The organism is Neobacillus canaveralius (assembly GCF_047237705.1).
Lineage (GTDB): Bacteria > Bacillota > Bacilli > Bacillales > Cytobacillaceae > Neobacillus > Neobacillus niacini_K.
In genome coordinates this window covers 288,358-403,700 of sequence record NZ_JBDFLL010000001.1, presented here as the reverse complement: position 1 = coordinate 403,700, position 115,343 = coordinate 288,358, and the positions used below count along the sequence as shown (strand labels likewise).

The window sequence follows — 115,343 nt, the reverse complement described above, 5'->3', positions numbered from 1 at the left end:
TGAACTTCTCCGCCTGCTCCCTTTTCCTGACGATCAAGGAACATAAAGATTTCCGGTGTTAAGATATATCGACCCATAATGGCTAGATTAGAAGGAGCAGTGCCTGGTTTTGGTTTTTCTACAAAGTTACTAACCTGGTAGCGACGTCCCTCTTGGCTGGAAGGATCAATAATCCCATAACGATGTGTTTCATTATCAGGCACTGATTGAACACCGATAACAGATGAGAAGGTATCTTCATACTGATTAATTAACTGTTTTAAGCAAGGTGTTTCACTTTGGACAATATCATCACCAAGTAATACCGCAAACGGCTCATTGCCAATAAAGTTTCTCGCACACCAAACGGCATGTCCTAATCCTTTTGGCTCCTTTTGACGAATATAATGGATGTCTGCTAGATTAGTAGCATATTTAACTTTATCTAATAAATCAAATTTCTCTTTCTCGATTAGATTCTGTTCAAGCTCCATTGCATTATCAAAATGATCTTCAATCGCTCTTTTCCCTTTACCAGTAACAATAATGATGTCCTCAATACCCGAAGCTACGGCTTCTTCTACTATGTATTGAATAGTAGGCTTATCTACGATTGGTAACATCTCTTTTGGCATTGCTTTTGTCACTGGCAAGAACCTCGTTCCTAAACCAGCAGCTGGAATAATCGCTTTTCTAACTTTTTTCATTTTTCGGTTCCCCCTCTTTATTTTTCTTTCATTTATCTAAAGAAATTTGTCAAAAAAATAAATACCTAATGGAAATGCAAGCGTTTACCATGCTTATCCTTTCATTAAGTATTTATTGGTTTATTTTTAAAAATCGGGCATCTAACCCGTCCTCACATCATGCTTTTGACAACATGCGCGTCTAAGGATAGAATGAATTCGCTTCCCTCCCACAGCATGACCGAGTGCTCCCATGGATAACGGACAGGGAACCTCGCCGTTCAGGGTTTTAAGCCTGATTAGATGTATAGATATTCTGTAAACTCTCATCAGCCTAAAATAGGTTAAATATTTTTTTTCTTTTTACTCGTTCCGGATCTTCTTTATATACACTAAGTCCCTCAATGAGGAGAGCTGCGTTTTCTTCAAAGTAGTACAAGAGCTCATTTCCGTATCTTCTTTCAATGATGGCTAAAGCTTCCCTCATTTTGAACGTACGATTTGTGCTATTATGAGCATCTGTAGCAATAAAGTGTGTTAAGTTGGACTCAATTATTTGAAGGGAGAAATTCTTAATCTTTTTTCCAAAGTCTCCACAAACACTCCCAGCTGTGATTTGTGTCAATGCACCTTTTTTCACTAACTGATAAAGTAGTTCTGGACGTTCGATGATTTCACGATTTCGTTCTGGATGAACAATCACGGGGATGAGCCCATTTACTTGCAGATCATAAAATAGCTTTTCAGTATACCTTGGGACATGATTCGATGGAAATTCTACTAAAACATACGGAGTGTGGTTAACCGGTAGAATGTCCCCTGACGCGTAACCATCTACCATTTCACCATGTATCCGGACTTCCTGTCCTGGTAATACCTCTAACTCTATTCTTTCTTTACGTAAAGCCTCATTTAATTCTTGTACTCTAGTAATAATGGATTGTTTCGGATTTTCATAGGAGCTAGTCAAATGATGCGGTGTTGCTACAATCTTATGAATCCCTTGTTCTACAGCAATCCTAGCCATATGTAGGCTGTCAGAAAGAGACTGCGCACCATCATCGACGCCAGGCAATATATGACAATGTATATCGATCATGAGCCACACTCTCTTTCCAACTAATTGTTATTTTTCTACGACAATATTCATCGTAACACCGTCGAAAGCCTAGGTAAAGGGGTGGAAATTGTCGAAAAGTAGTTATTTCGCACCATAATAGTAGTAATACTCATTGTTCTTTACTTCTTTATGGTTTAAAACCACACCAACCAATTTGCTTTGTGCATTTTCAAGCAATTCCTTCGCTTTTTTCGCTTGATCGATTTCTGTTTTGCCACTAAAGACAACATAGATAGATCCATCGACCTTATTTGCTAGAATTTGCGGATCTGCCACAGCTAATAATGGCGGAGTATCAAAAAGAACATAATCAAATTGCTCTTTTGCTTCTTCAATAAATTGCTCCATTGATTTCGAACTTAAAAGCTCTGCTGGGTTTGGAGGAACTGGTCCGCTCGTTAAGATATATAAATCCTTTTCATCTGTTTCAAGAACGGTACTGCCAAGTGTTGCTTGTTTTGTTAACACAGTAGTAAAACCAAATAAGTTATTTACACCAAACGTCCGATGAACGGTTGGCTTACGAAGGTCAGCATCCACTAATAGTACTTTTTTTCCAAGTTGAGCAAACACTACTGCAAGGTTTGCTACTGTTGTCGATTTTCCCTCAGCTGGACCTGATGAAGTAACCATTAGTGTTTTGATTTCTTTGTCTACAGAGGAATATTGGACATTTGTACGAATCGTTCTATATTGTTCAGAAATCGGTGACTTTGGGTCTAGATTGGCAATAAGCTTTTTGGTTGGATCTGTTGTTTTAAACTTTTTATTTCTCTTAAACACCATACGTCTCTCCTCTTTCTGCTGTTCTGTTTCCTGCTGATTTACGTTTCTTCAATTCTTCCATCTTTTGGTCATCGATTTGAGCAATAACACCTAAGATAGGAAGTTCTAAGATCTTTTCAATATCCTGCTCATTTTTAATGGTGCTGTCAAAGTATTCAAGTAAGAATGCAAGCCCCACCGCTGCCATTAAGCCGACAACTAATGCAATCGCTACGTTCATGACTGGCTGTGGTTTAATCGGTGATTGGTTGTCTTCCACATTAGCCTTTGCAAGGATACTTACGTTATCTACACTCATAATTTTTACAATTTCAGTTTGAAATACAGAAGCCGTTACATTAGCAATTTGCGCTGCTACATTTGGATCTGGGTCTTGGACAGCAATGTTAACAACCTGGGAATCTTTTTCACTGCCCACCGTAATTTTTCCATTTAATTGTTGTGCAGTCATATCAAGTCCTAATTGCACAATAACCTTATCAAGGATTGCTGGGCTTTTAATAATTACATTGTACGTATTGATTAATTGTAGGTTGGTTTGAACTTCGCTTGGACTGTATAAGGATTGTTCACTTTTTGCCTGGTTGACGAGAATTTGTGTCGAAGCCTGATAGATTGGGGTTAGAAAAAAGTAACTAATGACACCACTGGCTAACCCAGCCGTCATCGTAATAAGTATGATCATAACGAGTCGCTTTTTTAACGTCGCTAGTAACTCTTTTAAGCTAATTGTTTCTTCCATTAGAGATCCTCCTATATGTGTTCGTTGAAAACAACAAAAAATATTATATCATGAATGAATGTCGCTTTTTGTCGTTATTTGTTGAATGGTGAATATTTATTTTTTGTCATCCAAACGTAACATGTTTCGTGACGAACTTTAGCAATAATCTATTATTTGTAATGATTTTGCAAATTTCTCCCATTTCAACATTTTAAATATTCCAAACTATTTAAACAGAACTTAGGTATAATTAACTAGAATGAATTTACTTTCCGCGTTCCTTTGAACTAAAAACTTGTAGGATTTTGTCAATCACCTTATCAATAGTAACATGTTTATTGTAAAAAAATGTAGCTTTTTTGAAAATGGAATAAATTTCTTAATGAGGTTTTGCTATAATAATAGAAGAAATATTTTGGGGGAATAATAATGAAGTATTTATTCACAGTGATATGGGGGATTATATGTGTAATGGTCTTAGCCTATGGTCATTTCCATTGGCAGCAGCAAACAGCCGTAAAGGCAGTTGTCGAACCTGGACTTACACAAGAAGCTAGTGAGACAGACTATACTGAATATCTCAAACTTGCCGCCAATTGGCCGCAATCAGCAAAGGAACAATTTCAACTTGCCTTAAAGGAAGAAAAGCCTTTTAAAATTCTCTTTGTTGGCTCTACCGCCATGGAATGGGAGAAAAACGTTACCCAACGTCTCACGGAAAGCTTTGGCAGCGATAAGGTTGTTTCCGCCTTTCATACATACGAACAGACATCGGATGATATCTTTGCTGAAAATATACCGCTTGAGCTTGCAGCTGAGAAAGCTCAGCTTGTTGTGATCGAGCCGTTTCTATTTAATGACAACGGCAATGTAAAGATTGATGTCACATTAGCCAACGTAACGAAATTGATGGAGGATATAAAGGCTAGTAATCCAGCCACCACTTTTATACTGCAGCCTTCGTATCCTATTTACAAACCTAAATATTATTCCACACAAATAGAAGCATTAAAGGAATATGCTGCAGCGAACGGCTTAACCTACCTTGACCACTGGGCAGCTTGGCCAGCAACCGACAATCCAGAAATCAAGAATTACTTAACAGATGATGAAAGTGCACCAAACGAACAGGGCAATCAAGTGTGGGCACAGTTCCTTACTGATTATTTTGTTACTAAAAAGGCAAACTAGATTTTTCTAGTTTGCCTTTTTTTCTCTATATTATTAAACCGTTAGCTTTTTAAGGTCATCTTTCAATTCATCAAGTAGTTTTTGGACTGTCAAACCATGATCACTCTTCCCACGATCATATGCTTTCTTAACAATGGCAGAGAAGTCATTTGTTTCTTCCTTCTTTTCCCCCATTAGACAAATTTCTCCTTTCTTTAGCATTCCTTTCGCCCATTCTACTAAACTTCTCAAATTTTGTAAATAATTTGTCAGTTATTGAGTTTTGAAATATTTGTGTAATTCTATAGTCAACGTTATACAATGGTAATAAACTTCTCTATCTATTTACCTATAATTTTGTTATTCTATTCCCAAGGTTCTATAAAATGTAAATTTTTGGAGGTAACCTCAAATGAGATCAAATAATAAAAAAGGTAAGAAGTGGTTGAAGATAACCGGAATCATCCTTCTTGTCTTATTAATTGCTGCCGGAGCCTATGGGTTTACTGTTTATAATTCCTTTAAAACTGCTGTAAATACGATGCACGAGCCTGTTGAACGGGTAACTACAAAGCGTGAAGAACCTATTCAACTTGAAGAAAAAGAGCCATTTTCCGTGCTAATGTTAGGGGATGATTCGCGAAATGGAGAAAAAGCCCGCACAGACACGATTATCGTGCTAACCGTGAATCCCAACACGAATTCCGTCAAAATGCTCAGCATTCCACGTGATACACGCACTGAAATTATTGGGAAAGGAATCGAGGACAAAATAAACCATGCCCATGCCTTCGGTGGTGTCGAAATGACCATGGATACGGTAGAGAATTTCCTTGATATCCCGATTGATTATTATATGAAGGTTAATATGGAAGGGTTTAAAGAAATTGTTGACGCAGTAGGAGGAGTAACGGTTACTAATACACTGGACTTCACCGTTGAAGATAATCATTATCCAGTTGGGGAAATCACCTTGACTGGTGAGGAAGCACTTCCTTATGTAAGAATGCGTTATGATGATCCGAATGGAGACTTTGGCCGGAACACAAGACAGCGTGATATTATCCAAGCTGTTATTAAAAAAGGTGTTAGTGTTTCCAGCTTAACAAACTTCTCTGATATTTTTAATGCACTCGGAGATAATATCAAAACCAATTTAACCTTTGACCAAATGGTCGATATCCAAAAGAATTACAAAGCAGCTGGAAGTAACATTCAGCAAATGACCATTAGTGGTACTGGAACGAAAATCAATGGCATATACTATCTGCAGATTCCGGAAGAAGAACAGCTGCGTGTTCAGAATGAGTTAAAGGCACAGTTAGAGCTAACAAATGCAACAGCAAGTAACTGATTGGGGGATGTCTCCCAATCAGTTTTTTTGTCAGTTTAAACCTCAATTAGGTGATAAACTTACCATTTCAGCCACAGAAATGGTTATAACCTATGAGCATTAGGAGATTTCGGGTTTATGTGATACACTTTATTTACCATTTGATTTACTGTTCACATGTTACCCCACTCATTCATGAGTGGGGTTCCTTTGTTTTTAAGATACATAAAAAAAACAGACTCTAAATTAGAGCCTGTTTATGTCTGACATTGTTATTAAGCTTTACGAACGTTAGTAGCTTGGGGTCCACGTTGACCTTGCTCTACTTCAAAAGTAACTGCTTGACCTTCGTCTAATGATTTGAAACCTTCGCTTTGGATTGCTGAGAAGTGAACGAATACATCGTCTCCAGCTTCACGTTCGATAAATCCAAAACCTTTTTCTGCGTTAAACCATTTTACTTTACCTTGTTCCATTTGTGTTTCCTCCTGCTGTGTGCTTTTGCACACAATATGTTACTATCCTTGCTACCAGTGATCATTAAGACGAAAAGTTCTACTAATACTATCCTTTACACCGAACAAAAATAATTCTTCCTAAGAATACCATTTTTCGAAAGGGTTTGCAAGATTTCCATCCATTATGTGAATTTATGTCACTTTCAATAAAATCTATATATAAAAAGAAATAAACAGTTTTTTTATGCCGTGATTTTACTTTTTTCATAGATTTCAAGCATATTATGTAACATTGTGTACACCTACTAAGGTAAATCATGGTAGAATATGTTTAAAATACCAGAATAATAGAGGTGATCTGTGGAATGAAAAAGACGATTGTTCGCAGTGTTTCGACTGCGGCCCTTCTTTCGACTGTTTTTGCTGGGTCTGCGTCTGCGAGTACCTATACGGTGCAAAAAGGAGACACACTAACAAAAATATCTTTAAAATATCAAACCAACGTACCCAAACTTAAGGAATTAAACGGGTTAACGTCAGATAGGATTTACGCGAATCAAACTCTTACGGTTACCGTTGATGCAGCTGTCCAACCTGCGGCACCTGCACCCGCACCAGCTCCCGTTTCTACTAGTGATTACGTAATCGTACGTGGTGACTATCTTGGGAAAATCGCTAAGCAATTTAATACCACTGTTTCGGAGTTGAAATCTCTTAATGGGTTAACTTCAGATTTGATCTATCCTGGGCAAACGCTGAAGGTTTCTGCTAACGCCGCAACAACTCCACCGCCAGTAGTAGCACCAGTAGCTCCCGTAACTCCACCTGCTGAATCTTCCGCCACTTCTGTTTATTCAGTCGTAAAAGGCGATACTCTGAGTAAAATTGGTTTACAGTTTAACATGAGTGTTCAGGAGCTAAAGAGTCTTAACGGCTTGAATTCAGATATGATTTATGTTGGACAGAAATTAACGTTGCGTGGTCAAGCGGCTGTTACGCCTCCAGTAACTGTAGCACCAACTGGAGAATTTGCAACGGCATTCGTTAATGTGGCACAAAGCGTCATGGGCGTTCCCTATGCCTGGGGTGGCTCCTCGTTAAAAGGCTTTGATTGCAGCGGCTTTATCTACTATGCTGCGAATCAAGCAGGCAAGAAAATCGGCCGCTATTCTGCAGAAGGCTATTACAGTCGCACCTTCTACGTCGACCAGCCGCAGCCAGGAGATCTAGTATTTTTCGAAAATACATATAAACAAGGAATCTCTCACGTTGGTATCTATTTAGGAAACGATCAATTTATCCATGCGGATGAGAAAAAGGGTGTTTCGATTGCCAATCTATCTAACCCTTATTATACCGCTCATTTTGATGGCTTTAAACGATTCTATTAAACTTCATCAAACGTAAAGCCAGGCAGCGGTGACTGCCTGGCATTACTCTTTATTTTTTTCTTGAAGTTGTTTGATTACATAAGATTGATTCATTCCATTTTGAAAGGCGTTTAAGCTTGCTGGCGAAGTTTGAATCCGTAAATCAAAAGGGGAATGGGTTTGATCAAACCATAACGCCATTTTTATATTAGGATACTTTGTTGAAAGATCCTGGAACATTTGCGTGATCCATTCTGCTTTATTGCCCCCTTCTTCCACTGCTCCCACTTCCCCGATGATCAACGGTTTATTGTAATAGGAACGAGAATAATCCCAATATAGCTGATCATATAGCTCTTCAAAGGTTTGATACCCATGCCATTTGGTTACCCCAAAATTGTAGGAAGTCATCCCCACAAAGTCCACGACCTCATCCCCAGGATAATACATTGCAGCTTCATTCCATTGATAGTAGGGTTCAGAAACATGATTAGGATTCCACACAAAATAAGCGTTTGTCGCTCCTGCTGCTTTAAAGACATTCACAAGATGGATAAAGGTGAATTTATACAAATCAGGGTCATTGTAATGGTTAGGAGACGACCATTCCGACCACTCCCCATTCATTTCATTCCCTGGCCGGATAAGCACCGGTGAATCTAACGCCTTTATTTGTCTTGCCCAGTTTTCCAATTGCTTGTCATAGCTGCCGTTTAGAATATTTTTCACTACTACCTTGTTGTTTTGATTATTTTCTTCTTGATAGAGAAACGTGATGATCGGCAGTCTATTTTTATCAACTAGCTCCTGTGTATACGGGTCATACTCCGAATTAATCGGCTTATAAAACATCTGCGCGCCAATTTTTTGCTGGATGGAAGATTCCAACGTATCGATGTCATAGGAGTTTGGTGTATAGATTCCCATCATAAAGGTGTTCTTTGGTATGTACAAAGTCTTATACTGATGTTCTAGTGTTAGATCGGTATTCTGAATCGTGGTTTTTATTTTGGCATTTAAATCAAATTCTACGATTGGCGTTAGGGCAAAACTATCGATTAGTGTTTTGACCGCCTCTTTTTGACGTTGATAGGAAGCTTGTGTTGATTTTAGTTGGAAGGTGTAAACAAGTTTGTTTTTCGAAATGAAATAATAACTATAATGATTCATGTCGTTTTCAATACCAGAAATCACCTCCCGGGTATACTCTACATGCTGAAAGGTTAGTGAGCTCTGCTGCCACTTGTGGTTAGAGGTAATAAATGGTGAAACGGATTCTATTGTTTCCTTGATATATCCTTGGGGAGTAGTCCAATTTTCATCCACATTTTGAACGGTTATATCTAAGCGAAAGTCTTCGTTAAAGAAACGGGTATAATATGGTACTTGGTGATGGTCTACAGTCCAATTAGCCGGAAAGGTAAATGTATAGCCATAGTAGTTATTTTTATAATTATTGAAAGAATCATCGATTGGCGTAATTTGGTCCAAGCCATCAGGATAACTAGATTGACTTTCCTTTTCATTTTTCCATAGCGCTAGTCCATTCAACGGGATGGGCTTGTATGTATTTTCCACCGTACTTTTGTCAACCGTGATACTTTCTACAGGAGTATCCTTACTTTTACTTATTTCTGATTTTTCCTTTGCTAATGGATCCTTTGTGAACATATAAAATGCCATTGCCGCTGCTAGCGTAAGGGCAATTAGAACTATTGGGAAAACTCTTTTTTTCATCCACTCTATCCTCCGCTCGGAAACGTACTAGATGTTATTTTTCTAATAATATTTTTCATCAAATAGTGACTCCCTTACTCCATGAAATGGACTAATTCGCCTCACATCTACAAAAAATTACTATTACCGCAATAATGTATCGACAATTCCGAATATTCTAATTTATATAGATTAATACATGATATAATAGCCTAAATTGCATATATTTTACAAGCCATCATAGTATTTATCATACAAAAGGAGGGTGCAATGACTACGATACTAGAGAATATATTCTTACTATTTCAATATGTTGTCTTATTTTTTTGGGCCTATTGGATGATAATTAGTCTTTTTGGCTTTGGTAAAGCGGGAAAGATAAGAGAAAAAACACCTCAGAAGAGATTTGTATTACTGATACCTGCACATAACGAGGAAAAGGTTGTAGGTAATTTGGTTGAAAATCTCTTACATTTGGATTATCCAAAGGAACTATATGATGTATTTGTCATTGCGGACAATTGTAATGATCACACGGCACGTATTAGCCGAGAGCTTGGTGTCGGTGTCATTGAGCATTTTAGCCTGCCAGGTGAATTAAAAGGAAAGCCTTATGGGATTAAATATGCGTTAGATGTCTTGGGTGATGATCTCACAAAGAAATACGATGGAATTGCCTTTTTCGATGCCGATAATCTCGTTACCACTAACTATTTGAAAGAAATGAATAACCATTTGCTAAAGGGCGATCGCTTAATCCAATGTTATTTAGATTCAAAAAATCCGAATGATAACTGGGTTACCCTATCCTACGCGACTAGCTACTATTATATGAACCGTTCTTGGCAATTGGCCAAGTCTCGGCTTGGTCTTGGTAATGCGATTGGCGGAACAGGTTTCTGCGTCGACACCCATCTCTTAGTGGAAGTAGGCTGGACGGCACGCTCCTTAACAGAGGATTTAGAGTTTACGATGCAGTGTCTGCTACGAGGAATACCTGCGAAATGGTGTCATCACGCCCGCGTGTATGATGAAAAACCAGAAGGCTTTATGTCTTCCTGTGTCCAAAGGCTGCGATGGGCACGCGGTCACTGGGATGTTTGTTTTAAATACTCTCTCCCACTGTTATGGCGCTCTATTCGGCAATTGGATATTCGTGCTTTAGACGGGGTTATGTATCTATTAAATCCTGGGAAAATTATCTTAGCCTCATTAACGGGATTGATGTTGATTATTTCTTATTTTTCCGATTCACTTGGCATTCAACATGTTAGTATGCCGATCTGGCTGTGGTTGGGGTTCTTAGCTTATAACTTTCTTTATGTGGCAATTGCAACAGCCTTAGATTCCGCAAAAAGAATTAATAAAGTGAAAGCGATTCTTAGCCTTCTAATTTTCAATTATAGTTATGTCCCGCTTTTTATTTGGGCATTTATTACCTCACAAAATAAAACCTGGGTGCGAACCGACCATTCTAAAAATGTTTCGATTGAAGAAATGCATTTAAAGAAGAGTAGTTGATACATATGGGAGGTGCTACTCATTTTACGTGATCTCAATCTTTATAACGAATCCTTCCAGCATATCCTTAACAGTTTGGAGAAGCGAATCTATCAGCAGCAAAAGACCTTCCTTGTAACCGTAAATCCTGTTATCTATATGCAGGCCCAGAAAGACCCTCAGTATAAAGGCATCATTGAGTGTGCAGATTATCTTACCCCTGATGGAATTGGGGTGGTAAAGGCTTGTAAGTGGCTGAGACGGCCCGTGAGGGAGAGAATTACCGGGTTTGACCTGATGAGTGCTCTGCTGGGTTTGGCGGATCAGCATGGGTGGAAGGTGTATTTACTAGGTGCTACAGCTTCGATTGTTGCGAGGACTTGTAACACTATTATGGAACATTATCCGGGGCTTGTGGTGGCTGGCTATCATGATGGTTATTTTACGGATGATGGTGAGATTGTTAAAGAAATTGTTGAGAGCCAACCTGATTTGATTTTTGTCGCCATGGGCTGTCCCCTGCAGGAGAAATGGATTTATGAGAATCTCCCTACGTTTCGTAAAGGTGTTTTTATAGGGGTTGGCGGTTCGTTTGATGTGATGTCCGGCTTGGACCAGCGTGCCCCGCAGAGATGGATTGATTTGCATGTAGAATGGCTGTACCGAATTGTTAAGAAACCGCGTAGAGTCCTTCTGATGCCTCGGCTGATTGCGTTTGTTTTTGAGGTGTTGAAAGAGATGCTTGCTGTGAATACGATTGTTGGCAAACGGAAGGTTGTTGAAAAGAAAGCTAACATTACCTGATCCAAGCTGGGTGCTTGGATTTTTTTATTGTTTTTTGGGTATTGGTTGTGGTGGAATTTGTTAGGCTGATAAACAATGTAAAAATGCAGATAAAACGGGGAATTGGCAGGTTAGTGATAAAATCCGCAGGTAAAGGCATCATTTTGGCAAGTAAGATTGTTTTTTTAAAAAAGGGCATTTAAAACTCATATCCTAATCAGTATCTACGCTTAATATTATGCGCAATTTCCATTTTATAGGATTTAATTACCTAGATCCAAGCTCCCGCCTAGATTTTTCAGCTTCCAGTTTGGGGGTCGAATTTGTTAGGCTGATAAACAATGCAAAAATGCAGATAAAATGGAAAAAAGGCAGGATAGTGCTTAAAATCCGCAGATAGAGGGATCATTTTGGCAGGTAAGCCGGGACGGAATGCCTCAGCAACCTCTACCCCGCCACCGTTCATGTAAAAAGCTGAATCCACGTCACTGGATTCAGCTTTTTCTACTGCTTATTGTGGCAATTTAGCTTGTGCCGCTGCTTTAATATCCGCTGGTACGCCTTCCGTTGTTGCGAGTAAGGAATAGTCATTTACGGCGTCTGCAGGGTCCTTGGCTTGTGCTGCATCAAATAAGTTTTGAGCCGCTCTATCCATGAGGTCCTGGACTTCCGGACGTGTATTTCCTTCCGCAATGGCCGCACCTGCGTAGTATACGGCATTGTAATAGTTACCACTCTCAAAGTACCACGCTGCTTCAGGATAGTTCGTTGAGTTCACTTCAGAGGCTAATTTCGCTCTTGCCTCGTCTTTGATATCAGTTGGAACACCTGTCGTAACGATGAGTAAGCTATACGCATCTCCCGCAAATGCCAGGCTTCCGGTTCGGGCCGCATTCATTAAGGCTTGGGACGCGTTGTTTAGCAACTCTTGGACTTCTGGACGGGTATTCCCCTCGTCAATTGCTGCGCCTGCGAAGTATACCGCATTGTAATAGTTATTATTTTCATAGTACCATTGCGCGTCTGCATATTTCGTTGAGTTCACCTCAGCTGCTAATTTCGCAGTCGCTTCCTCTTTGATGTGTGTCGGAACACCTGTCGTCGAGATTAGTAGATTATAAGCATCTCCTGCAAAGTTTAGGCTTCCGGTTCGAGCTGCATCCATCAACTTTTGCGCCGCAGAATCCATGAGGTTTTGGACCTTCTCACTTGTATCGCCCTCGGTAATCGCTGCACCAGCATAGTGTACCGCATTGTAATAGTTGCCGTTGTCATAATACCAAACAGCCTCTAAGTAATTTGGCGAGTCCACCGTAGATGTTAATTTCGCTTGGGCTGCCTCTTTGACCAGTGTTGGAACGCCTGTTGTTGCGGAGAGAAGCTGATAAGCATTTTCAGCATCGACACTGCTCATAGTGGCCGCTGCTTCAAATAATTCTTGGGCGGCATTATCCATCAATTCTTGTACTTCTGGACGTTTGTCTCCCTCATCGATTGCAGCACCTGCAAAGTATACAGTATTATAAAGGTTTTGATTTTCATAGTACCATAGAGCTACAGCATAATGTTCAGATACCACCGCTGCTTCTAAAACGGTTAGTTTTTCAGAGACGGTTGCATTGACCATGTTTCCTGCATTGTCCGTAACATCTAAGCTTACAGAATAGGTGCCCACTCCAGCGTCGGCTGGAATGACATAATCTGCAGACCATACATTGCTTGTTCCGACCTGAGTTAAGTCAATTGTCGTAACGGTCGAATCACTTTCATTGTACAAATAGAGTGTCGCAGATTTAATGCCTGATTTGTCATCTGCGAGATTCACATCAAAATGCACCGTTTCTCCTTGCTTTGCAGACGTTGGAGTCATCGCTATACTATCTACCACCGGTGCTGTGAAATCTCCATCCGGGTTATGGACGAGGAAGGAAACTGTATTCGTAAATTGTACCGTTTGGTTATTTTTCGCATCGACTGCTTCAATATAATCAATCTTTACGACTTCTCCGTCTGGAACATTGGTTGGAACGGTGATGGTACCGATCCATTTTTCCAGGGTACTATCGTAGGTTAAAGCGATACTTTGATTGTTATAGTAGTGCGCAGTCACTGAAGCGACACCTGACTCGGCATCATTAACTGTAGCTGAAATCGTGACCTGCTCACCTGCATTGACCTCTGTTTTATCTACCGCAATCGCTGAAATGACCGGTCCTGTAAAATCACCTTCAAGCGCTACGACATTAATACCGCCTGCTGCATCTGCAAAATCTAAATTACCTGATGTGTCATAAGCGGCAACACTTACCGAATAGAAGCCTGGTACGGTATTTTCTTCTATCAACAGGGTTCCAGTCCACTGCTTTGCTGCTTCATCGTAACTCAAATCAACATATTCAGAGCCCTCTTGGCTGTAGAAAGTAGCTCTTACTGAATCTACTCCTTCATTATCACTTACATCGGCCGTAACCGTGACAGCATCACCAACCTGGACATCTCCCTGTGGTGTCACCTGTACAGCTGCAATCACCGGCGGCTCAAAATCACCATCATTGTTAATGACTTCAAAGGATGCAGGATATTCTTTAAAGCCGCTGTTTCCGGCATTATCAGTAGAATGAATCACGACATTCCAGACTCCTGATTGGAAATTGGATTGGATATTGAAATCTCCCACCCATTCTCCAGTTGCTGGGTCACGCGTTAAATGTTCAAGATAGATTTCGCTTGGGGAGTCTATATGATAAAACTCAGCATAGACGGAGCTTACACCCGATTGTCCATCGGTTACCGGAACGGACAGCCTCACACTCTCACCTGGTGAGGCAGATTTTGGTGTAATCACTGGTGTCCCAATCGTTGGTTCTGTAAAGTCACCCTGTGGATTGCTTAATACCAATTCTTCCTCTAGTGTTACCCAATCAAAGTTTCCAGCTGTATCATGCATCTCAATATCGACATACCATGCACCAGCCTGATCGCTTTCACTAAAATAATGACTGGCTACCCACTCCTGTGACGTTTCATCATAGGTTAATGGCAGATAATAATAACCCGAGCTGTCTGCTGTATAAACGGACGCATATACAGCATCGACTGCGTTATTATCGGTCACCTTTGCACGAATGGTGACTTCTTGATTTACCCCTACGGATAAAGGAGAGATGGATGATGACTCTAACGTCGGTGCTTGTGCGTCACCACCATTCAGGTTGACCACTTGTACGGTATCGGAGTCGTTACCATAAGTATAGTTTCCTGCTACGTCATACAAATCAAAATCTATGTTCCAGGTACCATTTAGGTCTAATTCCGTGATCGTATATGTACCTTTCCATTCCCCTGTATCAGGGTCTTGTTCTAAAGGAAGGACTTTGTACCCCTTTCCATCCGGTAAATTTAAATAGGCGGTTACAGAATCCACTCCGCTAGCATCATCTGAAACTGTAGCCGTAATCGTAAAGGTTTCTCCTACATTTACCGTAGTTGGACTGACGGTTGCACTTTCGAGAACAGGTCCAAATGTATCTTCTGCCAAGGTTATAGTAGTGGTAGAATTGATTTGCGGAGTCTGGACTCCATTCGTCTCGGCAAAAACACCGACTGGAAGATTCATTGATAAGCACAAAACACTAATAATGATGGTTCTTTTCCTCAAACATAACCCTCCTTTTTTGCTTGTTCTCTATTTAACTAATATCCTCCTTTAGTACTAATATAGGAATTATATACTATTTTAGAACATCATACTATATAGTTGACTAAATCTTCTATATCTTCTGAAAATATCTAATATTATGACATTAGCTGTTTATTATCGACAGGATAGTAATGTGGTTGGCCTGGCATGGAGCAAACCTATTAGACGCTAAGAAAGTTTTTTCAATTCACTAACCACTTTTTCCATGCGTTTTTCCTTTTGAATTCGATACAACTCAAAGTAATCAGCCCCAATATTATTATTCAAATCTTTTGCGATTACTTCTTTTTGCATACTGGCAATAATCCTATCAACCTGAGTCTTTGTACTTTTTTCATAGTCGTTATAGATTTCGAGATACTTTCCTTCTAACCGTGTAACATCCTGATTTCGATCCTTCTTCGCACTAAACTCCTTCTCCGCCTGTTTGATTAACTCCGCAAGCCTCTGTTCCGCGGCTTGATTTACCTTTTCCCATTCTGGCTTAAACATTCTTTCAATCTCTTCAATTGCTTCTTCTTGTTTCTTCACCTCTGGATCAGGAAGATTCGTTTTATTCACTACCTGACTTACTACTAAGTTCCCTCCAGTAGAAGTTTCCTTTTTATCATTATTAAACACTAGTAATAGAGAGGTTCCAGCGACAACCACGGCAAGAACAGAGGCAACCCAATACTTTTTTCTCATTATTTCACTCCAGTTATGTAAGTTTTTATAGGTGGAAAGATGCGGGGAATCTAGGTGTTTTGACTTCTCATTGGAAAGTGTACATTTATTATATAGTGCTTTTGGACATAAAAAGAACCCCCTTTCATTTTCTAAAAAGCGAGTTAAACTTGGTTTATATTACTTTTTTCGCAGGACTTAAGACCATGTATACTTGGAACTATGTGTAAAGTACCAGGATGTAAACAGATTTTGAGCGGTTTCGACTGATTCTGCTATTCGAGCCTTTTAGGAAATCGTTTTGGGGGTTGGCTCGTAAAAAGGGAATTTGGCACGTAAATTTTATAAACGGCACGTAAAATTCAATGTTGGCACATAAACCATCGGAAACGGCACGTAAACGGGGTTTATCTAAAAAGAGGTCATTGTTTCTGGATATAGATCGTGTATCTGAAATGAAGAAACAGCTTTAAACCATGGATGCTAGCAAAGATAATGACCTGTGCCCAGCTTTCGCCGGACTTTTTGATGGTTCGGCACGTAAAAACGTAATTTGGCACGTAAATCTTTAAAACGGCACGTAAATATAAATTTTGGCACGTAAAGAAGCCTTCGGGACTTGTTGGCAGGTAAACAAATTTACTTTAACACTGGCCCCTTCCTTGTAGTTCCCGTTCCCATTTTGCTGCCTTTTTCCTTCGCATTTTTTTGAAAACGCAAAAAGATGTCTGTTATCACTTTTGATAAGACAAGGATTACGACATAGGTTAGGAACAGGTGAAAGTAGTTGGCCCATGCGTTAAACTTAAACAAATTGTGCATGACTAAAATAGGTTTTAAGATAAATGAAAGAAATAAACTTAATAGCAGTGTATAGATATAATAGTTTTTATTATGTTTAATCGTATATTGATACACCAATATAAACACTATCGGGACGAGCGATGCGTCCATTCCGAAACTGTGTGCGATAAAGGGGATCATCTTATAAGGATACGTCCAAAGTCCTTGTGTGGAACCAAAATCATCAAAATAGCCAAACCAAACATGGACGTTGAATCCATAGAAGCCCAGCTGGAGCGCCTTCTTCCAGTCCATTACAAAATAAAGAATAATGAGCGGGGCCAGAAACATTACCACATGAAACCAAAACTGCCACGTATCAAAAGCGGAAAATTCTTGCCAATATTTTAGCCATTGGCTTGCTCCCTCTTGCTGTTGTTTTATTAACTTATGTAAAGCCTCTTTTTGAGTATCACTCATGGTATTCCCTGCCTCGATAGTATTTTCATCTTAATTTGCCCAAAGTGTTGGTAAAAAAATGGATGCTCGGAAATTTTTTTTTGAAGTTGTATATGGAAAAGGAATTAAGGCGATGAAAGTAGAATGGTTACTTACATGAGGAGGAATGAACTATGGAGAAGTTTGGGATTTACGGGAAGTTAATTGCGAAAGAAGGCGAGCGCGAACAACTGACAGCGATCCTTCTAGAAGCTGCCGAATCACTGCAAAATCATGAGGATTGCGAATTATATCTTGTCAGTGTGGCCCCAGAGGACCCTAATGCGGTTTATGTGTATGAGGTATGGAGCAGCGAGAATGCCCATCAAGGGTCGTTGACACTGGAATCTACGCAAACATTAATTCAGCGTGCGAAACCAATCTTGGCTGGAATGGAAAGGATTTCGACGCTTGTTCCTAGAGGCGGCAAAGGAATATAGTCTATTCCTTTGCCTTTAGATTTAGCTGCTTCACCATAGATGTGACAAGCGTATGTAAAGGGTTGATTATGGTTTGGGATGTCTCGCTTTCCACTTGCTGTGCTGCCCCAACCATTGATAATTGCGCAACTGAAACAACTCTCTGCTGTTGTTTTTTTAGAAAATCAACCACTTCTTCTTGGTACTCTGCCTTTTTTCCGCTCATGATCAATTCAAAGGTATTTTCGATGACCTGAACCTCGATTTCCAGCGTTTTTTGCTTGGATTTTGCATATTGCTGAAGTCGGTTCATCGTTCCTCTTACGGTATCCGGATTTGTAAACAGTATCGTTTGCGGCTGGTCAATCTCGCATAGTGCTTCAAAGTATGGTTCATCCATCTTGATGATCGGCACGTTCGTTGCAAGCTCCCCCAATAAGGCAATATAGTTTGTACAGGTTATAAGGACGGCGTCCACACCTGATCGCACCACCCATTCTACTTGTTCCTTCACTCTGCTTATTGCATCGGCATCCGTGAAATCCGAGTCACTCATCACACGAACCATCAAGCCCGGATCAACAAAATGACTTAACTCCACGTCATAGGCTGAAAGTGCTATTTCTATATAATCAATGTTCGAATAATGTGCATGCAGACAGCCAATTCTTTTCTTCAAGCGCTCTCACCTCCTTTTCTTAATGGGTCTAATATACCGTTTATCAAGCCCAGTACATATTTTTCACAATGGATGCCATCATAGTAAGACACATGAAGGGGGTGCTTACATGAAAAAGCTTCTAGTTTGTTTAATGATACTTTTTGGCTTTAACAGTCCGTATCTACCTCAATTACACCATTCTGCCCACGCCCAACAGAAACCGACTCCACCCTATGCTAAGTGGAGCAGGGTAGCAATGGAGAAGACCAAGGAAAAGTATCCGAACGCGCAAGTCGTTGATTATCTTTATGTTGGAAGAAAAAATGGAGACACTACCTCCACTGAGAAATTTAAATTATGGTTAAAAGAAAACCAAAAGGAATTCGGTGTCTATGTAGACATTGAATTTATCAAGGAAACTGAACAGGTTGTGAATGTTACTTATACAGAAACGGCTAGATAATAGCGGCCGGCCAGGGGCCCCTGACAGTGATCATCTTTTTGCTTCATAATGCAATTCGGCAAACTGTTTAAACGAGCGAACATCGACCAGCGTGAGTTTGTTTTCCTGGTCCCCTGGCACAAATAACGGAATTCCCTTTCCGATGATGGTTGGCGCAATCTGAATAATAAATTCATCTACGAGTGATAGCAGGTGCTGTAGCACTTCTCCACCGCCAACTACCCAAATCCGGTTGCCCTCCTGCTCCTTCAAGGACTGGGTGAAACCTGCAATATCTTCATTAATAAACGTCACATGTTCATTTTGGCCTGTCATGGTGCGCGAAAAAACATAACATGGCTTACCCTCGTAAGGGAATTTTTCAGGTGAAAGAATGGCGATTTGGTCGTACGTACTTCTTCCCATCAGAATAATATCCAAACTGTCGTAAAAGTCCTGATAGCCTGTTTCCTCTTCCCCCTCCGTCCCAAATAACCAATCCAACGAATGATTTTCACGTGCCAGGTAGCCATCCAAACTTATTGCCCCGTAGAATACCAACTTGCTTTGTTTACTCATTGTTACTCCTCCTTATTGTTGTCGTTTTTCATGCATGTACTTCATCCACCTTTTCTGTTTCAGGTTGCAAAGATAGTATGCTACCAACGCAATCGCAGTTCCTCCAACTGATATGTTCAAGATGAGCGAGTGAGAGGTATAGATACCCGCTACGACTCCTATAATCCCGAGTACAATTAGCTGAAAAAAATGATTTTTATTATTTTCAAAAATCATAAATTGAAATTGCCTGCGTTGCTCCAGTTCCTTTAAATCTTCCAGCCTTTGGGGTGCATTTAAAAATTCTGAAACCGAATGAATCAGCTTAAACGCAGGCTGTGATTGAATCCACTTCCAAATTAATGACCATTTATTGTTTCCTTGTTTGTTCAGCCACTCCATAAAGACGGGTTTTCCTAGATCTATAAGCTCCGTTTCAGGAGCCAGAATGCGGATAATCCCTTCAATCGTGACGAACGAGCGCCCTAAAAAGACAAGTCTAGTGGGAACCTGAATCGGCAGGGCTTGAATCGTATCGTTGATTTCCTTCTTAAACGCCATTATATCCATTTGCTTTATTTGTTCCGGTTCGAAGGAAACCAGTTCGGCAAGCAGCTTTTCGATGGTTCTTGGATCCGCTTCTGGAAGCAAAAATCCTAGTTGAGATAAGCAATCCACCGCTTTCGGATAATTTTTCGAAAGAAAGCTTTCAATTAATCCTTGAAAATGAGCTGCGTCCTTTTTGCTGATTTCACCAATCATTCCGAAATCCAGTAAGATGATTTTTCCGTCCTTTGAAACAAGGACATTTCCTGGATGGGGATCGGCATGAAACGTACCAGGCTCTAACCATTGGGGAAGGAACACTTTCATCAGCCTTTGTGCAAGCTCTTCACGAGTAACGGCTACCCGTTCCAATGCCTTGATATCCGTAAGTCGTATTCCTTCTACCCACTCCATCACCAGTACATTTGACGTACTAAATTCTGAATAAACTGATGGAATTTTTACAATATCCATATTCTTAAATCTTTCTCTAAAAAACAGGATCGTCTCGAGTTCCTTTCTATAATCAAGCTCTCGTTCGATTACCTGTTTTAGTTCCTGAAATAGGACTTTAAAGTTTATAAACCCTTTCGGAATCGGGACAAAGTGGTCGGCAAACCAAATGATTATTGACAACACCTTGAAATCAGTTTGAATAATGCTATCAATGTATGGGCGCTTCACTTTTATTGCGACCTCTGTGCCGTCCTTAAGCTGGCCTTTATAAACTTCTCCAATCGAGGCAGATGCGATCGCTGTTCTTTCAATGGAAAGAAAGTTTTTATGGTCAAGAATTTTCTCAATCTCGCTCCAGTCAGAAGGTGGTACTTTGTCTGTCAGGTCTTCGATTTGACTGATAAAAGCCTTCGGCAGCAAATCAGCACGCGTACTCAAAAACTGTCCAACTTTAATCAACAATCCTTCTAATTCAAACAATGTATTCCGATATCGTACCCCTATTTGTCCCCAAAGCTTTTCCCACTCCTCCTTCGGTTTCCTGCGCATTTTGTACCAGTATATTTGCAGGAAAATGCCGAAAGCCAGCGAAAGCACCTTTGACATGCGGCCCAGCTTATTTCTCTGTTTCAACCTGGTTCCCCCCTTAAAACCTATTCGCCACTAAATTGCTAAACTCCCTTAAATAATGAAGATAATTACTGCCTCCGTAGTTAAATTCAATATTCATTTACTTTTATCCTTTAGGATTTGGGAATAAGTCAAGAGAAGGGTGTAACCCTTATCCAACTGCCTTAATATTATATAAAAGACGCGAGGAAGCACCTGGCGTTACATGGACTGACTTTTTTAAGTCAGCCTTTTTTTGTTTAATAAAAATTCAAATTCAGACCAGATTATTTTAAGAAAAGGTATAATGGTATACGACTTAACTCAATTACGGAGGTTATGATGAAGTTTTTTATAAAGTTAAATACGATTAGTGCCCTCTACGCGTTAGCGTTGTTTATCGCCATCGAACTCATAATAAATGTTTCTCATATTAGTGAGTTATCCGGCTGGGAATGGGATCATGTTTACATTGTCATTGCAGTTATTAATGTTATCGGACTTCTTCTTTCAACTCTTATATTTATTAGCTTAACGAAAAAATGGCTGTTAGGCACAAAAAACAGTTATTGGACACTTATTCTGTGGGTCCCTTATTTTATTCTTTTATTCTATTTTTTCACGATTTTCGTTCCTCTTAATTCAGGATTGATGCTATTTCCTAGATTTAGTCTTTTGATTTTTGGGTCTGCCTTGCTTTTTCCAGTTTACATATTATTTATTCATGTATTAGCTACACCTCTAAGTACAGACGAATGGCACCCCTAATGCGCTGCCATTATTGATGATAAACCCAATTTCATCGCCTCATTCGAAAAGCAGTGGATTCATTTCCACTGCCCTTGTTCTAACATTTACAAATCATTAACAGATTTCCATCAGGGTCTTTGAAATTAAAATAATGACCATGTTGAACTTCTGTTACAACGTTAACACCTTTATTTTTCAAAAAAGTAAATGCTTCTTCAATGTTTAAGGTATTGAAATGAAACACTGGTGTTTGAAATACATTATTTTCTGAATAGATTTTGCTATCTAATACAATCCCCGTACCTTCCATGGGAATGACATAAAGATGGCCAAACTGGATTTCACCCGCTGTTTCGATACCTAATAGATCAGAATACCAATCTCTTGCTCTCTCTATGTCTTTTACCGGAATGAAAACCGTTCCGATTTGATTATGGATAGGACTATTCATTTAAACAACCTCCTCTATTTATCTCTGCTGTCTGTTTTTTCTTGGATAAATTCGATGACCTCGCCATTCGGTTGGACTTTTACACCTGTTAAATACCCAGAATACGCGGCACCCGTATCAATATTCCAAGAATGACTGTGTTCATCATACTTAGGCTCCTTTGAAGGCGTGTGGCCAATAATTTGTAGTTTACCAATGTTCTTCAAGGGGCTCCGATTCCAAAGTACACTGTATCCATCGTCTTCCTTAAACGGATTCACGGCTTGCTCCGCGATTCCCGCATGACTTACAAACAAGTGCTCATTTCCCCAAAATAACGGCAGCTCCTTCATCCAGCTCACATCATCCAAGCAATCCCGCTTCTCTGCCTCATACTGCAGCAGCGTTTCCTCCCCACATTGCCGAAGCCAATTGTGGTTCGGTTGATTTAGTACGTGGTCAATGATTTCAAACTCGTGATTACCTTTAAAAAGATAGCTTGTTCAGGAAAGTCGGTCTTTAGTTGCCTCGCTAACTGAACCATCTGAGGCGAATTCTTCCCTCTGTCGATGAGATCTCCCAGCTGGATGAGCACTTCATTTTCTTTGTTCCAATGCTTCGTAATTAGGTTGTTAAATGTATGATAGCAACCGTGAACATCACCGATGACAAAATAATTCATTTTGGGACTCCTTTTTTAAAATTGGCTCTGTTATTATTTATTGTTGATTTTCGTGTAGGTATGTTAGGCGGAGAATTTCCGGTTAATGTATGTAGAGGAAGCCTAAGGGGCAGATATAAGCGGAGATATTCCGCTTAACTGCTCTATATTCGACATAATCCAACGATTTGGACAATATAAGAGGAAAAACTCCCCTTATTTTTAGGGAAATATGGGTATTTCCCAATTTAGCCGGAATTTCTCCGTTTATTTTTCAAACACTCAATATTCAGTTATATCAGAGCCCTAAAATAAAAGTAATTCCGCTAGATCATCTACTATGTAATCTGCTTCTATCGAGTCCCATTGAGGGTCTTTTTTCCAAACCCCTTTCATGCCAACATTCTGAGCTGCTTTCACATCATTTTCAGGGTGGTCCCCGACAAAAATACTTTGATGAGCAGAAACATTGAGCTGATGCAGGGCTCTTTTAAAAATTTCGGGGTCTGGCTTCTTTATTCCTTCCCATTCTGATATTAAGATGGTGTCAAAATACTTTTCAATCCCTAATGCTTTGATATTATCGAGTTGGAACTGCCCTTTGCCATTTGTAATCATGCCTAATCGGAGGTTGCGGCTTTTTAATTTTTCCAGTGTGGGAATGAGATTAGGGAACGGAACGCAGTGATTTTTGAAATTAGTTAGATAATCTTGAAGGAAGTCTTCCCACGTGAGTCGCGTTATTTGAAATTCCTCTGTTAACTGCTGATACACCTTATCCTTCCAGACATACCCGCGTTGATCCAATTCTATAAATCTCTTTATATAGGTTTCTCTTGGAATATGCCCTACACTTCTATTCAATCTGTCATATTGGCTATGGATGAACTTTTTTACCGATTCGTCTCGATCTAATAACGTTCCATCTAAATCGAACAATACTGCTGTTAACACGTTAGTCACTCTCCCATCCTTATATTCTTCTTTTTAGATAAGGGAAAGTCCTTTAAATTAAGAAGGCACGTAATTCAAATATTTGGAACGTAAAAGAGGAATTTTGCATGTAAATTTTAAAATCGGCACGTAAAATCCAAATTTGGCACGTAAATCTATGAATCGGCACATAAACCCGTTTTTTCTAAAATCGGGCATTTGTATTGTATGTATATGGATGAATTAAAACGAAGTAACACGCTCAAGCTTAGATTAAAATCAAAATAATTACCCGAGCCTGGCATTTGCCAGGCTTTTTGGATGGTTTGGCACGTAATATTGAAATTTGGCACGTAAATTGCTAAAACGGCACGTAATATACAAATTTGGCACGTAAACCAAAAAAAACACCAGGTTCGCCTCCACGAACCTAGTGTTTTTCTTACTTTATGCCGCTTGTTCAATCATTGCCTCACTGCCCTGTTTACGTTTGAACGTAAATGTAAGGTAGATAAATGTTACCATCATAAATCCGGCCATATAAGCTAGCAAGATTAAGTTGTTGTGCCACATGTAAGCAAAGTCGCCGCTTGAAATCACTGCCTTAAACGCTTGGACGGTGTACGTCATCGGGAAGAATGCGTTAAATGGCTGCAGCGCCTCTGGAATTAACGCAAGTGGAAAGGTACCCGCGCTTGTGGTTAATTGCATGATTAGGATGAGGATGGCGATGAAACGGCCGACATCGGCTAAGGACGTGACGAGCATTTGAATTAATGTTACAAATACCATACTTGTCAGAATCGTTGTCACGATAAACAACGGTACGCTTTGTACCTCAATTCCCAATCCAACAAGTAACACAATATCGACTAATAGTGCCTGAAGCACACCAATGATGGTGATAACGCCTAATTTACCGAAAAACCATTGTGAAGCGGAAGCAGGTTTGACGGCCGGTTCTCTTAGTCCAAACACAATCGAGATGATCAGTGCACCGACAAAAAGTCCGAGTGAAACGAAATAGGGTGCAAAGCCGGTACCGTAGTTTGGTACGTTGTTAATCTCATTTTTATCCACTTTAACAGGCTCGCCCATCATATCATAGGTGTCGTCATCCGCTTGCACACTATTCGCTGCCTCCGCACCCTGTGATAGCTTCTCGTTTAATTCAGAGGTGCCATCTTGAAGTTTTTCTGTGCCTGCCTGTAATTCAGTCGAACCTTCCGCAAGCTTACCAGTACCTTCTGTAATTTTATCGGCACCAGCAGATAATTCGCCCATCCCGGCTGTCAGTTGGTTGGCGCCGGCATTAAGTGCGGTTGACCCTGTGTAGAGCTGGTGGATTCCTTGTTGGAATTTCACCTGATTCATATTGATTTCACCGATTCCGCCAATAAGTTGATCAAAGACTGGATCGGTTTGTTTTTTTAATTGTGACTCCAAACCTGTAGTTGCTCCCAGCAGTTGTCCATTTACCTGGGACTTAAACTGCGTGAAACCCTGGTGCAATCCTGGAGTGATGGCCTGTGCCACCTGCTGTTGGACTGCTGCTTTGGTTGGTGCAGTTTGCTGCGCCATAATTCCAGACACTGTTTCAGCTGGCACACCATTGGCGATTAGTGCACCCGCAAGCTCCTGCATCTTTGCAGTTTGCTGCGCAATCATTTGTTCCGCAATCTGCGCCGATAATCCAGCATTCAACTGCGATTCAAACTGATCAATACCCACATTTAATTTTTCCGTACTTCCAGACAACTGTGAACTGATTCCAGCAGCAATTCCCGCTGGCAGCTCTTCCTTAATCTGCTCTGCTCCCGCTTGTGCTTTTTCGGTGCCTGTCACCAAAAGTGACAGCTTGTCATCTGCTTCTTGTAATCCTTGCTGGATGGCGGCTGTTCCTTTTGCGACTTCTGTTGTACCGGCTGCGGCGCTGTTGATGCCTTCTTCGAATTCTATTGATTTGCTTGCTAGGGTTTCTAGGTTTTCTTTGATTTGTCCGGCGCCTTCGTTTAGTTTTGTGGAGCCGTCGTTAAGCTGGCCGGCTCCTTCACTTGCTTGGGCTAGCCCGTCGCCCATTTGGGTTACTTTTTCAAAAATGCTTTCGGAGTAAGTTGTGACAATTTCTTTTGAAATTTCGGCTTTGATTTCCTTCATCGCTGTCTCACCAATTTGCGCGGATAGGAAGTTTGCCCCTTCATTCGGTACATATTTGATTTGCAGCTTTTGCGGCTGATCCTCAAGCAGTGTGGTCGCATTTTCAGAAAAATTGCTTGGTATTTCTACAAGAATATAATACTTTTGGTCCTCTAAGCCTTTGTAGCCCTTCTCCTTGTCAACGATATCGAAGTCGAAGGTTTTACTTTCCTTCAGATTTTTGACCAGGTCGTCGCCGATTTCAAGCCTCTCCCCAGCGAGTTCTGCCCCCTCATCCTGATTGACGATCGCGACAGGCAGGTCCTCTAAATATTTATATGGATCCCAAAACGCCCATAAAAACATTCCTGCATAGAGAACTGGAATAAAGAGAATGGCGATGATGGGAACTAATACTTTGCGATTAGTAAGGATTGTTTTTAATTCTGCTTTAAGTCCTTTCACTTCGATTACCTCCTGACTATTTTATTCATTTAGTCATTTTTATTTTTAAAAATACTGACCGTTTTGTTCAAATGGTCACTTTACTGCAAAATAAAAGACTTATGCTAACAAGCCTTTTAATAAGTAGAGTTCAAAGAGCTTAGCGATCTCTTCTTTTTTTAAAGGTGGATGGTTCCTTTGCCAGTCAATCACCAAGGAAAAGTACATCTTCAGCATCACAAAGGCTGTTATCTCGGGATCGCAGGCTTTGATTTCACCCTTATTGATTGCTTTTTGAATAATTGCCTTCATGTATTGGATGATCGATTGCTCCACCCGCTGCATCGCTTCAACGACCGTTTGCGTGCCCATATCCCGTTCTTCTTGAATCAATTTTATCGTCAATTGATGCGATTCCCGAATCTCATGAATCCTGACTAACACATTGTTCACATTATCAAGTATCGACGCCGAATCATCTAGAACACCCTCCACTTCAAACCGGATATCAGCGATAAGCGAATTGATAATTTCATCAAATAACTCTTCTTTCGTTTTAAAAAAGGTGTAGATTGTTCCCTTCCCCACATTGGCTAACTTCGCAACCTGATCCATCGTCGTCGCCTTGTATCCATACAAGGAAAAAGACTTCGCCGCCGCTTCAAGAATCAACTTCTTCCGATCAATCACTGCCAAATCCACTCACCTCCAAAACTGACTAAAATACTAATCTGGTCATTTGTACGAAAAGTACTATATCATACTGATTTTAGAATAGCAACATTATGAATTTTTTCTGCAGATTTTGTCAAACGGTTTTATGGAACTAAATGCCATTTACTTGCGTCTTATTGAGTAGAGATAAAAGGAAATAACTGGGGGATAATTTTAATGAAAAGGCTTTTAATTGCGTTGTTTATTGCGCTTGTTTTGTTTTGTGCTACAGGGGGGTTGGAACGATTTGCTTCTGACATGGAGATACAAGAACCTGAGGTTTCCCAAGAGGTCGGTTCCTTCGAAAGCTTATAATAAAAGGTTGCCAGTCCTAGTCCTGCTGGGGCTGGTTTTTGCGTGTATGCCGTGACCATTTCTTAGACTTGGACATACCTTGTAAGTGGACAAGGAGGTGGTGGGGATGGGAATTCGCCCGGATTGCTGTCAGCGACTTGAACGCGAGGTGGAACTGATTTCACGTCGAAACGAGCGACAACAACGTGAGATAACGCTTTTACAGCGAGAGCTAGAAGCGGTTAACCAAAGACTACAGGCCATTGAAGAAACATGCTGTGATGAGTGACTAGTCTATCTCTGTCGTTTGGTTACTTTTTTTACGATAGATTGTTTTTTCAATAATATTTCCGAAACAGCCTAATAAAAGTCCGAAGAGAAGACCACTGAACACAGGCATGTTAAAAATGCTTAGAACCTTAAATTGCTTCAAAAACGCAAAGTCATGCCAAAATAGCCCGCAATCCATTCCAACGACCATTCCAATAAAAAAACCGGTTAGATGGGTCTTTTTTTCAGGCACACTATCTAGAAATCTATCATTGTGAGCTTTGGCTCCGTTAAACGCTTGCCAGATGGAAAAGCATATAGTGATGGGTAAAACATTCCCCAGCGGTAATCAATAACGTTATGCGCACGGGCGAAATCGCCAGTAAATGAGTAAACAAGTGCTAGATTTAGATTTGAATATAGGTTGACCAAAAATTCAAAGCCTAGCAAAGCGAAACCTATGATGTAATCCTTATTGTAAATTTGTCCAAAACCAGGTAGAACCATTGACCATACCGCTGCTGCATATGGGGATTTATACTCATGTCTCTGTCTCATTATGCTCGTCCTCCCTTACCCATATATTACCTTTCGCACTTTTGATTTTGGGGGTTTTCTAAAAAATTTCACAGAATTTGGTATTTTAGGTATATCAAGATAATTACTTCACAGGTAGTTGGAACTATATTTTATTTGTAATGTATAAGAGAATGATAGATTGGTAAAAATACTGATAGACACTAATCTTAAGGGGGAAAGAAATCAATGGAAGAATCAAAATTGCTATTATCAAAGTTTGCTAGTGAGGAAGGCTTCGAGCTCAGTAAATATTTAAATCATTTGTTTGAATATGTCTCACACCAACTGGGACAAAATCCACCTTCCACCACAGAAGTGGAAAATACCTAAGCCCAGGCGTTGCTGAATGCCTGGACTTTTTTTGTTTGTGGGAGGGTGGTGGATTTTTTTAATGGCACGTAAATCATTATGAAGGACTAAACTTATTGAGAATTATCCTGATTTGTCCTTCATCATGCTTATGAAGAACTAATCTCATTGGGTATTCTCCTGATTTGTCTTTCATCACCTTTTATACCGCGTTGTACTAAGATAAACAATCAAATTTAACAAAGCTTTTTCATAAAAAAGCCTGTCTTGAATAGAAATCCTCTTTTCTCTCCTCGAATGGTCAATTTTTGGGTATAATATAGGAATATGGATTTTTCTAAAAAAGGGGGTCGTGGCTTTGGAGTCGACGACTGCTAATGACCGGATTGAACTTCTCTCAGAAGAAATTAAAGATTTGCTGCATCCGCATGCCGTCGATGATGTTAAGCTCATTCAAAAGGGCTTAATGCTGTACCGGCAAGGGATGGTCAAGCAATTGCAAATATGGAATGCCCAAATTACGGCAATGGTACAGGACGTTACGGCTTGCCATGTGAAACTGAATTTTTCCCATTTGTCTTTAAACAGTTGTACCTGCCCACACGAGGGACTATGCCGCCATCAGATCGCTGTATTTTTTGCTGCTTATTCACGAATAGGCAGTGTTGCAGAGTGGGTTGCAGAGTGGCGCGAACCTATGAAGGAGAAGAATGACGTTGCGAGCTGGGGGCTTCAAAAGGCAAAGGATTTGATCAAAGCGAACGGTGTGATGAAGCCTGATTACGCGCGCTGGGTTGAATCCTTCGAAGTGAGCTTTGACACGATTCTTAATTCGAAAAAGTATTCGAGCCCTTTTATTATTGCGGAGCTATTTAATATTTACGAACGGCGGATTAAAGCGAGTGCTCCGGTAGAAAAGGAATGGCGTCTGCTCTATGAAATGGTCGGGATTGTTGTTTCATTTAAAAAGCTTGCTGTCTTAACAGTAAATTCAGGGTTTGCTGAGGATGTCGTGAGACGCGCTTACCTCTCTGTGTTCCATAATTTAATTGAAGATGCCGATGAGCTTGTTTTGAAAATTGGTGTTCAATCGCTGCCATTTGATTTTGACGAATTTATTTTAAAATTAAAGGACGAAGTGTTTGAGCTATTGACTGTTTCTTCGGACCTTGAGCAGGAACGGATTTATCTGTACCGTCTCCTTTGGACTAATCTTTTTAAAAAGAAGGAATGGCGTGAGGAAGAAATCGTCCTGATTAACGACCGAATGAAGTCTTTGAACGAGTGGGAGAATCCGAATCCGCTGATGGTTGCAGGGATTCATATCAGCATTTTGCAGCAAAAGGATGAGTTGGCGTTGGATTTGATTACTAAGGTCGACGATAAGGTGATAACTCCCTATATGCTTCATTGGATTGAACTATTGTCACAGACGAAAGCATGGAAACGGGTTGGACCGCTAATTGAGCTGTTTATTTCTAAACTTAAAGGCTATTTAGATTTTCTGCGAACCTATCATTCCTGTGCTTCTTTTACTCGATCGACTCTAAAGGCAATCAATCCTTACATCTCGGAGAATGGGAAAGCTGAGTTATATGAGCGCGCCATGCTGTCGACTTTGCCTTACAGCTATACAGAATATGAACATTCACTGTTTGAACGGAAGCAGTACGACAAATGGAGCGACCTCCAGGCGTTCATGGGCTGGAATTTTTATGATCTGCCTAGGGAACGGGTTAAGGTAATTGAAAAAGAAAAACCGGAAGTGTTGCTCGGAATGCTGCACCAATCGGCCTTAAACGAAATCAACCAAAAAAATCGGTCCAGCTACAAAGCAGCGGTCCGGCACTTAAAAAAGCTGCGTACACTATACAAAAAAACAAAACGCGTCGACGACTGGCAATACTTCCTCGACAGCCTAATGGACAAAACCAAAAGACTCCGCGCCTTCCACGAAGAATGCAGACGGAGCAAACTTATAGAAGAATAAAATGGTGCCTAGGTCGGTGCATAGTTTGGTGACAGGCACCGCCCGTGGACACTGTCCACCTCAGGCGGACAGTTTGATGAAGGTAATAGGCTCTGGATAGATTTTTGTACATTTATTGTTGCGTTTTGTACACTTTCCGTGGCGTTTTGTACATTTTTCGGATGGTTTTGTACATTTTCTTAGGGGTTTTGTACTTTTAGACATTTTTTGGTAATCACCAACCCCAAAATTATAGCCCCACCCTAGTAAAAGGAGTAACTTTACGATGCTGAAAACTAGATTTGTTAAGCTTCTGACAATTAAATTAGATGATGGCCGTTATCTACTGGCTGCTGAGGATGAACATGGGCATGGATTACCGCCTTCTGAGTGGAAGAATGTGTTGTTCAGCCGCCATGATGAGAGCTTTTTTGGCACGCTTCTTGAGAACGAGTCAGTTGATGGCATCGAGGGTGTAGTGGTGACTGGCTGGCACCTTGTTTCTCTTTTTGCGAAGGAGTCATTCAACCGGTTTATTGACTGGGACTGGAGTGACCAATCTGAGATTTGTTTAGCGGCGGCCCACTCTCTCCATGAAGGAATTCTTGAGAAAGATTGGCTTCCGGACTTTTCGGTTTGGGAGAATGGCGACTTTCGCTGGCAGCTTCCCGTTCGTGTCATGGATGAGTTTGATCCTTCTTTTTGGGAGCAAGAAGTCGATCCACGACATGAAGCTTCTGAAACGGTACAAGAATTTATCTCAGATTTGTATGACCATGCCTTGGATGCCTATTTGACGCGAAATGCTTCGATGAAAGAATTATTTGGTCCAAAGCTTGCTTTGCTGAGAAAACAAGGTATTTCTGGTGCTGAACTGGCACGCTATTTTGATGAGGATACCTGGCTTGAATGGGTTGGAATTAAGGAGGACGACACTCCTTTTACCATTGGACTCCGGTTAGAGGAACCTCTCGATGGCGAAGGTCCTTGGAACCTGGATGTCTTTTTGCGTGGTAAAAAAAATGTCGACGATGTTTACGGATTGGATGCAAAAATTCCGGCACGATGGAAACCATTTTTGGAAAGAGTCGACCGTGAGCAAGGGCGCTGGGCAAGTTTAATTCCGTGGCTGAGTGAGGACGGCGCGACATTGAAATCTGGACTTACAGAGGAAGAAGCGTGGATGTTTTTGACAGAGGCAAGTGAAACCCTCGTTGCGCTGGACGTGGAGATCCTCCTCCCTGCTTGGTGGCATGCGATGAAGAATGCCAATTTAAAGGTGAAGGCGTCATTAAAAGGATCATCCAGTCACCGACCGTCATTTGTCGGGCTCCAGGCTATGCTTGATTTCAACTGGCGTTTTTCCATGAACGGCGTCGATTTCTCCGAGGAAGAATTCAGTCAGCTTGTCGAAGAAAAACGTCGACTCGTGTTTATACGCGGACGTTGGGTGAAGCTCGATCCAGGCTTTATTCGACAAATTCAGGATTTGATGAAGCGTGCTGAGAAAGAAGGTTTGCATGTAAGGGATTTGCTCGAGCAGGAATTGGTTGAGACACCTCCTACGGAAGATGAGCTCGAAAACCCAAAAGCCTTTGCGCGGATTCAAATCGAATTAAATAGCCAATGGAAAAAGATGATCAAGCAGCTATCCGAAGCACATGAAATACCGCTGGAAGACGTTCCTTCAGGGCTTCAGGGCGAACTCCGCCCTTACCAGCAGCTGGGAATGAGCTGGCTCTGGTTCCTGCGTCAATACGGATTTGGTGCAGTCCTCGCCGATGACATGGGGCTCGGGAAAACGGTGCAACTAATCGCTTATCTATTGAAGGTAAAAGAGGAAATTGGTGCACAACCTGAATTGGTGACAGGCACCGAGGACAGAACTGATTCAAAGGATATTGCTAAAAATGAAAAAACCCCGGTTAAGGCTGCTTTGATTATCTGCCCGACTTCGGTTCTTGGTAACTGGCAGAAGGAGCTTGAACGTTTCGCTCCTGAGATTAATGTATATTTGCATTACGGTTCGAATCGCTTGAAGGAAGACGCCTTTAAGGAAAAAATTAAAGATGCTGATGTCGTACTGACTTCTTACGGACTGAGCCATATGGACTCTGAGGAGTTTGAGTCCATCCTGTGGAGTTCGATTTCCATTGATGAGGCACAGAATATTAAAAACGCCGGTACGAAGCAGTCACGGGCAGTGCGAAGGCTCCGCGGGGGACATCACATCGCCTTGACCGGTACCCCGATGGAAAATCGTTTATCTGAACTATGGTCGATTTTTGATTTTACCAATCATGGCTATCTTGGCAGCTTGGGGCAATTCCAGAAGAAATTTGTCATTCCAATTGAAAAGGACGAGAAAAAAGAAAAGGTCAATGAGCTGCAATCGTTAATCCGCCCGTTCCTGATGAGGAGGACGAAAAAGGATGAAGAGGTGGCACTCAATCTCCCTGACAAGCAGGAGCAAAAAGAGTATTGTCCACTCACAACGGAACAGGCATCATTGTATGAGCAGCTTGTCCGCGATACCTTTGCTGAAATCGAAAAGCTGTCAGGCTTTGAACGCAAGGGGTTAATATTGCAAATGCTTAGCAGGCTAAAACAGCTTTGCAATCACCCCGCTCTTTATCTGAAAGAAAGATCAGCTGACAGGCTGCTTCTGGATCGCTCGAATAAATTGGAGAAGCTTGTCGACCTTGTCGACGCTGTTTTAGACTCAGGCGAAAGCTGTCTCATTTTCACGCAATATATCGAAATGGGTGAAATGATTCGTTCGACAATTAAGAAGAAGTTTGGGGTTGAAGTGCCGTTCCTGAACGGAAGTGTACCAAAGGCGCAGCGTGATACCATGATTGAGCGGTTCCAAAATCATGAGTTCCCGGTGTTCTTGCTTTCATTGAAGGCTGGAGGAACCGGGCTGAACTTGACAGCAGCCAATCACGTTATTCATTATGATCGCTGGTGGAATCCGGCAGTTGAAAATCAAGCCACAGACAGAGCGTATCGGATAGGTCAATCCCGCTTCGTTCACGTGCACAAGCTCATCTGTACCGGTACACTAGAAGAAAAAATCGACGCCATGCTCGAGAAAAAACAGCACCTAAACGACCAAATCATCCAAAGCGAAAACTGGATCACCGAACTCTCCACAGACGAGCTAAAAGATTTGGTGTATTTAGGGTAGGGGTATAGTCTATGTGGGATTATTTGTCTAATTATACAATGATGTATATTTGGTGCCTGTCACCACCTACGGTGGTGACAGGCACCGCTCCTTGAACCAGACTTAGGACTGGTTTTTTGTTGTTATTAAGGCTTTTACTTTAGAAAGTATACATTTTGGAGTGGGATTAATACTAGTACTTGAAGACGTTACATTATATGGGGTTGTTATATGGCCACTAAGGAAGAAATTATTGAAATAATAGATAAGAATCATAATCAAATTGAACTTTTAATTGATAAGAAAATTCAAATTTGGACCGAGTATGTTCTGTTTTCTGGTTTATGGTGGATGGGTGTCGGTTTATCCATTATTCCTTGGATTATTTGGTTTGTTATTAGGAAAAGGGATAGCACAGACCGCCTTCTGTATATTGCCTTTTATATTATGGCAATTGCTGTTGTTTCGGATATCTTAGGGGATCAGTTAGGATTATGGCATTATCGGTATCATGTCATCCCAGTACTTCCCACCTATTTTCCTTGGGATGTTACCCTAATGCCCTTAACCATCATTACATTAATACAAATTAAACCTAACGTTAATCCTTGGATTAAGGCTACTTTCTTTGCACTAGCAGCTTCTTATTGTGCAGAGCCATTTTTTGACTGGTTAGGTGTATACGAGCCGGTACATTGGCGCTATAGTTATTCTGTTCCTCTCCAAATTATTCTTTACATGAGTGCACATGCCCTCAGTAAACGAAATCAATTCAGCAAAATTGACCAATAAAAAAAGAGATCTAACATTTTTTGATGTCTGATCTCTTTATCAATTATTAGTTTAAAATGACGATTTTGACGGTTTTTCTGCCCCATGCGATTGAATGTGCATTGTCTGGCATTACCACATCGATTTTATGGCCTTTGATTGCGCCGCCGGTATCTCCAGCAATCGCTACACCATAGCCTTCTACCCAAACTGTTGAACCTAATGGAATAACAGATGGATCAACCGCGATTAATTTGATATTTGGATTTTCTTTGATATTATGACCCATGTACGTAACATTTCCAGCTGATTGCCAGCTGTATGCAGTCGCCGTAACATACATTTCTTTGCCCGTTGTACCAGCTGGTGCTGGAGTTGCAGCTGGTGCTGGAGCGTTAGCCGCTGCGATTGCTCTCGCTGCTTCTTGTTCCTGACGAACCTTCTCTTGCGCCGCTTGTACCTGTGCTTGAATTCCAGCCATTTCTTCATTCACTTGACTATATTTTTGCTGCATTACTGTTAAGGATTCTTGTCTCTTTTGTAAATTAAAATCAAGTTCAGCCTGGTGCTTGGCAAGATTTTCTTGTTCCACAGCCAACTGTTCTTCTTGCTCAGCAATTACTTTTACATTTTCTTCAATTTGCTTAAGGTCGTTTTCTTGATCCTTAATAATATCATTATCTGCGTTAAACAGAGTTGTTACTGCACTTGCACGTTGAATAAGATCTGCGACACTCTTAGATTCCAGGATGACATTGATCGCTACATTCAGTTTTTCATCCTCTTGTAAAGCCACTAACCTGCTTTTCATCATATCTTTACGGTTATGGATTTTATCCTCAAGGAAAACAATTTCTTCTTTTTTCTGTTCAATCAACTGACGAGTTTCATCAATTCTCGTCTGAGTTTCTGCTAAGGCTTCTCTATTTTGTGTAATATACGTTTGTAATTCTTCCATCTCTTTGTTAAGCTTTTCAATTTCAATGTTAATAGAGTTCTTTTCATTCGCCTTTTGTTGAAGCTCTTGCTCCACATTATGTAGTGCTTCCTTACTTGATTCTGCATGTACCACAACGGTACCAGACACCAATATTACGCATGTTAGAAACATGAAAATCATACGCCTTACAAGTTGCATACGGTTTTCCCCCTTCTCTATTAATCTATTTATACCATGACAATGTACCAGTTATATTACAAAGACATTAAAACTCTATCACAAATTGTCATATAACAGTGGAAAACAGTGGAAAACAATACAAACAGATGAGAAAAAACGGTAAATTTGCGGTGCCTGTCACCACTCGTGGACATTTCAGCCGTTTTGTCCACGTGGGGCGGACAGTTTGTTTCTATATGTAATATTTACGCCAATCGATGGATGTAAAATGAGGTTTATGTACGCGCAAAGAAGGGAAAATGAGAGTTTTATTGTTAAATTAGTAAGGGGTTTGTCAAAATTGTGAAATATATGAGGCATTATGTTTCTGGTAAGTTAATTAATTGAATGGGAGATGCTATGTAAAATCATAAAGGGCTCCGGAGTATCTCCGAAGCCCTTTAATACACGGTATTGTAGTACAAACTATTTATGATAAATTCTCACCATTGGTTTCAATGACTTCTTTATACCAATAAAAACTTTTTTTCTTAATCCGACGAAGGTCATGCTCCCCTTCTTCGTGCTGGTTCACATAAACAAATCCATAGCGTTTTTGGAACCCGTTTAACCAGCTCAATAAATCCGTAAAAGACCAAACACAATAACCTAACATTTCCACACCGTCTGTTATCGCCTCCTGAATCGCCTTTATATGAGCCCGGATAAAATCAATCCGGTAATCATCATTGACGATATCGCCTTCCTCAACTTTATCGAAGGCTCCTAAACCATTTTCGCTTATTAAGATTGGCAGGTGATAACGATTCGTGATTCTGCGAAGCGCAATTCTTAATCCCTGTGGGTCAATATTCCAATCCCAATCCGTTCTTTCAAGATTTGGATTCTCGACGGTTTTAAACATACCGGGAATTCCTGTATCCTTGGAAGTCCCTTTTTTCCCAGTGGTGTTCATCTCACCGGCACCAACTCCGCCCACTAATGGGTTTTCTTCATAGGTGGTTGTCTGATAGTAATTTAATCCCATAAAATCAGGCGTGCCAGCACGTAACAATTCAAAGTCGCCCTCTTCAATCGTTGGTGCCAGGCCATTTTGTTCGAGATAATTCCAAGCAGCCTTTGGATATTTTCCCCAAGCATAAACATCCATCCACCAATGGTTGTTTAGCTCCTCGGCAGCCTCAGCAGCAAGGATGTCTCCTGGTTTCGAGGTTAATGCATATGCTGGACTATAGGCGAAGCTGGGACCAATCTTCCCATCTGGAACATACTTACGGAATTCCTTAATGACACTAGCATTCGCCAGATTTGCATGGTGATTGACTTGATAGAATAACTTGTCATCCTTTACCCCTGGAGGATGGGCTGCCATCCGGTAACCAAACATGGTAAAAATATTTTGCTCGTTCAAGCTGACCCAGTATTTTACACGATCACCAAATCGTTTAAAAAGTTCAACACTATAGTTCGTGAAATCTTCGACAATTTGCCGCGATTCCCAGCCGCCATACTCATCTTGAAGGTTCTGCGGTAAATCCCAGTGATATAACGTCAAAACTGGCTCAATGTTATTTGCCTTTAGTTCATCAATTAACCGATCATAAAATTCTAAACCTTTTTCATTTACTTGACCTTTTCCGCTTGGGAATATCCGTGTCCACGCAACAGAAAAACGGTAAGCCTTCATTCCCATCTCCGCCATTAATTGAACATCCTCTTTATAGCGGTTGTAATGATCTACAGCCACATCCCCTGTTGTTCCTTTAAATGTTTTTCCGGGAATTCGGACAAACTGATCCCAGTTGGAAACACCTTTTCCATCTTTATCCCATGAACCTTCGATCTGATATGCAGCAGAAGCAGCACCCCATAGAAAACCATCAGGAAATGGCAATAACGTTTTATGTATCACCATCATCACTCCTTCTCATTAAAATAATAAAGAAGCTCGCACATGCGAGCATAAGTCTATCAAAAGAATTTCACTATTTTACGTTTTGCAATTTTATCGTTTCGTACATATCCACAAACTCAGTAGCTAAATCTTTAATCGTAATTGCATTCATCAGATGATCCTGGGCATGAACCATTAAAAGAGAAACTTCTGTTTTTTCGCCACGTACTTCTCCCTGAACAAGGTTTGTTTGAATTTTATGGGCTTCATTCACCGCATCACTTGATTCCTTTAGCTTCTGTCTTGCCCCTTCAAAATCTCCGGTTTTTGCTGCAGCAATTGCTTCCATTGCTGCACTTTTTCCATTTCCTCCGTGAAGAATAATTTGAAATATAACGGTTTCTAAGTTTTCCATCATGTTTCCCTCCAAAGATAGTGGTTAGAAAGGATATCCCCCGGTGAATGCCTAAATGGGGGGTATCCAAAATTGTTAAGATGCTTTTTTCGTATTAAATTGACTTTCTTCTATTAATTTTTGCTTATCCCATAGTTTAAAGAACGGCAGATAGATCGCAAAAGCAATGGCCATATTAACCATTTGTAGAGCAGCTCCAGAGAATTTACCACCTGTAGCTAAGAATCCACCAACTATAGGAGGAGTTGTCCAAGGAAGCGATATTCCTACAGGCTTTGCTACTAACCCCATTTGCATTGCAAGGAAGCTGGTAGTAGTGACTACGATCGGAACCAGGATAAACGGAATAATCATGATTGGATTCATCACAATTGGCATCCCGAAGATTATCGGTTCATTAATGTTAAATAATCCTGGTGCAATACCTAATCTGCCTAATGACTTCATTTGATTACTTTTTGCTGTGAATAACATAGCTAAAACGAGCGCCAGAGTTGCCCCACCACCGCCAATTAAGACGAAGATATCAATAAACTGCTGCGTAACGATATTTGGTACTTCCTCCCCAGCTTGGAAAGCCACACGGTTCGCATCCATTGCTGCAAGCCAAATTGGTCCCATTACTCCACCTACGATTGTTTGACCGTGTAAACCTGTGGACCATAGCATTTGAACTAGAATTAAAGCTAAAATGGTTCCCCATAATGTACCACCTAAAGCACTAAGCGGATCTTGTAATAATTGAGTGACAACATTGTGAAGACTTTCAAAGCTTGTTTGTTCCACAACCAAACGTAATAACCAAACAACAATAACAACAATAAAACCAGGTATTAAAGCAACAAATGATTTACTTACTGCCGGCGGAACACCGTCAGGCATTCTGATCACAATTTTCTTTTGAATAACGAAGCGATATATTTCTGTAGAGATAATCGATAAAATCATTGCAATGAAAAGACCTTTACTTCCTGTTAATGCTGCAGGAATCGCCCCTCCAACCATAATCGCTTCTGTCGCACCCTCAGGTGTAAAAGAAACCTGGTATGGAGTTGCCAGCAAAAATGCAACTAGCGAGATAACCCCTGCTGACATTGCATCAACGTTATACTTTTCAGCTAAGCGATACGCAATGGAAAATGCTGCCACCAGAGCCATAATATCAAATGTTGCTCCCACTGGATATAACAATTTCCCTAACCATTCATCCCCGAATATACCTGCCATGAAATCAGAGTAGCCATCAATTGGAATAAAACCTAAGATTAAAAATATCGACCCAATAATCATCAATGGCATCGTGGCAATTAGTCCGTCCCGTAGCGCTTGCAGGTGTCTTTGACCAGCAATCCGGCCAGCAGTCGGCATAACTTTTTCTTCTAAAAAAGCTGTTAGTTTATTCATCCGCTATTTCCCCTTTATTTTTTTATTTATTTGCCCAGTGCTAAAACATAACCTATTTTTTAGCTAATTCGATTGCCGCTTTTAATACCTCTGCCCCATTAACCATTCCGTAGTGAACCGGGTTAATCGCATCCACAGGGACATTATTTTCTTCTCCTAACTTTTTCATCGATGGCAGCATATAGCGTACTTGAGGCCCAAGCAATAGAACATCCGCTTCACCAATATGGTTTTTCACTGCATCGACACCCTCTGCCCAAATTCTACATTCAAATCCCTGCTCCCAAGCGGCAGTTTCCATTTTTGTTACTAATAAGCTTGTAGACATTCCTGCTGAACAACATAATAAGATATTCATCTGTTACATCCTCCCCTGTATGATTTATAAAATGATATCTAAAGCCATACTTGACTTGTTGACTTTATTGTAGGGGAATAGCACTGGAATCTAAACTTAGATTTTTTCCGTTGCGCAAGGGAAATCATTAAGCGTTTTCATCATTTGTTATAGAAAAAGGGATGGAAACTACGGATTCCATCCCTTTTAGTCTTTATTTAGTAGTTTTTTGGCGAAATTTAGTACTTCTTCACCGTTACAGGTTCCGTAGTGGACCATGTTAATCACGTCCACGGGGATTCCTTTTTCCGCACCTAATTTTTTTAAAATGGGCAGCATGTGTCTCACTTGCGGACCTAACAGCAGGACATCTGCTTGATCGATCTGCTTCGGAACCGCTTCTCCAGGCAAGGTCCAAATTTTACATTCTACCCCTTGCTCCTGAGCCGTTTTTTTCATTCGCTTGGCTAATAAACTAGTCGACATACCTGCTGAACAACATAATAATATATTCATTTTAAGTCACCTTATTCAAATAAACATTTAATAAATTCCTTATAGGTTTTCGATTTTAGCAGTAGTTGGACCTTGGCGCCGTCATCCACCACCGTGCCTAAGAGATCATACATCTTTTGAAGATCCTGAGTACTATTTTTCTCCACACTTAATAAGCATATAAATTGGGCCCGATTTCCTCCCCAATCAATTGGTTTTTGCAGCGTACACATCGCCAAAAAGGTCGTATCACTCAATGGCGAAATCGGATGAGGAATCGCTACAAGATTTCCAAAAGAAGTCGGTGAAATTGCTTCTCTTTCCAGCACTGAATCTAAAAAGGATTCGTCTACTAGGCCAAGATTAAGTAGCTTCTTATAAAAAAATTGAAGCGTGCTTTCCCTTGAATTAAATTTTTCCTGAAGAAAGACTAATTCTTCCTTAATATACTCGAAGGACTGCTCTGATTGGTCCTTCAACACAAATTGTACTCGTTGTAAGTCTCCCTCTCCAAGAAAGGTGTTTACTTCTATCACCGGCACTGGCAGGGAATCTCGGATTGGGATGGTACTTACAACAAAATCAATCAATTGGAAAGGGTACTCCTTTAGTTTGTAATATTCCGTTGTCCCAACAATTTCAATTCTTGCACCAAACTTTGACTGAAGCTTATAGGATAACAGCCGTGCACTTCCAATACCTGAGGCACAAACGACTAGACATCGCTTTGGAACAACATTCATCTCTTTTCTTTCTAACGCAGCGCCAATATGGAGAGCCAAATAGCCGATTTCATCATCATTGATCGTAATTCCCGTTTCCCGCTTTAGTACCCTGCTCGCAATGATGCCGGCTTCAAAAGCAACAGGATAATTGAGTTTAATCTCGCTAAGCATTGGGTTTCTAATATTCATCCCATATTTAAAACGGTTGATCGCAGGTTTTAAATGTAAGCTTAAGGCTATCACCAATTCTTTGTCATCAAGAATACCTGAATTTAATTCCTTTTCAATTTCTTCTAATATTTGTATCGTAAGCCTTGTGGTTTCATTATGAAGCTCACTTTCATCTGCACTTAAATGAGCAGCCATCCTAGTCCCTAATAAGTGCATGGTTATATATGCAATCTCTACTTTTGGAAAAAAACACATCAATTTCGTCTCAAGTTTACTAATTATTTTTTCCGCTACTTTATACTCTCTCGTTTTTATAACGTCTGTTAATTCTTCCGGAGGTAAGGAGACATGATTCCCATTTCCAATCCGTCTAAACGCTATCGCAATATGGATAACAAGATTGTCTAGCGCGACATCTGATAGAGATACAGAGTACTCTTTAATTTGGTCTAAAATAATCTCTTTAATCCCCTGCATTTTATCCCGTGGAAGAATAGATATTCCACTTTCAGCCAGATATCCTCGATAATCATTTCGGTTAAAAATAAATTCGGCCATACAAAAACGAAGTTTAACCTCATCTCCTATCAACCTCATTCCATAACCAGGGCGTGCCTCAAAGGCAATTCCATACCCTTCAAGCATTTTTTTTACATCACGGAAGTCATTTTGGATCGTTGACTTACTAATATATAACTCGTCGGCTAAATCTTCTATCTTTAAATATCCATCGGCTAAGAGAAGCCGCTTCATTAGGTACCGTAACCGGTCTTCAGGAGTCGCAGGACTGGCACCGTTTTCATTTTGAAAGTGACTTTGTAAAAACTCTTTGAACAAATGATCCTCCTGAATCACGAGTTCATAGCCTATTCCTCTGACGGATTTAATTGCTCCCCCCTTGCGAGCAAGAACCGAGTCCAGCTCTTTCATATCATTTCTGACTGTTCGTGATGTTACTTGAATAATGGATGCTAAATCTTCACCAGTTATCGCCGACCTAGCTCTCATTAATTCTCGTAAAATAGCTGTTAATCGAGGATTTAACATCCTTATCCCTCCACTCATCAAACTATCATCTGTTACCACATTATTAACGTCGGATATTTACCGTTGTAATTTCAAATTTATCATATCTGTGTCTTGAAAAAGAGTATTCAAATGGAATACCGTTGTTTAAATAACACACCTGCTCAACTTCAAGAATCGGATCATCCTGCAAACAGCCTAAATATTCTTTATCATATTGGTTCGGTTTACAGGCTCTTATTTTTTTATGCAGGCCAGCCATTGTCAATCCAAGTGTTTCATTAATATGGGAATAGACGGATGACAGCAATACATTTTCATTGATTCCAGGGATTAAATTTGTTGGCATATAGGTATGCTCCAAAACATAGGGCTCGTCATCAACCAATCTTAACCGGATAATATCGTAAACGGGAGTTTTGACATCAATCGAAAGTTGAACAGCAATTTCCTCCGATGGGAACTTGACTTCAAATTTGATGATTTGACTGGTAACACTCATTCCTCTTTCCTTAATTACCTGCGTTAGCCCTAATGATTCCTTACATGCCACATGGACTTTATTATTCTGTAACGAAGATTTGACAATAAAGGTCCCATGCCCGCGTTTTCTATATAGGATTCCCTCCATGACAAGGATATCAAGAGCCTTTTTCATCGTCATACGGCTGCATGCAAATTGATTCGAAAGCGAGATTTCATCTGGAATCGGCTGATCCGGAGGATAAAAGCTATCGAAAATCCGTCTTCTCATTTCATTGGAAATTTCCTGATATTTAACCAGTTTGAGCACCACCCAGTCATACGTTATACCAAAATTTCTACGTACAATAATTATAAAAATACAAAATCAAAACTATAAGAGTATTCAACTATTATTATATACAATTAAGTTTAAATGTATAGACATTTAATTTTACAATTATGCTTGCTATTTGACCACAAAGATTCCGTATTCTAGACTTCTTGTTTTTCATGAGCTAACAAATTCTTCGGGTTCACTTTTTCTCGCAATTTGATTCCTTTCCTTCGTGAATGCATTAAGAATGCGACTTTGTTGTCCTCCATAATGGCAAAGTTAGTGAAGATATCGTAAGCGTCTTCCTCGGAAAGCGGCCTCTCTCCTTCGATCAGCTGCAAGGAGTGGTGGTGACAGTTAAATTGGGAGTTCGTTTCATGGATGTGAATGGTAACTCTTGATTGGTGAAGAGGGATAGAATGGTAAGATAGGTGTGAAGATGGGTGGTGAGATTTTTTTGAGAGTAGCAAGGCATCGTAGAATTCCGGTTTTCCTTTGATATGCATTTCCAAGTTACTCGGTCGTTCTCCAATAAATATTAACGAGTTTGGCATTAGTTACTTAACCTCCGTTGAGACAAATATTTACATCAACTTTTATTATTCGACAATAATTTTAATACTCCTTTTTTCTTTAAAAAAGAATTCTCATGCCGCCAAAAAGGCGTGCGTTGTTTATCAATTTATTAACCTATCAGATCAAAGCTAGTAAAAAACATAAAAATATCTAAAAAAGTAGGCCGCTGATCGATTATCAGCGGCCTTGAAAAATAAAACACAGGGGGTTTTGTACTAGTTTGCCCGACAGGAGAAAAATTATACACCGTTTAGAACAAAAAAATTCCGGCGCTGCTCGGCCGGAAAATGGGGACTATTTTGGAGGGTATCGGTTTTTCTTTTAACAAAGGAACCTCTTATTTCGGGGAAAATGTTCAAAAAAGGAACCATTTTGGTTTTACCAAAAATAATTCTAGTTATGACGTCAGCTGACGAAGATTTTCAAAAATGTGAGATATGGTCGTGAATTTCGGATGGTGTTTGAGTATGGTGATGTGTGGGGTAGGTTCTGATTGGGCCCCAATCTCTTTCCTTTAGCTGCCCTTTCATAATCCATTCTAGCTGGCTGATTCTTTTCTTGAGGCTGTCGATGTTTTCATTCATCAGATTGATCGTGTTTTGTAGATTATCATTTTTCTTATTGGCACGGCCGACCATTTTTATCAAACTTTCAAGCAGTTGTTCTAAACTGGTGGCGACATCATCATGATGTGTCAAAATGGCAGCTCCTCCTTCGTCACTGTAACCGTAACGGGTTGTGGCGGTTCTGGCGGTGTGTAGCTTGGTTTTGCGCCCAAGAAACGAATGGATTCGGCCACCACTTCTGTAACATACACACGCTTTCCTTCTTTGTTATCATAATGACGGGTTTGCAGCCTGCCGGTAACCCCCACAACTGAACCCTTTCGACAGTATTGGACCGTATTCTCAGCAGGCTTTTTCCAAATGGTGCACTGGACAAAGTCTGCTTCTATTTCTCCATGCTGGTTACGAAATTGACGGCTAACTGCCAACGTCACAGTAGTAACAGGCAGCCCATCACTTGTTTTTCTCAATTCCGGATCCCGCGTCAGCCTTCCAACAAGCGTGACTTGATTGATCATACAATTTTCTCCTCTCCTTTTGATGGCTTAATCATAGACCTTCCCGACCTAGGTGTAAAATGGTGAAATTTGGATTTTGATGGCATTTTTTGCTTCAAAATTGATTTTTCAACTATGTCAAAAGGCAATTTTGAAGGGACTATTTTTTACCAAAAGGCTTATTTGCAAAATACGACAAATATTTTTCGACATTTGTTTTCAGCACTGATATGTTATACTTTAGAAAAATGTGACTCGAGAATCGAAACAGGAGGTATTGCCGATGAAATCCTTTAAGTTAGTGGCTTTGGAAGTTGTTGAGGATGGAAATTCCGTTGAAATCCCATTAGAAGATGGATTAATTATCAATAAAGAAAATGAAAGTGCTAGCTGGCTGCTTGAAGCCTATACCGATTTATCCCTTTATGACTACTTCCAAAAAATCCACGAACAAAGCCGCGAGGTAATTGTACAAGCGGTGATTTCCAAACGCGAAAATGTTCCCGCTTATTTCCAAACCAAAATTGCTACACTAAAAAAATTCGAGAACCACATAAGCGTCTTGTTTGAAGGCCGATTACGCCGTAACAGAAGTGATTACTCTGAACTCCTACTCGACAGCCTGCTCGAGAAGGGCCTTGGCGGCCAGGCCTTACTCGAAGAATTTAGGGACAAAATGAAAAGCAAACCAAAGCTAAAAATGAAACACGATTAGTAAAAGGGCAGGCTATTTCAGCCTGCCCCATTTTATTTATTCGTCTTTGTTGTCGCGGTCGTTCATATCAATGTCGTCTTCCATGATATCTTCCCGTGGTGTATTTCTGTCCTTGGTCGGATCTTTATCAGTATCCGTATTTTTGTCTTCGCTTCTAGGATAGTTGTTGTCGTTTAAACCGTTATTATTGTTATAACGTGTGTTTCTGTTGTTTAGATTGTTATCGTTGTTATAACGTGTGTTTCTGTTGTTTAAATCGTTGTTATTGTTACCATCCAGGTTGTTATCATTATCAAGCGGTGTATTATCGTTCACCGGTGGTGCAGGATTTTGGTCATCATCATTATTATTATTACACCCCACTAACACTGACCCTGATAGAAACGCACTTGCTAATAATAAAAACAGCTTTTTCTTCAAACGTAAAAGCCCCTTTCCATAGGAAAAATATTGACCCTTTTATCGGTCTTATGTTATTTTCCCCAAGTATGAAAGGACTATTACAAAAAAAATAATCGGGGAATTCCCCGACTATTTTCCTAACGCAAACGTGATTTCTGCTTCACATGCAACTTCTCCATCAACCGTAGCAACTGCTTTTCCTTTGCCAATTGGACCACGCAAGCGAATAATTTCAACCTCAAGTCGCAACTGATCACCAGGCTTCACTTGTCTTTTAAAACGGCAGCCATCAATCCCAGCAAAAAATGCCAGTTTGCCGCGATTTTCTTCTTTTTTCAATACCGCAACCGCTCCAACCTGTGCAAGTGCCTCGACAATTAACACACCTGGCATTACCGGATAATCAGGAAAATGGCCATTGAAAAATTCTTCATTTGCGGTTACATTTTTGATTCCGACCGCCTTTACGCCTTCTTCCACTTCCAAGATTTTATCTACAAGCAAAAATGGATAACGATGGGGAATAATTTCTTTGATTTGTTGTACATCTAACATTTTTAGTACCTCCTCATAGGAACAGATATATATATTTTACTATTAAGAGCACACAAAAAGGAAGGGCAAGAGACCCCTCCTCGTTTATTTTTTTTCAACTAAATCAATAATATGTGTCCAAGTGGAGCCTTTTAACACATCTCCAGGATCCCCACTACCAAGCACACCATAGCCAACCGCGGCACCAGCTACCATAAAAAGACCAGTAAAAATGACCAATAGAACGATTCTAAGCCAAATTGGAATTAAACGAATCCGAATTCGTTTATTCACGGCTTCTGCTTTTTGGGCTTTTTGAGCGACTTTAGAAGTCTTTTGAGTGGCAGTACCTTCTTGCTCAGCGCCTTTTGCCTTTTTATACTCTTCCCTCGTCTTCACCTGGTTTAGATGATTTACTGACATCTCTTATTCCCCTTTAACCGAAATCCATCTATAGTATTGGACCTATTGTTAGTCCATTCTTCTGCTGTTTTTTTCGTTTTACCTAATATTATACTCTATTTTATAAAAAAATTAGGGAATAGACAGTAATTTTTTGCAGAAAAAGTATTTCCATGGCAAAAAGTGGCGAAAACTTTTGGTTGCGGTGCCGTTTTTTAAACCTTCACCAAATAAAAAAGCCCAATGATAAGATCATTAGACTTTTTCAATGGTAAGATGTCCTACCTTATTAAATAATTTTTCGCTTCGCAATACGATCTATATTGTCTAGCATAATGCCTGTTCCGATTGCCACGCAGTCCATTGGGTTTTCGGCTACTAAGACTGGTACTTTGAGCTCGTCTGCAAGCAATGTGTCAATTCCGTGCAGCAGGGCTCCCCCGCCTGTTAAAATAACGCCACGGTCGATGATGTCGGCTGAAAGTTCTGGCGGTGTGCGTTCAAGAACGCTTTTTGCCGCTTGAACGATTACGGACACTGACTCACGTAATGCACCTTCAATTTCTTCTGAATGAACGGTGATCGTACGTGGTAAGCCGCTGACCATATCCCGTCCGCGAATTTCCATTTCTTCCGAACGTGATCCTGGAAATACGGTACCAATGTTGATTTTAATATTCTCAGCTGTGCGTTCACCGATCAATAGCTTGTACTCACGCTTGATGTGATTGAGGATTTCCATGTCGAACTTGTCGCCGGCCATTTTAATGGAGGAAGAAGTAACGATATCGCCCATTGAAAGAACTGCTACATCAGTCGTTCCACCGCCGATGTCGACAACCATGTTACCGCTTGGCTGGAAAATATCCATACCTGCGCCAATCGCTGCCACCTTCGGCTCCTCTTCTAAATAAATTTTCTTGCCGCCGCTCTTTTCCGCCGCTTCTCTAATCGCTTTTTGCTCAACGCTTGTAATGTTCGTTGGACAACAAATCAGAATACGCGGTTTTGATAAAAAGCCCTTCACGTTTAACTTATTAATAAAATGTTTTAACATTGCTTCTGTTACGTCAAAGTCTGCGATTACTCCATCTTTTAACGGACGGATCGCGACGATATTACCAGGTGTACGTCCGACCATACGGCGAGCTTCCTCACCCACAGCCAGAACACGATTCGTATTTTTATCTATTGCTACGACAGATGGCTCATTCAATACAATTCCGCGGCCTTTTACGTGGATTAACACGTTAGCCGTTCCCAAATCAATCCCAATATCCCTAGCAAACATTCTCTTTTCTTTCCTCCTTGAAACGGTCATACTTTCCTAATTGCTAATTGTATCATATTCCATAAAAATTCCATACTATTATCCTAAAAAACGTAGAAATTTGTCGGAAAAAATTTCTTGAAAGAGAATGAATGCCTTTTTAACTATTAAAAATGGCCCTTTCCCCGACTTTCTTAGAATGCTCCAAGAAGTCATTGAAAATGGCCATTTTAAAACATTTTTACATATCTGCGAAGATACCTTCGGAAAAGACGGCCTATTTAACGGCCTCACCTTCTTTTTCTTCCTTCTGGTACTTCATTTTCGTTGCCTCTCCACCCCGGAGATGTCTAATCGATTTATGATAATCTAAAATCTCTTTTACCTCATTTGCCAGCTCAGGATTAATTTCAGGAAGCCTCTCTGTTAAATCTTTATGGACAGTACTTTTGGATACGCCAAACTCCTTCGCAATGACACGAACCGTTTTTCTCGTCTCCACGATATACTTTCCAATCTTGATAGTTCTCTCTTTGATGTAATCGTGCACACCACTCGCCCTCCCTAAATTGGATGTGAGAAGTGCGAAATGAGACCCGCTTATCACTAAGACGAAATACTGCAACCGCATGCTGCATAAACTAAGCTAACCCTCATGCGCCAGAAAGCATTGCTGCTTTCTGATCGATACAATGAATAATCATGTCCCCAACTAATTCTACAAAAGCCTCAAACGACTCTTCACCTCAAACACTCTCTTTGTAAAGGTTTGTAACCATTTTATTAGCTTGGATACGGGAATATGCACGAATTATCCAACAAGGACAAGACTACACGTAAATTTTTAGAAAAATCGGACACTTTCATCGAAAAATAATTCCTCTGTTTCTTTTTTCGACAGCACTTCAAAAACGTTTTAACACGCATTGTAATAGGATTAATAAAGGAAATATAAACTAAATTACATTATTTCCTGAGAAATTTGTCGCGGCCAAATGTCGAATGAAAATTTTACTGAAAATAATTTTATTCTATAATAGGACTAGCAGATAGAAAGGAAATGACAGATGCAGCCTTTTACAGAAAGAGTTATTGAGATAATAAAAGCAATCCCCGAAGGAAAAATCATGACCTATGGACAAATTGCCAGAGAGGCTGGGAGCCCGCGTGCGGCACGTCAGGTTGTCCGTGCCCTGCATTCGATGAGCAAGAAGCATCGCCTTCCCTGGCACCGTGTCGTCAACGGTAAGGGACAAATTGCCCTCCAGGACGATGAATCCTATCATGAACAGCTTTTCTCACTCGAGAGTGAAGGAATTCAAGTGGGATTGAACGGCACGATTGACCTCGGAAAATACCAATACCACCCATAGGCAATGGGTGGTATTTTAGATCTTTGTTAAACCAAGAGCGAGATGGTCCCATAATATTTTTTCAACCATTTCCCACTTTTGCTCCTCACACCGAACCATAAGAACAATTTCTGATGTGATATTTTTGCTGCCCCGTTTATTTTTTTTAAGCATGAGCATTTTTATAAGAAATCCCAGAAGAATTCCCGAAATAGCTCCAATGATTCCCCAAAGAATCGGTCCCCATTCCAGTTCATATCCGTATATTGCGCCAAGCAGCATCAAACAGGTTCCTAAAATCATCGGACCGTCAAATAAACTAAATCCATCAGATTTATGAATACTATCAAACAGTCCTCTTTGTTCCTTCCGCTTATCAAGCGGGGCCGCTAAAATTAATTCCTTTGAGATCCCCTGCTCCTCCAGTGCTGTAATCGCTAACTCAATATAAATAGAATTCTCAAATGTAGCAATAACAAACATCCACTCATCTCACTTCTTAAAAAGGAAATTTGAACTCTTTCTTTTGGTAATTTGCTCGTAAAAATTTTTTCATCTCTATTTCAAATAGATTATTGTAATCAATAGTCCCCACGTATGCGTCGTAATGGATAAAAAAATAGATGGAGGGTAAATACATGGCCCATTGCATGTGTAAAATTTGTTTAGCTAAGTCAAAATCTCCCATCATGGTAAGATGAATAGCCTGTGGCAAATGCCCAAAATACATGATTGCCACTGTGTAAGCAAAGATAAAAAATCCAGCAATGACTTTATGAATATATAAATGCCCTAGACCTGGGAACATCACCGACCAAAGAACGGCCACCCAAGGTTTTCGCTTATCCAGAAAATTAATATCCCACGCACCCATCGATACCGGCTGTATAGGTGCGTCCTCTCGATCGGCTAAAATATATTGTTTGTTTAAGTCGACAGTCGTTCGATAACCATCCCATATTCCAAACATATAAATGGCGACATAAAGAATCAGCCATTGTTCATCTATCACATCCATGGCTTTTGCAAAGTCACCTGTTAACGAATAAAATATTCCAAGATTTACTTTTGCATTGTGATTAATAAAGGTTTCCCAAAGGATGAGAATAAAACCAGCAATGTAACGATGAAGCAATAAATGGCCAAAGCCTGGGTAAGAAAATGAAAAAAAGGCTACCACCCACGGGTTCCTTGGGTAAAGCACAGTGGTTGTAAATTGGGATAAGAGCGCCCTTTGTCTTCGGACTTCGTGATATTGGCTCAATTTGGTTCTCCTGTCTTTTAAATATTATTTTTGCTTAATATCGGCGCAAATATCCTAAAAAAAAACAGAAACCAATGACTGGTTTCTGTTACTTGAGTTTCATATAAACATTTTTTACTTTTTTCACAGGAATCTGAGAACCACCGCGATCCAAAACATTTTCGACCATCATTGCGACCATCAAACTAGGTGAGTTGGTGTTGTAGGCAATGAACCAGCCGTTCTCCGTCCCTTTTTCGCCTTGCTTTAATTTGATTTCAGCCGTACCGGTTTTACCTGCTAACGGATAGTCAGCCATATCTGCTGCATGCGCTGTACCTTCTGAGTCACCGACAACCTTTCTTAACTGTGATGAAACTGTTGTAGCAATCTCAGGTGAAACGACTTGCTTTTCACTTTTTTCAGTGTCTAGTACAAGACTTGGTTTAATCATATTGCCACCGTTCACAAATGGAGTATAGGTCTGCAGTAAATGAACGATACTCATTTGAATTTGCCCCTGACCGTACCCTGAGTCTGCTAAGGCATTTTCTTTATCCAGATTCCCAATCGTTGATTTTTCTAGCGGGAATGGATAATCAGACTCTACTTCAAAGCCAAATTCCTTCAACCCAGCACTGAATGTGTCTTTGCCAATTCCTAATGCAGTCTGCGCAAAATAAATATTATCAGAGTAAACCATTGCTTTTTCTAAATTTACTGGGCTAGCTTCATGGACTCTCGTCACAAAATAATTTCCCCATGAGGCATCCTTTTGCCATTTTAAACCCTTAATATCCATTGTTTGCTCCGGGGTAATAATGTTATTCTTGAGCCCGATAGAAGCCGTGAGTGGCTTAAACACAGAACCTGGTGCATATGCCTTATTAAATCTGGTTGTCATCGGCTTTTGCGGGTTTTCCTGAAGCTGGTTCCACTCGTCACTTGAGAAGCCCAGGGTTGCCTGATTTGGGTCAAATGATGGCGAGCTGACAAGTGCCAGCGTCTCACCCGATATAGGGTCTATCGCCGCTCCTGCGCCTGCCTCACCAACAAGCTCTGCATAAAGATTGTTCTGCAAGTCGATATCGATGGTAAGCTTTATATCCTGACCATTTTCAACTGCCTTTTCAGCAAGTAATTCCGTGCTGCCATCAGGTTTCTTAATCGTAATTTTTACACCGCTCTTCCCTTTCAGCTGCTCGTCAAAGACTTCCTCAAGCCCTCTTTTTCCAATGAAATCGGTACTTGTATAGCCTTTATCCTTAAGCTTTTCAAGCTCTTCAGCAGTAATCGAGCCCACATAGCCGATCAAATGCGCCGCAGCTTCCTTATATGGATAAATGCGCGCTCCCACCTTTTTCGTTTGCACCGGTTCTAAGGCAACTAATTGAGCGATACGCTCCGTATCGTCCATCGATACCTTCTTTAACGGCACAAACAAATCTGGCTTCACCCAGCTGGCGGTAATCGCCTTCTCGATTTGCTCTGGTGTCATTTTTAATAGGCTGGATAGTTGCTGAATGACGGGCTCCTTCTGTCCCTCAAGCTTACCCGGAACCACACCCACTTCGTACACCTGTCCATTCACAGCCAATCCGTTACCGGCACGGTCAAAGATTTGCCCGCGTGCTGGCGTCGTATTGCTAATGCCAATCTTGTCGCCATCCTTCAATTGTGGAAAGATATACGTTGTGTTCCAATCGACATACCAGTTATTCTTTTTATCGCGTTCTTCTTTTTTCATCTTAGCACTGTGTGTAAATTTGATTTCTCCGGCGATGCTGTTCATCGATGCGGAAAAATCATAAGAGACAGTGTCTTCATCCTTTGCCAGCTCTTCTTCTTCGCCCGGTTTATCGAAGGTTATCTTGAGGTCTTTAATTTGTAGGTCATCGTAGATTTTTTGATAGCGGTTCGTGAAGTCTTCCTTCGAAATGACCTCTTTGGAACCCTCTGTGAGGTAATCATACATCTTATCAAACTTTTGTTCATTCCAAAGCTTTATGTACGCGTCAAACTGGTCCTCGGGTGTCGGCTCCTTACTGCAGCCAGCTGCCACCATTACGAATAGTGTGGCCATGAACAGCAGCCCAATGATCTTTTTCAAAAAAACTCCCCCCTTTTATACCCATTTTAACATATTTAGGTAAAGGTTGTTTTTGAAAAGATTGATGTTAAAATCCTAAAGCCGATTTTAACGTAGGATAAACTATTTTGTGCTTGAAATAAAGATTGCAAGCTATTTTCTTAAGAAAAGAACCTAGGCAAAAAAAAAAGAGGAAGGTAGATTCCCCTTTCCCCTTTGTTCCAATTAAGAGTTTGTTTTTTCTGTAGACTCAGAAGAATTGTCATCGGATGGAGTTCCTTCATCAGAAGGAGTTTCATCTTTTGATGGAGCTTCCTTTTTAGATGGAGTTTCTTCTTTGGATGGTGTTTCTTCTTTTGCCGGAGCTTCATCTTCACCAGTTGGTTCTTCTATCATTTGTTGCTTTGCATTCTCTACTGATTTTTGTTCCGTTGTATTAGCGTCATGTAAATCACTTACTGGTTTATTGAAAAACTTAGTCGGATTAACCGCTACACCATCTTTACGGATTTCAAAATGTACATGCGTTCCAGATTCTTCATCAAACAAGCTTTGTCCAGCCATGGCAATTACTTGTGATTGTTTTACTTTTTCGCCAACCTTAACCTTCACATCTTTAACCGATTGATATTGTGTTACAATACCTTTATCGTGTTCGATTTCAATGACATTTCCAAGGGTAGCGTCTTCTTCAACTCTAGTAACTGTTCCACTAAGTGCCGATACGACGTCGAATGTTTCGCCATCTTTGGATGTGAAGTCAACACCAGTATGCGGAACATACGTATTGTTGTAAAATACTAATGCTGCTTCCTGTTTGTCTTCACTTGCGTTGAAATCATAGAATTCCATTTTGACAACTGCATCCATTGGATTTTTCACAGGCATTTTCAAGTTTTCTAAGCTCGAGTTAACTTCAAGTGCCGGAGCGTCGTTCTTCTTACCTGTTAGGTCTGAAGACTCATAATCGTACTTGTCAGTTGCGTTGTCGCTGCTTTGATACCAAAGGACTGCTGTCAGAATGATTGCTGCACTTGCGATATAAATGGCTGGAAATACCCAACGCTTTTTGAAAAAGCGTGTAACACTGGAACTTTGAGAAGATCGTTTGTTTTCTTCCTCTCTCATTTTCATCACCTCAGCAATCATTCTGAACAGATAAGTAGAATTATATACACTAGTGAAAAAATTTTTTGTACTTATTTTTCGATAAACCATATTTTTTTATGCATGAAGGAGGAAATTTTTTTGAAATACGTATTACGACTACTTCCCATTGCCTATATGGCGACGATTTGGATTATGTCGAGTCTGCCATCGAATCACTTTGTCGAACTCCCGGATTCAGAGATTGACCACTTTATCAAAGAATCCCTGCATTTAATAGAGTTCGCGATTTTGTATGTATTGCTAGTTTTAGCCTTCCTCACACGCGAGCGTGGGTTTAGCGCGCGATTAAACGTGCTCTGTGCGGTCATAGCAGGACTATACGGACTTACAGACGAGATTCACCAATCCTTCTACTCTTACCGCTCATCGTCCTTGTTTGACCTTGTAAAAGACGTCACCGGGATCCTAGTGTGCTTTTATTTTATTCGAGGAGCGTTGTTTAAAGGTCGGTTTGTGAGGTTAGGGAAGGTACTTGGGTTCGTGAGGAAATTTTAATGGTAGCCACTGCGGGGTTCACGCGGTGGTTTTTTTATTTGGTTGTTGGTTGGTGATAGACTCGGCCTTTGAACTTCCCTGTCCATGGTAGATTCATGACAGCAAGCAATTGATGAATGATTTTTCGGGATTTGATCTGTAGAAGTTTGCGCGCCTCTGCATTTGTAATAGAAGGTTTAATGAGAAGGAAATAATCGAGAATTGTTTGGTGGTGAGCCGTTTTTGATTTCATTTTGCACATGGGGCAGCTCCATGTTCCAGCATGATATCTCATTGGAGCAGAGTTGCATTTTGTTTCGTGGCAATGGACACCAATTTTTAGGTCTTCAGAAGACAGCTTGAAGTGTTGCAAGAGATCCGGGTTATCAGGGGTGTTTTTTGCTAATAGAAGGCGATTCATTTTTCTTAATTCCTTTTCCTCTACTATTTCGGTTTTATATTGTTTTTCAATTTGTTCGATCTTCTCAATCAATTGCTCGCTGTTACAAACACTTCTACTGTATTTATGGTCATAATCGATGTGAATTTTGGATTTTTCATTACTATTTACAAAAAGATAAAGGATGGGGATGTCGGTGAAATGGTGTTCTGCCAACCAGCGTTTTAGCTTTATCGATTGCACTTTTGCTTGGAGGATGGGATTTTTCGTCCGTTTGCCTTCGATGGTTACCTGATTGAGCAGCTTGGCAAAATGCCAATCTTTTGATCTGTTTTTTACTTCTATCACGAGTATGAAACGGGGACATACAAGAAGGATATCAATTTGGAAAAAATATTTTCCTAATGGAAGACGGATATCATGATAAATCCTGTAATCTTCATTTGAAGCCAGGTCCAAGTGGAACATAACCGACTCTTCCCCTCGAAAACCTAACAGCCAATTGTTATATTGCGTTAAAAATTCGTACCTTTGCCAATGATTATTCTCTACACTCCTTAAAAGTGCCTCAAACTTTTCCAATCTTAATGATGGCTTGCAATCTTTCATTATCAATTGCATCATTCCTTTCTGTTTTCTAACTAATTCAGCTAACCTAGCAATGAATCCTTCTTAAACTTGTGTCAGATTTATGAGCATTGGTTTGATACGTGCCGATGCTGGGATTTACATGCCAAATTTTTAGTTTACGTGCCTTTTTCTATATTTACGTGCCAAAATCCTGTTTTACGTGCCAAACTCACTAAAAAGCCTGGCGAATGCCGGGCCCAGGTCATTGTATTTGAATTATAAACAAGTTCGAGGCGATTTCCTTACCTTGTCCATTGACCTAGGTATAAAAATAAATGACCTTTTTTAGGAAAACCCCTCTTTCGTGCCGATTCTGAGATTTACGTACCAAATTTTTAGTTTACGTGCCGTTTTCTATATTTACGTGCCAAAATCCTGTTTTACGTGCCTAACTCACTAAAAAGCCTGGCAAATGCCGGGACCAGGTCATTGTATTTGAATTATAAACAAGTTCGAGGCGATTTCTTTACCTTGTCCATTGACCTAGGTATAAAAATAAATGACCTTTTTTTAGGAAAACCCCTCTTACGAGCCAATTCTGAGATTTACGTGCCAAATTTTTAGTTTACGTGCCGTTTTCTATATTTACGTGCCAAATCGACCACTTAACGTGCCAGCCCACTCAAAACAAAATAGCCAGGCTACAGCCTGGCTCCCCTCAACTAGTTATTTCTGCGCCGTAATCGTAGCAATCATACTATCCGCTGAAGTCACTTCAACTCCCTGATAATAATGCTTCACGATCTCTTGATAATCCTTCCCATCAGCAGCCATACCATTAGCACCGTACTGGCTCATGCCGACGCCGTGTCCGAAGCCACGGGTGGTAATCACAATGCTGTTGCCCTTCCTCTCCCAATCAAAATCCGATGACTTTAAATCCAATTTTTCACGAATTTCTTTTCCGGTCAGGACCTTGCCGCTGAAATCAACTTTCGCAACTCGCTTGCCGGTAGTGCGTTCCACAATTTTTCCAATTGTCCCGCTTGCTCCCACCTTGACACCAAGGGCCGCTTCGAATTGTTTTACAGTGACTTCCTTAACAGAATTGAATTTCGGTGAATTTTTGTCCCATGGGCTAGAAACGCTGCGAAGGTAAGGCATTTCATTGTTCCAGTAGTCCTCAGAATTTTCCGTATAGCCATTGCTGGTGGAGAAGAAGGAGGCGTCGATTGCTTGACCGTCGTAGGTTAAGATTTGACCGCTCGTGGCGCGTACAGCAGAAAGGATCTTCGAATAGTTCGATTCAAATTCCATTCCCCAGTTATCTCTCATTTGCGCTTCGCTAAGATAGACCTGATGGAGCTGGGTGTCCGTTACCTGTGCACCTTCAGGAACATCTACATTGTCTTTGCTGAGCATTTTTTTAACAATATACGTCCTCGCTGTCAGAGCTTGTGCCTTCAAGGCTTCCTCCTTGAACTCAACCGGCATTTCTGCTGCGACCACGCCAACAAGATAGTCTTCTAGTGGAACGTTATCGATTTGTCCTGCAGAGGAGCGGTAGACCGCGACTTCTACTGCGGCGTCTGCTGTCGAATTGTTTGCAGTTTCGTTATTTGGGGCCTTGTTGGATAGGTCTTCACCTAATTTGCCGCTAACCTTCCCATCCCCAAATGGCAATACTAGAACCGCCGGAATGAGCAGTGTGAGGGCAAATAAGAATGACGCTAGTAGGATGAGTGGTTTGAATTTTTTCATGTAGGAGCCTCCAATTATGAAATTTGCGCACCCCAACCTGGGCTGCTTTCTCATTCCATCATATGGAGGCGGACAAGCATTTATGACTAAAAAAAGATGACTGAATTTTCTAAAAACCACATATACATATAATAAAAACCGAAGAGATATACTCTTCGGCTCATAATTTAAGCATTCAAATCTGTAATATAACTTTTCACTTCAGGAAAAACTTCGTCTGCTTCCTTAACGCGTTCAATATCTGCGCCTAATGAAGCTAATTTTCCATGAAAGTCTACGTAACCACGGTCTAAATGTTTTAGTTCCGTTACGCGGGTATTACCTTCAGAAACCAACCCTGTTAAAATCAGAGCAGCAGCGGCACGAAGGTCTGTTGAAGTAACTTCTGCACCTTGTAAGTTTGAAGGTCCGTTTAGAATAACAGAACGTCCTTCAATCTTAATATCGGCATTCATCCGGCGGAATTCCTCAACATGCATGAAGCGGTTTTCAAATACCGTTTCTGTAATCATGGATGTGCCTTCTGCACGAAGCAATAGGGCCATCATTTGTGATTGCATATCCGTAGGGAAGCCAGGATGAGGCATTGTTTTAATATCAACAGCTTTAAGCTTTTCAGGACCGATGACGCGGACGCCATCACCTTCCTCAATAATCGTAACACCCATTTCTTCCATTTTTGCAATTAAAGAAGATAGGTGTTCAGGTACAGCACCTTGTACCAATACATTTCCGCCCGTAATCGCACTAGCAACCATGAAAGTTCCAGCTTCAATACGGTCAGGAATAATATTGTGGTCAGCACCAAACAATATATCGACACCTTCAATACGAAGAGTGCCCGTGCCTGCGCCTCGGACATTTGCCCCCATTTTATTCAAGAAGTTCGCTAAGTCAACGATTTCCGGTTCCTTTGCTACGTTCTCAATGACAGTGGTTCCCTTAGCTAACGTTGCAGCCATCATAATATTTTCGGTTGCACCGACACTTGGGAAATCCAAGTAAATCTTTGCTCCCTTTAAGCGACCGTCAACCTCTGCTTCGATAAATCCATTACCAACCTTAACCTTTGCGCCCATTGCTTCAAAACCTTTAAGATGCTGGTCAATCGGTCTAGAACCAATCGCACATCCGCCTGGCAGTGCTACACGTGCACGGCCATTGCGCGCTAGTAGTGATCCCATCACAAGGACAGATGCACGCATTTTACGAACATATTCAAACGGCGCTTCTTCTTTCAACACTCTAGATGCATCAACGACAACTGTATTATTGTCAAAGGCAACCTCCGCATTCAGGTTGCGCAATACTTCATTAATTGTGTATACATCGGAGAGTGTAGGTACATCACGAATTACACTTTTTCCGTCACTTGCTAATAATGTGGCAGCGAGTACAGGCAGGACCGCATTTTTTGCACCTTCTACTTTTACGGTTCCATATAGCCTTTGTCCGCCGCGGACGATGATCTTTTCCAAGAGTATTCCCCTCCGCGTCCATTTTCTCTATATTAATATTCAATCGTAATGATTGGTGTGCCAACTACAATGGTAGTCTTACCGCCCAATCCTTCGGAGCGTATCCCAATTTGTAAATTCATGTCCCGCGCTATGGAGTGTGTTAGTCTTGGCGAGTTCGCCGATACAGACATGAAATTATCCTCTTTTAACGCTTCGATTTCTTTCGCATCAAAAATTTCCATTAAATCACTTGCGATTGTCGGAACAGCTTTATCCATCTTATCACTGATGCTACCCTTCATACCAGAGAAAATTGTTGGATTTCCTCGAAATATGTCTGAAAGCCTATTTTTGACTTGATCCTTCGTGAAAAAGGACTCCATCTCCTTATTCCACTCGTTACCGCTGACCCTATATACTATATACGCATTAACAGGTTGTTTTGTGTGGGTGGTCATAATCTGAAGCATTTCTGTGTGGTGTTTAGAAGTTGGAGATACTGCTGTTACTTCCCATTTGTCGCTGGTCGCGCTACGAGACCAATCCCAATCAGGAAACTTTTGCTGAAGCTCCTTAACATATTCCTGCACTTCTTTCTCTGTAGTCAGGTCAACCAAATGCTCCCGTGCATAAAACGACCATTCTTCGAGCAAAATATCTTCTGTTTGAAAAGCGTCAGCGATTTTTTCCAAATCCAGATCACTGCTGGCTGCCGCCAACCGACTGCCAAGCACCGCCATCAAACCAACCATCATCATTAAACTTATGCTAAAAAGTACCTTTGTTTTTCTCTTCATCTCTACTCTCCCCCTTACTACCATTGTTACCAAGGGGAGGGATAGCATACTTGGGAAATGTCGACACTTTTGGACAAGCTTTTTGAAGCAGAAGATCTTTTTTAAAAGAACTCAATTCCTGCGTCAGATAGGTTCAAGTTTTTGCATTTCGTTACTCTCGTGAAGTCATTTTAATTTGCTTAACTATATATCCATCTATTTTCTAAGTTGTTAACTTTTTCTTGAAGATTGCACTTTTTTTCACACAAAGAGAATTGTACTCAATTTTTCTCAAAAAAGATACATGTACGAAGACCTAAATTTTTACCAGTTGTATGTATTGTAGTATTAATGGCAGCTGCCTTGACCATGAAAGGTAGTCCAGGAAAAAATTACTAACCGATGATCCAATAACTATGGCCAATAATATATAAAGTAATCGCGCTTGAAAAACATGATTTGGTTTCAGCAGCTTATCCAAGCGAATCGACTGCAGCGCCCACCACGCCAACGCAATAAACACCAGATGCGAAAAAATACTCAACAACGCAACCTGTCCAAAATTCTCCATCAATTCCCTCCTTTTGGTGCACCCTTTTTTTCGGTGCCCCTTTTCGGTGCCTGTCACCATTTATGCAAAACACTACATTTATGCATAAAAAAGGTGCATACCGTACTGACGGATGAGAACATGAAATGTTTCGTTTTTATTATAGCAAATTTTTAACGCATTAACTGCCTAAACACTGGTTATGTGCGAAACAATCAGTGTTTAGGCAGTTAATAAGTGTCTTTGACGTTTAGATTCCATTCCAAATCCTGCTGATTCTTAACGGAACGTAAACTCTGTCCCCATGGATCTCCTTGTGAATAATTGGTGTCTTAAAATATTGCATGAATGACTGGCTCTCGCTATTTTTATGTCTGGCTCGTTTACGCATACCTTTTAATTTCTCAACACTTTGATTCGACTTTTTCATGATTTTTTCACCTCATTATTTTTTTAGTTCATTTTATTAAGCCAATGTAGTTGCAACAACAACGATTTTCCCATGATCCATTTGTTCTTCACATCGCTCCGCTGCCGCTGCTGATAACCCTAGTGACTCTAACTTTGAACGAAGTTCATTACCTCTCGAACGGAATACGTTTGTTATTGATTCAAAAAACCCCTGCTCCCCAACACCTATAGCGCTTATGTTTAGTGCATCTGTGAGATGTTCAGAACGATTTTCGTCATGTGCGAATAAATAAATTTCATCCTTTGTGAATCCCTCCATCATGAAATGAGCGATTTCCCTTTTAGCTTGGACTCCATTTTCTACAATCTTTAAGTTTTCCATATTCATTCCTCCTCGAGTATATGATTTGCCAGCTATCGTGCCAGCTTGTACCAGTTATATATCCACATCTTTAATCAACCAAACCTATTTTTTTAAAAAGTTTGAATCAACAGATATTGGGGTATCTAACCATTAGTTATTTTATAAAAAGGATTATGGGAGGTATAAGATGAGGAAAAAGGCAGAGTTAATTACAAAGATCAGTTTGTTAAAACAAAAAATCGATCAGTGTCTAGATGTCCGGGATCGGGAGGGCTTCATTCAATTATCTTACGAATTAAAGGTTTGCCAGCGTTATCTGGGAACGCTTATGAACAACCCTGAGAACCGCTTAAAGGGACGACTTGAACAAAATCGTGATAAGTTTTTTCATTTTTAAGTTTAGCTGCTGAAATTTCGGGTATTTAACAACCAAGCTCAATGAAAAAAAAGAAAGGAGAGATTTTCATGGGATTTATTTGGTCATTAATTATTGGAGGAATTATCGGTTGGTTGGCAGGACTGATTCTGGGGCGTGATGTTCCAGGCGGAGTGATTGGAAATATCATTGCAGGTTTTATCGGAGCCTGGATTGGTTCTATGTTAGGGGGATGGGGACCTGTCATTGGAGGATTTTACATTTTACCAGCACTCCTCGGCGCCATTGTCTTCGTGCTTATCCTAAGCGTTGTGTTGAAAATGATCAGACGAAAAGCATAATATAGAACGAAAAGAAGACTGCAGTTCTTGGCTGCAGTCTTCTTTTTTTACTGTTTAGAATTGGATCATGAAGATAGCCAGGCCCCAAGCTGGCTTTCAGTGATGAGTTAAGCGGGCTGAATTTGTTAGGACGATAAACATGGACAAAATGCAGATAAAATAGAATCTATGCAGGTAAGTGAACAATATCCGCAGGTAAAGATCCCATTTTGGCAGGTAAGCGAATTTTATATAAAAAAGGTCATTAAAAAAGCACACCTCAATCAAAAATCCGCACTTATTTTCGAGTAAATTATCCATATATAGGAAAATAGAGCAACAAAGCCTGGCCGCAGCCTGCCTTTTCCAGTAACGAGTTGGGTTACTGAATTTGTTAGGACGATAAACAAGTGCAAAATGCAGATAAAATGGATTTTATGCAGGTATCCGACTCAAATCCGCAGGTAAAGACCACCTTTTGGCCGGTACAAGTATTTCCAATAAAATAGGTATCTAAAAATCGTAACTCGAGCCAGAATCCTCTCATAATTCCAAGCACATTACCCATATATAGGAAATATAACCACCAAAGCCAGACCTCAGTCTGGCTTTTTCAATTACATGTTAGGGTACTGAATTTGTTAGGACGATAAACATAGACAAAATGCAGATAAAATGGATTTTATGCAGGTATCCGACTCAAATCCGCAGGTAAAGACCGCATTTTGGCAGGTACAAGGATCACTATTAAAATAGGTATCTAAAAATCCGTAGCTCGAGCCAGAATCCTCTCATAATTCCAAGCAGAATACCCATATATAGGAAATACAACCACCTAAGCCAGACCCTAGCCTGGCTTTTTCAATGACGTGTTAGGTTGCTGAATTTGTTAGGACGATAAACTTAGACAAAATGCAGATAAAACAGAATCTATGCAGGTAAGCCACCGAAATCGGCAGGTAGAGACCTCCTTTTGGCAGGTAAAGCTAAGCGACTTACAAAGGGATCAGCATCATAACCCCCATCCCCTAATGAGATACGACTAAAGATACCTCTCTACCACATTAAAGCACCCCGGAAAACAGCCGGGCAAAGGACTCCTTCCATTTAACGCCTAAACCTCTTTTGTAGAACGCAACCGGTCTTACCCGCCTGCATTCTTTGAGGTCCTCTTCAAAATGACTCACAAGGTCGTCAATACTGCCTGAGCCTGTTAGAAACAAATTAACCTCAAAATTCAAATGAAAACTGCGCAGATCCATATTCGCTGTTCCAATCGTAGCCATAGCACCATCAACAATAACCACTTTTTTATGTAAGAAGCCTTTTTGGTAGGTGTAGAGCTGGGCACCCGCACGAAGTAGTTCAGGAAAATAGGATTGGGTGGCATATTGGGTTAGAAATCCGTCATTACTCTCAGGCACCATCAGCCGAACTTGAATGCCCTTTTTCGCAGCCACCTTCAATGCTGTCATAATCGCCTGGTTTGGAATAAAGTACGGTGTCGCAATCCAGATCGATTCTGTTGCGCTCGAAATCATCCCATAAAAATGATCACCCATGTCCCGGGTTTCCGGCCCACTAGCGACTACGTGGACAAGACCGTCCCCCTTAACCGGCTCCGACACGAGATACCGGGGATTTTCAAACAATTTCTCTCCACTGACATACTTCCAATCTAATAAAAAAACGGCATGTAATGTCTGGACCGCTTCTCCTTCCAGCAAAACATGCGTATCACACCAAAAACCAAACTTATCATCCTCACCAAGATATTCCACTCCCACATTCAATCCGCCAACAAATCCAATTTTTCCATCAATGACAATTATTTTTCGATGATTGCGGAAATTAAACTTTTGCGTAAACCATCCAAAGCTAAGCGGCAGAAAAGGGTGAATTTGAATCCCGGAGTCGGCCATTTTCCTTTTATCCTGCTCGGAAAGGGCGAAACTTCCGAGCGCGTCGTAAATCAGTCTGACATCCACTCCTTCCTTAACTTTCTCGGCCAGGATTTCCATCAGTTCCTGCCCCAGCCGGTCATAGCGAAATATATAATACTCTAAATGTATAAAGTCCTTCGCTTCCTTTAATCTCTGTTTCACCTCTTGAAAGGTTTCCTCGCCGTTTTTTAATATTTTGGTCCTCGTATTCTGGCTTTGATTGGTTAAGGTCACCCGTTCGAGATAGCTGACAAAACCTCGTTGTTGATCATTGAGCATAGCCGGCACCTCAACTGACCGCTTGTCTTTACCCAGTGCCTCAAACAGCTCGCGGTCGCTTGCACGCTTGCTTTTAAAAAGTTTCCCTTTAAAGAGCAATTGACCTGAATAGATATAGAAAATATAGCCCACTACTGGTACAAAGATTAACAGGCATGTCCATAAAAGTGTTTTTGCTACAGGCCTATTTTGAAGCCATAAATCTGTTACCGTGCATAAAATGATACCTGCATACAAGCTGATAGCTATGGCTTTCCACCAAAAAGGGAATCTTGTAAATAGAACCATCCAGCAGAAGAAAAACATGATTATGACAAAGAATATCTCGATTCTTATTTTCATCCAGTTCCCCTCACAGTCTTTTTAAAAAGAAATACCCTTCCCTCGACCCTATCAAACATAAAAAAAGATACCTGGCTTTAGCTCAGGCATCTACTTTCTTCCGATATATCTTTTCACTAGAATTAAATTCTACGTATTTCATCCCCTTCGGCATACCGAGAAGCGATTCTTTACTTCCGAGTCCAATGAATCCGCCGTCAGCCAGGCTGTCATAAAACAGACCATGAACCTGTTGCTGGAGGGTGTTATCAAAATAAATCATGACATTGCGGCATAGTATCACATGAAATTCATTAAACGAGCTGTCACTCACCAAATTGTGCTGGGCAAAAGTGAGGTTTTCGTTCAAGCTGGGTGAAAAATAAGCAAACTGATGGTCCGTCGTATAGTACTCAGAAAACGCCATTTTCCCACCCGCTTTCAAGTAATTTTTCGTATATTGCTGCATCTTTTTCAATGGAAATGCTCCCTTTTGCGCAGCGGTAAGGGCTTTTTCATTCATGTCTGTTGCGTAGATTTTCGTTTTCTCTCGAAGACCCTCCTCCTGCAGCAGGATTGCCATGGAATAAACCTCCTCACCGGTGGCGCAGCCTGCATGCCATATCCTGACCTCAGGAAGCTCCCGAAGCAATGGCACCACTTCGCTACGAAATGCCCCGAAAAAACTAGGATCCCGGTACATTTCCGTCATCCGTATGGAAAAATCATTTAACAGATGCTCCAAAACTTCTGGTTCGTGGAGCACTTTTTCCAATAATGCCGTAATGGTCGGAAGCCTCTCCGCCTTCATCCGGTTTAGGATCCTCCGGCAAATCGAACCCCTGACATAGCCTCGGAAGTCATATCCATACATTTGATACAAGCCCTCAAGCAGCAATTTGATTTCTATTTCCTGAAGCTCAGTTGGCTCCAGCTGATTGATGTCTGTTACAAATCCCTTGATTGCTTCGTTCAATCTTGACTCACCTGCTCGGTCAGCCACACCCGCATTAGCGAGAATAGCTGATTGATATTTAATGGTTTCATAATATAATCGGAAGCACCTGCCTCCATACACTTATCACGTTCACCTTTCATCGCCTTGGCCGTCAGCGCAATAATCGGCAGTCTGTCCATTTCCAAGTCCTGCCTGATGACCTTCATCGCTTCATAGCCGCCCATCACCGGCATCATGATATCCATGAACACTAAGTCAAAATCTGCTTGCTCCTGTATAAATTCAATCGCCCGCTTCCCGTTCTCGGCGACTTGAACCTTAATTCCCTTTTTCTCAAGAGCGGTTACAAGTGCATATACATTCCGACGATCATCCTCTACCAACAGTACTTTCTTTCCTTTAAACAACTGGTCATCAGAAGCCTCTGCTTCCACTACCAGATCCGTTTCTGTTCCTTCGTTGGCAGGTTGCTGTTCCTCTGTCACCTCACTCACACTTACCGCCACCTCATCTAGCGCCAGTTTCTCAAGCTGAAGAGGATATTCCGCGGCCTCTAGACTGCAAGGAATATACAGGATAAACGTACTTCCTTTTTCCGGCTCGCTTTCAACCTGAATTGCACCCCCAAGTAAACGGGTAAATTCACGGCAAATCGATAACCCTAAACCAGTGCCGCCGTATTGCCGGTTGGTCGTACCATCTACCTGTTGAAATGCCTCGAAGATACTTTGCTGCTTCTCCTTTGCAATGCCGATTCCCGTATCCGTCACGGAGATGGCCAGCACCTGTTCCTCCATTTCGAGACCAGGCCATAGTTTCTCCACCTTTTCTGGTTGTGCAAGTTCAATGTTTACTGTTACAGAACCCTGTTCGGTAAACTTAAAGGCATTGGATAATAGATTTTTCCAAATTTGCTGCAAGCGCTGCCCGTCTGTCGTGATCACAGAAGGTACGTTTGCCGCGGTCACCACCTCAAAGGTGAGATTTTTTTTAGCTGCAACAGGATCAAACATGTTCTTCATCATTTGTGGAATTTCTGTCACATTCACTTCATCTGTTAAAATTTCAATTTTACCTGCTTCAATTTTTGATAAATCGAGGATATCATCAATCAGCCGCAGCAAATCACTTCCGGCCGTATAGATAACACGGGATGAATCCATCACTTCTGTACTGTCCATTTCCCCGTCAATTTCCATCAGCATTTGAGAAAGAATCAGAATACTATTTAATGGCGTGCGCAGCTCGTGAGACATATTCGCGAGAAAATCCGTTTTATACTGCGAGCTCATCTGCAGTTTCCTTGAATAGTCTTCTAGTTCATCCTTGGCTTTTTTCAAGTCAAACGCCCTTTGTTCAGCGAATTGCCTTTGTTCTTCTAAATATTCATTGGTAATCCGCAGCTGTTCCTGCTGCATTTGCAGCTCTTCCGATTGGGCTTGAAGTTCCTCTGACTGCGCCTGAAGTTCTTCGGTTAACACCTGTGATTCCCCGAGCAGCCTTTCCACTTCCATCCGGCCAGCAACATTGGTAATCGCGGAACCAAACTTATCCTGAAGCAGATCCAATAAGGTTAAATGCTGGGCCATAAACGGCTGAAACGCCGCGAACTCAACCACTGCTTCTACCCTGCCGTCCACCATAATCGGTGCAACCAAAAGATTTCGCGGAGACGATTCCCCTAACCCCGAAGCAACTTTGAAATGTTCATCTGGCAGCTTATCAATCAGGAAGATTCTTTTATCCATTGCCGCCTGGCCAATTAACCCTTCACCTAACCGGAAACTCGCCGCAGCCCTTTCCTCTGAGACCACAGCATACCCCGCCTCTTTCACATAACGCACTTCGCTGCCTTGATTTCTGCGTAGATAGACAACGCCGTAGACCGCCTTAAGCATAGGAGTAAGCTTGGTGATAAAGGCATGTGTCAATTCCGTCAGGTCGGTCATTCCCTGGTACATGGTCGAGATTTCCGACACGCTTTTCTGGATCCAATTCTGTTTCTCAAGACTTGTAAGAAGCTCGTTCATCGCTTCCGCAAGTTCACGGGTTTCATCGTGTGTACTGACCTCGATTCTGGTAGAGAGGTCTACCTCTGTCTCATTTGAATCCGTAACACTTTTAATCGTCCGGACAACCTGCTTGATTGTTTTTACAATGGAATTAGACAGGAATATCGCCGTTGCAATCGTAACCAACGTCACCATTATGATAAGCCCATACAACGTGATTTTTAAATTGTTATTGTCCTGATTCAGCTTCTCCACACGCTTGTTTGTTAGGTTCTTTTGATTTTCAAGGAAGGCATCAAAATGCGCCCGGAGTTCATCTGTTAATTTTTTACCTTGGTTCTTTTTAAAATACTCGTCTAATGCGCCCTGGTTATTTTCCCATTTTTGAATCACGACATATTCTGCCGAACCAGTAATCCAGTTCACTATCAGTGGTTTCATTTCTTCTAAATTCCGCTGCTGCGTCCCGTCATCACCCAACAGGGAGTGGAGGGTATTGTAGTTTTCGAGCCAGCTTCGGGTAGCTGTATTATAGGGCTCGAGGTACTCTGCATTGCCCGTAATCACATATCCTCTCATGCCTGTTTCAATATCTAAAACATTTTTTTGAATCTGATTTGCCAAATTGTGAACCTCAATATCGTGCTGTGATACGAAATCAACCTCTTTCTGCAAAGCCGACATCCGATCCATCACGATCAGCAGGGAGACAACTAAGCAAACCAAAATGAATAAATAGCCTGCAATAATTTTTGTGTGGATGTTGAAATGTAGTCCCTTCATTCTTTGCTTTCCCCCTTTGTAAAAAAAATGGATAACTCTATCATACCTTTTCTAGCATTCTCACCCAATGGGAATTTTGTCCCAACCTGCTTTCAAAAATTACTAGTTTCAAATCTACTAATCTGGGTATGTAATAAGTACACCACAAATTTGGAGGAGGTTAATAAACATGGCAACAACATCTACTAAAACAAAGTCAAAAGACAAAACGTTATCCGATACGCTCAACAGGCAGGTGGCGAACTTTTCGGTTCTTCATATGAAGCTGCACCATTTCCACTGGTATGTAAAAGGAGAGAACTTCTTCACCCTGCACGTTAAATTTGAGGAGCTTTACAAGGAAGCGGCTCTACATCTTGATACAATCGCGGAAAGAATGCTCGCACAAAGAGCATTACCGGTGGCAACCCTTACGGAGATCCTCGAACTTACGACACTTAAAGAGGCAACAGGTGATGAAGACGCGCAGCAAATGGTCCAATCACTGGCTGATGATTTTGAGATGATTTGTACTGAGCTGACAGAAGGTATCGCCCTTGCTGAAGAAAATGAGGACCAGCCTACAGAAGATCTACTAGTACACATTCGCACCTCATTAGAAAAGCACAGATGGATGTTTGAAGCTTACCTGGGCAAAAACTAATAAACATAACCGGGGTGTCAGCCAACAAGCTGACACCCTTTTATGATGAGGCATTTGTAGAAATTAAGACGAGACACATATCGTCTTTTGGAGGGTTTATTAGCTCCCAGCCTGGCTGCAGTTGATGAAGCAATGCCTCAGGGTCTTGCATATCCTTCGATTCCAAAGCACCAATCAGCTTGTCCGTTGCATCCTCATACTTATCCTCCAGCCATTCTGATAACCCGTCCGTGAACAACAGGATACGTGCCGACTCACGATAAGGAATGACCCCCTTGGTAACTTCAATCTCCTCAAAAAACCCAAGCGCACAAGAACCTTCTGTTAAAAGTTTCACTTCCTGATCCACAATCGCAATCCCCGCAGGATGACCCGCATTGACGTACTCAACGGTTTGTTTTTCCGTATCAAGGACAAAGTAAATCGCCGTGAAATAGTAGTTCATTAAACTGTCAGGGGTATGAAGCTGAATCATTCGCCTATTCAGTTCTTTCACGACCTTTTCGGGGTCAGCGATTCCAGTAATAGTATCTTTTAACGCAGAATAGATGTACATCCCGACAAGCGAGGAAGAAATCCCATGTCCCATCATATCTAGCAGAATGACTCCATATTGATTCGGGCTAATCTGATACCAGGCATAGAAGTCTCCGGCAAGCTCAAAGGTAGGTCTGTACACGGAAGAAATAGTGATATTTTTTTCCTTAAGGGGGCCGCTGAGCATACTTCTTTGCACCTGCCTAGCCAGGTCAAGATCATATTCAATTCGTCTGTCCCGTTCCTTCCGCAAATCTTTTTCCTGCTTTAACCGCAGAACGGAACGAATCCGGGCGAGGAGCTCGATTTTATTAATCGGTTTCATTACATAATCGAGGGCTCCCGCGTCCATCGCCTCGGCCATTATATTGGAATCTCCCATTGCTGTCACAAAAATAATCGGCAGGTCCGAAAACCGATCATTGGCCAATACTGTTCGGCAGGCTTCAATGCCATCAATTTCCGGCATCATCAAATCCATTAATATCAAGTCTACCGGCACATCGCCAGGATTAGGTATATCAAGCTGCAAATACTGATATAACTCCGCCGCAGATGACAGCAAAAGCAACCTATTATAGCCAGCTTTCCTCAGGATTTTCTCGACAATTATTAGATTTGTTTTATTATCATCTACAACGACAATCTTCATTGGCATTTGACTTCCCCACTTTTTCAAAAGATGAGCATGGTCCCCTTATTGGTGACAGGCACCGACTAGTGACACTTATTAGGTTGAAAAATCCTGGGGAGGGTTACTAGCAAGAACCTTCCGCAATTTTCCAATCGCCTTTTTTTGCAGACGGGATACATGCATTTGCGAAATTCCTAGGAATTCCCCCACTTCGCGCTGACTTTTGTTATCGATAAACGTCCACTGTATAATTTGCTTCTCCCTATCATCCAACACATGAAGAGCGCTCTCCACTAGCAGCTGCTGGTCGACTCTTTCGAACCCCTTGTCTTCTGATCCGATCACGTCTAATGGTGTAACCCCGCTGCCGTCGGAACCGGTCTCAATTGTTTGGTCCACCGATGCCGTTTGGTACCCTTTACCTAATTCCATTGTTTCCAGTACTTCCTCTTCAGAAATCCCTAAATACTCAGCGATTTCATAAATCTTGGGTGAGCGTTGATAGCGGTTGGTCAGCTCGTCCACTGCTCCATTTAATTTTGGCCAAGTTTCTTTTATTCGACGCGGTACATGGACATCCCACGTCTTGTCCCTTAAAAATCGTTTAATTTCACCAATTACCATCGGAATTAAATAGGCTTCAAATGGGTTCCCGGTATTAGGGTCGAACCGTCTAATACTCGATAATAACCCAATCATCCCTACCTGTACGATATCTTCATGCAAATTTCTGCCCTTTGAGTACTTTCTGGCAATGCTCCCAATCAGATTGGTGTACTGTTCCACTAACTGAATTTGGGCGGCCTCGCTCTCGTTCTCCTGAAAATCCAGGATCAAGGCATATACTTCTTCCTTAGTTCGTTTCGCGGTCTGAGGTGGCTTTGTCATGATTTTCACGCTCCTCGCTTAGGTACTTCACCATGAAGACCGTTACTCCGGAACGATTCAGAACACGGACTTCATCCATGAGCGTTTCGATCAGATACAGACCTAACCCTCCCTCTGTTAATTGGTCGACTGTACTTGACTCTGTATATGGGCCTAGTTCTTCTTTTGTTTGTAAAAAGTTAAAGCTTTGACCGCTGTCAGCTACCATTGTTTCTAACTTATCCTCGTAAATGCCGAAGCCGACAATCACTTCTCCGCTATCCTCTTGTGGATAGGCATGCTGAACCGCGTTGGTGCAGGCTTCACTAACGGCAATTTTAATATCCTCGATCTCCTCATATGTATAACCCATGCGGCTCGCTATTCCTGAAATCGTTAATCGAATCACACCCACATATTCTGGTTTGGCTGGAATCTTCATCTCAACATAATCCATCACGTGTTTCATCGTCCCCCATCCTCTGTATTGTCGGAAATATTCATAACATGACTTAAACCGGTAATGTGAAACAGACGCTTCAATCGGTCTGATAACTCAACCAGCTTTAGTTCCCCGTCATTTTTGTTCAGTTGCTTGAACATCCCTACAAACACTCCAAGTCCGGTACTGTCCAAGTAGGAGACTTCCTTTAGATTCACCGTAATTACTTTATTTTCGCCCTCTGTAAGAGGCAGTAACTCTTCCCTGAGCTTCGGCGCGGTATACGCATCAACTTCTCCACTAACACTCACGAATATTTCCTTATCATCCTCGTGCTTTTCTATATTTACTTTCATGTTATCACCTCTCCAAAATATTTACTGTTTACATACCCTTTTTAGTAAAAAGCCAAACCTATTTTTTAAAAATTTTTTAAAAAAATATTTTTCTAGCATTATACCAGAATTAGGAAGAGTTACGAATAGTAACAACTTCCTGGTAAATTTCTCACATACATGAAAGAGGCTTGCACCAATTTGTGCAAGCCTCTTATATATAGTAAAGGTAGTGTATGGTGGATTAAGAATTAGTAACGATTTTGATTGTTACTTTTATTTTGCGATTCGGAGGATGAATCTCCATCCCTTTGTTGAAATTCCGGATCTGCATTCTTGGATATCGAATCACCATATCTCTGCCTATCATTCTCTTGTTGGACATTTTCACCGCTTAAAAAGGCTGGGTCGTCATCTCTTGGCCCCTGCTGACGTGAAAGCTCTCGTAAATCTTCGACAATTCCATCGCCTGGGAATTCCTGCACCACCTGAGGATCTTCTCCATCGTTATATCCTGTTCGTCCTTTTTTGTTACTGCCCGTAAATTCGTTTTCATCCTTACGTTGTAAAGATTCCATTTCCTTGTCTTCAACATAATTTTTACCCATGATCGTTTCCTCCTTTTATTTTTTCAGATTGCTATTTTTCATTCCTACTGGTTTTACCGAACATGCAACCATACTTCAACCACCCTCCTTCTACTTATCGTGATTATCAGGTTAGCTAGTTTCTAACCTTGATAGTGTTATACCCGATAGGACAACTATCAAACCTTTTTCAGTGAAAAAATGAACCTTTCTTTTTCCCTTTTAAAAGATCCCCTGTCCAGCCCTTCGTTTTTAAGTATCCATAAAGTAGAGCTGTCGACAACACAATCGAAATAATAGAAACAAGATAACCGTACTTCCACTCGAGCTCTGGCATATGTTTAAAATTCATTCCCCATAGCGCCCCCAACGCCATAATCGGGGTAAAAACGATCGTCAGAACCGTTAAGGTTTTCATAATTTCATTTCCCCGATGGGAGGATATGACCTCTTCTAAATGAATAATAGAGTCTAATTCCTGCTCATACTCCCTCAGCAACACCATCGCTCGATCAATCCGTTTGCATGTACGGATAAAGATTTCTCCGTTGTTGACTGCAGGAAAATTGGTTTCATCTATAGCCATTTTCAGTTCCTGGACCGGTATCAACAGATTTTTACAAACCATTAGTTCATGCCGCTGTTGAAAGACATGTTCCAAGATCCGCATTTCGTTCCTTTTTTTCACGCCCCACATCAGCTTATGGAGTGACTCCTCAAACTGGTCAATCTCTGCCAGTAAATCATTAACCAGTTCTCCTAGCAAAAATAAAAACCCATCGACTGCATTCTCCGTTTTATTTAACTGCCGCAGCATTACTTCAGGTTCTAATTGTTTAAAAGAGGTAAACTCTAAATCAACGGTAAATAATGTATTGCATGTTATATAGAAATGAAAAATTCGCTGATCTTCTTCCTCATTGACATTTTGCCGATAAATAAGCGACCCATTTACGACCCTTTCCCCATCGATCATCCCATTTACCTTCACACAATTGTTGTTATTTTTCCGAACATTCATTAACCAGTTTGATAGCATGGTCTCCTGATCCCATACTGCATTCAGCATATTCATATTTAATTGAACCCATTTCCACTGATCAAAATTGATATTTCTCTCCAACCTGACCCCTCCTCCCATACCTACCCTTTGATTCCCCTAAAAAGAGCAAACCAAACGTAAAAAAATGTTTAATAGAGAAATGAAACGGGTATGTTCAAAATAAGTCCAAATCTTAAGGAGGTTTTAATGATGAATAGAGTTGTAAGTATGAGCTCGCTGGTAGCGGTAGGAATTGGGGCGTCAGCAGTATGGCTATCAAACAAACCTAACCGCATTAAAGCTGAAAGTATGCTAAGAGACTTGAAACGTAAGGTAAAACCGAACGTTTACGCCAAATCAGAGCAGCTTCCAATCGAAAAGGCCGGCAATCCGCACCCGAAGGATTTTCCCGATAACGATATGGTGAGTGAGGGAGCACAGTATTCCGTTCAATTCTATAATGAAAAAATACAGTAATGAACAGTGGTTGGGGTCCTAGGATCCCTACTCTTTTTTTAGCTCTTGTGTTAGCCCAAAGTATCATAAAAATGTCTTCCTTTCTCCCGAAAAGAGAAAAGAAGACATTTTTTGTTTGAATACATTTTATGACGATGAGTTTCCATGTACGCTTATCAGTTCATCCACGACCTGAATCCGCTTATCTCCTCTTACATCTTCCTCAGGAGTTAAAAATGATTGATCCTCCGGAAGGCTTATCACATTCTCTTTCTCCAGCTCCTTTTGCGCTTCTACCGTTCGTTTAGCATACGGCAGGGCTTTAAGCCTTTCATAGGGAATCGTTTTTCCTGTATCGACACAAACTCCATAAGTTCCTGTTTTAATCCGCTCCAAAGCCTCGTTCACTTCTTCGAGGAGATTGTTTGCTGTTTCATGCAAAACCCTTTGTTTTTCTCGTTCTTCTAATTGTGTGGCACTATCCGCAAAATGATTATCATAGCTTGTTAATTCTCCATAATCCTCGAACGATAAAGGCTGACTGGCTTCTGCCATTTGAATGGTTTCTTCTTTCATTTGTAATAATCTTTTCTTAAAATAAGCTAACTCTTCTTTTGATAACATTTATTTTCCCTCCTATACTTCTTTCCTTTATTTACCCCTTCATGTATAAACATGAAACTTTCTATCCACATCCAGTTAAAAAATGGCATCATTGTATTGCTTTGTCTCATCATTGCTTTCCCCCTTGATAATTTTTTCCTCTATTGATTTTTCTTTTCTCAGCTTCCATAACCGATAGGTATGATGGGCAATCACCTTTATGACCGCATACACAGGAACTGCTATGATTAACCCGAGAACCCCTCCTATACGTCCTGCTGCAAGTAACAAGGATATGATCGTAAGCGGATGGATCTCTAGCTTTTTCCCCATCACCTGGGGTGAAATAATGTGTCCTTCAATCTGTTGGACGACAATCATAACCATGAGGACTTTTACCACCATCATCGGTGACTCGATAGACGCAATAATCACTGCAGGAATAATCGCTAAGATAGGACCAATAAACGGGATGACATTGGTAAACATTCCAAAAATCGCTACAAGGAGGGAGTAGTCAAGGTCAATAAGCAAATAACCGATAAAAAGCATGACACCTATACAAAAACTAACAAGAACCTGGCCTTGAATATACGAACTGAGCGCTTCATCTAAATCTGCTAATATCTTTCGTCCATTTTTCTGTTGCTGGGCTGGCAATAAACGAAGAATATGCTGTGGTGCCTTTTCTCCTTCTTTTAACATGTAATAGAGAATAAACGGAACAGTCGTAAAGACGATTACAATACTCGCAAGTACCCCAATAATATTCATGAAATTTGTTCCAATCGTAGAGAGACTTGAAGAAACTGACTTTGTAATCGCTTCGGAAGCCTTTTCTACATCAACACTGTCATTAGCCTGTAACTTATTGATCCATTTACTCTGCTCAAGCTCAGTCAATTTGTCCGGAATGGCCTCAATAAGTTGAGGCGTGCTATCAACGAAACTCTTCATTTGCTCTTTCAGAAGTGGTCCGCCAAGAGAGATTAATAATGCAATTAAAAGACCGAATATTAAATAGATCAACAGGATCGAAAGTGGTCTTGGGATATTTTTCAACTGAAGATAATTCACCAGTGGGCGAAACAAGTAATAGAGCACCCCGGACAACAAGAAGGGAAAAAACAGTGTTTGGACAAGTAAAAAGACAGGCTGGAAAATAAAATCAATTTTCATTGCTATAAAAATAATTAAAAAAATAAGCAAAAGACCGTAACCAAATCGAAACGCCTTTGTTTGCAGCAAGTTCCTCACCTCCAATTAGCAAAACCCTCTATGAATAAATACCCGTTCTTACATGAAGCTAATCCACATTTACAAAAATAGTAGATAGCAGCAAAAAGACATGCGGGCCACCGCACGTCTTTTGATTTCCTCCCATTTCTATTAGGAAATATTTATTTCTTATCAAGTGTAGGTGTAATGTTCAATTTTCCGAGAATACTTTTTACTTTCATTCTGTTGGGTTTAGAGGCTAACCACTTTGCGACCGATACTCCCATTCCTAAAACCGTTAAAAGTCCTTTCATCGATAAAACTCGTTTCATCTGGAAAACCTCCTTTAAGTCTTATTTATAGAAAAAACGCTTGTACAAAATTGCACAAGCGTCTTCTTTATTTCAGTAAATCGGCAATTCTCAATATAAACGGGTTAATCGTTATTACGTTGGTTACCCCGCGATTCTCCACCTTTTTGGCCAATCTCTTGATAGAATTCCTTATCGTGGTTTTCTGAGGTGGCTTCTCCACCTTTACGTCCGATCTCTTGATAGAATTCTTTATCGTGGTTTTCAGAAGTAGCCTCTCCACCCTTGCGTCCAATTTCTTGATAGAAATCTTTATCGTGGTTATTTGAGGTTGCTTCTCCACCTTTACGTCCTGCTTCTTCCCTGCTCATTGTCTCATTATTTTTTGCCATGTTTACGTCCTCCTTAGATTTTTTTGTACTTCGATCTAATTCGTACATTCCACTTTCGTCTTGCGGGTTAACTTGTAACCCATGCTTATGTAGTACCACCTAATTGCAATTCTAAAACTCCTTTTTTCTCTGTTTAATACTTTTGAAATACTTGTAATCTAAATATCTTTTAGAAATGTTATTTAATAAGGTTCAAAACAACGGAGATTGGGTATTTAACGTAGAGTGAGTTATTTAGGAGAAAATGCAGTGATAACAAGGTTGGGGCGCTTTGTGCACCAGCCAATTTTTGGATTCAGAGGTGTAAAAAATGAATCTATTCTTTCTACTCATCTATTTCATCATCATTACAACTGTCATCGAGATTTTTGTGATTCTTTTTCGACTGACGGACCTCAAATTGGAGGTTTCACGGTTTCAGGTCATTTCATTAATGACAGGTACAGGTTTTACGACTGGAGAGTCTGAGCTAATTTTAGGTCACCCGATTCGCAGGAAACTAGCCACTTTTCTAATCCTATTTGGCGCCTTCTCACTTGCTGTTATCATTTCATCGATTAGTACGATTTTATCAGAGGGCCTGCGAACGAAAGATATTTTCTATGCTGCAGGATGTGTTCTGGTTATCTTTGCTATTTTAAAGCTGAAGAGTGTGCAAACCAAGTTATCCAAGTTATTTAAGCAAGAAATGAAACAGAATATTGAACTTGGTGATCTGCCAATAAGAGATATCTTTATGTCCGAAAAACAAGACCAGCTGCTAAATCTTCATATCTATAAAGAGTCTTCTCTTTTTCAAAAACAGATCAATCAAGTGATTCATGATCATGACCAGTTAGAGTTTGTTGTATTGTTTATCAAAAGAGGCGAATTAAAACTTAGAAAAAATATCTATCACACAAAAATACACGAAGGCGATCAGATTCTGTTATTCGGTGAAGAAAACACCATTTCCACGCTATTTAAAAATGACATTAAAATCATGGAAGAAAAACTAAAAGATTCCCAACATACACCGGTTAACGAGCACCAATTAAATGAATAAGGGCTATACCTCCAATACATCTGTGCTTTAATGACAGTATAAAAAGCAAACTCGCCACCATTGGCGAGTTCTTTATTAGGGCCTTAATCGAGTAATCAGCAATAGGAAAATAAGCGGAGGTTTTCCGGTTAAATGCAGAATGGAGCTTGTTTCGGGGTAAATAAGCGGAAGTTTTCCGCTTATGAGTGGCAAAATCCCCTATTTTCAAATTTTACGAGTCAATAGGCGGATTTCTCCGTCTATTTGACTCCTTTTTAGGGATAATTACAAAGTAAGCGGAATTCTTCCGCCTATTTATCGGCCAGGGCGATTCACCACCTGATCTCCCAACCGATAAGAGACGATGACGTGTGCCTTCCATTTGCTCAGCTAACCATTTTTTTAACATCTAAATATAAAATATGGTGGCCAACCGCCTCACGGACTTTGAACAGGTATCCATCGAATTTAACCTCTGTCCCACTATCAACGTCAAAGTTTTGTGTAAGAAACCAGCCGCCAATCGTATCAATTCTTTCATCGGTTATGTTTGTACCAAGTAAACTGTTAACGTCATCAATTAACACTTTCCCATCCAATAAATAATGATTTTCCTTTACCTTTTGGATCTTAGCTACTTCATCGGTATCAAATTCATCTCTTACTTCACCAACAATTTCCTCAATAATATCCTCCACTGTCACTAACCCTGATGTGCCGCCGTATTCATCGACAAGGATAGCCATCTGACTGCGTTCCTTTTGCATTCTCACCAATAAGTCATGGATGGGGATGGTTTCTATTGCTTTAATCGCAGGTTTAATGAAAGGTCTTAGACTTACTTCTTCCTTATGATTTTTATTCAGTAATTGGGCCGTTACAAACAATTTAACGTTAAGAATTCCTAATATGTTATCTTTGTCACCCTCAATAACAGGATACCGTGAATACTTTTCCATTCTTACCTTGTTTAAAACCACATCAATGCTATCGTTAATTGATAGCGAACTGATCTCCGTCCTGGGCACCATTATTTCTTTCGCAACTCTCTCATCAAACTCAAAAATATTGTTCACATAGGTTAATTCATTTTGATTGATTTCACCCCGCTTATAGCTTTCCGACAACAGTAAGCGAAGCTCTTCTTCAGAATGAGCTAGTTCTTTTTCAGATTCCGGCTTTAAGCCAATGATTCCAACCAAGAGCGTTGCAGAACCGTTTAGCGCCCAAATAAACGGCCGCATCACTTTGGTAAATCCTATTATCGGAGCAGCTAACAAAAGTGCTACCTCTTCGGCTTTATGAATTGCCACGGTTTTTGGAGCTAGCTCCCCCACTACGACATGCAGAAACGTAACGGTGGCAAAGGCAATGATGAAAGATAGAATATGTGCAAGTGATTCATTCAGATTTAAAACTGAAAACAAAGGATGGATTAGTTTTTCCACGGTCGGTTCTCCCAGCCACCCCAGTCCAAGTGCGGTAACCGTTATCCCCAATTGACAGGCCGATAGGTATTCATCTAAGTGGTTTACAACCTTTTTCGCTGAAACCGCACCCTTTTTTCCTTCCGCAATCAATTGATCAATTCTAGACGGGCGTACTTTTACAATTGCAAATTCTATCGCAACAAAAAAGCCAGTTAGCGCGATTAAAAGGGCTACTAATAGTAGATTTAAAATGATCATCGAGCAGCCTTCCTCCTTCCCTTCTTATAAAAATAACAACCCGAAATCACGTAGATTCGGATTGTTACCTTTTGAATCTCTTATTCTATTATTTTATTATCGATTTTAGTGTCCAGCTTACGCAGATATTTGGAAGCAAAGTCTTTTCCTCCAAGTCCAAATGCAAGTCCAAACGCTAATGCTAAACCGCCTAATAGAAGAATAAATGCAGCATTGACGATGGAGTGCGCTACACCCAGTTGGTCTAATGCCATAAAGATGGTAATCGCAAAAATGGCATATTTCGCAACCCGTGCTAGAGTATTAGAATAGCTGTTCTTAAGGATACTTTGTAAAATGCGCTGTACTAAGTTTCCTAGATATAAACCAATCCCCAAGATAATAAGTGCCGCAAACAACATCGGTAAGTACGAAATCACACCTGTTGCAAGAACGACTAGGAACTCCAATTGAACAATTTGTAAGGCTTCAACTGCAAATAATAAAATAACAACAATTTTTGCTAGCAAACCAATGATTTTAGAGAGTGTGTAGGTGGATTGCTCAGGTTTAAGTGAACCGAGACCCATATGGCTAAAGATATTATCAACCTTTAAACGCCAGAGCATTTGTGCAACGACTTTCTCCACCCATTTTCCAAGCCATATCCCAACTAAAATCAGAATTACTGCCACCGCAATATTTGGGATAACCGATACCACATCATGGAGCATTGCGATTGCTGGATCTGAAATGCCCTTTAATTCAAGTTTTTCTAAAGCTGTAATGATGGTAGGGATTAAGATTAAAATAAACGCGATGTTTCCGATAATACTAGAAAGACTTGTACTATCCTTCGTTTTTACGATTCCTATACGTTGACCAAGTTTTTCCGTTCCAATACTGCTTAAGAAGTTTGTTAGAATATCTCGGACTATTTTTGCAATCAGCCAGCCGACAAACACAATAATGGCGGCCGCAAACAGCTTAGGTATGAACGCAAGTAGGTTTGAAAGCGTATCGGCAAATGGTTCTGAAACACCTTCAATCTGCAAGGCTCCTAATACTCCAGGTAAAAATAGTAACAGTACAAAATAGAAGAGTGCCTTTGCAATAGTGTTTACCTTGTTTACCGCATCACTTTGACTAATCGCCATTTTCCATTGAACTAAGCGGCGTTCTAAATGAACCATAGCCGCTCCCTTTTTAAAAAGCATTCGAAGCAGCGATGCCACACCCCAAGCAAATAGTAAAATGAGGGCAGCTTTTAAAACGTTTGGAATTGCTGCTGTAATCATCGTAAGCATTTGTACGAGTGGAGATGCAATAAAACTTAGATTTAGCATGTTAAAGAAGATAATCCACACGACTACCAGTAAGATATAATAAACAATTTTTCCGATTATCCTTTCTGAAGAATATTTTCTATTTCCAACGTTTGCAAACAACTTATCATCAAATTTTGTTCTCTTCAAAAGGGCTTCGATACTTTTACCAATGCTTTTTGCAATCAACCAGCCAACCAATAAGACTAAAAGGGCAAATAATAAGTTTGGAAGCTGATAAAAGTACGAAGTCCAGCCTGTCATCATCTCGTTAACATTCATTCTACCAATCTCCTTTTCTACTTTTTAGTGAGATAAGAAAAAGAAGATCGTCTTCTCTTTCCTATCTTAGCAGTGTTTAGTTTGTTTCTGGGTTTTTGGTTTCTGCTTCGTCTTTGTGTTCTCCGTCAGTTATACCGTTATCCTGGTCTACACCATCTCCACATCCAGTTAAAGCACCAAATGTTAAAGCAAAAACCATACCTGTCATGATTAATTTCTTTTTCAACGTTTTTTCCATTGTTATTTCCTCCTTTAATTTGTCTAGTATGGATTTACCCATTTAGGAAGTGAGCTAAACAAAAAATGTTCAATTTCTATCAATGGAAATGCCAGCTTCATGTTTTTTTAATAAAACTATTAATAGAAGGAAAACGGTATGCTATCACATTTATACTAAAAAAAGTTTCAGAATATTTTTTATGGGAATATAAAAAGGGAAGCACAAAACACGACGAAGGGAGCTGTAGATATGAGGAAAAGTTTATTAGTTGGTGGATTAGCTGTTTCTCTTACTCTTGCCGGATTAACAGGATGCGGTGATGGGGTCGACCAGGATAACGGAGTCAGTGATGGACAACAGAAAGATGAAGTAGATAAAGACACGACGCAAAATGCAAAAGATGCAGTGAATAAAGTGGAAACAGAATTAAAAGAAGCACAAAAGGATTTAGAGAAGAAAGTTGAGGATAACGGCGTTGATGACGGTGTTAACCAATAACCGCTTGTGAAACAGATCTAACAAATTCCAAGGAGGCTAAAAACATTATGAATAAAGATAAAATGAATGGATATGTAGATAACGTTAAAGGGGAAGCAAAAGAGCAATGGGGAAAACTGACAGATGATCGTTCCACGGAAAACGAGGGGAAAGTCGATCAATTAAAAGGGAAAGTACAAGAAGAAGTTGGGAAGATAAAGGATAAATTATCAAAATAGTCATGGGTAAACAATTAAACTAGCTATCTTTCGAAACGAATAAATGAGGAGGAAACAAATATGGACAAGATTGAAAAGAATGTTGTTGGTGTTTATGATACCGAACAGGAAGCGATTATCGCCATTGAGGACCTTGTTAAACAGGGATATGACAAACAAGATATTTGTGTCATTGGTAAAGATATCAAAAATGTGAATTATATTGCGGATGAAACAGGTACGGTTGCGGAAGAAAGTGCTGCAACTGGCGCGTTAGCAGGTGGAACACTCGGAGGGTTAACTGGTTTATTAGTAGGAGTTGGTGCACTTGCCATCCCAGGAGTTGGCCCAATCATCGCCGCAGGACCGATTGCTTCAAGTTTAATTGGAGCCGTAGCGGGTGCCGGTTTAGGTGGACTAACCGGAGCATTAATTGGAATCGGGATTCCAGATGATCAAGCCGAATTCTACGGGAAATCCGTTAAAGAAGGTAAAATATTAGTGCTAACAAAGAATAGAAGGACTCCTAATCAGGATGACAGGAATACACTAGCGGCAGCAAACAATAGCTCGATGGCACAGGATTGGGATGAGCTGAAGAAGCTTGGCGGTGAAATGCAAAATACTGATTCTAAGGACGATCTGAAGGATAAAAGACAAGTTCCTGACCCTATCCAATAATATTCAAAAAAAACGGTCCGTTCAAAGGACCGTTTTGCTTGTTAAGAAGAGGCCCCCATGCCTCTTCTTTCACTTTATATATCGTTACCCCTCTTTGTTGACCTAGACCGGGTCCTTCCCCCAAAGTTGCCGGTCTATTGCAGAAAGTCTGAGAATTGGTTGAAGTTTTCGTTCACGAAGTCGATGGCGATGTTTGGGAATACTCCAAACAGTACGGACGCTACGACGGTGACGATTAAAACAACAAGTATTCCCACTGGAATTTTTGAGAACTTGCTGTCATCCGCTGCTGGGCGGAAGAACATTTGGGTCATGATACCGAAGTAGTAAAAATACGATACTACGGTTGTGGCGATCATGACGGACGCCAATACATAATGCGGTTCCTGCACCATGAAAGCACCGATAAAGATGTTCAGCTTACCGATGAAGCCTGCGGTACCTGGGAAACCGGCTAAAGCGATTAACAAGATTCCCATCGTGACCGCTAATACAGGTGAACGGCGGTACAATCCGGCGAAATCAGCAATATTTGTTGAACCGGTTTTTGTTTCCACTAATTGGATCACCGCAAACGCCCCAAGGTTCATGAACAAGTACGCTAATAAATAGAACCAAACGGTGTAAAAGAAGTTCGAGCTTAAAGACGTGAACGCCACTAGAACGTAACCGGCGTGCGCGATACTTGAGTAAGCAAACATTCTTTTAATATTGTTTTGTTTCAGAGCGACCACGTTTCCGATGATCATTGTAGCCCCTGCTACAACCGCAATATAGTCCTGCATGTTATAAAGAATTGGCATTGAGCCAGGACCTTCTGTAGCTGCTACACCAAAGACCGATATTAAAATTCGAGCAACAATAACAAAACCTGCTGTTTTCGAAACAACGCTTAAAAATGCAGTAACCGGTGTTGGAGCACCTTGATAAACGTCTGGTGCCCACATATGGAATGGAGCAGCAGCAAGCTTAAAGCCTAATCCAACGAAAATCATTAAGAATGCCAATCCTAGCAAGTACGCATGCTGTGCGTCAGCCAAGGCCTGAAGCGCTCCAGCAATAGCTAACAAGTTTGTTGTACCAGTTAGACCGTATACATAGCTCATACCGAACAAGGTTATCGCAGTGGCAATTGAACCGTTTATCACATATTTCATTGCCGACTCGTTAGATTGCAAATTATTTTTGCGAATACCCGCTAAAATATAAGAAGAAATTGATAACAACTCTAAACCGATAAATAATGTGATTAAGTCACCCGAGGATGTCATAATCATTCCGCCAAGTAATCCGGTTAAGAATAAATAATAAAATTCACCGCGGTATTCTTCCATCCCCTGGTCAGCCTTGTAGGAGACAGCTAAAAATAGTACAAGCGCCCCGCCTGCAAGCAGAAGGAGTTTGAATGCTTTTCCAAAAGAATCAAGACGGAAGGTGTCGTCTAAAATTGAATCCGGCGCGGCACCAAGTAGTCCCAATAGGGAAACCATTGCGGCGAAAATCGCTGCAATTCCGATCCATCCGAGGATTCGGCGATCTTGCTTTTTCGGCATAAATAAATCGATTACTGTGAGAAGCGCTGCTACACCAACGATGATGAACTCTGGTGTCATGATGCTCCAATTAAATGATGTTAATTCCTCAAGACTCATCCTTCATCACCCTCCTAACCCTAGCATAATCGTTTCAAGTGTGGCTTGAAGCGGTGAGCTTAGAACGCTTGGTACTACTCCAATTAAGACGATTAAAGCGATCAACACAACAACCGGTACGAATTCGACGCCCTTGAGATCGACGAGACCTGTAAATTCACGGTGTGCTTGGCCGTACGTAATGCCGAGCACCGCACGTAATAAATAAACAGCGGTCATGATAATGCCGATACAGCCAACCGCGGCAATCCAAGGCATTTCTTCAAATAAACCTAAGAACGCCATGAATTCACTGACGAATCCGGACATTCCTGGCAATCCGAGTGAAGCCAATGCACCTGCAAGCAAGAATCCTGAAGCAATCGGCATTCCCTTTGCCATTCCGCCAAGGTTTTCCATTAGAGACGTGTCTGTACGCTCGTAGAAAGCACCGACTAAGAAGAACAGTAGGGCTGAGATTAACCCGTGTGACACCACTTGGAAAATTGCCCCTTGTACACCTGCTTCATTCAGCGCGGCTAACCCGATTAACACAATTCCCATATGAGAAATCGAAGAGTATGCCAACACCATTTTAAAGTCTGTTTGAATGAACGCTAGGAACGCTCCGTATAGAAGATTTACCACTCCAAGGATGGCTAATAGTACAGCCAGTTTTTCAAACTGCTCCGGAAAAATTCCCATTCCAAAGCGAATTAACCCGTAGGCACCGATTTTCAATAGAATACCAGAGTGAATCATAACAATGGATGGCGGCGCCTGCACGTGGACGCGAAGCATCCAGCTGTGTAATGGGAAGATTGGCAGCTTTACGCCAAAAGCGACTAAGAGCGCAATCAATAAGCCTAATTTTAATCCACTTGTCATAGGAACGTTCTGATCGCTCATGATTTGCGTTAGCATTTCAATATTGGTCGTTCCTGTTTTTGCAAAAAGAATCATAATCACAATTAACAGTACGGCTGAGCCTAAACCGTTATAGATTAAGAAACTATAAGCAGCTTTTTCTTTTTCAAAATATCCCCATTTCCCAATTAAGAAGAAAGTTGGGATTAACGTAATTTCAAAGAATAAGAAAAATAGAATTAAGTTTTCAGCTGTAAACACTCCAAGCATTCCAATTTCTAAAAGCAAGAATAGCATGAAGTAGCCTTTCCATTCTTTTTTAATATAAATGGAGGCAATCGCTGCGAGTGTTGCGACTACGGCTGTTAGAACTACTAAGAGCATCGTGAAGCCGCTGACGCCAAGTTCATAGTTTACTTTCCAGAATCCTGCTTCTGCACCTTGCAGACCACCGAAGGTAATCCAATCCTTTGCCACGTTAAAATCACTTAAATCCTTACCCACGAGGTAATGGAGATAAAGGCCGATGGCAATCCCCAGTGCAGGCAGTGTTGCTAGGAAGCCAACGATTTTGATTGTTTTTTCTTCAGTTTTTGGCATGAAGGCTAACACTACGATACCGAGTAACGGGGAGAATACTAGTAATGATAGAACGAAAGAAAGATCCATTTATAAGTACCCCCCTGTTAACACAAAGATGACCGCTAGCAGTGCCAAGCCGACAAAAGCCACGGCTGCATAGGTTTGCGTTTGACCACTTTGAAGCTTTGACCCAGCTGCTCCAAGGCCTTGAACAATCCCTGCCACACCCTTCATGATTCCTTCCACTAGGAAGACATCGATGAAGCGTAAAAGGTAACTAATACCCTTTGTGACCGCCACTACAGACATTTGATAGAATTCGTCAATGTAATATTTGTTGGTTAAAATTGTATGCAATGTGTCACCGCTGCCTGACAGCCAGTTGCGTGCGACTGAACGCTTGTAGTAAATCAGGTAAGCAAGGTAGATACCAGCTAAGGAAACTACAGTTGCCGCAATCATAATCCAAATTGGACCTTCGACATGCCCATGTCCAAGTGCTTCGTTTCCATCAACGAGCCATTCGCCAAGATTATGATTAAATGGTGTTTGCACAAACCCGGCGATAATCGCCAACACTCCAAGAATGATCATTGGGTAGGTCATCATTGATGGTGATTCGTGTACATTTTTCATTGGTGTCCGTGCTTCACCGGTGAAAACCATGAAGAACAAGCGGAACATATAAAATGCGGTCATAAATGCCGCTGCAAGCGCTAGTAAGAACAGAACTGGATGTCCGCCTTCCCAGGCTGCGATTAAGATTTCATCTTTACTAAAGAAACCTGAAAACAATGGTACACCGCTGATGGCGAGTGTTCCGATTAAGAATAATGGTGCGGTAAGCTTTAGCTTTTTCCAAAGCCCGCCCATCTCTTCGATGTTCTGTGTGTGAACCGCATGAATCACGCTTCCGGCAGCTAAGAATAGCAATGCTTTGAAGAAAGCATGTGTCATCAAGTGGAATACACCGGCAACGTAGCCTGCAGAGCCTAGAGCTAGCATCATGTAACCAAGCTGGCTTACTGTTGAATAGGCTAGAACGCGTTTAATATCTGTTTGGACAAGACCGATGCTTGCTGCAAAAATCGCCGTAAATGCACCTATGACAGCCACAGTTAATAGTGCTGTTTCACTTGCTGCGAACAGCGGGAAAAGTGAAGCAACTAAGTAAACACCTGCTGCAACCATTGTCGCCGCATGGATTAAAGCAGAAACTGGTGTCGGACCTTCCATCGCGTCCGGCAGCCATGTGTGCAGTGGGAACTGACCAGATTTACCAACTGCCCCAATGAAGATTAGGATTGCTGTTAAGGTAATCATCGTGGTTGAAACAGCGCCTGCCTCAACGGCACGGAAAATTTCACTGTATTCAAAGCTTTTTGTTTCCCAGAATAATAAAATCATCCCGATTAGGAGACCAACGTCCCCGATACGGGTCATAATGAATGCTTTTTTCGCCGCAGCCTTCGCTTCTTCTTTGTAGAAATAGAATCCGATTAAGAGGAAGGAACCGACTCCGACGAGCTCCCAGAAAATATAAGTTTGCAGCAGGTTGGGCGAGATTACGAGACCAAGCATGGCAAACGTAAATAGTCCTAAATAGGCATAGAATACTGGAAACCGCTCATCCCCGTGCATATATCCCTTTGAATATGTATGTACCAGGAAGCTGACGAGCGAGACAATTACTAGCATTAATGCATTCAATTGATTCACTTCAAAGCCCGCTGTTAAAGAAATATCTCCTATTCTGAGCCACTCCGTTGAAGTCTTAAACGTTGGTTGAGTGAAACGCTCGAACAACACCAACAACGAATATACAAGCGAGGCCAACGTAAGCAGAATACCCACGTAAGCACTCACATCTCTCAGCTTCTTACCAAATAGAAGAAGAATCAAAAACGATAATAGCGGGAAAAGCGGTATGATCCATGCATTTTCCATCATCATCACAATCCCCTTTTTAAGGCTCTTTTCTTAAACTTAGTTGCTTTTTGAATCAAGATTTAATGGCCTTGGCTAACTCCACAGAAAATAGCCTAAATTTAATAAGAAAAGAGCCAGCAAACTTTATTCTAAAGCGCAAAATAACTCATTTCACGTTAAAATCGGCTTTAAGATTTTAACAACATTAATAAAGAAACAACCCTTTTTAAAAATGGTGCCTGTCACCGCTCACGCGAAAACTTCCGCCGAGGGAACTCACCAATTATCACCAATTTGTCCATCTGAGACGGACAGTGTCTTTTAAGCGATGACAGCACCGCAGTGTCTAAAAAATATTTTAATCAAGTTTAGTTTTTCATTGTGTCCATATCGTCGATGTTGACGGTTTTGCGGTTGCGGTATAGGGCCATTAAGATGGCTAGACCGACTGCTGCTTCTGCAGCGGCTACGCAAATCGTGAACAGCGCGAAGATTTGACCGGTGATGGATGGTGCTACACCGTATTTGCTGAAAGTTACCAGGTTAATATTAACGGCATTCAGCATTAATTCGATAGAGATAAGGACGATGACGGTGTTTCGTTTGGTCAATGCCCCGTATAAGCCGATACAGAATAAAATCAGTGCGAGTGCCAGGAAGGCTGAAGCAGGAACTGAACTCATTCCTTGTCACCCTCCTTCTCTTCTTTCTTCGCCAGAACAATCGCTCCAACAAGTGCCACTAATAGTAAAACAGATGTTAATTCAAACGGAATGACCCATTTAGAGTAAAGGGCTTCCCCTATTTTCATTGTATTGTCCACATGTAAGTCTGTCGGTACCTGTACCACGTTGAAATCATAGATTCCAATGTAGACAGCTGCCGCAAATCCAAGAATACCAAGAAATAATAGAACCTTTCTTCCCTTGCCTGTGGTGGTTTCCCCTTCATCATCATGCTTCGTTAACATAATTCCAAATAACATGATAATGGTTATCGCACCGGAATAAATCAAGATTTGCACCGCTGCGACAAATTCAGCTGACAGCAGCACGTAAATTCCGGCAATGCTGACAAACGTAAAAATGAGGGCCACGACCATGTGCACGACTTTAGTAAGGTTCAATAACAGGACACCGCCAATAATGGCGACAAGGGCAAGGCCCATAAATGCGATAAACTCGCCTGTAATTGTCATGGTTTATTCACCTGCCGTACGTTTTCGTCGTTCTCATCTAACCACTCAAGGTTTTTAAATAACATATCACGGCTGTATGACGCTAACTCAAAGTTATTGGTCATGACAATCGCTTCGGTCGGGCAAACCTCTGTACAGAGGTCACATAGGATACAAATCTCGAAATTGATATCATACGTATCAATGATTTTACCTTTTTTCGTTGGATCCGGATGTTTTTTACCCGTTAAATTAATACATTCTGTCGGGCAAATGTTCATGCATTGATTACACACGATACACTTTTCCGGATAGAATTTTTGAATACCGCGAAAGCGGTCCGGCAGCGGTAGCGGCTCATCTGGATAATTATAGGTTACCTTTTCTTTCGTTAACTGTTTTAGGGTATATTTCAAGCCTTTTGTAAATCCAAGCACGTTTTTCACCCCTTTTTCATTTTAAAAATACACTCTATATTCGTATGATAAACCTCTTTAAGGACTGTACTCATTGCGAACGCCCCATTAGGTTCCTTTTTCAATAAGTCTTAGAAAAACAATGTTTTGATTAACGCTGTTAAGAAGATGTTTGCTAATGCGACTGGGAATAGTACTTTCCACGCGAATTCCATTAATCGGTCGATTCTAAAACGTGGAAGTGTAGCACGCAGCCACATGTAAACAAAGACAACGACGCTAAATTTGAGTGCAAACCATACTGCGCCTGGGATAAATCCTAAGATATCCAGCGGCGGCAGCCATCCGCCTAAGAAAATGACGGTGATTAATGATGACATCGCAAACATATAAACATATTCTGTGAGCATAAAGAATGCCCAACGGAATCCTGAGTACTCAACAAAATATCCGGCAACAAGTTCGTTCTCTGATTCAGGAAGGTCAAATGGTGTCCGGTTTAATTCTGCAATCGATGCGATGAAAAACACGATAAAAGCAATCGGCTGATAAAGAATGAACCAGCCATGCTCCTGCTGTACCACAATGTCAGATAAATTTAAGCTTCCCGTTAATAAAATAACACCCAGAACGGACATAACAAGCGGGATTTCGTAGGAAATCATCTGTGCGCCTGCACGCATGCCCCCTAGAAGGGCGTATTTATTATTGGATGCCCAGCCGCCGAGAACCATTCCAAATACAGTCATTCCTGAAACGGCAATATAATAGAGTAATCCGACCCCGATATCGGCAAATTGGAATTTGTCTGTAAATGGGATCGTTGCCAGTACCATGAAAGCTGGAGTAAAGGCAATGATTGGTGCCAGGATGAATAGCGGCCTGTCGGCTGCCTTCGGAATAACGTCTTCTTTAAGTAAAAGTTTAAGAACGTCCGCTACCGTCTGTAATAATCCCCACTTACCGCCAAGCTGGTTTGGGCCGTGACGGGCCTGCATGTATCCTAAAACCTTTCGCTCTGCTAATATCGCATATGTTACGAAACCTAAGACCACTAATAGTAAGATAACTGCGAGTAAAAAGAAGATTCCAAAGTTCATCCAGCCAGGACTGGACTCAAGCAACTCTTCTACCATTAGCCGTCCACCTCCCCAAGGACAATGTCAACTGCCCCTAAAATCGCAATCAAGTTTGCAATGTTTTCGCCTACTAATAATTTAGGGAGAATTTGCAGATTATAGAATGAAGGTCTTCTAAACTTTAAGCGGTACGGTTCTTTTTTACCGTCACTTGAGATATAGCAGCCAATTTCTCCACGCGGAGATTCAATTCTTACAAATGCTTCCCCTTTTGGTGCTTTGATGATTTTTGGCACTTTGGCCATAATCTCACCTTCAGCAGGGAATTGCTCACATGCCTGCTCAAGGATTTTTAATGATTCTTCGATTTCTTCAAGGCGTACATGGTAACGAGCTAAGCAATCTCCTTCGTCCCTTGTGACAACATTGAAATCAAAGCGGTCATAGATTGAATATGGCTCATCTTTACGAAGATCCCATTTCACACCGGTACTGCGAAGGTTTGGACCGCTGAGTGAATAGTTGATGGCATCTTCCTTTGAATACACGCCAACCCCTTTTACACGGTCTAAAAAGATTTCATTTCCGGATACAAGGTTATGGTAGCCTTTCAGCTGTTCACGCAAGTAAGGAACAAATTCTCTTACACCGTCAACCCAGCCATCTGGTGCGTCCCACTTTACCCCGCCAACACGCATATAGTTGAAGGTCAAACGAGCACCTGATAATTCGTTAAGCATATTGATAATCATTTCACGGTCACGAAAAGCATAGATGAACGGGCTCGTCGCACCAAGGTCAAGGATGTACGTTCCCCATGCAACCAGGTGGCTGGCAATCCGCCCTAATTCCATCGCCATGACACGAAGGAAGTCTGCGCGTTCTGGAACTTGAATTCCCATCATCGTTTCAACTGCATGGCAGATGACATAGTTGTTTGTCATCGCCGACAAATAGTCCATTCGGTCAGTGTATGGGATAATCTGTGTATATTGCAGGTTCTCTGCTAATTTTTCCGTTCCGCGGTGTAAATAACCGATTACTGGGGTTGCTTCAGTAATGATTTCCCCGTCAATCTTGACAACCAGCCGGAATACTCCGTGTGTACTTGGATGCTGAGGACCGACGTTTAGCAGCATTTCTTCTGTTCTGATCACTGGTTACACCTCCACATCATACGGTTCATAATCTTTACGCAGTGGATAGCCAACCCAATCTTCTCCTAGCATAATCCGATGTAAATTCGGATGTCCGGTAAACTTAATTCCTAATAAATCATAAGCTTCGCACTCTGGCCAGTTAGCTCCTGCCCAAATTGGCTGCAAGGACTCGATTGTTGGTTCATCGCGGTCAATCTTTACTTTTAACGCCACTGATTGGCGATTTTTGTATGAGAATAAGTGAACATAAACTTCCATATGTGTGACAAAATCTGTTCCATGCAGCTCAGAGAGATAATCGAACCCTAGGAGCTCATTGTATTTTAAAAACTGAGCTACCTTGAAATATGTATCTTTCTTAGCAACAATTGTCGGAACGTCTTTCGATAATTTATTAATATAAGAATCTTCTAAAACATCCGAGCCTAAGTTTTCCTCAATAACCTTTCTATACTTATCTAAGAAAGGCTGATTTGGTGATGGCTGTTCGGCCGTATCGGCTGGCGATACGTCGCCGCCTTTTGCCGCGCCTGCTGCTTTTGCCTTTGCTGCTGCCGCTGCTTTTGCTTTAGCTACTGCTGCCGCTTTCGCTTTGGCTTTTTCATCATCGCCGCCCGCCGCTGTGTCTGCCTCACCGGTACCAGCTGCCTTCGCTTTTGCCGCTGCCGCCGCCTTTGCTTTAGCCGCCGCCACTGCTTTCGCTTTTGCTGCAGCTGCCGCTTTCGCCTTAGCGTCGTCAGTTCCTCCAGCCGCTTCTTCAGCTGGTGCTTCGCCGCCTGCTAGCTCCATTGCTTTCCGCTTTGCCGCTGCCGCCGCTTTTGCTTTCGCTACCGCTGCTGCCTTTTTCTTCGCAACGTCATCACCATCATCGCTGGTTTCAGCTTCTGCTGCTGGTGTTTCTTCTGCCGGGGCTGATTCTCCCGCTAGCTCCATCGCTTTACGTTTCGCTGCTGCCGCCGCTTTCGCCTTCGCTACTGCCGCTGCCTTTTTCTTCGCAAGGTCGTCACCGTCATCGCTGGTTTCAGCTTCTGCTGCTGGTGTTTCTTCTGCCGGCGTATTACCTGCACCTAACTCCATCGCTTTCCGCTTTGCCGCTGCTGCCGCTTTTGCTTTGGCTACTGCTGCAGCTTTTTGTTTTGCAAGATCGGCTCCATCCTCTGGCGCTTGGGCTGCCGCTGGAGTTTCTTCTACTGCTTCAACAGGAGCAGGAGCTTCTTCCTCCACAATACCTTCACGCTTTTTCTTTGCAAGTGCAGCCGCCTTTGCCTTCGCTGCTGCAGCTGCCTTTTTCTTCGCAAGGTCTGCACCATCTTCAGCTGGTGTTCCCGCTGGCTGTTCTGGTTGGGCCTGCAGTTCACTTTGACCAAGCGCTTGTTCAGAAGGTTTGTCCTCCTGTTTCGGTGCACCTGGAGATTCTCCTGCTGCCTTTGCCTGACGCTTCGCTAATGCCGCCGCCTTCGCTTTCTCAGCCGCTTCTCTTTTTAATTGATCGAGATCCTTCTCCCCGCTCATCGGTTAGATCACCTTCTTCCCAGTCTTCGCCTCATAGCGAATCTTTTCCTTTAATTTATTGATTCCATAAATTAATGCGGCCGGGTTTGGTGGGCATCCAGGGATATAAACATCAACAGGGACAATTTGATCGACACCCTTAACAACAGAATAAGATTTCACATACGGACCACCTGCAGTTGCGCAAGATCCCATCGCAATCACCCATTTCGGCTCCGGCATTTGATCATACAAACGGCGGACTATCGGCGCCATCTTCTTCGTAACCGTACCAGACACAATCATACAATCTGACTGACGTGGTGACGTACGAAAAATGGTTCCAAATCGGTCAAGGTCATAGTTTGCTCCACCCGTACCCATCATTTCAATTGCACAACAAGCCAGACCAAATGTCATCGGCCACAATGAATTACTGCGTGCCCATGCTTTAATTTGCTCTAGCGTCGCAAAAAACACATTTCTTTCTAACTCTTTCATTTCCTGTGGTGAGAGGTCATCTAGTTTTAAGTCCATCGTAGCACCTTCTTCTTCCAAGCGTATATTAAGCCAATCAACAGCATAATTACGAAAATCAACATCTCAATTAACGCAAAAACACCTAGCTTATCATAGGCAACCGCCCATGGATATAAAAACACAGTCTCTACATCAAAAATAACAAACATAAGGGCAAAAATATAATAGCGGACATTGAACTGTACACGGGAATCGTGAAATGGATCAATACCGCTTTCATATGTGGTATACTTCTCGACACTCGGCTTATGAGGTCGCAAAAGCTTACCTAAATATAACGCCACCAACGGCAGCAGCACCCCAAGACAGAGGAACACAAAAACTATCAGATAATTATTCTGATATAAATTCAAAAGTTCCATGTCAATCCCCTCCAATGTTGTAAATTTTCATAACAATGAAACTTGTAACCGATAACATTATAGCATTGTTACAAACCTGTGTCGATAAACCAACTTTATAAAATTGGAAATTCTATCGCCGCAAAACTTTCCATTCCAAGCGGTCGAGAGCTCGCTCTCGGTAACGCCTTGGAATGGAAAGTTTTGCAAGCCTCAGCGGAGCTGAGGCGCAATGTGCGTTAGCACATGGCGATAGAATTTTCAATTTTTGCAGAAACCTGGTTTTAAATCGACACAAGGGCCCCACCCCCTGAGCGTTTGCGTGATCTCGCAGAAAAGGCTCCCTGAAATCACTCCAGAGATGACGCAAGAGCGAATTGTAAAACCTTGCACTTAGGCGCACGTGATCTGCAGCGGAGCGGAAGATGACGTGCCTAGAACTAGGCTCGCAAGAGCCAAATTTTCCCTTATAACGACATTTAACAACAAAAACATATAACTGTCAGTGAGAATTGTCATAAAAAATACACCAAATCGTACCCTTCCATACAAAAACATTGATTTACATCCAGCTAAGCACTCTTATCTAAACAACAACATCGTACAACCCATCACACTATCATATTCACAATAAACCAAATCATTCAAAAATTTCTATTAAAAAGGAATAAATATAATCAACATCCTACTAATCTCCTATAAGAGCCAGTCGAAAGACTGGACATCGTCATTTTACCATAATCAAATTTCCTCTAATGTCCTTGCCTCCAATAGGGATGCCCATATTTTCACATCCCACACCCCTTACCTGCTATTTTTCCTCCGCTATCTGCCAATTTTACACGCTTACCTGCCTAACCAATTCCACCACCCTACTAACCCCTGAAAAAGCCAGTCGCAAGACTGGCCATCGTCATTTCCCTTAACCAAATTGCTTCAAATACCCCTAAATCAAATTAAAACCGCCTTAATTTTTATACCCCGCGCCTCTTACCTGCCTAACAAATCCCACCACCCTACTAACCCCTGAAAAAGCCAGTCGCAAGACTGGCCATCGTCATTTTCCCTTAACCAAATTGCTTCAAATACCCCTAAATCAAATTAAAACCGCCTTAATTTTTATACCCCGCGCCTCTTACCTGCCTAACAAATCCCACCACCCTACTAACCCCTGAAAAAGCCAGTCGCAAGACTGGCCATCGTCATTTTACCTTAATCAAATTACTTCAAATGTCCCTTCCCCCAATTTTCACCTCCTGTATTTTCACATCCCACACCCCGTACCTGCCATTTCCCCTCCTCTACCAGCCTATCTCACAAACTTACCTGCCTTTTTCTTCATTTACCTGCCAATCCCCATCGTTTACCTGCCTAACAAAGGAGTTGACCTCCCCCTCAACAAAAAAAAGGCAGAGAACTCATCGTCTCCACCTTTCTATTTCAACTCGCCTTATACCCTTTCCCAATCACTTCCTGCACATGATGTACCGTGACATAGGCTTGCTCATCGATTTCACTAATCATATTTTTCAGCCGAACGACCTCTTGTCGGCTAATCACAATATATAGAACTTCCTTATTATCTCCGGTATAACCGCCGCGCCCCTCTAATACGGTAATACCCCTCGACATTTTATTGGTAACGCTACTCAGCACCAATTGCGGTGAATTCGAAATGATGAAAACCGCCACTTTTTCCTCGAGTCCATCCACAATAAAGTCAATGACCTTGGCGCCGATATAAACGGCAATGAGGGTATACATCGCCTTCACTAGTCCAATGATAAAAACAGAACCAGCCACAACGATAATATCAATCAATAGAATGCCTTTACCCATGCTCCAGCCTAAAAATTGATTCGCCAATTTCGCCAGGATCGTGGTTCCACCCGAAGTACCTCCAGCACGGAAAATAATCCCTAAGCCTCCACCAACTAAAAGTCCGGCAAAGATAGCCGCTAAAAGTGGGTCATCGGTTATCCTTTTACCCGTCTCCTCCGTGATATACATAAAAAGAGAACAAGAAAAGATAGAAAATAACGTATAAATAATCGCTCTTTTTTCTAAAAACTTATATCCAATCAACACCAGCACCGTATTAAGAATGAAATTGACCATCCCCGGGGATAAGTCAAAAAGATAATGTGCAATAACAGTAAGACCGATGATACCGCCTTCTGACAACAGATTTGGGATCGTAAAGTAGTTGATACCTACTGAAAAAATGAGTCCACCAAATAAAATGTATAGACATTCCTTGACCGTTTTCCACATTGCGATCTACTTCCTCATGAAAAAAATTTCAGTTATCCCATGTGCGTCAAATGCTAAACAGCCCTATTGCTTCAGAATAAATTTATAACTCTCGCCAACAATATACTGCTTCCCAATATGAACCGGCTTGCCATTTTCGTCATACACCATGGTTTCCATATAAAATAATGGTTCGCCGCTCGCAACGTTTAGCAATTGGATTTCTTCTTCACCAGCCCTGACAATCTCCAAAGAAGTTTCACCGGCATCTGTTGGTTTTACATTCAGCTTTTCTTCCAAAACTTTATAGACTGACGCATCCAAATCTTCATTTAATAAAGGATGAAACTCTTTATACGAAAAATAGTTATTCTCGAGCATGATTGGTGAATCGCTGGCATATCTGACCCGTTGAATAAAAAGAAGGGCATCACCATCATCAAGTTGAAGCAACTTTTGATCCCTTGGGGTTGGCTGAATAATTTCCTTTTTAATTACTTTACTGCTTGGAATCAGTCCATTTGCCTTACAGGCGTCACTAAAACTAAGAAAATGAACAATTTTCCTCTCAATTTTCCGCTTATTTACAAACGTACCCTTGCCTTGCTTTTTGACCAGATAGCCTTCTTCTACCAACTCAAGAATCGCTTTTCTGACAGTAATTCTACTAATTTTGTGCTCCTCGCTCAATTCTAATTCTGTTGGAATCTTGTCTCCATATTTTAATTGACCATTAACAATAGAGGTGCGAATCGATTCTTTCAATTGAATATATAACGGAATTTGGTCATCCTGTTTTAACATGTTTTCCACCTGCCTAATAGTTGATAAAGTAAAGGCTTACAAATAACGTCTCTACTTTATCTTTCGTACTTCTAAGTATATAGCTTTTAAATCACACTATCAATTTGTTTCAACCATCTATGACACTTGAAAGGATCTTCAAAGACCGTTCCATCGCTTCATCTGGATTTTGTACATATTGATAGGAAGTATATTCTAAAGTTAGAAAGCCTTTATACCCGATTTCATTTAATTGATCGATGTATTTCTCCAAAGGTAAAACGCCGTCTCCCCAGACCAAATGACCTTCTGGCTTACCATCGATAAAGTGAATATGAACTAAATCCTCACCTAATAAACTGGAATAATCCTTGAAATCCTCATTTGCCAATGCCATCGGAATCGTATCAATCATTCCTTTTAGTTTCGGGCTATTAACCTCATCTAACATTCTTTTTAAAGACTTAGAATCAAAAACCAAATTCGATTCCACTCTTGTTAAAGGTTCAAACGCAAGGGTTAGGTCTAAATCAGTTGCAACTGCCGATAACCTCTCCAATGAATCTCTTGTTCGTTTCCAAGCTTCTTCTGGTTCTTCATTTTCATAGCCCCAGCCTGGAGTAACTAATAGCAACGGAGCACCTAATTCCTTAGCAGCCTCCGCTGATTTGATAAAGTATTGAATACTTTTCTCACGCAGACGATCTTCTTTCGCAGCCAAATTGATGGGGTAAACACACTGCTCGGGTGTAAAACAGACTACGGATAAATCTCTTCTATTAATCTCCTTTTTTACATTTCGAATCTCGTGGAGGCTCAAATCATTCACATAAAAATGAGGAGCTGCTCCCCATAATTCGATATTTTTACATTCATAACGAACCATAGCGTCTAGAAAGTACTCAAAAGGGTAGTGCTTATAATGAAAATTCATCCCAGCTACTTGGTCCATTGTAATTTTAGCCATCACCCTAACCCCTTCCCCTTAAAAATAGCAAAATATTAGGATTAATATAACATCATATTACGTTATATGTCAATGTGGTATATTTTAATAAATTAAATGTTCTAAAAAGATTGACAATTAAAAGGGTGTGGATTAATATAATGTTATATAATGTTATATTATATTTTAACCCCTTTAAAATGAATCTAAGGAGGAAACATGAATGGTAAATTCACAAGTAGTTGTAGATCCACAAGTTCAAAATGTATTAGAGGCATTGAAAGGACGTACCATTAACCACGTATATTTTGTAGCTTGCGGTGGTTCTTCTGCGATTATGTACCCAAACAAGTACATACTAGACCGCGAGGCAAAAAATCTTACATCAGATGTTTATAGTGCCAATGAATTCATTCATCGTAATCCTAGAAAACTTGGCGAAAACTCACTTGTTGTCCTTTGCTCGATGTCTGGTACAACACCTGAAACAGTCGCTGCAGCAACATTTGCCCGCCAAAAGGGCGCTTTAACCGTTGGATATACAAATCAACCAACTTCGCCTTTAGCTATTGAAAGTGAATTTGTTGTAAAATACGAATGGGGCACTGAATCTGTGGCCTTTAATACTAACTTAGGACTACTTTATCAATTAACATTTGGCGTCCTGAATGTGTTAGAAGGAAATGATAAGTTTGATAAAGTAATCAACAGCTTAACAAACCTTCAAGCTGCATTTGAAAAATCAGATGTACAATATAAAGACCAGGCGTTCCAATTTGGCCAGGACTACAAAGACGAAAAAGTTATTTACACTATGGCAAGTGGAGCAAACTATGGAATCGCTTATTCTTATGCGATTTGTATCCTAATGGAAATGCAGTGGATCCACTCCAATGCGGTTCACGCCGGTGAATATTTCCATGGACCATTCGAAATTATTGATAAAGATGTACCATTCATTATCCTTCTTGGCTTAGATGAAACACGTCCTTTAGACGAAAGAGCGTTAGACTTCTCGAAAAAATACGGCGAGAAATTGGTCGTATTAGACGCCAAGGATCTTGACCTAACTGGTGTCGACGAAGAGTTAAAGGGCTACATCGCACCGCTAGTATTAAACAACGTGCTGCGCCGATACGCAGAACAATTAGCGGAAGCCCGCAACCACCCGCTTTCAAAAAGACGTTATATGTGGAAAGTAGAATACTAATAGCCAGAGCTCCTCGAGTTTCGACTCTAGGAGCTTTTTTCTTTTTAGAATCCAAAACTGAAAAGCCTGCGAAGGAACTAGGGGGTCCGCACTTATCGGTTAGGGATCAGGTTAGACTAAGCGCCCGAGAAGATAAATAGACGGAAGAATTCCGCTTATTTAGAAATTATTATTAAAAAAGGCATAAATAGACGGAGATATTCCGCCTATTGGCTCAAAAAGTCCCTAAATGGAAGATTTTTTTTTGATTAAGCGGAAAACTTCCGCTTATATTCACCGAAACGAGCTCCATTCTTCATATAACCGGAAAATCTCCGGTTATTCTACTTTACTGGTTCCACACAAAAGAGTAAGTCGAGAGAACATTATGATGAGATAAGATTTTTATATTCCTAATAAAGAAACTCGCCAATTATGGCGAGTTTACATCATTACATACCTAAAAGGATTACAAGAGAAGCACTTCCAAACCGAACCCTTTACTCTACCAGCTAACAGGTCCCCTCCATATAAATACTAACAAAGTACAATTTTCCTTGCTCGCTTCTTCCCATGTCCAAAGGCTCCATATCGCTGGCAGGTTTCAGCCGCCGCCGCAGCGCCTTTTTCCATTGCTTCCTGTGCATGACCATTCACGATAAACTCTTTTAAGAACACAGCCACAAAGGTATCTCCCGCTCCGAGTGTATCAACAACATCGGTTTCAACAATCCCTTGTGTAAACACTTGGTTTCCATCAGAGAATAGCGACCCTTCAGAGCCTCTCGTAACGATTACATTTTCTGTGCCCGCAGCATGAACCTTTTTAATCAATGCTTCACATTCGGCTGCCGATAAATCCCCACCAGAAAAAATTGCAAATTTCACATGCGGGCAGACAAGCTGCAAATAGTCGTCATCATGTATGGTTGAAAAATCAAACGAGATATTAATGTACTTTTTTAATAAGGGCAGTTCTTTTTCGATATGGCTGAATACGCTCGTATGCAGCAGTGAATAGGTGCCTATACTCTCTAGGTCTTCTTTTGTAAAATTCAATTTTAAGTGCTTTTGAATGCCGCCTTTATTTGAACCAACAAATATCCGATCACCATGCTCATCCAAAGACACAACCGCCTCCCCAGATGGTCCAAACGCACGGCGTACCTGAGAAACATCGATATCCTCTTCCTGTAACGAGTTAATAATATGCTCGCCTTCTTCATCGTTCCCGATGATGCCTATGTAAGAAACATCCTCGATCCCGTAGCGTTTCCAAAAAACTGCTACATTTACTGCATTTCCGCCTGGGAACATCTCCTGGCGATCATCATAATAATCCACTACATTATCTCCAACCGCTATCAGCCTCATCTTCAAAACCCTCCCATAAATTGAATAAGAGAAAGATACAATAAGTTTATTGTATCTTTCCAAGTTCTTTTTTAATAAGCCACTGTTCGATAATATCTTCTAATCTCTAAATTATGATTTCGTTTATCTTCTAAATGAACGCTTAATCTTTGCAATAAAGTAGACGTGACAATCGGCGATAGGTATTTTCTAAACTCTTCGCTGATTCCTGCTAACTCATAATCAGCTGTATCAATTACTGTTAATTTGTTTGTATACTTTTCAGCAAAGCGCTCGACACGGTCCATCAACGGACGCGTTTCATCCTGGCCTTTTAGTAAAAGCATGCTCGTATCTTCTTCGACAATTTCCAATGTCCCGTGGAAGAACTCCGCTGCATGGATGGATTTTGTCTTAATCCATTGCATTTCCTCTAATACACACATCGCATAGGAGTAAGCGCGGCCCCAAGTTGTGCCGGAACCCACCACCAAATGATAAGGCTCCTCTTTATACGTAACCGCAAAGTTTTCTGCTTTAGGTTCGAACTGTTCCTTGGCCTCGATTAGCTTCTCAGGTAAAACTTCTAACTGAGCTGCAAACTCCTCATAACGGGGGAAATCACCATTTTTATTCATGAGTTTAAAAATGAGGTGATAAAGCACTAATTGGTTGGAATCGCTGGCAAAGTCATTTTCAGCAAAATTAACCAAAGGGTAATCTACTGTATCTGCAAGAGGCTGATTGTATTCGCCCGTTAAACCAATCGTCGTGGCACCAAGTTGTTTACAATATTTTGCTGCCGCTACTGTCTCTTCAGTTGTGCCTGACAACGAAGATAAGATGACAAGAGATTCTTCACTTAATTGCTTGTTATTTTGCAATATGAGCTCTGCAGCAATTTCAGCGTAAGCTGGAATCGTTGATGTTGAGTTAATCATGTATTCGAACGGATAAAAGGTAGCTACTGCCCCGCCAGATCCAATTAGAAAAATATTTTTAAAGCCCTTTTCAAAGACCTTGTCTGCTACCTTTTCAATTTCTTCTCTTAATCCTACAGCTCCTCCGGTTACTTTCAAATACTTTTCCCTGCTAAAATTCAACATCGATTCCACTCCTTTTTTATAATACGTTATATAACGTTATAACAATAATAGAATGATTAACCAAATTAGTCAATATCAGTAAATTTATTTTTTTAAAGGGGAAAGTCCCCCGCTATTATCCTTTTACACTTCCATCGGCTAAACCGCGGACAAAGTATTTCTGCATTAACATAAAGACGACAATCAATGGCAGTGCTGAAATCACCAAGCCAGCCATTAACACTCCCCAGTTTGTATTGAGTGCATCCTTAAACACTAGTAAACCAGATGTAATCGGCTTGACCTCTTCTGTTTGAATGAAAATAAGTGAAAATAAAAACTCATTCCAAGCGTAATAAGCAGTTAATATCACCCCGGTAAACAAAATTGGTTTACTCATCGGCAGAAATATTCTCCCAAATACATCTAAAGTTGTTGCACCGTCCAGATAGGCTGACTCTTCCAGCTCCTTCGGGATCGATAGGAAAAAGGAGCGGATTAACAAGACGGTTAAAGGAATTCGATAAGCGGTAAATGTTAAGATCAATGCCCAATGCGTATCAAAAATCCCCATTTGCTGAATTAATTCATAGAGCGGTATTAAACTGCTCTGCGGCGAAAACATCAAACCCGCTGATACAAATAGCAACAGAAATTTCCCGCCTTTGATTTGAAAGCGCGTCAACCCAAACGCACACAACGCACTGATTAACACAGTCAGCAAACAGGTTCCTACCGTAATAATCACACTATTAACAAAGTAGCTCGAAACTCCCTGTTGCCACGCTGTCGCATAATTGGAGAACAACCATTCCTTCGGCAGTCCCCAGCTGTCATTAAAAATGTCCGCCGTATTCTTAAAAGAATTGATCACCATCCAAAATAATGGATAGGCAATCGCTATGAAATAAAGGAGGAGGAAAACAAAGATTAGTCCGACAACGACTGGCGTGCCTGGTTTTTGTAATTTCGGCCTCACCGTAATCTGTGATAGCTTTACTTCCGGACTGCTCGCAACTTCTGACTCTATCGGCTTCATTTTTACTCCTCCCCCGTTTTTAAGACCTTGTTCTGAACAAAATAGAAGATCAACGTAATACCCAAAATCACATTGGCAATCGCTGAGGCAAACCCTGGCTCACTGTCAATAAACGCCTTCTGGTATAGATATGTACTAAAGACTTGTGATGAGTTAGCTGGACCACCACTCGTTAATACATATACTTCACTAAACACTAAGAACGATCCAGTAACCGTATAAATTAGTAACACAAAGGTCATTTCTTTTACTTGCGGCACCGTTATGCTGAAGAAGGTACGAAGTTTCCCTGCTCCGTCAATCGTAGCAGCCTCATATAACTCCCCAGGAACTTTTTGTACTGCCAATACAAACAGCATGACGGCATACCCGATACTCTGCCACTGTGAAACAAATATGACAGCGAAGATCGCAGTTTTTGGATTCCCAAGCCAACCCTCTGCCCATTCTCCTAAACCAATTGCTCTCAAGAAACTATTAAGTAACCCTACTTCAGGGTTATAGATAAAACTAAAGAGAATCCCAATGACCGTCATCGAAATTAGAACCGGGATAAAAAAGGTTGTCCGAAAGAAGGTGGAAAATCTCCTGAATACTTTGTCCTCTAGAATGGCAGCAATCACCAAACCAAGCCCAACTTGAAGAATAACGGAGATCACGGCATAAAATAGATTGTTTTTCAGCACTGTGTAAAAGACGGGATCTTTAAAGAGGCGTGTGTAATTTTCGATTGATACAAAGCTTCTATCTAAAGTAAATGGATTCCATTCATAAAAACCATTTACTAAATTTCGAACTAATGGGTAGTACACAAATAAGGACAGCATAATTAAAGCTGGTGCAATATAAAGTATCGGGATGATTCGTGTTCTGCGCATTTATACCCCTCCCATCAAACATCTATTAAAAGTCGGTTTGTTTATAGAAAACTATATATCTCACAAACCGACCATTTAATAGACTTCTTTCCGTTATTTTTTAACTTGTTTTGCTGCTTCTTGAACACTCTTCATTACTTCTTCTGGTGTCATCGTACCGCCTAACATCGCTTGAACACCGTCACCATATGGTTTGAACACTCGGCTGTCTAATGCGCTATCTGCCCAAATTAACATATCTCCTGCTTCAATGATCATATCCATTGCCTTTACTTCTTGTTCACTTGCTGTATTTTCATTTACAGCACCCTCAACTGTACTTGCAAAACCGGTATCCTTAATTAACTTTTCACCATTTGCTTTAGAAGTTAAAAACTTCAAGAATTTCATTGCTTCTTCAGGATGTGCGGATTTCTTTGTTACCATAAAGCCTTCAGGGGCACCGATAATTCCCTCTTGGTCACCCTTAGCTCCCTCAATGGTCGGAACCTTGAAGGAACTCCATTCAAACGGAGCATCATCTAAGAAAGAAATTTCAAGCGTTTCTAACAGAATTACTCCTGCTTTACCGCCAATGAATAAGTTTCTTGTTTCATCATGTGCTGACGCGTTTGGATTTTCATTTAAATATGGTTTTAATTCATTCAGCTTCTTTAATGCTTCCACATATCCAGGGTCAGTAAATTCAGCACCTTGGTAACTAAAATCCTTATCCAATACTTCACCAGGCACTGTTCTTTGGTTTAGTGCCGTTACATAGTGTGCAGCAGCCCAAGGAGATTTGTTACCTAAAATTAATGGAGTTGTGCCACTTTTCTTTAGTGTTTCAAGTACTGTGATGAACTCGTCCCAAGTAGTTGGAGCCTTAAGATTTAACTTATCGAAAACCTCTTTGTTGTAGAAAAACAACTTACTGTCTGTAAAAAGCGGCACGCCGTATACTTTTCCATCCTTTTTGAAATGTTCCACTTGTGACTCGATCAACTGGCCAGACCACTCAGTATCAGCTGCATAGTATTCGGAAAGGTCTAACGCCACACCATCACGGATAAACTTCTCGCCATATTCTCCTACCCAGCTAAAGAAAATATCTGGTGGAGTCTTACTGCCAAGAATAACATTCGCCTTTTGCTTGTAATCATCGTTTAACGCCGTAACTTCTTCAACATTGATATCAGGATTCTGTTTTTCAAACTCTGCAATAACTTGTTTGTAATAAGACTTATACGGCTCATTCGGCCATCGGTGGAAAAAAGTAATCGTTGTTTTTCCATCTTCTGATTTTGAATTAGAGCTCTTAGATGAACATCCTATTAATAATGACATTACTACTAAAATACTGATTGCTAGAGCAAACCATCGTTTCACAAACATACCCCCCAATATTTCTTCTGTTTTTGATAGCAAACTATAAAGCGCTTACAAGTTATTTTTGTCAGTATCAGCCTCCAGACAATTTTTCGAGATGTACTCTTTGTTGTGATGTTGTATTATAATATGATATTACATTATATAACCTTTATCGTCAATATCAAAATTGGGGGAACTTTCAAACAATTTTTATTACATTAGGACAAAGACGAATATGTTTCAGCCCCTATCCCTACATAGGTATACTACGATAGTTCATTATTAGCCTAAGTTACCATAAATTCAACGATAGGAACAGATGAAATATTATCTATTTAATAATTTCATTCCATAAAAATAAAAAAGCCTCGCCAGTTCGTCGACCAGCAGAGGATTAATTCATAAAACATCACCTAAATAAACGACCGCACCACCATCAAAATACTCAATGCCAATCCAATTAAGGCAAGAAATGAAAACACCACTAATTCTTTCATTTCCTTTTTTCGTACTAACTGTGGGATTTCCCATGCAAAAATCACCCCAAAGATAAGGATCATCATTAATATCTTCAGCATTTTTCATTCCTTTTTGTCATTTTATTAAACCGATTCTTCTTACAAAGGCTTTAGAATGGATGGTTACCTTTGTTTGGACAAATTCGTTCTCCCAGTTCTCTTTATAATGTGTATTCCATTCCTTCGGATATTTCTTGTAGACTGATTGACCAAAGCCAAATATGTCTGATTCATACTCTTTTTGAGCCTTTTCTACAATCATTTCAATTCTCTTGCTAATTTTCTCCTCAGCATATGTTTGAATCTCCTCAATTACCTTTGTTTCAAAGAGGTTTAACTTTGAGTCATTTTCGATTACACTCAATTCTGTGACCACATCCACGTCCAGTTTTAATTCCCCTTGTTTGAGTAAGGGAACAATATTCGTTTCACCTCTTACGATTTCCATACTAATGTTTCCCCCGCCTTTTTCCTCAGGGACATTGACCGTAATAACACCCGTTTTAATTTCATTACGAAGCCATAATAGGCCTCGCGTTTCACCCTCATCCATCCAGCCTACCAGCTTGTCCCCCTTAAAGACAGCGATTCCATTTACAGCCTGAGTTTCACCTGATTTATTCTTTGTATCCACTTCTAATGGCTTTAAGGTAAACTGTGAAGCAAATGGTTCTATACCATCTGTCAGAAGCATATTCAGAAAATCCCTTACATAAATTTTAAGACCCACACTCATTTTGGCGAGCTCTCTCGTTTCCTCTGCCGAAACACTTTCAAATCTTGGCATACTATTGATAATTTTAGAGGCCTTACCCTTCGTAAACATAATAAAACTATTGATTCGAGGCTCAGCGTACCTTGTATGGAAATCGACAATATGAAATACTCCCTTTTTAGCTAAATCCTCGCCAACCAGAAGGACTCGGCTTTGGGAAAAAAAGATCCGTCTTGACAGCTTTCCTTGAATATTACGGTATGCTTCCGATACCGATGCACCCGTTTCTGAAATGACAATGGTGCTTTTCCCACCGCTTTCACCTGTGCCTCCCGTTACTAACTTTGAAGGAACGGCCACTTGAAGTGTTAAGCGGAGTTGCTCGTCCTCGACAAGGTCCAACCCAATGGCTGTTACAATAGCAATATCATTGATTTCAACCCGGTTCCAACAACCTGTAAGGAAAATCAGTGTTATTCCCCATATTAAAAGCATTCTCATCACTTTCATTAAGACCATCCTGTCCTGTTATACACGAACTAGTATTTAGGTTTCCGGGAGTTTAACCGTTTCAAATTCCTTTTTCCTGTTTCATGTGGACGCTCATTTAATTTCCACCATGGAGCCCGAATAAATATATCTTTAAGGTTATTAAAATGAAAGGGAGCGATTGGGGCCATATAAGGAACACCAAACGACCGTAACTGGACGAGGTGAACCGATATGAAGAAAATCCCAAGCAGAATGCCATAAAACCCCAGCGTCGCCGCAAAAAAAATCATAAAAAAGCGTAGGAGGCGAATCGCTCCTGTTAAGGGATAACTCGGAAACATAAACGACGCAATCCCCGTCGTTGCGACCACAATGACCAATGGAGCGGAAACAATTCCAGCCTCAACCGCTGCCTGCCCCACCACCAATGCACCGACAATACTGACGGTTGATCCAATCGGTCTCGGCAACCTAAGCCCAGCTTCACGCAATGCCTCAAAGGTTATTTCCATTAACAATGCTTCAATCACCGCTGGAAATGGCACCTTTTCCCTTGAGGCGGCGACACTAAATATCAGATTGGTTGGTAGTAATTCATGGTGGAAGGTGGTCACCGCAATATAAATGGAAGGAAACAATAAAGCCACAGCTAAAAATAAATACCTGATAAACCGAATAAAAGAAGTCATGATAAACCTTCCATAATAGTCCTCTGGAGAATTCATCATTTCAAAAAATGTAACTGGAACAATAAGGGCAAATGGGCTGTTAGCTACCAAAATTCCGACTTTCCCTTCAAGAAGATTACCAACAACACGATCTGGCCGTTCCGTCTGCAGCACCTGGGGAAACAGAGAAAATGGCTGATCCTCGATAAATTCAACTATGTAGCCGCTATCTTCAATAGCGTCAATCTCAATTCGCTTTAATCGGCTTCGAACTTCCTCTACAATCGAATGCTGAGCAATATCTTCTAGATAGGTAATCATCACTTCCGTTTGAGAAAGGCTTCCAAGCTTCATATATTCAAATTTTAGTTTTGTTGTTTTTAGCCGTCTACGAATCATACTTCCATTTGTTCGGATATTTTCGGTAAAACCTTCTCTTGGACCTAAGACGACTGCTTCCGACACTGGCTCATCAACCGAGCGCTGCTCCCATGACTGCTCACTAATAAAAAGTGCAGTTTTCGATCCATTCATGAGCAAAATCGTACCGCCTGCTAAAACTTGATCAATCACTTCTTGAAAGGTGGCACCTTGCCTTACTTGAGCTGAACTAAGAACCCCTTTTATATCATTTATGGTTATTTCAGCATGCTTAGGTAATTTCTCGTTAGCCTTTAATAATGGATGAATGACATGGAATTCCATTCTTTCCACGTTAACCAACCCATTTAAATATAAAATGTTTGCCGAGTAAAGAGCGTTTATCTTAATTTCACGAAAAGAAAAATCGGCGGCCCCTTCAAAAAGCTGTTTAATCCGGTGAAAATCTTCCTCCAGGTTACCCGTTAATCCCTCGTTATTACCTTGCTCTTGGACGCCCTGCTCCCAAATTTGAGGTTTATTTTTAGCACTTAATCTCTTCATCTGCCGAAAAATTTTCAATGGCAGCACCACCTATCATAAAATCAATCTATTGTTGACCCAATTTTTTGCGAATAAAAGCAATGCACAGGAAAAGAAAAGGCAGAATGATTTGTAAAAAGGTATGGACATAGGTAACATAATAGTTAAATCCAAATTCGATATGTTCCACAAAACTGGATGCAGTTACTAGTGCCAACGGGGGAATGATAGACCCAAGTCCAAGAACGACTGACCGAGTCTGTTTTAACCTCAGTAATTGAGAAATTCCAAGAGCCGCAGCAAAAGTAAATGCGCCGACCTTAAAAAAAACTCCCGCCACCATCATTAAAATGACAAGTGCATCAAAACGTTCGAGAAAATCGGCGACCGATACCATTTGCGTGGCGGATAGAAGAGAAAAAATATCCCTGCTGTAAATTTCCGGTCCTAAAACGGAAATCATCATAATCGAGTTAACTGTTAATAGCAGCCCACCAACCAGTAGAATCGCCATTCCTATTCTTCTCGCATGCTGTTTATTTTCCAAATAAGGATATAACATCATGATGACTATGGTTTCTCCAAACGGGAAATTAATTGCAACAGGAACGGCTTCTTTCAATACTGGCATTAACCCGTTTCCTAGTATAGGTGTAAGATTTTTAATATCAAATTGATCTACGGTAAAGAGAAGAATCCAAATAAGTATGAGAGCAAAAATATAAACAGGGAACACAATTTCCGCCATTCGGCCAAACGTCTCCACTCCACCCCGTAAGCAATAAATCACCAGCACCATAAAACTTGCGATTACAACAAAAATGGGGGTTTCAGAAAGGATCGTCGTAACAATAAGATCCCCTAATTCCCTGCCTGCTCTGGCCGCAGAATAGGTGAAATGGAAAATATAAAGCAAAATGGCCGGATAGGAAAGAAACTTCCCGATAATCTTAGGAAGCATTTCAACTAGTGAATCCCCGGGATAATAGACCGCTAATTGGGTATAAACAGCCATTAGGATAAAACTGCCTGACATACCAACTAATATAAAAATCCATGCATCCTGCTTTGAATTTAGGCCTAACCCTAAAATAATGGCTGTCCCTAAAACATACCCAGCCATTAAATAAAAAAGTTGGAGGCCACTTATTTTTTCAATATTCATCCGTATTCACCCTCAAGCAGGCTGAGCTATAATTTGGAAAAAAGCCTTCCAACTCTTACTATTTTCCATTAAGTGACAAGTTATGCATACAATAAAAAACCCCCGCCAGTCCAAAGGACCAGCAGGGGTTAAATTTATATCTATTATTGTTTTCCTGTAACCGTTAGACGGTTGATGGCACGCTGCAGGGCTAGTTCAGCACGACGGAAATCGGTGTGTTCCGCTTTCTGATCTTGCATACGCTGCTCGGCACGTTCTTTTGCTCTTAGTGCACGTTCCACGTCGATATCCTCTGCTTTTTCAGCGGCTTGAGCAAGGATTGTTACCTTGTCAGGGCGCACTTCTAAAAAGCCGCCGCTCACGGCAACAAGATCCTCTTCTTTGCTACCAGCCTTTAAGAGACGTACAACGCCAATTTCAAGAGGAGCAACCATTGGAATATGTCCAGCTAAAATACCTAATTCACCACTTTGAGCCTTGGTAATAACCATTTCCACCTCTGACTCATACACCGGGCCATCGGGAGTAACAACACTGACTTTAATCGTCTCCATTTTTTACCCTCCTGACGCGCTTTAGGCCTCTACACCCATACGTTTTGCATTTTCCACTACGTCCTCAATACGGCCGACTAAGCGGAATGCATCTTCTGGAAGGTGGTCATACTTACCTTCAAGGATTTCTTTAAAACCACGAACTGCTTCTTTTACTGGTACATAAGATCCTGGCTGTCCAGTAAACTGTTCAGCCACGTGGAAGTTCTGGGACAAGAAGTTTTGTACACGACGCGCACGAAGCACGACTAACTTATCATCATCAGAAAGCTCATCCATACCTAGGATCGCAATGATATCCTGTAATTCACGGTAACGTTGTAATGTTGATTGTATTTGACGAGCTACATTGTAATGCTCTTCACCAACGATTTCAGGTGACAGTGCACGAGAAGTTGATGCAAGTGGATCCACCGCAGGGTAGATACCCATCTCAGAAAGCTTACGCTCAAGGTTTGTTGTTGCATCTAAGTGAGCGAATGTTGTAGCAGGAGCCGGATCCGTATAGTCATCGGCAGGTACATAAATCGCTTGAATCGATGTAACAGAACCTTTATTTGTTGAAGTAATACGTTCCTGTAAACGACCCATTTCAGTAGCAAGAGTTGGCTGGTAACCTACGGCAGAAGGCATACGGCCTAATAGCGCCGACACTTCCGAACCTGCTTGTGTGAAACGGAAGATGTTATCCATGAAGAAAAGAACGTCCTGTCCTTGCTCATCACGGAAATATTCAGCCATTGTCAAACCAGTCAGTGCAACACGCATACGTGCTCCCGGTGGCTCGTTCATTTGTCCGAATACCATCGCAGTTTGCTTGATAACGCCTGAATCCGTCATTTCATGGAAAAGGTCATTACCTTCACGTGTACGCTCACCAACACCAGCGAATACCGAAATACCGCTGTGCTCTTGCGCGATGTTATTGATTAATTCCTGGATTAATACGGTTTTACCTACACCGGCACCACCGAATAGACCGATCTTACCACCCTTAATATAAGGAGCAAGTAAGTCTACTACTTTAATACCCGTTTCAAGAATTTCTACTTCCGTAGAAAGGTTTTCAAAAGTTGGAGCTTCGCGGTGAATCGAATCACGGCGCTCACTCGCTGGAATTTCCTCGTTAAGGTCAATTACTTCACCTAGTACGTTAAATACACGGCCTAGGGTTACGTTCCCAACCGGTACAGAAATAGCTGCTCCTGTATCAACAACTTCCATTCCACGCATTACACCGTCAGTGGAAGCCATTGCAATTGTACGAACCGTATCATCACCTAAATGAAGGGCTACTTCAAGAGTTAAGTGAATGTCAACTTCAGACTGATTTTGCGCTTTATATTCGATTTTCAAAGCATTATAAATCTCAGGAAGTTGGCCGTTTTCAAACTTAACGTCGATAACCGGACCCAAAATCTGAAGAACGCGTCCTTTATTCATCATTTTCCCTCCTATCTTACTTTTTCACAAAGCCCTTATCTTTAAAAGGAACCTAGTGAAATCACACTTACTAGTCATAGTCCTGAAAGTAGCGCGGGAACGACGAATTCATTCCCTGTGCTAGACTTATCAAGGTTATTTTTAAAAATATTATGCTACTCTAGTGCAGCCGCTCCGCCGACGATTTCCGCAATTTCTTGTGTAATCGCTGCTTGACGAGCACGGTTGTAGATAAGTGAGTAGTTTTTGATCATTTCTTTCGCATTATCAGTAGCGTTTCTCATTGCAGTCATCCGGGCAGCATGCTCACTCGCTTTACTGTCTAAAAGAGCACCGTAAATTAAGCTCTCAGCATATTGAGGCAGGAGAACGTCTAAAATTTCTTCTGCAGATGGCTCAAATTCATAAGATGTAAGCTCAGAAGAAGAGGTAATATCCGTTAGTGGAAGCAGCTTCTTCTCAGTAACTTCTTGTGTAATGGCACTTTTATAATGAGTGTAATATAAGTAAAGTTCATCGAAGGTTCCATCGGAGAACATACCTACCGTACTACTGGTAATGTCTTTCACGCTTTCGAAGCTCGGTTGATCGGAAAGCCCAATAATTTCGAGATCAACATTGATACCACGTTTCGCGAAAAAGTCACGGGCTACACGACCGATTGCAATGATCGAATATTCATCTTTCGATTTGTGACGACTTTGGATTGTTTGAAACACACGACGGATCACGTTACTGTTAAAAGCACCAGCTAGACCACGATCAGATGTCATAACAATATATCCGGTTTTCTTGACAGGTCGAGATTCAAGCATTGGATGATTAACTCCGTTGCTGCCCATTGCGACAGCTACCGTAACTTCCTGGATTTTCTCCATGTAAGGAACAAATGCCTTTGCATTCATAACTCCACGGTTCCATTTAGCAGCGGAAGTCATCTCCATTGCCTTCGTAATCTGACTCATCTTTTTTGTCGAATTAATACTATTTTTTATATCGCGTAATGATGCCATAGGTTCTCACCACCCTCTTACAAAGATTGTGTTAGTTAGGCTGTGGTGGTGGTAAAAGGGTGACAGGCACGCTTTTACCACCCACCTTAAGCCATCAATTATTGTCAGACCCTACTTATTCGGAAACTGCAAACGTCTTTTTGAAAGCGTTAAGTGCAGCAGCCATATCGTCATCAGAAGGAAGATCTTTCGTCTTCACAATATGGTCTAACAAGTCTTTGCGATTGTGGTCTAACCAATTAAGGTATTCTGATTCAAAACGACGGATATCTTCTAATGGAATATCATCAAGGAATCCGCGTGTTAATGCATATAGGATTGCAACTTGCTTTTCAACAGAAAGCGGTCTGTGAAGATCTTGTTTAAGAACCTCAACGGTACGAGCACCGCGGTTAAGCTTTGCTTGTGTAGCTTTATCAAGGTCAGAACCAAACTGAGCAAATGCTTCCAGCTCACGGTATGACGCAAGGTCAAGACGCAGTGTACCTGCTACCTTTTTCATCGCCTTGATTTGCGCGGATCCACCTACACGTGAAACGGAAAGACCTGCGTTAATCGCTGGACGAACACCGGAGAAGAAAAGGTCTGATTGTAAGAAAATTTGTCCATCAGTGATGGAAATAACGTTTGTTGGGATATAAGCAGAAACGTCACCTGCCTGCGTTTCGATAAATGGCAATGCAGTGATTGAACCAGCACCTAGTGTGTCGTTCAATTTCGCTGCACGCTCAAGAAGTCTTGAGTGCAAGTAGAATACATCCCCTGGATATGCTTCACGACCTGGAGGACGACGAAGTAATAGGGAAAGCTCACGGTATGCAGCCGCTTGTTTTGATAAATCATCATATACGATCAAAACGTGCTTGCCGTTATACATGAATTCTTCACCCATTGCAACCCCAGCATAAGGTGCTAAGAATAACAATGGAGCTGGTTGTGAAGCAGATGCAGTTACAACGATTGAGTACTCTAACGCACCATGCTTACGAAGGGTTTCAACGGCACCACGTACGGTTGATTCCTTTTGACCGATTGCAACGTAGATACAAATCATATCTTGACCTTTTTGGTTCAAGATTGTATCGATTGCAACAGATGTTTTACCTGTTTGACGGTCTCCGATAATTAACTCACGCTGACCGCGGCCGATTGGCACAAGCGCGTCAATCGCTTTAATACCTGTTTGTAATGGCTCATGAACGGATTTACGAGCCATTACGCCTGAAGCTACTGCTTCAATAGGGCGAGTTTTTGTTGTATTGATTGGACCCAAACCATCAACTGGTTGTCCTAAAGAGTTAACAACACGACCAATTAGTTCCTCACCTACTGGAACCTCCATGATGCGTCCTGTACGACGAACCTCGTCACCTTCTTTAATGTCAGTGAAAGGTCCAAGAATGATAATACCAACGTTATTAGCCTCAAGGTTTTGAGCCATACCCATAACGCCATTTGAAAATTCAACAAGTTCTCCAGCCATGACATTGTCGAGGCCATGAACACGTGCGATACCGTCACCTACGGAGATAACTGTACCTACATCACTCACTTGAATTTCAGCCTGATAGTTTTGAATTTGCTGTTTTATCAGGGCACTAATTTCTTCAGCTTTGATGCTCATGAGTTTCACCCCTATCTACGAATCTTAGCTTAACAATTTACGTTCCAAACGGTCTAGCTTTCCGCGCAAAGAGCCGTCGTATATACGGTTTCCGATTCGGAGCTTAACGCCGCCGAGCAATTCGGAATCCACGATATTTTCAATTCTTAATGATTTCTTGCCAACCTTCTGAGCAAATGTTGCAGAGATTGCTTCACGTTCTGCTTCTGTAAGCTCACGCGTGCTATAGACTTCAGCCTCAGCAACTCCCTTTTCTTCATTTGCTAGTTCAAAGAATTGGTTCGCTACTTCAACGATCTCGTCTTCGCGATGGCGATCGATCAAGATCAATAGTGTATTCAGTACATATGGATTTACGTTCGCAAAAGCTCCTTTTAAAATCTCTTTTTTCTTATCAAGTGTAAGTTTTAAAGACTTTAAAACTGCTTTTAAATCAGTATTGTAAACCATAACTTCCTTTACTACACGAAGTTCTTCTTCTACTACTTCAAGAAGCTGCTGTTCTTTTGCGATTTGAAAAAGAGCCAACGCATAGCGCTTTGCTACCATGGAGTTGCTCATCGCTGATCTCCTGCCTCTTGAATATATTCGTTAATCAGTTTATCTTGGTCTGCTGCATTCAGTTCTTTTTCAATAACTTTAGAAGCAATTAATACAGACAAGGAAGCAACTTGTTCACGAATAGCGGCAACCGCTTTTTCTTTCTGCTGCTCAATTTCAAGCTTCGCAGATTCTTTAATGCGATCTGCTTCAGTACGAGCAACAGCAATGATTTCTTCACGCTGAATGTCGCCCTGCTTTTTCGCATTTTCAATTAAAACTTGTGCTTCTGAGCGAGCTTCTTTTAAAAGAGAACGCTGCTCTTCTAATAGTTTCTTTGCTTCAACGCGACTTTGTTCCGCTGCTGAAATCTCACCAGCAACATGCTCTTCACGCTGTGTCATGATGCCCATTAAAGGACCCCAAGCAAATTTCTTCAGCAATACCATTAAGATGATAAACATAACAAGCTGGAATATAATATCTCCCCAGTTTACACCGGAATGGGCTGCTGCTGCTCCTAATACAAAACTATTTGTTAACACCTGCGATTCACTCCCTTCAAGGTCTTTCCTTAAAACAACCTATATATCAGTCGAAATAATTGTCGAAATCAACCGTTTATGTACATATATGAACATAAACGAATGGCGAAGGTTCTCACGAATGATCTTCGCCATTTATATGAACACTTTGAAGTGCTCGATTATTGACCTTGAACCATGAACGCGATAACAACCGCGATGATAGGAATCGCCTCAACTAACGCAACCCCGATGAACATTGTAGTTTGAAGCATACCACGAGCTTGTGGCTGACGAGCGATACCTTCTACTGTTTTTGAAACGATAAGACCGTTACCAATACCAGCACCTAGTGCTGCTAAACCAATTGCGATTGCTGCTGCTAAAAGACCCATTTGAAAATTTCCTCCTTTAATGTATGAAAAAATAAATTCTTATTTTTTGTCCTTTATGAAAAGAACGGTTTTTATGCTAATGGTCGCTGCTCACTTTGTGAGCTAAGTACACCATTGTTAACATACAGAAAATAAATGATTGGATGGCGCCGACAAAGACAGAGAAGCCTTGCCATACTAACATTGGCAGTGCAGCGGCAAGTGTTCCGCCCACACCAGTTGCTAAACCAGCTGCGAGTAAGCTTAATAGAATTTCCCCCGCATAGATGTTTCCGTAAAGTCGGAGACCGAGAGTCAGAGTATTTGCAAACTCTTCAATAATTTTAATCGGGAACATAAACCAGAATGGTTTGAAGAATTCCCTTCCATATGCTCCGGCACCTTTCATCTTGACGCCGTAGAAGTGAGATAAGCCCACTATTAATGTGGCTAATGTCAACGTAACGGCTGGATCTGCTGTTGGTGATTTCCACCAAAGTGTTCCGTCCACTACGACTGAAAATGGAAGCCCTAGCATATTTGCTACAAAGATATACATGATGATGGTAATTCCGAGAATATGGAATCGTCCGCCATCTTTCCAATCCATCGTACTGTTAATAATGTTTTTAACAAAATCCATAACCCATTCCATGAAGTTTTGCATTCCGGTTGGTTTCATGGCCAGTCTACGAGTGGATAGGACGGCTAACAAAAAGACAATTGCACTTGCTATGGTAATCATCAAAATGTTTGCCAAATTAAATTGGAGCCCAAGAAACGTAACTATTGGAGCTTCGTGATGCAACAGTATTCACCTCGCTTCCCCCGCTATTTATCTGAAAATAAATTTTGCGTAAAAAAATCTATCATAATGACAATGTAGGATGTCATTAATCCTATAACCACACTAATGAGATGGAATTGCTCAGGATACCTCATTGTGATGACAATCGCCAGTGCACCGGTTGCCATTCGTGAAAACGATCCAAGTGAACGGACAGTTCTTCCTTCAGCCGCCGCTTGTCCAAATTTGTCGATTTTTCGAGCCATCAACCACAAATTAAAAAGGCTCAAACTTGTCCCAAGAATCAATCCAAGAAAGATTGATTGCTGCGAAGTGAACCCCCAGCCAAGCACATAAAAAGACAATAAAAAAAACATCCACTTTCGCTGTCGGGTAAACATGGTTTGAAATTCTGGCATGGTTGGTTTAGTCTCCTGAATAGAACTTGCGAATTGAAATGAGCATGGAGTAAATCCCGGCCGCTAAACCAATAAACAGTCCAACTATTAAGAAAATTGGTTCGGTACCCCACACTTTATCCAGCCATCTGCCTGCAAAAATCCCAATCAAAATGGACCCAACAAGAGAAGCTAGGATGGCAGACATTAGGGCATACGCCTT

The 115,343-nt window shown here is 41.0% G+C and carries 123 protein-coding genes (2 of these 123 only partly in view); 26 read left to right on the top strand and 97 right to left on the bottom strand.

Annotation, left to right across the window (positions count from 1 at the left end; genetic code table 11):
- The 4 genes from galU to ABC255_RS02000 all read right to left on the bottom strand — a co-directional run.
- Positions 1–686 carry the 5' portion of a UTP--glucose-1-phosphate uridylyltransferase GalU gene (galU, locus tag ABC255_RS02015; RefSeq protein WP_412991107.1) on the bottom strand. 208 nt of this gene lie to the left of the window's left edge, so the window shows 686 of its 894 coding nt (coding positions 1–686); the start codon lies at positions 684–686; its stop codon lies beyond the left edge, outside the window.
- A gap of 313 nt (positions 687–999) precedes the next feature.
- Complete coding sequence (locus ABC255_RS02010; protein WP_412991106.1) at positions 1,000–1,764, bottom strand: tyrosine-protein phosphatase; 765 nt, start codon at positions 1,762–1,764, stop codon at positions 1,000–1,002.
- Between the two features lie 102 nt (positions 1,765–1,866).
- A complete protein-coding gene (locus ABC255_RS02005; RefSeq protein WP_412991105.1) occupies positions 1,867–2,571 on the bottom strand; it encodes a CpsD/CapB family tyrosine-protein kinase in 705 nt (234 codons plus the stop codon).
- Entirely contained in the window at positions 2,561–3,313 is a 753-nt protein-coding gene (locus ABC255_RS02000) for a YveK family protein (RefSeq protein WP_412991104.1), read from the bottom strand. Before ABC255_RS02000 ends, ABC255_RS02005 begins: the two co-directional genes overlap by 11 nt.
- Before the next feature lie 411 nt (positions 3,314–3,724).
- On the opposite strand from ABC255_RS02000, the gene ABC255_RS01995 reads away from it, so the two are divergent.
- The gene (locus tag ABC255_RS01995) at positions 3,725–4,486 is read left to right on the top strand and encodes an SGNH/GDSL hydrolase family protein (protein ID WP_412991103.1); all 762 of its coding nucleotides are present in this window, start codon (positions 3,725–3,727) and stop codon (positions 4,484–4,486) included.
- Between the two features lie 33 nt (positions 4,487–4,519).
- Here ABC255_RS01995 and ABC255_RS01990 read toward each other — a convergent pair whose 3' ends face one another.
- Entirely contained in the window at positions 4,520–4,660 is a 141-nt protein-coding gene (locus ABC255_RS01990; protein ID WP_412991102.1) for a YwzD family small protein, read from the bottom strand.
- Positions 4,661–4,877: 217 nt separating this feature from the next.
- Between ABC255_RS01990 and tagU the strand changes: the two genes are divergently transcribed.
- Entirely contained in the window at positions 4,878–5,819 is a 942-nt protein-coding gene (gene tagU, locus ABC255_RS01985; RefSeq protein WP_412991101.1) for a polyisoprenyl-teichoic acid--peptidoglycan teichoic acid transferase TagU, read from the top strand.
- A 254-nt stretch (positions 5,820–6,073) separates the two neighbouring features.
- On the opposite strand, the gene ABC255_RS01980 is transcribed toward tagU, so the two are convergent.
- Positions 6,074–6,274, bottom strand: coding sequence for a cold-shock protein (locus ABC255_RS01980; RefSeq protein ID WP_007083691.1), 201 nt, complete (start codon positions 6,272–6,274; stop codon positions 6,074–6,076).
- Positions 6,275–6,621: 347 nt separating this feature from the next.
- Between ABC255_RS01980 and ABC255_RS01975 the strand changes: the two genes are divergently transcribed.
- The gene (locus ABC255_RS01975; protein WP_412991100.1) at positions 6,622–7,647 is read left to right on the top strand and encodes a C40 family peptidase; all 1,026 of its coding nucleotides are present in this window, start codon (positions 6,622–6,624) and stop codon (positions 7,645–7,647) included.
- A gap of 42 nt (positions 7,648–7,689) precedes the next feature.
- Here ABC255_RS01975 and ABC255_RS01970 read toward each other — a convergent pair whose 3' ends face one another.
- A complete protein-coding gene (locus ABC255_RS01970) occupies positions 7,690–9,363 on the bottom strand; it encodes a glycoside hydrolase family 26 protein (RefSeq protein WP_412991099.1) in 1,674 nt (557 codons plus the stop codon).
- Between the two features lie 249 nt (positions 9,364–9,612).
- Between ABC255_RS01970 and ABC255_RS01965 the strand changes: the two genes are divergently transcribed.
- Together ABC255_RS01965 and ABC255_RS01960 are read left to right on the top strand one after the other, a co-directional pair.
- Positions 9,613–10,863, top strand: a complete 1,251-nt coding sequence (locus ABC255_RS01965) for a glycosyltransferase family 2 protein (RefSeq protein ID WP_412991098.1) — start codon at positions 9,613–9,615, stop codon at positions 10,861–10,863.
- 12 nt (positions 10,864–10,875) lie between these two features.
- Positions 10,876–11,646, top strand: a complete 771-nt coding sequence (locus ABC255_RS01960; RefSeq protein WP_412991097.1) for a WecB/TagA/CpsF family glycosyltransferase — start codon at positions 10,876–10,878, stop codon at positions 11,644–11,646.
- Positions 11,647–12,136: 490 nt separating this feature from the next.
- Here ABC255_RS01960 and ABC255_RS01955 read toward each other — a convergent pair whose 3' ends face one another.
- From ABC255_RS01955 to ABC255_RS01945, 3 genes are all read right to left on the bottom strand, one after another.
- A complete protein-coding gene (locus ABC255_RS01955; protein WP_412991096.1) occupies positions 12,137–15,283 on the bottom strand; it encodes an Ig-like domain repeat protein in 3,147 nt (1,048 codons plus the stop codon).
- A gap of 210 nt (positions 15,284–15,493) precedes the next feature.
- A complete protein-coding gene (locus ABC255_RS01950) occupies positions 15,494–16,012 on the bottom strand; it encodes a hypothetical protein (protein WP_412991095.1) in 519 nt (172 codons plus the stop codon).
- 618 nt (positions 16,013–16,630) lie between these two features.
- Positions 16,631–17,254, bottom strand: coding sequence for a CBO0543 family protein (locus tag ABC255_RS01945; RefSeq protein WP_412991094.1), 624 nt, complete (start codon positions 17,252–17,254; stop codon positions 16,631–16,633).
- 152 nt (positions 17,255–17,406) lie between these two features.
- On the opposite strand from ABC255_RS01945, the gene ABC255_RS01940 reads away from it, so the two are divergent.
- On the top strand, positions 17,407–17,712 hold the full coding sequence (locus tag ABC255_RS01940; RefSeq protein ID WP_412991093.1) for a putative quinol monooxygenase: 306 nt from the start codon (positions 17,407–17,409) through the stop codon (positions 17,710–17,712).
- A gap of 1 nt (position 17,713) precedes the next feature.
- Here ABC255_RS01940 and ABC255_RS01935 read toward each other — a convergent pair whose 3' ends face one another.
- A complete protein-coding gene (locus ABC255_RS01935) occupies positions 17,714–18,370 on the bottom strand; it encodes a hypothetical protein (protein WP_412991092.1) in 657 nt (218 codons plus the stop codon).
- Between the two features lie 109 nt (positions 18,371–18,479).
- Between ABC255_RS01935 and ABC255_RS01930 the strand changes: the two genes are divergently transcribed.
- Positions 18,480–18,815: a YqzG/YhdC family protein gene (locus ABC255_RS01930; protein ID WP_412991091.1), complete on the top strand. Its 336-nt coding sequence runs from the start codon at positions 18,480–18,482 to the stop codon at positions 18,813–18,815.
- Positions 18,816–18,845: 30 nt separating this feature from the next.
- Here ABC255_RS01930 and ABC255_RS01925 read toward each other — a convergent pair whose 3' ends face one another.
- Together ABC255_RS01925 and ABC255_RS01920 are read right to left on the bottom strand one after the other, a co-directional pair.
- The gene (locus ABC255_RS01925; RefSeq protein ID WP_412991090.1) at positions 18,846–19,373 is read right to left on the bottom strand and encodes a dihydrofolate reductase family protein; all 528 of its coding nucleotides are present in this window, start codon (positions 19,371–19,373) and stop codon (positions 18,846–18,848) included.
- A 12-nt stretch (positions 19,374–19,385) separates the two neighbouring features.
- Complete coding sequence (locus ABC255_RS01920) at positions 19,386–20,987, bottom strand: ABC1 kinase family protein (RefSeq protein WP_412991089.1); 1,602 nt, start codon at positions 20,985–20,987, stop codon at positions 19,386–19,388.
- Between the two features lie 318 nt (positions 20,988–21,305).
- Between ABC255_RS01920 and ABC255_RS01915 the strand changes: the two genes are divergently transcribed.
- Positions 21,306–21,731 (top strand): hypothetical protein, encoded by a 426-nt coding sequence (locus ABC255_RS01915; protein WP_412991088.1) that lies wholly within the window; start codon positions 21,306–21,308, stop codon positions 21,729–21,731.
- 79 nt (positions 21,732–21,810) lie between these two features.
- Here the strand turns inward: ABC255_RS01915 and ABC255_RS01910 are convergent, their stop codons facing one another.
- From ABC255_RS01910 to ABC255_RS01885, 6 genes are all read right to left on the bottom strand, one after another.
- Positions 21,811–22,164, bottom strand: coding sequence for a VOC family protein (locus tag ABC255_RS01910; protein WP_412991087.1), 354 nt, complete (start codon positions 22,162–22,164; stop codon positions 21,811–21,813).
- 14 nt (positions 22,165–22,178) lie between these two features.
- Positions 22,179–22,514 carry a metallophosphoesterase family protein gene (locus tag ABC255_RS01905; protein ID WP_412991086.1) on the bottom strand — a complete coding sequence of 112 codons (336 nt, stop codon included), beginning with the start codon at positions 22,512–22,514 and terminating at the stop codon, positions 22,179–22,181.
- A gap of 77 nt (positions 22,515–22,591) precedes the next feature.
- Positions 22,592–22,825 carry a metallophosphoesterase gene (locus tag ABC255_RS01900; RefSeq protein ID WP_412991085.1) on the bottom strand — a complete coding sequence of 78 codons (234 nt, stop codon included), beginning with the start codon at positions 22,823–22,825 and terminating at the stop codon, positions 22,592–22,594.
- Positions 22,826–23,110: 285 nt separating this feature from the next.
- Positions 23,111–23,758, bottom strand: a complete 648-nt coding sequence (locus tag ABC255_RS01895; RefSeq protein WP_412998452.1) for an HAD family hydrolase — start codon at positions 23,756–23,758, stop codon at positions 23,111–23,113.
- A gap of 426 nt (positions 23,759–24,184) precedes the next feature.
- Positions 24,185–26,338, bottom strand: a complete 2,154-nt coding sequence (locus ABC255_RS01890; protein ID WP_412991084.1) for a YhgE/Pip family protein — start codon at positions 26,336–26,338, stop codon at positions 24,185–24,187.
- A 99-nt stretch (positions 26,339–26,437) separates the two neighbouring features.
- Positions 26,438–27,007 (bottom strand): TetR/AcrR family transcriptional regulator, encoded by a 570-nt coding sequence (locus ABC255_RS01885; RefSeq protein WP_412998451.1) that lies wholly within the window; start codon positions 27,005–27,007, stop codon positions 26,438–26,440.
- Positions 27,008–27,208: 201 nt separating this feature from the next.
- Here ABC255_RS01885 and ABC255_RS01880 point away from each other — a divergent pair, with 201 nt between their 5' ends.
- Both ABC255_RS01880 and ABC255_RS01875 read left to right on the top strand, forming a co-directional pair.
- A complete protein-coding gene (locus ABC255_RS01880) occupies positions 27,209–27,346 on the top strand; it encodes a hypothetical protein (protein WP_412991083.1) in 138 nt (45 codons plus the stop codon).
- A 106-nt stretch (positions 27,347–27,452) separates the two neighbouring features.
- Positions 27,453–27,614, top strand: a complete 162-nt coding sequence (locus ABC255_RS01875; protein ID WP_412991082.1) for a hypothetical protein — start codon at positions 27,453–27,455, stop codon at positions 27,612–27,614.
- On the opposite strand, the gene ABC255_RS01870 is transcribed toward ABC255_RS01875, so the two are convergent.
- On the bottom strand, positions 27,615–27,848 hold the full coding sequence (locus tag ABC255_RS01870) for a hypothetical protein (RefSeq protein WP_412991081.1): 234 nt from the start codon (positions 27,846–27,848) through the stop codon (positions 27,615–27,617). It abuts the gene before it with no gap.
- Positions 27,849–27,853: 5 nt separating this feature from the next.
- Positions 27,854–28,153 carry a DUF5683 domain-containing protein gene (locus tag ABC255_RS01865; protein WP_412991080.1) on the bottom strand — a complete coding sequence of 100 codons (300 nt, stop codon included), beginning with the start codon at positions 28,151–28,153 and terminating at the stop codon, positions 27,854–27,856.
- A gap of 207 nt (positions 28,154–28,360) precedes the next feature.
- Between ABC255_RS01865 and ABC255_RS01860 the strand changes: the two genes are divergently transcribed.
- The 4 genes from ABC255_RS01860 to ABC255_RS01845 all read left to right on the top strand — a co-directional run bounded on the left by ABC255_RS01860 (position 28,361) and on the right by ABC255_RS01845 (position 34,413).
- The gene (locus ABC255_RS01860) at positions 28,361–28,504 is read left to right on the top strand and encodes a hypothetical protein (protein ID WP_335535284.1); all 144 of its coding nucleotides are present in this window, start codon (positions 28,361–28,363) and stop codon (positions 28,502–28,504) included.
- 337 nt (positions 28,505–28,841) lie between these two features.
- Positions 28,842–30,473 (top strand): SWIM zinc finger family protein, encoded by a 1,632-nt coding sequence (locus ABC255_RS01855; protein ID WP_412991079.1) that lies wholly within the window; start codon positions 28,842–28,844, stop codon positions 30,471–30,473.
- 265 nt (positions 30,474–30,738) lie between these two features.
- On the top strand, positions 30,739–33,642 hold the full coding sequence (locus tag ABC255_RS01850; protein WP_412991078.1) for a DEAD/DEAH box helicase: 2,904 nt from the start codon (positions 30,739–30,741) through the stop codon (positions 33,640–33,642).
- Between the two features lie 210 nt (positions 33,643–33,852).
- Positions 33,853–34,413, top strand: a complete 561-nt coding sequence (locus tag ABC255_RS01845; protein ID WP_412991077.1) for a CBO0543 family protein — start codon at positions 33,853–33,855, stop codon at positions 34,411–34,413.
- 46 nt (positions 34,414–34,459) lie between these two features.
- Here ABC255_RS01845 and ABC255_RS01840 read toward each other — a convergent pair whose 3' ends face one another.
- From ABC255_RS01840 to ssb, 11 genes are all read right to left on the bottom strand, one after another.
- A complete protein-coding gene (locus ABC255_RS01840; RefSeq protein WP_412991076.1) occupies positions 34,460–35,530 on the bottom strand; it encodes a 3D domain-containing protein in 1,071 nt (356 codons plus the stop codon).
- 451 nt (positions 35,531–35,981) lie between these two features.
- On the bottom strand, positions 35,982–37,427 hold the full coding sequence (locus ABC255_RS01835; protein ID WP_412991075.1) for a glycoside hydrolase family 1 protein: 1,446 nt from the start codon (positions 37,425–37,427) through the stop codon (positions 35,982–35,984).
- A 70-nt stretch (positions 37,428–37,497) separates the two neighbouring features.
- Entirely contained in the window at positions 37,498–37,824 is a 327-nt protein-coding gene (locus ABC255_RS01830) for a PTS lactose/cellobiose transporter subunit IIA (protein ID WP_335535173.1), read from the bottom strand.
- A gap of 72 nt (positions 37,825–37,896) precedes the next feature.
- Positions 37,897–39,225 carry a PTS cellobiose transporter subunit IIC gene (gene celB / locus ABC255_RS01825; protein WP_412991074.1) on the bottom strand — a complete coding sequence of 443 codons (1,329 nt, stop codon included), beginning with the start codon at positions 39,223–39,225 and terminating at the stop codon, positions 37,897–37,899.
- A 52-nt stretch (positions 39,226–39,277) separates the two neighbouring features.
- Positions 39,278–39,583 (bottom strand): PTS sugar transporter subunit IIB, encoded by a 306-nt coding sequence (locus ABC255_RS01820; protein WP_335535177.1) that lies wholly within the window; start codon positions 39,581–39,583, stop codon positions 39,278–39,280.
- Positions 39,584–39,769: 186 nt separating this feature from the next.
- Entirely contained in the window at positions 39,770–40,078 is a 309-nt protein-coding gene (locus ABC255_RS01815) for a PTS sugar transporter subunit IIB (RefSeq protein ID WP_412991073.1), read from the bottom strand.
- Positions 40,079–40,089: 11 nt separating this feature from the next.
- Positions 40,090–42,000, bottom strand: a complete 1,911-nt coding sequence (locus tag ABC255_RS01810; protein ID WP_412991072.1) for a BglG family transcription antiterminator — start codon at positions 41,998–42,000, stop codon at positions 40,090–40,092.
- A gap of 43 nt (positions 42,001–42,043) precedes the next feature.
- Positions 42,044–42,763, bottom strand: coding sequence for a GntR family transcriptional regulator (locus ABC255_RS01805; protein WP_412998450.1), 720 nt, complete (start codon positions 42,761–42,763; stop codon positions 42,044–42,046).
- A gap of 173 nt (positions 42,764–42,936) precedes the next feature.
- Positions 42,937–43,332 (bottom strand): hypothetical protein, encoded by a 396-nt coding sequence (locus ABC255_RS01800; protein ID WP_412991071.1) that lies wholly within the window; start codon positions 43,330–43,332, stop codon positions 42,937–42,939.
- Between the two features lie 444 nt (positions 43,333–43,776).
- Positions 43,777–44,052 carry a hypothetical protein gene (locus tag ABC255_RS01795; RefSeq protein ID WP_412991070.1) on the bottom strand — a complete coding sequence of 92 codons (276 nt, stop codon included), beginning with the start codon at positions 44,050–44,052 and terminating at the stop codon, positions 43,777–43,779.
- Positions 44,049–44,438 (bottom strand): single-stranded DNA-binding protein, encoded by a 390-nt coding sequence (gene ssb, locus ABC255_RS01790; protein ID WP_335535189.1) that lies wholly within the window; start codon positions 44,436–44,438, stop codon positions 44,049–44,051. The genes ABC255_RS01795 and ssb overlap by 4 nt, the downstream gene beginning before the upstream one ends.
- Positions 44,439–44,700: 262 nt before the next feature.
- Here ssb and ABC255_RS01785 point away from each other — a divergent pair, with 262 nt between their 5' ends.
- Positions 44,701–45,132: a YwpF family protein gene (locus ABC255_RS01785; RefSeq protein WP_412991069.1), complete on the top strand. Its 432-nt coding sequence runs from the start codon at positions 44,701–44,703 to the stop codon at positions 45,130–45,132.
- Between the two features lie 36 nt (positions 45,133–45,168).
- Here ABC255_RS01785 and ABC255_RS01780 read toward each other — a convergent pair whose 3' ends face one another.
- From ABC255_RS01780 to spoIIID, 5 genes are all read right to left on the bottom strand, one after another.
- Positions 45,169–45,552, bottom strand: coding sequence for a hypothetical protein (locus tag ABC255_RS01780; protein WP_412991068.1), 384 nt, complete (start codon positions 45,550–45,552; stop codon positions 45,169–45,171).
- 111 nt (positions 45,553–45,663) lie between these two features.
- Entirely contained in the window at positions 45,664–46,089 is a 426-nt protein-coding gene (gene fabZ, locus ABC255_RS01775; RefSeq protein ID WP_063254781.1) for a 3-hydroxyacyl-ACP dehydratase FabZ, read from the bottom strand.
- Positions 46,090–46,173: 84 nt separating this feature from the next.
- Positions 46,174–46,491 carry a DNA-directed RNA polymerase subunit beta gene (locus ABC255_RS01770; RefSeq protein WP_412991067.1) on the bottom strand — a complete coding sequence of 106 codons (318 nt, stop codon included), beginning with the start codon at positions 46,489–46,491 and terminating at the stop codon, positions 46,174–46,176.
- A 268-nt stretch (positions 46,492–46,759) separates the two neighbouring features.
- Entirely contained in the window at positions 46,760–47,761 is a 1,002-nt protein-coding gene (gene mreB / locus ABC255_RS01765; RefSeq protein WP_335535199.1) for a rod shape-determining protein, read from the bottom strand.
- 256 nt (positions 47,762–48,017) lie between these two features.
- Positions 48,018–48,290: a sporulation transcriptional regulator SpoIIID gene (gene spoIIID, locus ABC255_RS01760; protein WP_007086083.1), complete on the bottom strand. Its 273-nt coding sequence runs from the start codon at positions 48,288–48,290 to the stop codon at positions 48,018–48,020.
- A gap of 517 nt (positions 48,291–48,807) precedes the next feature.
- Here spoIIID and ABC255_RS01755 point away from each other — a divergent pair.
- On the top strand, positions 48,808–49,113 hold the full coding sequence (locus ABC255_RS01755) for an MGMT family protein (RefSeq protein ID WP_412991066.1): 306 nt from the start codon (positions 48,808–48,810) through the stop codon (positions 49,111–49,113).
- Between the two features lie 15 nt (positions 49,114–49,128).
- On the opposite strand, the gene ABC255_RS01750 is transcribed toward ABC255_RS01755, so the two are convergent.
- From ABC255_RS01750 to spoIIQ, 4 genes are all read right to left on the bottom strand, one after another.
- Positions 49,129–49,575, bottom strand: a complete 447-nt coding sequence (locus tag ABC255_RS01750) for a hypothetical protein (protein WP_412991065.1) — start codon at positions 49,573–49,575, stop codon at positions 49,129–49,131.
- 16 nt (positions 49,576–49,591) lie between these two features.
- Positions 49,592–50,356: a hypothetical protein gene (locus ABC255_RS01745; protein ID WP_412991064.1), complete on the bottom strand. Its 765-nt coding sequence runs from the start codon at positions 50,354–50,356 to the stop codon at positions 49,592–49,594.
- Positions 50,357–50,444: 88 nt separating this feature from the next.
- Positions 50,445–52,445, bottom strand: a complete 2,001-nt coding sequence (locus tag ABC255_RS01740) for a penicillin-binding transpeptidase domain-containing protein (protein ID WP_412991063.1) — start codon at positions 52,443–52,445, stop codon at positions 50,445–50,447.
- Positions 52,446–52,649: 204 nt separating this feature from the next.
- The gene (gene spoIIQ, locus ABC255_RS01735; protein ID WP_412991062.1) at positions 52,650–53,552 is read right to left on the bottom strand and encodes a stage II sporulation protein SpoIIQ; all 903 of its coding nucleotides are present in this window, start codon (positions 53,550–53,552) and stop codon (positions 52,650–52,652) included.
- Between the two features lie 102 nt (positions 53,553–53,654).
- Here spoIIQ and ABC255_RS01730 point away from each other — a divergent pair, with 102 nt between their 5' ends.
- Positions 53,655–54,089: a VanZ family protein gene (locus ABC255_RS01730; RefSeq protein WP_487247422.1), complete on the top strand. Its 435-nt coding sequence runs from the start codon at positions 53,655–53,657 to the stop codon at positions 54,087–54,089.
- Between the two features lie 34 nt (positions 54,090–54,123).
- Here the strand turns inward: ABC255_RS01730 and ABC255_RS01725 are convergent, their stop codons facing one another.
- The 7 genes from ABC255_RS01725 to ABC255_RS01695 form a co-directional block, all read right to left on the bottom strand.
- A complete protein-coding gene (locus ABC255_RS01725) occupies positions 54,124–55,050 on the bottom strand; it encodes a nuclease-related domain-containing protein (RefSeq protein WP_412991060.1) in 927 nt (308 codons plus the stop codon).
- A 714-nt stretch (positions 55,051–55,764) separates the two neighbouring features.
- Positions 55,765–56,799: a stage II sporulation protein D gene (spoIID, locus tag ABC255_RS01720; protein ID WP_412991059.1), complete on the bottom strand. Its 1,035-nt coding sequence runs from the start codon at positions 56,797–56,799 to the stop codon at positions 55,765–55,767.
- 167 nt (positions 56,800–56,966) lie between these two features.
- The gene (gene murA / locus ABC255_RS01715; protein ID WP_412991058.1) at positions 56,967–58,277 is read right to left on the bottom strand and encodes a UDP-N-acetylglucosamine 1-carboxyvinyltransferase; all 1,311 of its coding nucleotides are present in this window, start codon (positions 58,275–58,277) and stop codon (positions 56,967–56,969) included.
- Positions 58,278–58,309: 32 nt separating this feature from the next.
- A complete protein-coding gene (locus ABC255_RS01710) occupies positions 58,310–59,056 on the bottom strand; it encodes a YwmB family TATA-box binding protein (RefSeq protein ID WP_412991057.1) in 747 nt (248 codons plus the stop codon).
- Between the two features lie 295 nt (positions 59,057–59,351).
- Positions 59,352–59,609, bottom strand: a complete 258-nt coding sequence (locus ABC255_RS01705; RefSeq protein ID WP_412998449.1) for a DUF1146 family protein — start codon at positions 59,607–59,609, stop codon at positions 59,352–59,354.
- Positions 59,610–59,835: 226 nt separating this feature from the next.
- The gene (locus ABC255_RS01700) at positions 59,836–60,015 is read right to left on the bottom strand and encodes a hypothetical protein (RefSeq protein WP_412991056.1); all 180 of its coding nucleotides are present in this window, start codon (positions 60,013–60,015) and stop codon (positions 59,836–59,838) included.
- Between the two features lie 36 nt (positions 60,016–60,051).
- A complete protein-coding gene (locus ABC255_RS01695) occupies positions 60,052–60,378 on the bottom strand; it encodes a YflT domain-containing protein (protein WP_412991055.1) in 327 nt (108 codons plus the stop codon).
- A 169-nt stretch (positions 60,379–60,547) separates the two neighbouring features.
- On the opposite strand from ABC255_RS01695, the gene ABC255_RS01690 reads away from it, so the two are divergent.
- The gene (locus ABC255_RS01690; RefSeq protein ID WP_412991054.1) at positions 60,548–60,757 is read left to right on the top strand and encodes an IDEAL domain-containing protein; all 210 of its coding nucleotides are present in this window, start codon (positions 60,548–60,550) and stop codon (positions 60,755–60,757) included.
- 68 nt (positions 60,758–60,825) lie between these two features.
- Positions 60,826–61,077 carry a GlsB/YeaQ/YmgE family stress response membrane protein gene (locus ABC255_RS01685; protein WP_412991053.1) on the top strand — a complete coding sequence of 84 codons (252 nt, stop codon included), beginning with the start codon at positions 60,826–60,828 and terminating at the stop codon, positions 61,075–61,077.
- A 1,043-nt stretch (positions 61,078–62,120) separates the two neighbouring features.
- Here ABC255_RS01685 and cls read toward each other — a convergent pair.
- The 3 genes from cls to ABC255_RS01670 all read right to left on the bottom strand — a co-directional run bounded on the left by cls (position 62,121) and on the right by ABC255_RS01670 (position 67,352).
- On the bottom strand, positions 62,121–63,620 hold the full coding sequence (gene cls, locus ABC255_RS01680; protein WP_412991052.1) for a cardiolipin synthase: 1,500 nt from the start codon (positions 63,618–63,620) through the stop codon (positions 62,121–62,123).
- A gap of 82 nt (positions 63,621–63,702) precedes the next feature.
- Positions 63,703–64,563: a CheR family methyltransferase gene (locus ABC255_RS01675; protein ID WP_412998448.1), complete on the bottom strand. Its 861-nt coding sequence runs from the start codon at positions 64,561–64,563 to the stop codon at positions 63,703–63,705.
- 8 nt (positions 64,564–64,571) lie between these two features.
- A complete protein-coding gene (locus tag ABC255_RS01670; protein WP_412991051.1) occupies positions 64,572–67,352 on the bottom strand; it encodes an ATP-binding protein in 2,781 nt (926 codons plus the stop codon).
- Positions 67,353–67,521: 169 nt separating this feature from the next.
- Here ABC255_RS01670 and ABC255_RS01665 point away from each other — a divergent pair, with 169 nt between their 5' ends.
- Complete coding sequence (locus ABC255_RS01665) at positions 67,522–67,995, top strand: Dps family protein (protein ID WP_412991050.1); 474 nt, start codon at positions 67,522–67,524, stop codon at positions 67,993–67,995.
- Between the two features lie 40 nt (positions 67,996–68,035).
- On the opposite strand, the gene ABC255_RS01660 is transcribed toward ABC255_RS01665, so the two are convergent.
- The 6 genes from ABC255_RS01660 to ABC255_RS01635 all read right to left on the bottom strand — a co-directional run bounded on the left by ABC255_RS01660 (position 68,036) and on the right by ABC255_RS01635 (position 72,520).
- Positions 68,036–69,184: a PP2C family protein-serine/threonine phosphatase gene (locus ABC255_RS01660; RefSeq protein WP_412998447.1), complete on the bottom strand. Its 1,149-nt coding sequence runs from the start codon at positions 69,182–69,184 to the stop codon at positions 68,036–68,038.
- A 78-nt stretch (positions 69,185–69,262) separates the two neighbouring features.
- The gene (gene sigB / locus ABC255_RS01655; protein WP_412991049.1) at positions 69,263–70,054 is read right to left on the bottom strand and encodes an RNA polymerase sigma factor SigB; all 792 of its coding nucleotides are present in this window, start codon (positions 70,052–70,054) and stop codon (positions 69,263–69,265) included.
- Positions 70,020–70,502, bottom strand: a complete 483-nt coding sequence (gene rsbW, locus ABC255_RS01650; protein WP_412991048.1) for an anti-sigma B factor RsbW — start codon at positions 70,500–70,502, stop codon at positions 70,020–70,022. The genes sigB and rsbW overlap by 35 nt, the downstream gene beginning before the upstream one ends.
- The gene (locus ABC255_RS01645) at positions 70,499–70,831 is read right to left on the bottom strand and encodes an anti-sigma factor antagonist (protein ID WP_412991047.1); all 333 of its coding nucleotides are present in this window, start codon (positions 70,829–70,831) and stop codon (positions 70,499–70,501) included. The genes rsbW and ABC255_RS01645 overlap by 4 nt, the downstream gene beginning before the upstream one ends.
- 230 nt (positions 70,832–71,061) lie before the next feature.
- On the bottom strand, positions 71,062–71,418 hold the full coding sequence (locus tag ABC255_RS01640) for a hypothetical protein (protein ID WP_412991046.1): 357 nt from the start codon (positions 71,416–71,418) through the stop codon (positions 71,062–71,064).
- Positions 71,419–71,587: 169 nt separating this feature from the next.
- Positions 71,588–72,520: a magnesium transporter CorA family protein gene (locus tag ABC255_RS01635; RefSeq protein ID WP_412991045.1), complete on the bottom strand. Its 933-nt coding sequence runs from the start codon at positions 72,518–72,520 to the stop codon at positions 71,588–71,590.
- A 129-nt stretch (positions 72,521–72,649) separates the two neighbouring features.
- Between ABC255_RS01635 and ABC255_RS01630 the strand changes: the two genes are divergently transcribed.
- Positions 72,650–72,916 carry a hypothetical protein gene (locus ABC255_RS01630; RefSeq protein WP_412991044.1) on the top strand — a complete coding sequence of 89 codons (267 nt, stop codon included), beginning with the start codon at positions 72,650–72,652 and terminating at the stop codon, positions 72,914–72,916.
- Positions 72,917–73,042: 126 nt separating this feature from the next.
- On the opposite strand, the gene ABC255_RS01625 is transcribed toward ABC255_RS01630, so the two are convergent.
- From ABC255_RS01625 to ABC255_RS01610, 4 genes are all read right to left on the bottom strand, one after another.
- A complete protein-coding gene (locus tag ABC255_RS01625; RefSeq protein WP_412991043.1) occupies positions 73,043–73,519 on the bottom strand; it encodes a TraR/DksA C4-type zinc finger protein in 477 nt (158 codons plus the stop codon).
- 75 nt (positions 73,520–73,594) lie between these two features.
- Positions 73,595–74,746 carry an AI-2E family transporter gene (locus ABC255_RS01620; RefSeq protein WP_412991042.1) on the bottom strand — a complete coding sequence of 384 codons (1,152 nt, stop codon included), beginning with the start codon at positions 74,744–74,746 and terminating at the stop codon, positions 73,595–73,597.
- A 152-nt stretch (positions 74,747–74,898) separates the two neighbouring features.
- Positions 74,899–75,048 (bottom strand): hypothetical protein, encoded by a 150-nt coding sequence (locus tag ABC255_RS01615; protein ID WP_335533937.1) that lies wholly within the window; start codon positions 75,046–75,048, stop codon positions 74,899–74,901.
- 104 nt (positions 75,049–75,152) lie between these two features.
- Positions 75,153–75,419, bottom strand: coding sequence for a KGG domain-containing protein (locus ABC255_RS01610; RefSeq protein WP_412991041.1), 267 nt, complete (start codon positions 75,417–75,419; stop codon positions 75,153–75,155).
- 310 nt (positions 75,420–75,729) lie between these two features.
- Between ABC255_RS01610 and ABC255_RS01605 the strand changes: the two genes are divergently transcribed.
- Positions 75,730–76,464 (top strand): hypothetical protein, encoded by a 735-nt coding sequence (locus tag ABC255_RS01605; RefSeq protein ID WP_412991040.1) that lies wholly within the window; start codon positions 75,730–75,732, stop codon positions 76,462–76,464.
- Between the two features lie 365 nt (positions 76,465–76,829).
- Here the strand turns inward: ABC255_RS01605 and ABC255_RS01600 are convergent, their stop codons facing one another.
- The 3 genes from ABC255_RS01600 to ABC255_RS01590 all read right to left on the bottom strand — a co-directional run bounded on the left by ABC255_RS01600 (position 76,830) and on the right by ABC255_RS01590 (position 79,955).
- The gene (locus tag ABC255_RS01600; RefSeq protein ID WP_412991039.1) at positions 76,830–78,131 is read right to left on the bottom strand and encodes a hemolysin family protein; all 1,302 of its coding nucleotides are present in this window, start codon (positions 78,129–78,131) and stop codon (positions 76,830–76,832) included.
- An 80-nt stretch (positions 78,132–78,211) separates the two neighbouring features.
- The gene (locus ABC255_RS01595) at positions 78,212–79,717 is read right to left on the bottom strand and encodes a mechanosensitive ion channel (RefSeq protein WP_412991038.1); all 1,506 of its coding nucleotides are present in this window, start codon (positions 79,715–79,717) and stop codon (positions 78,212–78,214) included.
- Positions 79,718–79,793: 76 nt separating this feature from the next.
- On the bottom strand, positions 79,794–79,955 hold the full coding sequence (locus ABC255_RS01590) for a hypothetical protein (RefSeq protein WP_335533947.1): 162 nt from the start codon (positions 79,953–79,955) through the stop codon (positions 79,794–79,796).
- A 231-nt stretch (positions 79,956–80,186) separates the two neighbouring features.
- On the opposite strand from ABC255_RS01590, the gene ABC255_RS01585 reads away from it, so the two are divergent.
- Genes ABC255_RS01585 through ABC255_RS01575 form a run of 3 tightly spaced genes read left to right on the top strand, consistent with a single transcriptional unit; the run spans position 80,187 to position 81,313 of the window.
- On the top strand, positions 80,187–80,435 hold the full coding sequence (locus ABC255_RS01585) for a hypothetical protein (RefSeq protein ID WP_335533948.1): 249 nt from the start codon (positions 80,187–80,189) through the stop codon (positions 80,433–80,435).
- Between the two features lie 47 nt (positions 80,436–80,482).
- Positions 80,483–80,653 carry a CsbD family protein gene (locus ABC255_RS01580; RefSeq protein ID WP_412991037.1) on the top strand — a complete coding sequence of 57 codons (171 nt, stop codon included), beginning with the start codon at positions 80,483–80,485 and terminating at the stop codon, positions 80,651–80,653.
- 60 nt (positions 80,654–80,713) lie between these two features.
- On the top strand, positions 80,714–81,313 hold the full coding sequence (locus ABC255_RS01575) for a general stress protein (protein ID WP_412991036.1): 600 nt from the start codon (positions 80,714–80,716) through the stop codon (positions 81,311–81,313).
- Between the two features lie 134 nt (positions 81,314–81,447).
- On the opposite strand, the gene nuoN is transcribed toward ABC255_RS01575, so the two are convergent.
- The 14 genes from nuoN to ABC255_RS01505 all read right to left on the bottom strand — a co-directional run bounded on the left by nuoN (position 81,448) and on the right by ABC255_RS01505 (position 96,529).
- The gene (gene nuoN, locus ABC255_RS01570; protein ID WP_412991035.1) at positions 81,448–82,965 is read right to left on the bottom strand and encodes an NADH-quinone oxidoreductase subunit NuoN; all 1,518 of its coding nucleotides are present in this window, start codon (positions 82,963–82,965) and stop codon (positions 81,448–81,450) included.
- Positions 82,966–82,971: 6 nt separating this feature from the next.
- Positions 82,972–84,480, bottom strand: coding sequence for an NADH-quinone oxidoreductase subunit M (locus ABC255_RS01565; protein WP_412991034.1), 1,509 nt, complete (start codon positions 84,478–84,480; stop codon positions 82,972–82,974).
- Positions 84,481–86,343 carry an NADH-quinone oxidoreductase subunit L gene (gene nuoL / locus ABC255_RS01560; RefSeq protein WP_412998446.1) on the bottom strand — a complete coding sequence of 621 codons (1,863 nt, stop codon included), beginning with the start codon at positions 86,341–86,343 and terminating at the stop codon, positions 84,481–84,483.
- Positions 86,344–86,690: 347 nt separating this feature from the next.
- Positions 86,691–87,005, bottom strand: a complete 315-nt coding sequence (gene nuoK, locus ABC255_RS01555; protein ID WP_063255620.1) for an NADH-quinone oxidoreductase subunit NuoK — start codon at positions 87,003–87,005, stop codon at positions 86,691–86,693.
- The gene (locus tag ABC255_RS01550; protein ID WP_179598634.1) at positions 87,002–87,520 is read right to left on the bottom strand and encodes an NADH-quinone oxidoreductase subunit J; all 519 of its coding nucleotides are present in this window, start codon (positions 87,518–87,520) and stop codon (positions 87,002–87,004) included. Before ABC255_RS01550 ends, nuoK begins: the two co-directional genes overlap by 4 nt.
- Positions 87,517–87,936: an NADH-quinone oxidoreductase subunit NuoI gene (gene nuoI / locus ABC255_RS01545; protein WP_063255622.1), complete on the bottom strand. Its 420-nt coding sequence runs from the start codon at positions 87,934–87,936 to the stop codon at positions 87,517–87,519. Before nuoI ends, ABC255_RS01550 begins: the two co-directional genes overlap by 4 nt.
- A gap of 110 nt (positions 87,937–88,046) precedes the next feature.
- Positions 88,047–89,051, bottom strand: coding sequence for an NADH-quinone oxidoreductase subunit NuoH (gene nuoH, locus ABC255_RS01540; protein WP_412991033.1), 1,005 nt, complete (start codon positions 89,049–89,051; stop codon positions 88,047–88,049).
- Complete coding sequence (locus ABC255_RS01535; protein WP_412991032.1) at positions 89,051–90,151, bottom strand: NADH-quinone oxidoreductase subunit D; 1,101 nt, start codon at positions 90,149–90,151, stop codon at positions 89,051–89,053. The genes nuoH and ABC255_RS01535 overlap by 1 nt, the downstream gene beginning before the upstream one ends.
- A 3-nt stretch (positions 90,152–90,154) precedes the next feature.
- A complete protein-coding gene (locus ABC255_RS01530) occupies positions 90,155–91,666 on the bottom strand; it encodes an NADH-quinone oxidoreductase subunit C (RefSeq protein WP_412991031.1) in 1,512 nt (503 codons plus the stop codon).
- Between the two features lie 3 nt (positions 91,667–91,669).
- Positions 91,670–92,182 carry a NuoB/complex I 20 kDa subunit family protein gene (locus ABC255_RS01525; RefSeq protein ID WP_063254614.1) on the bottom strand — a complete coding sequence of 171 codons (513 nt, stop codon included), beginning with the start codon at positions 92,180–92,182 and terminating at the stop codon, positions 91,670–91,672.
- The gene (locus ABC255_RS01520) at positions 92,173–92,547 is read right to left on the bottom strand and encodes an NADH-quinone oxidoreductase subunit A (RefSeq protein WP_179599056.1); all 375 of its coding nucleotides are present in this window, start codon (positions 92,545–92,547) and stop codon (positions 92,173–92,175) included. The genes ABC255_RS01525 and ABC255_RS01520 overlap by 10 nt, the downstream gene beginning before the upstream one ends.
- A 1,419-nt stretch (positions 92,548–93,966) precedes the next feature.
- Entirely contained in the window at positions 93,967–94,800 is an 834-nt protein-coding gene (locus ABC255_RS01515) for a YitT family protein (protein WP_412991030.1), read from the bottom strand.
- Between the two features lie 63 nt (positions 94,801–94,863).
- Entirely contained in the window at positions 94,864–95,583 is a 720-nt protein-coding gene (locus ABC255_RS01510; RefSeq protein ID WP_412991029.1) for a GntR family transcriptional regulator, read from the bottom strand.
- A gap of 109 nt (positions 95,584–95,692) precedes the next feature.
- Positions 95,693–96,529 carry a sugar phosphate isomerase/epimerase family protein gene (locus tag ABC255_RS01505; RefSeq protein WP_412991028.1) on the bottom strand — a complete coding sequence of 279 codons (837 nt, stop codon included), beginning with the start codon at positions 96,527–96,529 and terminating at the stop codon, positions 95,693–95,695.
- A 202-nt stretch (positions 96,530–96,731) separates the two neighbouring features.
- Here ABC255_RS01505 and ABC255_RS01500 point away from each other — a divergent pair, with 202 nt between their 5' ends.
- Positions 96,732–97,718 (top strand): SIS domain-containing protein, encoded by a 987-nt coding sequence (locus ABC255_RS01500; RefSeq protein ID WP_412991027.1) that lies wholly within the window; start codon positions 96,732–96,734, stop codon positions 97,716–97,718.
- Between the two features lie 516 nt (positions 97,719–98,234).
- Here ABC255_RS01500 and ABC255_RS01495 read toward each other — a convergent pair.
- From ABC255_RS01495 to ABC255_RS01405, 19 genes are all read right to left on the bottom strand, one after another.
- A complete protein-coding gene (locus ABC255_RS01495) occupies positions 98,235–99,077 on the bottom strand; it encodes a PfkB family carbohydrate kinase (protein ID WP_412991026.1) in 843 nt (280 codons plus the stop codon).
- A 65-nt stretch (positions 99,078–99,142) separates the two neighbouring features.
- Positions 99,143–100,156 (bottom strand): SIS domain-containing protein, encoded by a 1,014-nt coding sequence (locus ABC255_RS01490; protein ID WP_412991025.1) that lies wholly within the window; start codon positions 100,154–100,156, stop codon positions 99,143–99,145.
- 115 nt (positions 100,157–100,271) lie between these two features.
- Positions 100,272–101,174 (bottom strand): carbohydrate ABC transporter permease, encoded by a 903-nt coding sequence (locus ABC255_RS01485; RefSeq protein ID WP_412991024.1) that lies wholly within the window; start codon positions 101,172–101,174, stop codon positions 100,272–100,274.
- A 2-nt stretch (positions 101,175–101,176) separates the two neighbouring features.
- Positions 101,177–102,052, bottom strand: a complete 876-nt coding sequence (locus ABC255_RS01480) for a carbohydrate ABC transporter permease (RefSeq protein ID WP_412991023.1) — start codon at positions 102,050–102,052, stop codon at positions 101,177–101,179.
- Between the two features lie 93 nt (positions 102,053–102,145).
- A complete protein-coding gene (locus ABC255_RS01475) occupies positions 102,146–103,420 on the bottom strand; it encodes an ABC transporter substrate-binding protein (RefSeq protein WP_459564442.1) in 1,275 nt (424 codons plus the stop codon).
- 381 nt (positions 103,421–103,801) lie between these two features.
- A complete protein-coding gene (locus ABC255_RS01470) occupies positions 103,802–103,987 on the bottom strand; it encodes a hypothetical protein (protein WP_412991022.1) in 186 nt (61 codons plus the stop codon).
- Positions 103,988–103,996: 9 nt separating this feature from the next.
- Positions 103,997–105,145: a Ger(x)C family spore germination protein gene (locus ABC255_RS01465; RefSeq protein ID WP_412991021.1), complete on the bottom strand. Its 1,149-nt coding sequence runs from the start codon at positions 105,143–105,145 to the stop codon at positions 103,997–103,999.
- Positions 105,146–105,174: 29 nt separating this feature from the next.
- Positions 105,175–106,737, bottom strand: a complete 1,563-nt coding sequence (locus ABC255_RS01460) for a spore germination protein (protein ID WP_412991020.1) — start codon at positions 106,735–106,737, stop codon at positions 105,175–105,177.
- Between the two features lie 28 nt (positions 106,738–106,765).
- Complete coding sequence (locus ABC255_RS01455; RefSeq protein WP_412991019.1) at positions 106,766–107,863, bottom strand: GerAB/ArcD/ProY family transporter; 1,098 nt, start codon at positions 107,861–107,863, stop codon at positions 106,766–106,768.
- Between the two features lie 143 nt (positions 107,864–108,006).
- Entirely contained in the window at positions 108,007–108,417 is a 411-nt protein-coding gene (locus ABC255_RS01450) for a F0F1 ATP synthase subunit epsilon (protein WP_335530228.1), read from the bottom strand.
- 21 nt (positions 108,418–108,438) lie between these two features.
- Entirely contained in the window at positions 108,439–109,860 is a 1,422-nt protein-coding gene (gene atpD / locus ABC255_RS01445; RefSeq protein ID WP_335530279.1) for a F0F1 ATP synthase subunit beta, read from the bottom strand.
- 155 nt (positions 109,861–110,015) lie between these two features.
- Positions 110,016–110,873 (bottom strand): ATP synthase F1 subunit gamma, encoded by an 858-nt coding sequence (gene atpG, locus ABC255_RS01440; RefSeq protein WP_412991018.1) that lies wholly within the window; start codon positions 110,871–110,873, stop codon positions 110,016–110,018.
- A 115-nt stretch (positions 110,874–110,988) separates the two neighbouring features.
- Entirely contained in the window at positions 110,989–112,497 is a 1,509-nt protein-coding gene (gene atpA, locus ABC255_RS01435) for a F0F1 ATP synthase subunit alpha (RefSeq protein ID WP_412991017.1), read from the bottom strand.
- 24 nt (positions 112,498–112,521) lie between these two features.
- A complete protein-coding gene (locus ABC255_RS01430; RefSeq protein ID WP_412991016.1) occupies positions 112,522–113,058 on the bottom strand; it encodes a F0F1 ATP synthase subunit delta in 537 nt (178 codons plus the stop codon).
- Complete coding sequence (locus tag ABC255_RS01425; RefSeq protein WP_412991015.1) at positions 113,055–113,582, bottom strand: F0F1 ATP synthase subunit B; 528 nt, start codon at positions 113,580–113,582, stop codon at positions 113,055–113,057. The genes ABC255_RS01430 and ABC255_RS01425 overlap by 4 nt, the downstream gene beginning before the upstream one ends.
- 161 nt (positions 113,583–113,743) lie before the next feature.
- Entirely contained in the window at positions 113,744–113,956 is a 213-nt protein-coding gene (atpE, locus tag ABC255_RS01420) for a F0F1 ATP synthase subunit C (RefSeq protein WP_335457511.1), read from the bottom strand.
- A gap of 76 nt (positions 113,957–114,032) precedes the next feature.
- Complete coding sequence (atpB, locus tag ABC255_RS01415) at positions 114,033–114,743, bottom strand: F0F1 ATP synthase subunit A (protein WP_335530236.1); 711 nt, start codon at positions 114,741–114,743, stop codon at positions 114,033–114,035.
- A 23-nt stretch (positions 114,744–114,766) separates the two neighbouring features.
- Entirely contained in the window at positions 114,767–115,141 is a 375-nt protein-coding gene (locus tag ABC255_RS01410) for an ATP synthase subunit I (protein ID WP_412991014.1), read from the bottom strand.
- 7 nt (positions 115,142–115,148) lie between these two features.
- Positions 115,149–115,343 carry the 3' portion of an AtpZ/AtpI family protein gene (locus tag ABC255_RS01405; protein WP_412991013.1) on the bottom strand. The gene runs 27 nt beyond the window's last position, so the window shows 195 of its 222 coding nt (coding positions 28–222); its start codon lies beyond the right edge, outside the window; it ends in the stop codon at positions 115,149–115,151.

What these genes read in the sequence shown, in the direction of transcription:
- ABC255_RS02010 (WP_412991106.1), bottom strand. Translation starts at nt 1,764, where the DNA reads ATGATCGATATACATTGTCATATATTGCCTGGCGTCGATGATGGTGCG.
- ABC255_RS02005 (WP_412991105.1), bottom strand. Translation starts at nt 2,571, where the DNA reads ATGGTGTTTAAGAGAAATAAAAAGTTTAAAACAACAGATCCAACCAAA.
- ABC255_RS02000 (WP_412991104.1), bottom strand. Translation starts at nt 3,313, where the DNA reads ATGGAAGAAACAATTAGCTTAAAAGAGTTACTAGCGACGTTAAAAAAG.
- ABC255_RS01995 (WP_412991103.1), top strand. Translation starts at nt 3,725, where the DNA reads ATGAAGTATTTATTCACAGTGATATGGGGGATTATATGTGTAATGGTC.
- ABC255_RS01990 (WP_412991102.1), bottom strand. Translation starts at nt 4,660, where the DNA reads ATGGGGGAAAAGAAGGAAGAAACAAATGACTTCTCTGCCATTGTTAAG.
- tagU (WP_412991101.1), top strand. Translation starts at nt 4,878, where the DNA reads ATGAGATCAAATAATAAAAAAGGTAAGAAGTGGTTGAAGATAACCGGA.
- ABC255_RS01980 (WP_007083691.1), bottom strand. Translation starts at nt 6,274, where the DNA reads ATGGAACAAGGTAAAGTAAAATGGTTTAACGCAGAAAAAGGTTTTGGA.
- ABC255_RS01975 (WP_412991100.1), top strand. Translation starts at nt 6,622, where the DNA reads ATGAAAAAGACGATTGTTCGCAGTGTTTCGACTGCGGCCCTTCTTTCG.
- ABC255_RS01970 (WP_412991099.1), bottom strand. Translation starts at nt 9,363, where the DNA reads ATGAAAAAAAGAGTTTTCCCAATAGTTCTAATTGCCCTTACGCTAGCA.
- ABC255_RS01965 (WP_412991098.1), top strand. Translation starts at nt 9,613, where the DNA reads ATGACTACGATACTAGAGAATATATTCTTACTATTTCAATATGTTGTC.
- ABC255_RS01950 (WP_412991095.1), bottom strand. Translation starts at nt 16,012, where the DNA reads ATGAGAAAAAAGTATTGGGTTGCCTCTGTTCTTGCCGTGGTTGTCGCT.
- ABC255_RS01945 (WP_412991094.1), bottom strand. Translation starts at nt 17,254, where the DNA reads ATGAGTGATACTCAAAAAGAGGCTTTACATAAGTTAATAAAACAACAG.
- ABC255_RS01940 (WP_412991093.1), top strand. Translation starts at nt 17,407, where the DNA reads ATGGAGAAGTTTGGGATTTACGGGAAGTTAATTGCGAAAGAAGGCGAG.
- ABC255_RS01930 (WP_412991091.1), top strand. Translation starts at nt 18,480, where the DNA reads ATGAAAAAGCTTCTAGTTTGTTTAATGATACTTTTTGGCTTTAACAGT.
- ABC255_RS01925 (WP_412991090.1), bottom strand. Translation starts at nt 19,373, where the DNA reads ATGAGTAAACAAAGCAAGTTGGTATTCTACGGGGCAATAAGTTTGGAT.
- ABC255_RS01915 (WP_412991088.1), top strand. Translation starts at nt 21,306, where the DNA reads ATGAAGTTTTTTATAAAGTTAAATACGATTAGTGCCCTCTACGCGTTA.
- ABC255_RS01910 (WP_412991087.1), bottom strand. Translation starts at nt 22,164, where the DNA reads ATGAATAGTCCTATCCATAATCAAATCGGAACGGTTTTCATTCCGGTA.
- ABC255_RS01900 (WP_412991085.1), bottom strand. Translation starts at nt 22,825, where the DNA reads ATGAATTATTTTGTCATCGGTGATGTTCACGGTTGCTATCATACATTT.
- ABC255_RS01880 (WP_412991083.1), top strand. Translation starts at nt 27,209, where the DNA reads ATGAAAAGGCTTTTAATTGCGTTGTTTATTGCGCTTGTTTTGTTTTGT.
- ABC255_RS01875 (WP_412991082.1), top strand. Translation starts at nt 27,453, where the DNA reads ATGGGAATTCGCCCGGATTGCTGTCAGCGACTTGAACGCGAGGTGGAA.
- ABC255_RS01865 (WP_412991080.1), bottom strand. Translation starts at nt 28,153, where the DNA reads ATGAGACAGAGACATGAGTATAAATCCCCATATGCAGCAGCGGTATGG.
- ABC255_RS01860 (WP_335535284.1), top strand. Translation starts at nt 28,361, where the DNA reads ATGGAAGAATCAAAATTGCTATTATCAAAGTTTGCTAGTGAGGAAGGC.
- ABC255_RS01850 (WP_412991078.1), top strand. Translation starts at nt 30,739, where the DNA reads ATGCTGAAAACTAGATTTGTTAAGCTTCTGACAATTAAATTAGATGAT.
- ABC255_RS01845 (WP_412991077.1), top strand. Translation starts at nt 33,853, where the DNA reads ATGGCCACTAAGGAAGAAATTATTGAAATAATAGATAAGAATCATAAT.
- ABC255_RS01840 (WP_412991076.1), bottom strand. Translation starts at nt 35,530, where the DNA reads ATGCAACTTGTAAGGCGTATGATTTTCATGTTTCTAACATGCGTAATA.
- ABC255_RS01835 (WP_412991075.1), bottom strand. Translation starts at nt 37,427, where the DNA reads ATGGTGATACATAAAACGTTATTGCCATTTCCTGATGGTTTTCTATGG.
- ABC255_RS01830 (WP_335535173.1), bottom strand. Translation starts at nt 37,824, where the DNA reads ATGATGGAAAACTTAGAAACCGTTATATTTCAAATTATTCTTCACGGA.
- celB (WP_412991074.1), bottom strand. Translation starts at nt 39,225, where the DNA reads ATGAATAAACTAACAGCTTTTTTAGAAGAAAAAGTTATGCCGACTGCT.
- ABC255_RS01820 (WP_335535177.1), bottom strand. Translation starts at nt 39,583, where the DNA reads ATGAATATCTTATTATGTTGTTCAGCAGGAATGTCTACAAGCTTATTA.
- ABC255_RS01815 (WP_412991073.1), bottom strand. Translation starts at nt 40,078, where the DNA reads ATGAATATATTATTATGTTGTTCAGCAGGTATGTCGACTAGTTTATTA.
- ABC255_RS01810 (WP_412991072.1), bottom strand. Translation starts at nt 42,000, where the DNA reads ATGTTAAATCCTCGATTAACAGCTATTTTACGAGAATTAATGAGAGCT.
- ABC255_RS01800 (WP_412991071.1), bottom strand. Translation starts at nt 43,332, where the DNA reads ATGCCAAACTCGTTAATATTTATTGGAGAACGACCGAGTAACTTGGAA.
- ssb (WP_335535189.1), bottom strand. Translation starts at nt 44,438, where the DNA reads ATGATCAATCAAGTCACGCTTGTTGGAAGGCTGACGCGGGATCCGGAA.
- ABC255_RS01785 (WP_412991069.1), top strand. Translation starts at nt 44,701, where the DNA reads ATGAAATCCTTTAAGTTAGTGGCTTTGGAAGTTGTTGAGGATGGAAAT.
- fabZ (WP_063254781.1), bottom strand. Translation starts at nt 46,089, where the DNA reads ATGTTAGATGTACAACAAATCAAAGAAATTATTCCCCATCGTTATCCA.
- ABC255_RS01770 (WP_412991067.1), bottom strand. Translation starts at nt 46,491, where the DNA reads ATGTCAGTAAATCATCTAAACCAGGTGAAGACGAGGGAAGAGTATAAA.
- mreB (WP_335535199.1), bottom strand. Translation starts at nt 47,761, where the DNA reads ATGTTTGCTAGGGATATTGGGATTGATTTGGGAACGGCTAACGTGTTA.
- ABC255_RS01755 (WP_412991066.1), top strand. Translation starts at nt 48,808, where the DNA reads ATGCAGCCTTTTACAGAAAGAGTTATTGAGATAATAAAAGCAATCCCC.
- ABC255_RS01750 (WP_412991065.1), bottom strand. Translation starts at nt 49,575, where the DNA reads ATGTTTGTTATTGCTACATTTGAGAATTCTATTTATATTGAGTTAGCG.
- spoIIQ (WP_412991062.1), bottom strand. Translation starts at nt 53,552, where the DNA reads ATGAGAGAGGAAGAAAACAAACGATCTTCTCAAAGTTCCAGTGTTACA.
- ABC255_RS01730 (WP_487247422.1), top strand. Translation starts at nt 53,655, where the DNA reads ATGAAGGAGGAAATTTTTTTGAAATACGTATTACGACTACTTCCCATT.
- spoIID (WP_412991059.1), bottom strand. Translation starts at nt 56,799, where the DNA reads ATGAAAAAATTCAAACCACTCATCCTACTAGCGTCATTCTTATTTGCC.
- ABC255_RS01710 (WP_412991057.1), bottom strand. Translation starts at nt 59,056, where the DNA reads ATGAAGAGAAAAACAAAGGTACTTTTTAGCATAAGTTTAATGATGATG.
- ABC255_RS01700 (WP_412991056.1), bottom strand. Translation starts at nt 60,015, where the DNA reads ATGAAAAAGTCGAATCAAAGTGTTGAGAAATTAAAAGGTATGCGTAAA.
- ABC255_RS01695 (WP_412991055.1), bottom strand. Translation starts at nt 60,378, where the DNA reads ATGGAAAACTTAAAGATTGTAGAAAATGGAGTCCAAGCTAAAAGGGAA.
- ABC255_RS01690 (WP_412991054.1), top strand. Translation starts at nt 60,548, where the DNA reads ATGAGGAAAAAGGCAGAGTTAATTACAAAGATCAGTTTGTTAAAACAA.
- ABC255_RS01685 (WP_412991053.1), top strand. Translation starts at nt 60,826, where the DNA reads ATGGGATTTATTTGGTCATTAATTATTGGAGGAATTATCGGTTGGTTG.
- cls (WP_412991052.1), bottom strand. Translation starts at nt 63,620, where the DNA reads ATGAAAATAAGAATCGAGATATTCTTTGTCATAATCATGTTTTTCTTC.
- ABC255_RS01670 (WP_412991051.1), bottom strand. Translation starts at nt 67,352, where the DNA reads ATGAAGGGACTACATTTCAACATCCACACAAAAATTATTGCAGGCTAT.
- ABC255_RS01665 (WP_412991050.1), top strand. Translation starts at nt 67,522, where the DNA reads ATGGCAACAACATCTACTAAAACAAAGTCAAAAGACAAAACGTTATCC.
- ABC255_RS01660 (WP_412998447.1), bottom strand. Translation starts at nt 69,184, where the DNA reads ATGAAGATTGTCGTTGTAGATGATAATAAAACAAATCTAATAATTGTC.
- sigB (WP_412991049.1), bottom strand. Translation starts at nt 70,054, where the DNA reads ATGACAAAGCCACCTCAGACCGCGAAACGAACTAAGGAAGAAGTATAT.
- rsbW (WP_412991048.1), bottom strand. Translation starts at nt 70,502, where the DNA reads ATGAAACACGTGATGGATTATGTTGAGATGAAGATTCCAGCCAAACCA.
- ABC255_RS01645 (WP_412991047.1), bottom strand. Translation starts at nt 70,831, where the DNA reads ATGAAAGTAAATATAGAAAAGCACGAGGATGATAAGGAAATATTCGTG.
- ABC255_RS01640 (WP_412991046.1), bottom strand. Translation starts at nt 71,418, where the DNA reads ATGGGTAAAAATTATGTTGAAGACAAGGAAATGGAATCTTTACAACGT.
- ABC255_RS01630 (WP_412991044.1), top strand. Translation starts at nt 72,650, where the DNA reads ATGAATAGAGTTGTAAGTATGAGCTCGCTGGTAGCGGTAGGAATTGGG.
- ABC255_RS01625 (WP_412991043.1), bottom strand. Translation starts at nt 73,519, where the DNA reads ATGTTATCAAAAGAAGAGTTAGCTTATTTTAAGAAAAGATTATTACAA.
- ABC255_RS01615 (WP_335533937.1), bottom strand. Translation starts at nt 75,048, where the DNA reads ATGAAACGAGTTTTATCGATGAAAGGACTTTTAACGGTTTTAGGAATG.
- ABC255_RS01610 (WP_412991041.1), bottom strand. Translation starts at nt 75,419, where the DNA reads ATGGCAAAAAATAATGAGACAATGAGCAGGGAAGAAGCAGGACGTAAA.
- ABC255_RS01605 (WP_412991040.1), top strand. Translation starts at nt 75,730, where the DNA reads ATGAATCTATTCTTTCTACTCATCTATTTCATCATCATTACAACTGTC.
- ABC255_RS01600 (WP_412991039.1), bottom strand. Translation starts at nt 78,131, where the DNA reads ATGATCATTTTAAATCTACTATTAGTAGCCCTTTTAATCGCGCTAACT.
- ABC255_RS01595 (WP_412991038.1), bottom strand. Translation starts at nt 79,717, where the DNA reads ATGAATGTTAACGAGATGATGACAGGCTGGACTTCGTACTTTTATCAG.
- ABC255_RS01590 (WP_335533947.1), bottom strand. Translation starts at nt 79,955, where the DNA reads ATGGAAAAAACGTTGAAAAAGAAATTAATCATGACAGGTATGGTTTTT.
- ABC255_RS01585 (WP_335533948.1), top strand. Translation starts at nt 80,187, where the DNA reads ATGAGGAAAAGTTTATTAGTTGGTGGATTAGCTGTTTCTCTTACTCTT.
- ABC255_RS01580 (WP_412991037.1), top strand. Translation starts at nt 80,483, where the DNA reads ATGAATAAAGATAAAATGAATGGATATGTAGATAACGTTAAAGGGGAA.
- ABC255_RS01575 (WP_412991036.1), top strand. Translation starts at nt 80,714, where the DNA reads ATGGACAAGATTGAAAAGAATGTTGTTGGTGTTTATGATACCGAACAG.
- nuoN (WP_412991035.1), bottom strand. Translation starts at nt 82,965, where the DNA reads ATGAGTCTTGAGGAATTAACATCATTTAATTGGAGCATCATGACACCA.
- ABC255_RS01565 (WP_412991034.1), bottom strand. Translation starts at nt 84,480, where the DNA reads ATGGATCTTTCTTTCGTTCTATCATTACTAGTATTCTCCCCGTTACTC.
- nuoL (WP_412998446.1), bottom strand. Translation starts at nt 86,343, where the DNA reads ATGATGGAAAATGCATGGATCATACCGCTTTTCCCGCTATTATCGTTT.
- nuoK (WP_063255620.1), bottom strand. Translation starts at nt 87,005, where the DNA reads ATGAGTTCAGTTCCTGCTTCAGCCTTCCTGGCACTCGCACTGATTTTA.
- ABC255_RS01550 (WP_179598634.1), bottom strand. Translation starts at nt 87,520, where the DNA reads ATGACAATTACAGGCGAGTTTATCGCATTTATGGGCCTTGCCCTTGTC.
- nuoH (WP_412991033.1), bottom strand. Translation starts at nt 89,051, where the DNA reads ATGGTAGAAGAGTTGCTTGAGTCCAGTCCTGGCTGGATGAACTTTGGA.
- ABC255_RS01530 (WP_412991031.1), bottom strand. Translation starts at nt 91,666, where the DNA reads ATGAGCGGGGAGAAGGATCTCGATCAATTAAAAAGAGAAGCGGCTGAG.
- ABC255_RS01525 (WP_063254614.1), bottom strand. Translation starts at nt 92,182, where the DNA reads ATGGACTTAAAACTAGATGACCTCTCACCACAGGAAATGAAAGAGTTA.
- ABC255_RS01520 (WP_179599056.1), bottom strand. Translation starts at nt 92,547, where the DNA reads ATGGAACTTTTGAATTTATATCAGAATAATTATCTGATAGTTTTTGTG.
- ABC255_RS01515 (WP_412991030.1), bottom strand. Translation starts at nt 94,800, where the DNA reads ATGTGGAAAACGGTCAAGGAATGTCTATACATTTTATTTGGTGGACTC.
- ABC255_RS01510 (WP_412991029.1), bottom strand. Translation starts at nt 95,583, where the DNA reads ATGTTAAAACAGGATGACCAAATTCCGTTATATATTCAATTGAAAGAA.
- ABC255_RS01505 (WP_412991028.1), bottom strand. Translation starts at nt 96,529, where the DNA reads ATGGCTAAAATTACAATGGACCAAGTAGCTGGGATGAATTTTCATTAT.
- ABC255_RS01500 (WP_412991027.1), top strand. Translation starts at nt 96,732, where the DNA reads ATGGTAAATTCACAAGTAGTTGTAGATCCACAAGTTCAAAATGTATTA.
- ABC255_RS01490 (WP_412991025.1), bottom strand. Translation starts at nt 100,156, where the DNA reads ATGTTGAATTTTAGCAGGGAAAAGTATTTGAAAGTAACCGGAGGAGCT.
- ABC255_RS01485 (WP_412991024.1), bottom strand. Translation starts at nt 101,174, where the DNA reads ATGAAGCCGATAGAGTCAGAAGTTGCGAGCAGTCCGGAAGTAAAGCTA.
- ABC255_RS01480 (WP_412991023.1), bottom strand. Translation starts at nt 102,052, where the DNA reads ATGCGCAGAACACGAATCATCCCGATACTTTATATTGCACCAGCTTTA.
- ABC255_RS01470 (WP_412991022.1), bottom strand. Translation starts at nt 103,987, where the DNA reads ATGAAAAATGCTGAAGATATTAATGATGATCCTTATCTTTGGGGTGAT.
- ABC255_RS01465 (WP_412991021.1), bottom strand. Translation starts at nt 105,145, where the DNA reads ATGAAAGTGATGAGAATGCTTTTAATATGGGGAATAACACTGATTTTC.
- ABC255_RS01455 (WP_412991019.1), bottom strand. Translation starts at nt 107,863, where the DNA reads ATGAATATTGAAAAAATAAGTGGCCTCCAACTTTTTTATTTAATGGCT.
- ABC255_RS01450 (WP_335530228.1), bottom strand. Translation starts at nt 108,417, where the DNA reads ATGGAGACGATTAAAGTCAGTGTTGTTACTCCCGATGGCCCGGTGTAT.
- atpD (WP_335530279.1), bottom strand. Translation starts at nt 109,860, where the DNA reads ATGAATAAAGGACGCGTTCTTCAGATTTTGGGTCCGGTTATCGACGTT.
- atpG (WP_412991018.1), bottom strand. Translation starts at nt 110,873, where the DNA reads ATGGCATCATTACGCGATATAAAAAATAGTATTAATTCGACAAAAAAG.
- atpA (WP_412991017.1), bottom strand. Translation starts at nt 112,497, where the DNA reads ATGAGCATCAAAGCTGAAGAAATTAGTGCCCTGATAAAACAGCAAATT.
- ABC255_RS01430 (WP_412991016.1), bottom strand. Translation starts at nt 113,058, where the DNA reads ATGAGCAACTCCATGGTAGCAAAGCGCTATGCGTTGGCTCTTTTTCAA.
- atpE (WP_335457511.1), bottom strand. Translation starts at nt 113,956, where the DNA reads ATGGGTCTTTTAGCAGCAGCAATCGCAATTGGTTTAGCAGCACTAGGT.
- ABC255_RS01410 (WP_412991014.1), bottom strand. Translation starts at nt 115,141, where the DNA reads ATGCCAGAATTTCAAACCATGTTTACCCGACAGCGAAAGTGGATGTTT.